The organism is Caballeronia sp. ATUFL_F1_KS4A, from assembly GCF_023630905.1.
Lineage (GTDB): Bacteria > Pseudomonadota > Gammaproteobacteria > Burkholderiales > Burkholderiaceae > Caballeronia > Caballeronia zhejiangensis.
Map to the genome: position 1 here is coordinate 112,559 of NZ_JALQEB010000030.1, position 111,390 is coordinate 223,948.

Annotated in this window: 113 protein-coding genes and 3 riboswitches (1 of these 116 running past the window's edge); of the genes, 56 read left to right on the top strand and 57 right to left on the bottom strand. The window is 63.2% G+C overall.

All coding sequences use genetic code 11. The features are described from left to right. Nucleotides 1–43 precede the first annotated feature (43 nt). Nucleotides 44–232: riboswitch (cobalamin riboswitch) on the top strand. Nucleotides 233–296: 64 nt separating this feature from the next. The 4 genes from cobG to cobJ are packed head-to-tail and all read left to right on the top strand — an operon-like array spanning nt 297 to nt 4,549. Next, nucleotides 297–1,565 carry a precorrin-3B synthase gene (gene cobG / locus NCS03_RS18150; protein ID WP_250529522.1) on the top strand — a complete coding sequence of 423 codons (1,269 nt, stop codon included), beginning with the start codon at nt 297–299 and terminating at the stop codon, nt 1,563–1,565. Further along, entirely contained in the window at nt 1,558–2,184 is a 627-nt protein-coding gene (locus NCS03_RS18155; protein WP_008353117.1) for a precorrin-8X methylmutase, read from the top strand. The genes cobG and NCS03_RS18155 overlap by 8 nt, the downstream gene beginning before the upstream one ends. Beyond that, nucleotides 2,181–2,909, top strand: a complete 729-nt coding sequence (locus NCS03_RS18160) for a precorrin-2 C(20)-methyltransferase (protein ID WP_250435921.1) — start codon at nt 2,181–2,183, stop codon at nt 2,907–2,909. The genes NCS03_RS18155 and NCS03_RS18160 overlap by 4 nt, the downstream gene beginning before the upstream one ends. After that, complete coding sequence (gene cobJ / locus NCS03_RS18165; protein ID WP_250529523.1) at nt 2,897–4,549, top strand: precorrin-3B C(17)-methyltransferase; 1,653 nt, start codon at nt 2,897–2,899, stop codon at nt 4,547–4,549. Before NCS03_RS18160 ends, cobJ begins: the two co-directional genes overlap by 13 nt. A gap of 14 nt (nt 4,550–4,563) precedes the next feature. Here cobJ and NCS03_RS18170 read toward each other — a convergent pair whose 3' ends face one another. The 6 genes from NCS03_RS18170 to cobW all read right to left on the bottom strand — a co-directional run bounded on the left by NCS03_RS18170 (nt 4,564) and on the right by cobW (nt 12,222). Beyond that, nucleotides 4,564–5,019, bottom strand: coding sequence for a type VI secretion system amidase immunity protein Tai4 (locus tag NCS03_RS18170; protein ID WP_250529524.1), 456 nt, complete (start codon nt 5,017–5,019; stop codon nt 4,564–4,566). Beyond that, entirely contained in the window at nt 5,016–5,516 is a 501-nt protein-coding gene (locus tag NCS03_RS18175; protein ID WP_250529525.1) for a type VI secretion system amidase effector protein Tae4, read from the bottom strand. The genes NCS03_RS18170 and NCS03_RS18175 overlap by 4 nt, the downstream gene beginning before the upstream one ends. 145 nt (nt 5,517–5,661) lie before the next feature. Further along, nucleotides 5,662–6,231: a vWA domain-containing protein gene (locus tag NCS03_RS18180; RefSeq protein WP_250435925.1), complete on the bottom strand. Its 570-nt coding sequence runs from the start codon at nt 6,229–6,231 to the stop codon at nt 5,662–5,664. Between the two features lie 119 nt (nt 6,232–6,350). Next, entirely contained in the window at nt 6,351–7,358 is a 1,008-nt protein-coding gene (locus NCS03_RS18185) for a magnesium chelatase ATPase subunit I (RefSeq protein WP_250529526.1), read from the bottom strand. Further along, nucleotides 7,355–11,131, bottom strand: coding sequence for a cobaltochelatase subunit CobN (cobN, locus tag NCS03_RS18190; protein WP_250529527.1), 3,777 nt, complete (start codon nt 11,129–11,131; stop codon nt 7,355–7,357). The genes NCS03_RS18185 and cobN overlap by 4 nt, the downstream gene beginning before the upstream one ends. Nucleotides 11,132–11,136: 5 nt before the next feature. Then, nucleotides 11,137–12,222: a cobalamin biosynthesis protein CobW gene (cobW, locus tag NCS03_RS18195; RefSeq protein ID WP_250456835.1), complete on the bottom strand. Its 1,086-nt coding sequence runs from the start codon at nt 12,220–12,222 to the stop codon at nt 11,137–11,139. 121 nt (nt 12,223–12,343) lie between these two features. Further along, a riboswitch (cobalamin riboswitch) is annotated at nt 12,344–12,601 on the bottom strand. A 46-nt stretch (nt 12,602–12,647) separates the two neighbouring features. Between cobW and NCS03_RS18200 the strand changes: the two genes are divergently transcribed. From NCS03_RS18200 to NCS03_RS18215, 4 genes are all read left to right on the top strand, one after another. Beyond that, nucleotides 12,648–13,073 carry a cobalamin biosynthesis protein gene (locus NCS03_RS18200; protein ID WP_250435932.1) on the top strand — a complete coding sequence of 142 codons (426 nt, stop codon included), beginning with the start codon at nt 12,648–12,650 and terminating at the stop codon, nt 13,071–13,073. 249 nt (nt 13,074–13,322) lie between these two features. Then, nucleotides 13,323–13,925, top strand: coding sequence for a cob(I)yrinic acid a,c-diamide adenosyltransferase (gene cobO, locus NCS03_RS18205; RefSeq protein WP_175979443.1), 603 nt, complete (start codon nt 13,323–13,325; stop codon nt 13,923–13,925). A gap of 3 nt (nt 13,926–13,928) precedes the next feature. Then, a complete protein-coding gene (locus NCS03_RS18210; RefSeq protein WP_250529528.1) occupies nt 13,929–15,227 on the top strand; it encodes a cobyrinic acid a,c-diamide synthase CobB in 1,299 nt (432 codons plus the stop codon). After that, nucleotides 15,224–15,469, top strand: coding sequence for a DUF1289 domain-containing protein (locus NCS03_RS18215; RefSeq protein WP_008353096.1), 246 nt, complete (start codon nt 15,224–15,226; stop codon nt 15,467–15,469). The genes NCS03_RS18210 and NCS03_RS18215 overlap by 4 nt, the downstream gene beginning before the upstream one ends. A 34-nt stretch (nt 15,470–15,503) precedes the next feature. On the opposite strand, the gene NCS03_RS18220 is transcribed toward NCS03_RS18215, so the two are convergent. Further along, nucleotides 15,504–16,274 (bottom strand): CbtA family protein, encoded by a 771-nt coding sequence (locus NCS03_RS18220; RefSeq protein WP_250529529.1) that lies wholly within the window; start codon nt 16,272–16,274, stop codon nt 15,504–15,506. 9 nt (nt 16,275–16,283) lie between these two features. Beyond that, nucleotides 16,284–16,517: a CbtB domain-containing protein gene (locus NCS03_RS18225; RefSeq protein ID WP_034471940.1), complete on the bottom strand. Its 234-nt coding sequence runs from the start codon at nt 16,515–16,517 to the stop codon at nt 16,284–16,286. A gap of 29 nt (nt 16,518–16,546) precedes the next feature. Beyond that, nucleotides 16,547–16,673, bottom strand: a riboswitch (cobalamin riboswitch). 48 nt (nt 16,674–16,721) lie between these two features. Between NCS03_RS18225 and NCS03_RS18230 the strand changes: the two genes are divergently transcribed. The 3 genes from NCS03_RS18230 to hmuQ are packed head-to-tail and all read left to right on the top strand — an operon-like array spanning nt 16,722 to nt 18,084. After that, nucleotides 16,722–17,288, top strand: a complete 567-nt coding sequence (locus NCS03_RS18230) for a histidine phosphatase family protein (protein WP_250529530.1) — start codon at nt 16,722–16,724, stop codon at nt 17,286–17,288. Between the two features lie 59 nt (nt 17,289–17,347). Continuing rightward, nucleotides 17,348–17,719, top strand: a complete 372-nt coding sequence (locus tag NCS03_RS18235) for a DUF1428 domain-containing protein (protein WP_034471935.1) — start codon at nt 17,348–17,350, stop codon at nt 17,717–17,719. A 50-nt stretch (nt 17,720–17,769) separates the two neighbouring features. Then, complete coding sequence (hmuQ, locus tag NCS03_RS18240; protein WP_008353090.1) at nt 17,770–18,084, top strand: heme-degrading protein HmuQ; 315 nt, start codon at nt 17,770–17,772, stop codon at nt 18,082–18,084. Between the two features lie 106 nt (nt 18,085–18,190). Here hmuQ and NCS03_RS18245 read toward each other — a convergent pair whose 3' ends face one another. Both NCS03_RS18245 and lhpI read right to left on the bottom strand, forming a co-directional pair. Continuing rightward, nucleotides 18,191–18,514 carry a hypothetical protein gene (locus tag NCS03_RS18245; protein WP_250529531.1) on the bottom strand — a complete coding sequence of 108 codons (324 nt, stop codon included), beginning with the start codon at nt 18,512–18,514 and terminating at the stop codon, nt 18,191–18,193. Between the two features lie 129 nt (nt 18,515–18,643). Continuing rightward, nucleotides 18,644–19,585: a bifunctional Delta(1)-pyrroline-2-carboxylate/Delta(1)-piperideine-2-carboxylate reductase gene (lhpI, locus tag NCS03_RS18250; RefSeq protein WP_250529532.1), complete on the bottom strand. Its 942-nt coding sequence runs from the start codon at nt 19,583–19,585 to the stop codon at nt 18,644–18,646. Between the two features lie 231 nt (nt 19,586–19,816). Here lhpI and ppk2 point away from each other — a divergent pair, with 231 nt between their 5' ends. After that, nucleotides 19,817–20,713 carry a polyphosphate kinase 2 gene (ppk2, locus tag NCS03_RS18255; RefSeq protein WP_008353084.1) on the top strand — a complete coding sequence of 299 codons (897 nt, stop codon included), beginning with the start codon at nt 19,817–19,819 and terminating at the stop codon, nt 20,711–20,713. 20 nt (nt 20,714–20,733) lie between these two features. Here the strand turns inward: ppk2 and NCS03_RS31275 are convergent, their stop codons facing one another. The 5 genes from NCS03_RS31275 to NCS03_RS18280 form a co-directional block, all read right to left on the bottom strand. Continuing rightward, nucleotides 20,734–21,117 carry a hypothetical protein gene (locus NCS03_RS31275; protein WP_308196618.1) on the bottom strand — a complete coding sequence of 128 codons (384 nt, stop codon included), beginning with the start codon at nt 21,115–21,117 and terminating at the stop codon, nt 20,734–20,736. Nucleotide 21,118: 1 nt separating this feature from the next. After that, the gene (locus tag NCS03_RS18265; protein WP_033537058.1) at nt 21,119–22,618 is read right to left on the bottom strand and encodes an efflux transporter outer membrane subunit; all 1,500 of its coding nucleotides are present in this window, start codon (nt 22,616–22,618) and stop codon (nt 21,119–21,121) included. Nucleotides 22,619–22,623: 5 nt separating this feature from the next. Continuing rightward, complete coding sequence (locus NCS03_RS18270) at nt 22,624–25,824, bottom strand: efflux RND transporter permease subunit (protein ID WP_008353078.1); 3,201 nt, start codon at nt 25,822–25,824, stop codon at nt 22,624–22,626. Nucleotides 25,825–25,855: 31 nt separating this feature from the next. Beyond that, nucleotides 25,856–27,052 (bottom strand): efflux RND transporter periplasmic adaptor subunit, encoded by a 1,197-nt coding sequence (locus NCS03_RS18275; protein ID WP_175979449.1) that lies wholly within the window; start codon nt 27,050–27,052, stop codon nt 25,856–25,858. Between the two features lie 92 nt (nt 27,053–27,144). Further along, nucleotides 27,145–27,963, bottom strand: coding sequence for an alpha/beta hydrolase (locus NCS03_RS18280; protein WP_008353075.1), 819 nt, complete (start codon nt 27,961–27,963; stop codon nt 27,145–27,147). Between the two features lie 217 nt (nt 27,964–28,180). Here NCS03_RS18280 and NCS03_RS18285 point away from each other — a divergent pair, with 217 nt between their 5' ends. From NCS03_RS18285 to NCS03_RS18300, 4 genes are all read left to right on the top strand, one after another. Continuing rightward, a complete protein-coding gene (locus NCS03_RS18285) occupies nt 28,181–29,191 on the top strand; it encodes a LysR family transcriptional regulator (RefSeq protein WP_008353073.1) in 1,011 nt (336 codons plus the stop codon). A 38-nt stretch (nt 29,192–29,229) separates the two neighbouring features. Further along, nucleotides 29,230–29,760: a GNAT family N-acetyltransferase gene (locus NCS03_RS18290; protein WP_250529533.1), complete on the top strand. Its 531-nt coding sequence runs from the start codon at nt 29,230–29,232 to the stop codon at nt 29,758–29,760. A gap of 188 nt (nt 29,761–29,948) precedes the next feature. Then, nucleotides 29,949–30,320, top strand: coding sequence for a DUF4148 domain-containing protein (locus NCS03_RS18295; RefSeq protein ID WP_250529534.1), 372 nt, complete (start codon nt 29,949–29,951; stop codon nt 30,318–30,320). 33 nt (nt 30,321–30,353) lie between these two features. Continuing rightward, complete coding sequence (locus tag NCS03_RS18300) at nt 30,354–30,503, top strand: hypothetical protein (RefSeq protein WP_239294398.1); 150 nt, start codon at nt 30,354–30,356, stop codon at nt 30,501–30,503. Nucleotides 30,504–30,548: 45 nt separating this feature from the next. Here NCS03_RS18300 and NCS03_RS18305 read toward each other — a convergent pair whose 3' ends face one another. Beyond that, complete coding sequence (locus tag NCS03_RS18305; RefSeq protein WP_250529535.1) at nt 30,549–33,071, bottom strand: adenosylcobalamin-dependent ribonucleoside-diphosphate reductase; 2,523 nt, start codon at nt 33,069–33,071, stop codon at nt 30,549–30,551. A gap of 181 nt (nt 33,072–33,252) precedes the next feature. Between NCS03_RS18305 and mobB the strand changes: the two genes are divergently transcribed. Beyond that, nucleotides 33,253–33,777, top strand: coding sequence for a molybdopterin-guanine dinucleotide biosynthesis protein B (mobB, locus tag NCS03_RS18310; protein WP_008353068.1), 525 nt, complete (start codon nt 33,253–33,255; stop codon nt 33,775–33,777). Here the strand turns inward: mobB and NCS03_RS18315 are convergent. From NCS03_RS18315 to NCS03_RS18330, 4 genes are all read right to left on the bottom strand, one after another. After that, complete coding sequence (locus NCS03_RS18315; RefSeq protein WP_033537076.1) at nt 33,774–33,974, bottom strand: DUF2783 domain-containing protein; 201 nt, start codon at nt 33,972–33,974, stop codon at nt 33,774–33,776. The genes mobB and NCS03_RS18315 overlap by 4 nt on opposite strands. A gap of 8 nt (nt 33,975–33,982) precedes the next feature. After that, nucleotides 33,983–35,662, bottom strand: a complete 1,680-nt coding sequence (locus NCS03_RS18320) for an FAD-dependent oxidoreductase (protein ID WP_250529536.1) — start codon at nt 35,660–35,662, stop codon at nt 33,983–33,985. A 288-nt stretch (nt 35,663–35,950) separates the two neighbouring features. Beyond that, nucleotides 35,951–36,733, bottom strand: a complete 783-nt coding sequence (locus NCS03_RS18325; RefSeq protein WP_008353065.1) for an IclR family transcriptional regulator — start codon at nt 36,731–36,733, stop codon at nt 35,951–35,953. 61 nt (nt 36,734–36,794) lie between these two features. After that, nucleotides 36,795–37,304: a cupin domain-containing protein gene (locus NCS03_RS18330; protein ID WP_008353063.1), complete on the bottom strand. Its 510-nt coding sequence runs from the start codon at nt 37,302–37,304 to the stop codon at nt 36,795–36,797. Between the two features lie 88 nt (nt 37,305–37,392). Here NCS03_RS18330 and NCS03_RS18335 point away from each other — a divergent pair, with 88 nt between their 5' ends. Beyond that, nucleotides 37,393–38,124 carry an ABC transporter substrate-binding protein gene (locus NCS03_RS18335; protein WP_250503052.1) on the top strand — a complete coding sequence of 244 codons (732 nt, stop codon included), beginning with the start codon at nt 37,393–37,395 and terminating at the stop codon, nt 38,122–38,124. 14 nt (nt 38,125–38,138) lie between these two features. Beyond that, nucleotides 38,139–38,561: a GNAT family N-acetyltransferase gene (locus tag NCS03_RS18340; RefSeq protein ID WP_008353060.1), complete on the top strand. Its 423-nt coding sequence runs from the start codon at nt 38,139–38,141 to the stop codon at nt 38,559–38,561. Between the two features lie 50 nt (nt 38,562–38,611). Here the strand turns inward: NCS03_RS18340 and NCS03_RS18345 are convergent, their stop codons facing one another. Beyond that, complete coding sequence (locus NCS03_RS18345; RefSeq protein ID WP_250456847.1) at nt 38,612–39,301, bottom strand: DJ-1/PfpI family protein; 690 nt, start codon at nt 39,299–39,301, stop codon at nt 38,612–38,614. A 120-nt stretch (nt 39,302–39,421) separates the two neighbouring features. Between NCS03_RS18345 and NCS03_RS18350 the strand changes: the two genes are divergently transcribed. Then, entirely contained in the window at nt 39,422–40,408 is a 987-nt protein-coding gene (locus tag NCS03_RS18350; protein WP_008353055.1) for a GlxA family transcriptional regulator, read from the top strand. 176 nt (nt 40,409–40,584) lie between these two features. Next, on the top strand, nt 40,585–43,506 hold the full coding sequence (locus tag NCS03_RS18355; protein WP_250529537.1) for a bifunctional diguanylate cyclase/phosphodiesterase: 2,922 nt from the start codon (nt 40,585–40,587) through the stop codon (nt 43,504–43,506). Between the two features lie 9 nt (nt 43,507–43,515). Here NCS03_RS18355 and NCS03_RS18360 read toward each other — a convergent pair whose 3' ends face one another. Next, a complete protein-coding gene (locus NCS03_RS18360; protein ID WP_250529538.1) occupies nt 43,516–43,752 on the bottom strand; it encodes a hypothetical protein in 237 nt (78 codons plus the stop codon). Nucleotides 43,753–43,873: 121 nt separating this feature from the next. Between NCS03_RS18360 and NCS03_RS18365 the strand changes: the two genes are divergently transcribed. Both NCS03_RS18365 and pqqA read left to right on the top strand, forming a co-directional pair. Continuing rightward, the gene (locus tag NCS03_RS18365; RefSeq protein ID WP_008353051.1) at nt 43,874–44,107 is read left to right on the top strand and encodes a DUF2795 domain-containing protein; all 234 of its coding nucleotides are present in this window, start codon (nt 43,874–43,876) and stop codon (nt 44,105–44,107) included. 468 nt (nt 44,108–44,575) lie between these two features. Next, complete coding sequence (gene pqqA, locus NCS03_RS18370) at nt 44,576–44,650, top strand: pyrroloquinoline quinone precursor peptide PqqA (protein WP_008353049.1); 75 nt, start codon at nt 44,576–44,578, stop codon at nt 44,648–44,650. A gap of 64 nt (nt 44,651–44,714) precedes the next feature. On the opposite strand, the gene NCS03_RS18375 is transcribed toward pqqA, so the two are convergent. From NCS03_RS18375 to ehuR, 9 genes are all read right to left on the bottom strand, one after another. Further along, the gene (locus tag NCS03_RS18375; protein ID WP_008353048.1) at nt 44,715–44,948 is read right to left on the bottom strand and encodes a hypothetical protein; all 234 of its coding nucleotides are present in this window, start codon (nt 44,946–44,948) and stop codon (nt 44,715–44,717) included. 129 nt (nt 44,949–45,077) lie between these two features. Beyond that, the gene (locus NCS03_RS18380; protein WP_008353047.1) at nt 45,078–46,496 is read right to left on the bottom strand and encodes an aspartate aminotransferase family protein; all 1,419 of its coding nucleotides are present in this window, start codon (nt 46,494–46,496) and stop codon (nt 45,078–45,080) included. 47 nt (nt 46,497–46,543) lie between these two features. Continuing rightward, nucleotides 46,544–48,022 carry an NAD-dependent succinate-semialdehyde dehydrogenase gene (locus NCS03_RS18385; protein WP_250529539.1) on the bottom strand — a complete coding sequence of 493 codons (1,479 nt, stop codon included), beginning with the start codon at nt 48,020–48,022 and terminating at the stop codon, nt 46,544–46,546. A 195-nt stretch (nt 48,023–48,217) separates the two neighbouring features. Further along, nucleotides 48,218–48,697 (bottom strand): Lrp/AsnC family transcriptional regulator, encoded by a 480-nt coding sequence (locus tag NCS03_RS18390; protein ID WP_175979575.1) that lies wholly within the window; start codon nt 48,695–48,697, stop codon nt 48,218–48,220. Nucleotides 48,698–48,701: 4 nt separating this feature from the next. After that, nucleotides 48,702–49,724 (bottom strand): N(2)-acetyl-L-2,4-diaminobutanoate deacetylase DoeB, encoded by a 1,023-nt coding sequence (gene doeB / locus NCS03_RS18395; RefSeq protein WP_250529540.1) that lies wholly within the window; start codon nt 49,722–49,724, stop codon nt 48,702–48,704. 4 nt (nt 49,725–49,728) lie between these two features. Further along, the gene (gene doeA / locus NCS03_RS18400; RefSeq protein ID WP_250435952.1) at nt 49,729–50,955 is read right to left on the bottom strand and encodes an ectoine hydrolase DoeA; all 1,227 of its coding nucleotides are present in this window, start codon (nt 50,953–50,955) and stop codon (nt 49,729–49,731) included. Nucleotides 50,956–50,966: 11 nt separating this feature from the next. Then, complete coding sequence (locus NCS03_RS18405; protein WP_250529541.1) at nt 50,967–51,971, bottom strand: cyclodeaminase; 1,005 nt, start codon at nt 51,969–51,971, stop codon at nt 50,967–50,969. Between the two features lie 4 nt (nt 51,972–51,975). Continuing rightward, nucleotides 51,976–52,941, bottom strand: a complete 966-nt coding sequence (eutB, locus tag NCS03_RS18410) for a hydroxyectoine utilization dehydratase EutB (protein WP_250529542.1) — start codon at nt 52,939–52,941, stop codon at nt 51,976–51,978. Nucleotides 52,942–53,021: 80 nt separating this feature from the next. Then, on the bottom strand, nt 53,022–54,419 hold the full coding sequence (gene ehuR / locus NCS03_RS18415; protein ID WP_175979465.1) for a MocR-like ectoine utilization transcription factor EhuR: 1,398 nt from the start codon (nt 54,417–54,419) through the stop codon (nt 53,022–53,024). Between the two features lie 226 nt (nt 54,420–54,645). Between ehuR and ehuB the strand changes: the two genes are divergently transcribed. The 4 genes from ehuB to ehuA are packed head-to-tail and all read left to right on the top strand — an operon-like array spanning nt 54,646 to nt 57,758. Next, entirely contained in the window at nt 54,646–55,500 is an 855-nt protein-coding gene (gene ehuB / locus NCS03_RS18420; protein WP_175979466.1) for an ectoine/hydroxyectoine ABC transporter substrate-binding protein EhuB, read from the top strand. Nucleotides 55,501–55,549: 49 nt separating this feature from the next. Then, the gene (gene ehuC, locus NCS03_RS18425) at nt 55,550–56,242 is read left to right on the top strand and encodes an ectoine/hydroxyectoine ABC transporter permease subunit EhuC (RefSeq protein WP_008353030.1); all 693 of its coding nucleotides are present in this window, start codon (nt 55,550–55,552) and stop codon (nt 56,240–56,242) included. Nucleotides 56,243–56,247: 5 nt separating this feature from the next. Continuing rightward, nucleotides 56,248–56,907 (top strand): ectoine/hydroxyectoine ABC transporter permease subunit EhuD, encoded by a 660-nt coding sequence (gene ehuD, locus NCS03_RS18430; protein ID WP_200889187.1) that lies wholly within the window; start codon nt 56,248–56,250, stop codon nt 56,905–56,907. After that, nucleotides 56,904–57,758 (top strand): ectoine/hydroxyectoine ABC transporter ATP-binding protein EhuA, encoded by an 855-nt coding sequence (ehuA, locus tag NCS03_RS18435; protein WP_502801526.1) that lies wholly within the window; start codon nt 56,904–56,906, stop codon nt 57,756–57,758. Before ehuD ends, ehuA begins: the two co-directional genes overlap by 4 nt. Before the next feature lie 29 nt (nt 57,759–57,787). Here ehuA and NCS03_RS18440 read toward each other — a convergent pair whose 3' ends face one another. Next, complete coding sequence (locus tag NCS03_RS18440) at nt 57,788–59,194, bottom strand: cytochrome c peroxidase (RefSeq protein ID WP_250529543.1); 1,407 nt, start codon at nt 59,192–59,194, stop codon at nt 57,788–57,790. Nucleotides 59,195–59,395: 201 nt separating this feature from the next. Between NCS03_RS18440 and NCS03_RS18445 the strand changes: the two genes are divergently transcribed. The 3 genes from NCS03_RS18445 to NCS03_RS18455 are packed head-to-tail and all read left to right on the top strand — an operon-like array spanning nt 59,396 to nt 61,983. Further along, nucleotides 59,396–60,958, top strand: a complete 1,563-nt coding sequence (locus NCS03_RS18445; RefSeq protein ID WP_250435957.1) for an FAD-dependent oxidoreductase — start codon at nt 59,396–59,398, stop codon at nt 60,956–60,958. Between the two features lie 10 nt (nt 60,959–60,968). Then, on the top strand, nt 60,969–61,586 hold the full coding sequence (locus NCS03_RS18450; protein WP_250456855.1) for a UdgX family uracil-DNA binding protein: 618 nt from the start codon (nt 60,969–60,971) through the stop codon (nt 61,584–61,586). A gap of 16 nt (nt 61,587–61,602) precedes the next feature. Further along, the gene (locus NCS03_RS18455; RefSeq protein WP_008353024.1) at nt 61,603–61,983 is read left to right on the top strand and encodes a DUF3175 domain-containing protein; all 381 of its coding nucleotides are present in this window, start codon (nt 61,603–61,605) and stop codon (nt 61,981–61,983) included. A 66-nt stretch (nt 61,984–62,049) separates the two neighbouring features. On the opposite strand, the gene NCS03_RS18460 is transcribed toward NCS03_RS18455, so the two are convergent. Then, nucleotides 62,050–62,211: a hypothetical protein gene (locus NCS03_RS18460; RefSeq protein ID WP_167561849.1), complete on the bottom strand. Its 162-nt coding sequence runs from the start codon at nt 62,209–62,211 to the stop codon at nt 62,050–62,052. A gap of 177 nt (nt 62,212–62,388) precedes the next feature. Between NCS03_RS18460 and NCS03_RS18465 the strand changes: the two genes are divergently transcribed. Genes NCS03_RS18465 through NCS03_RS18475 form a run of 3 tightly spaced genes read left to right on the top strand, consistent with a single transcriptional unit; the run spans nt 62,389 to nt 64,366 of the window. Next, nucleotides 62,389–62,556, top strand: a complete 168-nt coding sequence (locus NCS03_RS18465; protein WP_175979471.1) for a hypothetical protein — start codon at nt 62,389–62,391, stop codon at nt 62,554–62,556. A gap of 22 nt (nt 62,557–62,578) precedes the next feature. Beyond that, nucleotides 62,579–63,898, top strand: coding sequence for a PQQ-dependent sugar dehydrogenase (locus NCS03_RS18470; RefSeq protein WP_008353020.1), 1,320 nt, complete (start codon nt 62,579–62,581; stop codon nt 63,896–63,898). Further along, nucleotides 63,899–64,366, top strand: coding sequence for a hypothetical protein (locus NCS03_RS18475; protein WP_175979473.1), 468 nt, complete (start codon nt 63,899–63,901; stop codon nt 64,364–64,366). Nucleotides 64,367–64,393: 27 nt separating this feature from the next. Here NCS03_RS18475 and NCS03_RS18480 read toward each other — a convergent pair whose 3' ends face one another. Both NCS03_RS18480 and NCS03_RS18485 read right to left on the bottom strand, forming a co-directional pair. Further along, the gene (locus tag NCS03_RS18480) at nt 64,394–66,589 is read right to left on the bottom strand and encodes a hybrid sensor histidine kinase/response regulator family protein (protein WP_250529544.1); all 2,196 of its coding nucleotides are present in this window, start codon (nt 66,587–66,589) and stop codon (nt 64,394–64,396) included. 197 nt (nt 66,590–66,786) lie between these two features. After that, nucleotides 66,787–67,989, bottom strand: coding sequence for an ammonium transporter (locus NCS03_RS18485; RefSeq protein WP_250529545.1), 1,203 nt, complete (start codon nt 67,987–67,989; stop codon nt 66,787–66,789). A 313-nt stretch (nt 67,990–68,302) separates the two neighbouring features. Here NCS03_RS18485 and NCS03_RS18490 point away from each other — a divergent pair, with 313 nt between their 5' ends. Together NCS03_RS18490 and NCS03_RS18495 are read left to right on the top strand one after the other, a co-directional pair. Then, nucleotides 68,303–69,097 (top strand): crotonase/enoyl-CoA hydratase family protein, encoded by a 795-nt coding sequence (locus tag NCS03_RS18490; protein WP_250529546.1) that lies wholly within the window; start codon nt 68,303–68,305, stop codon nt 69,095–69,097. A gap of 13 nt (nt 69,098–69,110) precedes the next feature. After that, entirely contained in the window at nt 69,111–69,761 is a 651-nt protein-coding gene (locus NCS03_RS18495) for a phosphoribosyltransferase (RefSeq protein ID WP_034471932.1), read from the top strand. On the opposite strand, the gene mdeB is transcribed toward NCS03_RS18495, so the two are convergent. Further along, complete coding sequence (gene mdeB / locus NCS03_RS18500; protein ID WP_250529547.1) at nt 69,758–72,466, bottom strand: alpha-ketoglutarate dehydrogenase; 2,709 nt, start codon at nt 72,464–72,466, stop codon at nt 69,758–69,760. The two genes, NCS03_RS18495 and mdeB, sit on opposite strands and share 4 nt — an antisense overlap. A gap of 139 nt (nt 72,467–72,605) precedes the next feature. On the opposite strand from mdeB, the gene NCS03_RS18505 reads away from it, so the two are divergent. From NCS03_RS18505 to NCS03_RS18515, 3 genes are all read left to right on the top strand, one after another. Continuing rightward, entirely contained in the window at nt 72,606–73,136 is a 531-nt protein-coding gene (locus NCS03_RS18505; protein ID WP_250529548.1) for an Lrp/AsnC family transcriptional regulator, read from the top strand. Between the two features lie 158 nt (nt 73,137–73,294). Further along, the gene (locus tag NCS03_RS18510) at nt 73,295–74,107 is read left to right on the top strand and encodes a mechanosensitive ion channel family protein (RefSeq protein ID WP_250529549.1); all 813 of its coding nucleotides are present in this window, start codon (nt 73,295–73,297) and stop codon (nt 74,105–74,107) included. Between the two features lie 82 nt (nt 74,108–74,189). Then, nucleotides 74,190–74,354: an FmdB family zinc ribbon protein gene (locus NCS03_RS18515; RefSeq protein ID WP_008353004.1), complete on the top strand. Its 165-nt coding sequence runs from the start codon at nt 74,190–74,192 to the stop codon at nt 74,352–74,354. A 3-nt stretch (nt 74,355–74,357) separates the two neighbouring features. Here NCS03_RS18515 and NCS03_RS18520 read toward each other — a convergent pair whose 3' ends face one another. From NCS03_RS18520 to NCS03_RS18530, 3 genes are all read right to left on the bottom strand, one after another. Next, nucleotides 74,358–75,260, bottom strand: a complete 903-nt coding sequence (locus NCS03_RS18520) for a LysR family transcriptional regulator (protein ID WP_008353003.1) — start codon at nt 75,258–75,260, stop codon at nt 74,358–74,360. Nucleotides 75,261–75,459: 199 nt separating this feature from the next. Next, nucleotides 75,460–76,224, bottom strand: coding sequence for a ParA family protein (locus tag NCS03_RS18525; RefSeq protein WP_008353002.1), 765 nt, complete (start codon nt 76,222–76,224; stop codon nt 75,460–75,462). A 232-nt stretch (nt 76,225–76,456) separates the two neighbouring features. Continuing rightward, complete coding sequence (locus NCS03_RS18530) at nt 76,457–76,966, bottom strand: DUF1269 domain-containing protein (protein ID WP_250529550.1); 510 nt, start codon at nt 76,964–76,966, stop codon at nt 76,457–76,459. A 173-nt stretch (nt 76,967–77,139) separates the two neighbouring features. Here NCS03_RS18530 and NCS03_RS18535 point away from each other — a divergent pair, with 173 nt between their 5' ends. After that, nucleotides 77,140–78,015 (top strand): ATP adenylyltransferase family protein, encoded by an 876-nt coding sequence (locus NCS03_RS18535; protein ID WP_250529551.1) that lies wholly within the window; start codon nt 77,140–77,142, stop codon nt 78,013–78,015. A 54-nt stretch (nt 78,016–78,069) separates the two neighbouring features. Further along, on the top strand, nt 78,070–79,116 hold the full coding sequence (locus NCS03_RS18540; RefSeq protein WP_250440693.1) for a S1C family serine protease: 1,047 nt from the start codon (nt 78,070–78,072) through the stop codon (nt 79,114–79,116). A gap of 53 nt (nt 79,117–79,169) precedes the next feature. On the opposite strand, the gene NCS03_RS18545 is transcribed toward NCS03_RS18540, so the two are convergent. Beyond that, the gene (locus NCS03_RS18545; protein WP_008352995.1) at nt 79,170–79,460 is read right to left on the bottom strand and encodes a hypothetical protein; all 291 of its coding nucleotides are present in this window, start codon (nt 79,458–79,460) and stop codon (nt 79,170–79,172) included. 282 nt (nt 79,461–79,742) lie between these two features. Here NCS03_RS18545 and NCS03_RS18550 point away from each other — a divergent pair, with 282 nt between their 5' ends. Continuing rightward, nucleotides 79,743–79,916 (top strand): hypothetical protein, encoded by a 174-nt coding sequence (locus tag NCS03_RS18550; RefSeq protein ID WP_160172894.1) that lies wholly within the window; start codon nt 79,743–79,745, stop codon nt 79,914–79,916. Nucleotides 79,917–79,979: 63 nt separating this feature from the next. Here NCS03_RS18550 and NCS03_RS18555 read toward each other — a convergent pair whose 3' ends face one another. After that, nucleotides 79,980–80,354, bottom strand: a complete 375-nt coding sequence (locus NCS03_RS18555; protein ID WP_175979482.1) for a hypothetical protein — start codon at nt 80,352–80,354, stop codon at nt 79,980–79,982. A gap of 255 nt (nt 80,355–80,609) precedes the next feature. On the opposite strand from NCS03_RS18555, the gene NCS03_RS18560 reads away from it, so the two are divergent. Beyond that, complete coding sequence (locus NCS03_RS18560) at nt 80,610–81,044, top strand: hypothetical protein (RefSeq protein WP_008352992.1); 435 nt, start codon at nt 80,610–80,612, stop codon at nt 81,042–81,044. Nucleotides 81,045–81,055: 11 nt separating this feature from the next. On the opposite strand, the gene NCS03_RS18565 is transcribed toward NCS03_RS18560, so the two are convergent. Beyond that, nucleotides 81,056–81,262 carry a hypothetical protein gene (locus NCS03_RS18565; protein WP_250435991.1) on the bottom strand — a complete coding sequence of 69 codons (207 nt, stop codon included), beginning with the start codon at nt 81,260–81,262 and terminating at the stop codon, nt 81,056–81,058. 223 nt (nt 81,263–81,485) lie between these two features. Then, nucleotides 81,486–81,632, bottom strand: coding sequence for a hypothetical protein (locus NCS03_RS18570; protein ID WP_250435992.1), 147 nt, complete (start codon nt 81,630–81,632; stop codon nt 81,486–81,488). A 296-nt stretch (nt 81,633–81,928) separates the two neighbouring features. On the opposite strand from NCS03_RS18570, the gene NCS03_RS18575 reads away from it, so the two are divergent. Continuing rightward, entirely contained in the window at nt 81,929–82,867 is a 939-nt protein-coding gene (locus NCS03_RS18575) for a DMT family transporter (RefSeq protein WP_008352989.1), read from the top strand. Between the two features lie 14 nt (nt 82,868–82,881). Here the strand turns inward: NCS03_RS18575 and NCS03_RS18580 are convergent, their stop codons facing one another. Next, complete coding sequence (locus NCS03_RS18580; protein WP_033537060.1) at nt 82,882–83,166, bottom strand: helix-turn-helix domain-containing protein; 285 nt, start codon at nt 83,164–83,166, stop codon at nt 82,882–82,884. Between the two features lie 519 nt (nt 83,167–83,685). Here NCS03_RS18580 and phaP point away from each other — a divergent pair. Beyond that, entirely contained in the window at nt 83,686–84,252 is a 567-nt protein-coding gene (gene phaP, locus NCS03_RS18585) for a TIGR01841 family phasin (RefSeq protein ID WP_250435994.1), read from the top strand. A gap of 49 nt (nt 84,253–84,301) precedes the next feature. Here phaP and NCS03_RS18590 read toward each other — a convergent pair whose 3' ends face one another. From NCS03_RS18590 to NCS03_RS31165, 4 genes are read right to left on the bottom strand one after another with little or no spacing between them, the layout of a single operon-like run. Continuing rightward, on the bottom strand, nt 84,302–84,670 hold the full coding sequence (locus NCS03_RS18590; protein ID WP_033537083.1) for a DOPA 4,5-dioxygenase family protein: 369 nt from the start codon (nt 84,668–84,670) through the stop codon (nt 84,302–84,304). Between the two features lie 54 nt (nt 84,671–84,724). Continuing rightward, nucleotides 84,725–85,072: a hypothetical protein gene (locus NCS03_RS18595; protein WP_008352985.1), complete on the bottom strand. Its 348-nt coding sequence runs from the start codon at nt 85,070–85,072 to the stop codon at nt 84,725–84,727. Next, nucleotides 85,069–86,580 (bottom strand): FAD-binding oxidoreductase, encoded by a 1,512-nt coding sequence (locus NCS03_RS18600; protein WP_250529552.1) that lies wholly within the window; start codon nt 86,578–86,580, stop codon nt 85,069–85,071. Before NCS03_RS18600 ends, NCS03_RS18595 begins: the two co-directional genes overlap by 4 nt. Continuing rightward, nucleotides 86,580–86,708 (bottom strand): hypothetical protein, encoded by a 129-nt coding sequence (locus NCS03_RS31165; RefSeq protein WP_268811676.1) that lies wholly within the window; start codon nt 86,706–86,708, stop codon nt 86,580–86,582. Before NCS03_RS31165 ends, NCS03_RS18600 begins: the two co-directional genes overlap by 1 nt. 130 nt (nt 86,709–86,838) lie before the next feature. Between NCS03_RS31165 and NCS03_RS18605 the strand changes: the two genes are divergently transcribed. From NCS03_RS18605 to NCS03_RS18620, 4 genes are all read left to right on the top strand, one after another. Next, on the top strand, nt 86,839–88,242 hold the full coding sequence (locus NCS03_RS18605; RefSeq protein WP_175979486.1) for an aminotransferase-like domain-containing protein: 1,404 nt from the start codon (nt 86,839–86,841) through the stop codon (nt 88,240–88,242). A 24-nt stretch (nt 88,243–88,266) separates the two neighbouring features. Continuing rightward, entirely contained in the window at nt 88,267–90,600 is a 2,334-nt protein-coding gene (locus NCS03_RS18610) for an ATP-dependent DNA helicase (protein ID WP_250529553.1), read from the top strand. A gap of 119 nt (nt 90,601–90,719) precedes the next feature. After that, nucleotides 90,720–91,214: a hemerythrin domain-containing protein gene (locus NCS03_RS18615; RefSeq protein WP_250436001.1), complete on the top strand. Its 495-nt coding sequence runs from the start codon at nt 90,720–90,722 to the stop codon at nt 91,212–91,214. A gap of 82 nt (nt 91,215–91,296) precedes the next feature. Beyond that, nucleotides 91,297–92,031 carry a 2OG-Fe(II) oxygenase gene (locus NCS03_RS18620; RefSeq protein ID WP_033537062.1) on the top strand — a complete coding sequence of 245 codons (735 nt, stop codon included), beginning with the start codon at nt 91,297–91,299 and terminating at the stop codon, nt 92,029–92,031. An 18-nt stretch (nt 92,032–92,049) separates the two neighbouring features. Here NCS03_RS18620 and ribA read toward each other — a convergent pair whose 3' ends face one another. Together ribA and NCS03_RS18630 are read right to left on the bottom strand one after the other, a co-directional pair. Next, on the bottom strand, nt 92,050–92,718 hold the full coding sequence (gene ribA / locus NCS03_RS18625) for a GTP cyclohydrolase II (RefSeq protein ID WP_008352974.1): 669 nt from the start codon (nt 92,716–92,718) through the stop codon (nt 92,050–92,052). Nucleotides 92,719–92,862: 144 nt separating this feature from the next. Further along, entirely contained in the window at nt 92,863–93,621 is a 759-nt protein-coding gene (locus NCS03_RS18630) for an NADPH-dependent F420 reductase (protein ID WP_284504349.1), read from the bottom strand. A 152-nt stretch (nt 93,622–93,773) separates the two neighbouring features. Between NCS03_RS18630 and ahpC the strand changes: the two genes are divergently transcribed. Together ahpC and ahpF are read left to right on the top strand one after the other, a co-directional pair. After that, entirely contained in the window at nt 93,774–94,337 is a 564-nt protein-coding gene (ahpC, locus tag NCS03_RS18635) for an alkyl hydroperoxide reductase subunit C (RefSeq protein WP_008352971.1), read from the top strand. A 147-nt stretch (nt 94,338–94,484) separates the two neighbouring features. Then, entirely contained in the window at nt 94,485–96,071 is a 1,587-nt protein-coding gene (gene ahpF, locus NCS03_RS18640; protein WP_008352970.1) for an alkyl hydroperoxide reductase subunit F, read from the top strand. 62 nt (nt 96,072–96,133) lie between these two features. On the opposite strand, the gene NCS03_RS18645 is transcribed toward ahpF, so the two are convergent. Next, nucleotides 96,134–97,363, bottom strand: a complete 1,230-nt coding sequence (locus NCS03_RS18645; protein ID WP_250456868.1) for a sensor histidine kinase — start codon at nt 97,361–97,363, stop codon at nt 96,134–96,136. 282 nt (nt 97,364–97,645) lie between these two features. On the opposite strand from NCS03_RS18645, the gene tam reads away from it, so the two are divergent. Then, a complete protein-coding gene (gene tam / locus NCS03_RS18650) occupies nt 97,646–98,425 on the top strand; it encodes a trans-aconitate 2-methyltransferase (RefSeq protein WP_008352965.1) in 780 nt (259 codons plus the stop codon). Between the two features lie 3 nt (nt 98,426–98,428). Here tam and NCS03_RS18655 read toward each other — a convergent pair whose 3' ends face one another. Then, the gene (locus NCS03_RS18655; RefSeq protein WP_008352964.1) at nt 98,429–99,364 is read right to left on the bottom strand and encodes a LysR family transcriptional regulator; all 936 of its coding nucleotides are present in this window, start codon (nt 99,362–99,364) and stop codon (nt 98,429–98,431) included. Nucleotides 99,365–99,531: 167 nt separating this feature from the next. Between NCS03_RS18655 and NCS03_RS18660 the strand changes: the two genes are divergently transcribed. The 3 genes from NCS03_RS18660 (at nt 99,532) to NCS03_RS18670 (ending at nt 104,968) form a co-directional block, all read left to right on the top strand. Beyond that, nucleotides 99,532–101,115 carry an aldehyde dehydrogenase (NADP(+)) gene (locus tag NCS03_RS18660; protein ID WP_250529554.1) on the top strand — a complete coding sequence of 528 codons (1,584 nt, stop codon included), beginning with the start codon at nt 99,532–99,534 and terminating at the stop codon, nt 101,113–101,115. Between the two features lie 543 nt (nt 101,116–101,658). Next, complete coding sequence (locus tag NCS03_RS18665) at nt 101,659–103,605, top strand: zinc ribbon domain-containing protein (protein ID WP_250529555.1); 1,947 nt, start codon at nt 101,659–101,661, stop codon at nt 103,603–103,605. Nucleotides 103,606–103,828: 223 nt separating this feature from the next. Beyond that, the gene (locus NCS03_RS18670) at nt 103,829–104,968 is read left to right on the top strand and encodes a TAXI family TRAP transporter solute-binding subunit (RefSeq protein WP_008352958.1); all 1,140 of its coding nucleotides are present in this window, start codon (nt 103,829–103,831) and stop codon (nt 104,966–104,968) included. 10 nt (nt 104,969–104,978) lie between these two features. Here NCS03_RS18670 and pdxR read toward each other — a convergent pair whose 3' ends face one another. The 5 genes from pdxR to NCS03_RS18695 are packed head-to-tail and all read right to left on the bottom strand — an operon-like array spanning nt 104,979 to nt 108,767. After that, nucleotides 104,979–106,430, bottom strand: a complete 1,452-nt coding sequence (gene pdxR / locus NCS03_RS18675) for a MocR-like pyridoxine biosynthesis transcription factor PdxR (protein WP_250529556.1) — start codon at nt 106,428–106,430, stop codon at nt 104,979–104,981. Nucleotides 106,431–106,451: 21 nt separating this feature from the next. Next, nucleotides 106,452–106,817, bottom strand: coding sequence for a type II toxin-antitoxin system VapC family toxin (locus NCS03_RS18680; RefSeq protein WP_250436009.1), 366 nt, complete (start codon nt 106,815–106,817; stop codon nt 106,452–106,454). After that, nucleotides 106,811–107,029: a ribbon-helix-helix domain-containing protein gene (locus tag NCS03_RS18685; RefSeq protein ID WP_250436011.1), complete on the bottom strand. Its 219-nt coding sequence runs from the start codon at nt 107,027–107,029 to the stop codon at nt 106,811–106,813. The genes NCS03_RS18680 and NCS03_RS18685 overlap by 7 nt, the downstream gene beginning before the upstream one ends. 47 nt (nt 107,030–107,076) lie before the next feature. Continuing rightward, on the bottom strand, nt 107,077–107,340 hold the full coding sequence (locus NCS03_RS18690) for a helix-turn-helix domain-containing protein (protein WP_008352953.1): 264 nt from the start codon (nt 107,338–107,340) through the stop codon (nt 107,077–107,079). Next, nucleotides 107,337–108,767, bottom strand: coding sequence for an aminotransferase-like domain-containing protein (locus NCS03_RS18695; protein ID WP_175979496.1), 1,431 nt, complete (start codon nt 108,765–108,767; stop codon nt 107,337–107,339). The genes NCS03_RS18690 and NCS03_RS18695 overlap by 4 nt, the downstream gene beginning before the upstream one ends. A gap of 151 nt (nt 108,768–108,918) precedes the next feature. Between NCS03_RS18695 and NCS03_RS18700 the strand changes: the two genes are divergently transcribed. Both NCS03_RS18700 and NCS03_RS18705 read left to right on the top strand, forming a co-directional pair. Then, the gene (locus NCS03_RS18700) at nt 108,919–111,234 is read left to right on the top strand and encodes an FdhF/YdeP family oxidoreductase (protein WP_250529557.1); all 2,316 of its coding nucleotides are present in this window, start codon (nt 108,919–108,921) and stop codon (nt 111,232–111,234) included. Next, a protein-coding gene (locus tag NCS03_RS18705) for a hypothetical protein (RefSeq protein ID WP_250529558.1) crosses the window boundary here: on the top strand, nt 111,224–111,390 show its start. 250 nt of this gene lie beyond the right edge of the window; the window shows 167 of its 417 coding nt (coding positions 1–167); its start codon is at nt 111,224–111,226; the stop codon falls past the right edge of the window. The genes NCS03_RS18700 and NCS03_RS18705 overlap by 11 nt, the downstream gene beginning before the upstream one ends.

A 111,390-nucleotide genomic window follows, 5' to 3' on the forward strand; every position in this document is an offset into this window, starting at 1 on the left:
CCCGGATACATGCCGGAAGCGCTCGGAGGGTCGATAAAAGCGGGCATAATACAGGTCCGTCGGCGCCCGGGGTCGTGAGACCGAGGGCTTAAAAGGGAACACAGCAAAACTGTGGCTGCCCCCGCAATTGTACGCAGCGAGTCCGCGCTCCACTGCCACTGGTTTTTACCGGGAAGGCCGGCGCGAATGTCGACCTGCCAGCCAAGAGACCTGCCGACCCAACGCATTCGCGCGACGCCGACCGGGCGGGGTGTACCGGTTCGCTCATCACGCGCGAAGCCCAACGGGTCACGCTTTTGAATTCTTTCGACCGCTCATCGCTCAACGCAACGCCGCGTGCTTCCGCATGCCCGGGCCTGATGCGCATCGTGCCCGCGCGCGATGGCGGCCTTGCGCGTCTGCGTCTCGCGGGCGGCGTGTTGAGCACGCGGGCGGCGCGGGCCGTCGCGCGTGCGGCTCGCGAGTGCGGCTCGGGCGTGATCGAAGTGACCAATCGCGCGAATCTGCAACTGCGCGGCATTCGCGACGATGCCCACGCCGCGCTCGTCGTCTGCGCCCTCGACGCGGGCCTCGGCCCGTCGACGGCGGGCGCAGACGACATCCGCAACGTAATGCTGAGCCCGCTCGCGGACGACGGCACGCGCGCGCTCGCCGCGCGGATCGTCGATGCGATGCAGGCCGATGCGTCGCTGCATGCGCTGTCGCCGAAATTCGCGCTCCAGCTCGACGCCGGCGAGCGCCTCGCGATGCTCGATCATCCGCACGATGTTTGGCTTTCCGCCATCGAGGATGGCGCGCGCTTCGCATTCGGCCTCGCCGGAACGATGCGCGATCCGGCGCTCGGCGCGATCTCGCGCGACGATCTCGTGATGTTCGTCCTGAACGTGTTGCGCAGCTTTCTCGCGCTGGCGACGCCTGAAGAACATCGCATGCGCGATCTGCTTGCGCGTATCGGCGTTGCGCGCTTTCTCGACGCCTTGCGTTTCGACGCCGATATCGCGACATGGACACGCGCACCCGCCGATGCATCGCTGCGTCTCGGCGCGCACGAGGAGCCGCATCGCGCGACGTGGTACGCGGGTGCGCAAACGCCGCTGGGCCGTCTCGATGCGACGACGCTCGAAGCGCTCGCCAATCTCGCCGACGCACACGGCGCAAGCCGCCTGACGATGACGCCGTGGCAAAGCGTGCTGATTCCCGACCTCGCGGCGCATTCAGCGCATGACGTGCTGCAAGGGCTGCACGCGCTCGGCCTTGCAACCGGCGCGCACGAACCGCTCGCGCGCCTCATCGCGTGCGCGGGTTCGGAAGGCTGCGCAAAGAGCCGTGCCGACACCAAAGCCGATGCTCACCGGCTCGCCGCGCTCCTGCCTTCGGATGACGGGACGCAGGTGCATCTGAGCGGCTGCGAGCGTTCGTGCGCGGCGGCGCATCCGGTTCCGGTCACGCTCTACGCAGTCGCGCCCGGACGATACGACTTACATCGCGACGCACGAGCCGTCGCGCGCAATCTGACCATCGAAGAGGCGGCCGAACGGCTCGCCCGGAGCCATGCCGATGCTTGACTACATCCGCGACGGCGCGGAGATTTATCGTCAGTCCTTTGCGACGATCCGCGCCGAAGCCGACCTCGCCGCCATTCCCGCCGATCTGGAGAAGCTCGCCGTGCGGCTGATCCATGCGTGCGGCATGGTGGATATCGTGAGCGATCTGCGCTTCTCGCCCGGCGCGGGCAGCATCGGAAGAAAGGCGCTTGCAGCAGGCGCGCCGATCCTGTGCGATGCGCGCATGGTCGCCGAGGGCATCACGCGCGCGCGCTTGCCCGCCGACAACCGCGTGATCTGCACCTTGAGCGATCCCTCGATTCCCGAGCGCGCCCGCGCGATGCGCAACACGCGCTCGGCCGCCGCGCTCGAACTATGGCGTGCGCAACTCGAAGGCGCGATCGTCGCGATAGGCAACGCGCCGACCGCGCTCTTCCATCTGCTCGACATGATCGATGCCGGCGCGCCGAAGCCCGCGCTCATTCTCGGCTTTCCGGTCGGTTTCATCGGCGCGGCGGAATCGAAAGCGATGCTCGCCGCCGATAGCCGCGGCGTGCCCTTCGTCGCGCTGCTCGGCCGGCGCGGGGGCAGCGCGATGGCAGCGGCCGCAGTGAACGCACTTGCTTCGGAGGCCGAATGATGCGCGGACGTCTCTTTGGATTAGGCGTCGGCCCGGGCGATCCGGAGCTGATCACCGTGAAGGCGCTGCGGCTTTTGAAGACCGCGCCGGTGGTCGCGTATTTCGTCGCAAAGGGCAAGAAGGGTAATGCGTTCGGCATCATCGAATCGCATCTCGACGATACGCAGATGCGCCTGCCGCTCGTCTATCCGGTGACGACCGAAGCGCTCGAACCGCCGCTCTGCTACGAGACGATCATCAGCGCGTTCTACGACGAAGCCGCGCTCACGATATCCGGTCATCTCGAATCCGGCCGCGATGTCGCCGTGATCTGCGAGGGCGATCCGTTTTTCTACGGCTCGTACATGTATCTGCACGATCGTCTCGCAGCACGCTTCGATGCAGAGGTCGTGCCGGGCGTGTGCTCGATGCTCGGCGGCGTGGCCGTGCTCGGCGTGCCGCTCGTGTATCGCAATCAGAGTCTGTCGGTGCTGTCGGGCGTGCTGCCTGAAGACGATCTGAAGCGCCGTCTCGAAGCAGCCGATGCGGCCGTCATCATGAAGCTCGGCCGCAACTTCGAGAAAGTGCGGCGCGTGCTGGGCGAACTCGGCCTCGACGATCGCGCGTTGTATGTCGAGCGCGCGACGATGGCCAACCAGCGCATCGTGCCGCTCGATGAAGTCGATCCGATGGCATCGCCGTATTTCTCGCTGCTCGTCGTGCCGGGGAAAAAATGGCGTGCATGAAGGCTTCCATGCCGATGGCGATCGTCGTGCTCGGCGCGGGCGCGCTCGATACCGCGCGTCGCATTCAGGCGCGCTTTCCGCAATCGCGCGTGCATGGACTGGCGAGCCGCGTGAGCGCGGACATCGCGTATGACGACTTCGGCGCGCACGTGCGTGGTCTGTATGCGTCGGGCGCGGCGATCGTCGCGCTGTGTTCCGCGGGCATCGTGATTCGCGCGCTTGCATCCTGTCTCGCCGACAAAGGCAACGAACCGCCCGTGCTCGCCATCGCGCAGGATGGCAGCGCCATCGTGCCGCTGCTCGGCGGCATGAGCGGCGTGAATGTGCTTGCGCGCGAGATCGGCGAGGCCTTGCAAGTCGCGCCCGCGATCACGACGAGCGGCGAATTGCGCTTCGGGAAATGTCTGCTGGCGCCGCCCGAAGGTTATGCACTTGCGGATATCGAGCAAGGCAAGCGTTTCGTGTCCGACCTGCTGGCGGGCGCGACGACGCGCATCGAAGGCCACGCGCCCTGGCTCGACGATGCCGCGCTGCCTCGCAACGACGATGCGCGTCTTGCCGTTCGCATCACGCCGCTTGCCACGCGCGATGAAAACAGCCTCGTGATTCATCCGCGTTGCGTGCTTGCGTGGATCGAAGATATTTCACACGACGATGACCTCGCCGAACGCGTGCGAGCTGCCTTGAACGAACGTGGTCTCGCACCGCTTGCGCTCGCGGCGTTGACCGCGCCCGCTCGCTACATGGCTTCGCGTCCGCTCGAAGATGCGGCGCGTGCGCTCGATGTGCCGTTGCGCTTCTGCGATGCCCCGCCATTCGCTCGCAACGATGCGCGAGGCGTTGCGCTGCACGTCAGCGATACGCCGATCGATGCGGGATCGATCGGCCGTGCGCGCGGCACGCTGACGGTGATCGGCCTTGGTCCCGGCAAGGCGGAACTGATGACGCCCGCCGCAAGAAGCGCGCTTCACGACGCACAAGACGTGCTCGGTTACGAGACGTATGTGCGTATGGCGGGACCGTTTCGCGACGACCAGCGCGTGCACGTCACCGACAATCGCGAGGAACTGCAGCGCGCGCGACACGCGTTCGAACTCGCGAGTGAAGGCCGACGCGTGATCGTGGTGTCATCGGGCGATCCCGGCGTGTTCGCGATGGCCGCAGCGGTGCTCGAAGCACTCGACGAAGGACGCGCCACGCATCCCGAATGGAATGCGGTGAAGCTTCGGATCGTGCCGGGCGTGTCGGCCTCGCTCGCGACGGCCGCGCGCGCGGGTGCGCCGCTCGGCCATGACTTCTGCGTGTTGTCGTTGTCGGATAACTTGAAGCCGTGGAGCGTGATCGAGAAGCGCATCGCGCATGCAGGCGAAGCGGATCTCGTGATGGCCTTCTATAACCCGCTGTCGAAGGCGCGGCCGTGGCAGTTCGATCGCGCGATCGACGTCGTGAAGCGATATCGGGACTCGGACACGCCGGTCGTGCTGGGAAGAGATATCGGACGTCCGGCGGAGGCTTTGCGCGTCATTGAGCTCGGTGAACTGAAGAGCGAGCTCGTCGACATGAGGACGATGGTCATCGTCGGATCATCGATGACGCGTGTCGTCGGGGATTGGGTTTATACGCCGCGGTGGTATGACTGAGGATGCGTCGAGAGTCAATGCTTGCCCGCTTTTGAACGCGAACGTACCGTCCAGTCAGGGTGCGCTACCCGTCGTTTGACCAGCCGCTCCAATTCCTTGCTGTGGTACAGGTCGAGGCACTTGAGAAAATCGAAGCGAATGTCCGCTCCCTTCGCTTCGGCCTCGACAAGCGGATTATAGTAATCGCGCCGTAGATACTTGCGCACTAGCGCCTCCACTTCCGCGGGACCTTTATCGAGGTCGTAATAAGTCCAGTCTCTCAGTGCGCTCGCGCTACTTCCGGCATCGACGGCTGCGTCGTTACTGCCTTTGTACGCTGTGGCGACGCATATGGCCAAAACCATGTCCTTGTAATTCTGGGCGTAGGTACGCGATGGCGCTTCCGGCGAGTTTTCGTTGGGGGGAATGGTCTGTCCGCTTGCCGTAGCGCACGCCAGCGCGAGAATCACCAGGCTGGTCCATCGCTTCATGACAGGCTCCAAAAATGCGCCTGGTCGGTCCTGTATCGAACCCCAGGTTCGTTGAAGTAACAACTGTCGTAGCAAACGATACCGTTGTACAAGGTGGCATGGCCTTGTGCGTCTCGCCATCCCGACGTTTCAAAGAGAATCACACCTTTTTTGCCTGCGAGCCTGCCGCCTCCCGAGGGCGGATATTCAATCGTTTCCGGCTTGCCCCAACGCTGTTTGAGAAATTCGATGAGGTCCACCACGCGAAAGAAGTAGCGTCGACGATCAGCGCCTGAAACCGTCTTCCCATCGATGGCTGGAATGGTCACGCCCGAGTGATTCAAGATATAGCTCATGCGAACCGCGCATGTGTTCTTCCACCTCGCTTCCGCACCCACCTCGTTGATGTTGGCGGCTACCTTCCCACCAATCACCGTCGCGACCTTCCCCTCGGAATTCGATGGATCGAAGATTTCCATGGATGCCGACCACGCGGCCGCAAAGCTTGGTCTGTACATTTGTTATCCTAATTATTCATAGCCAAACAACTCCGAAATATGCAGGCGATTATAAAGTCGATATCGCTCGCTGAATCGGCTGCAAGCCTGATCGCGCAAAATTCGGACAATCACCGTGGCAGTCGGCAATATTCGAATCAATTGCTCAACAATCCGAGATTCTTATCAGCGCATCCGCAAGCACATATCTCGCGCTCCACTCGCGCGCGAGCGCCTCGCCGCGCCCGACCCGAATCGCACCTTCCTCGAAATCGACGACGACGATCTCATCCGCTGCGTGAGGTGCTTGCGGTTGCTCGTTCGTTCGCCCGTCGGTGAGCACCCACAAGCAGCGCCGTTGCACTGGTCTGCGCCGAGCCGCTCTTTCGAGCACCGTTCCCGCGCTCGCCAGCCCAAGCGCGAGGGGCGTGCCGCCACCGCCGCCGATCGGCGCGACCCACCGCTCATTGAACCAATGCGCCGCGCCCGGCTGACGACGCACTTCCGCGCGTGCACCGCCGAAACATATCAGCGCAATCTCCGCCCGCTCACGATAAGCGCGATCGAACAGCGCGACGAGCATGCCCTTCGCGCGCGCAAGGCGCTCGCCGGCGAGCATCGAGCCGGAGCAATCGAGCAGAAAACAATGCAGCACCGCACCGTCGCCCTGCGTGCGCCGATATCGCAAATGCTCCGTAGCAAAACGCGCGGAACGCTTTGCGCGCAATGTCGCCATCCAGTCGATCGACGCGCTGACTTCGCCCTCGCGCGTCGCGCTGCGGCCTTTCGCGAACGCTTCGTTCCATCGAAGACGATGCCTTGTGTCGAAGGCATTCGCGTCGCGCCTTCGATGGTTCAGGCTTTTTTTGCGGCGAGCGGCCTCACTTGCTTGACCTTCGCGGTTCCCGTCGGCTCCGGCGGCATGTAGCCCCAATCCGCTTGGTTCGAGCCTGCATCGGGCGACGTCGACTCGCGGCCTGCCGGTTCGCGTGAAGGCGCTTCCCCTTCTCTTCGCCGATGCGTAAGCACCGCATCGGCGACGCGTTCGACGTGCGTGACGTTCACGCCCGCTGCTTCCTCCAACGCAGCCAGCGCTCGCGCCGCGCGCAGCATGACGATGTCCGCACGCAAGCCGTCGACATGCGCCTCGATGCAAAGCTCGCTCACGCGCGCATGAACCGCATCATCGAAATCGAATGACGACAATGCCGCGCGCGCCGCGTGAATGCGCGATTCCAGCGAAGCCTGCTCGTCGCGATGCCGCGCGCGAAACGAATCAGGATCGGCATCGAATGCAAGACGCGCCTTGACGATACGTTGCCGCACGAGCGCATCGAAGCAATTGTTCATCTCCACGGCAAGACCGAAACGATCGAGCAATTGCGGCCGCAACTCGCCCTCTTCCGGATTCATCGTGCCGATCAGCACGAAGCGCGCGTCGTGCCGATGCGAAATGCCATCGCGCTCGACGATGTTCACGCCGCTCGCCGCAACATCGAGCAACTGATCGACGAGCGGATTCGGCAGGAGATTCACTTCATCGACATACAGCACGCCCCGATGCGCCTTCGCAAGCAGGCCCGGAGAAAACTTCACACCGCCGTCGCGCAATGCGCTTTGGATGTCGAGCGTGCCGATCAACTGTTCCTCGCTCGCGCCGAGCGGCAAGGTCACGAGCTTCCCTTCGGGCAGCAACTCCGCGAGTGCGCGCGTCGCGGTGGATTTCGCGGTGCCGCGCGGCCCGCTCACGAGCACGCCGCCGATCGAAGGATCGACGGCCGCGAGCAAAAGCGCCTGCTGCAAGGGCGCCTGTGCGACGAGCGCCGAAAAAGGAAACACGGCAGATGTGATGGATTCGTTCAAGAATGTCGGCCTTCGATGTGCTGTTCGACATCGAGCAGATGCCGTTCGACCTGCTCGCGATAGCCAGCGGGTTGCTGCCACAGACCGCGTTGCATCGCTTCGAGCAGACGCTCGCAGATCGATTGCAACGCGTGCGGATTGTGCTGCGCAATGAACTCGCGCGTGTCGGCATCGTTCAGATAGGCATCGGTGACCAGCGCGTACTGATGATCCGACACGACGCGCGCGGTGGCGTCGTAGCCGAACAGGTAGTCGACGGTCGCCGCGAGTTCGGACGCGCCCTTGTAACCGTGCCGCTTCACGCCATCGATCCACTTCGGATTGACCACGCGTGAACGCACCACGCGCGCAATCTCTTCGTTCAGCGTGCGAACGCGCGGCGCAGCGGGATTGCTGTGATCGGCGTTATACGTCTGCGGCTGCACGCCCGACAGATAGCGCACGGCCGCGACCATGCCGCCCTGGAACTGGTGATAGTCGTTCGAATCGAGCAGATCGTGTTCGCGATTGTCCTGGTTCTGCACGACGACATCGAGCGTCGATAGCCGCGCGCCGAAGCTCGCGCGTGCTTCGACGCCATCGCCCGATTGCGAATACGCGTAGCCGCCCGCGCTTTGATACGCGGCGGAAAGATCCGCATCGGTCTGCCATTGCTTTGCGTCGATCAGTTCCTGCAGACCCGCGCCGTATGCGCCCGGCTTCGTGCTGAACACGCGCCAGCCCGCTCGACGCCGCGCTTCCTTTGCCTCGATGCCGCGCGCGATCAGCTCGTCGCGCTCACGAAGGATGCGCGCGCGGATCGGGTTGACATCGGCGGGCTCGTCGCCCAATTCGGCGACGGCCTGCACCGCCGCATCGAAGAGATGAATGAGATTCGCGAACGCATCGCGGAAGAAGCCCGATACGCGCAATGTCACGTCGATGCGCGGCCGGTTGAAGATCGAGATCGGCAGAATCTCGAAGTCGGTCACGCGATGACTGCCCGCCGCCCACTTGGGCCGCACGCCGATCAACGCGAATGCCTGCGCGATATCGTCGCCGCCGGTCCGCATCGTCGCCGTGCCCCACACCGACAAGCCGATTGCCCGCGGAAAATCGCCGTGATCCTGCACATGGCGTTCGACCAATGCGTTCGCCGACTTTACGCCGAGCGACCATGCGGCCTGCGTCGGCAATGCGCGCGTATCGACGGAATAGAAGTTGCGGCCGGTGGGCAGCACGTCCGGTCTGCCGCGCGAAGGCGAGCCGCTCGGACCCGGCGGCACGAAACGGCCTTCGAGACCTCGCTTCAGTTGCGTCAGCTCTTGCGGGCCGCACGCATCGAGCCGCGCGAGCACATCGCCACGCAGACGTTCGAGCACGAGCGATGCACGCGGTCCGGGCGCGGCTGCGTCAGCATCGGACAATAGTTGCATCGCTAACGATTCGAGGCGCTCGCGCGTATCGCCTTGATGACGCCACGGCGCTTCGCTCACATCGGCAAGTGCTTGCGGACGCGGGCCGGTCCACGGCGCGGCCCAGTCCGCATCGAGCGGATCGAAGATATCGGGCAATTGCAGATCCCGTGCGATCGCGACGATCAGGCTCGCGTTCGCGCCCTGGCCGTCGCCGATCGGAAAGCGGCCGAGCGCGAGCAGCGTGTCGCGTCGTTGCACGCCTTGCGGCGAGACACCGAATACATGCAGGCCGTCGCGAATCTGCGCTTCCTTCAGTTCGCAGAGATAGGCATCGGCGCGCGTGAGCAACGCGTCTTCACCCACGGTATCGCGTGGCGCATCCAGCCCGAGTTCCTCGTGCAGCCGGTTCTCGACGATGTTCGCGAGAATCGTCTTGCGCAGCAGCTTCGCGCGGCGCACATCGACCATCAACGCTTCGTAGTATTCGTCGACCTGACGCTCGAGATCCTGCAATGGCCCATAGTTCTCGGCGCGCGTGAGCGGCGGCATCAGATGATCGATGATCACGGCCTGCGCGCGGCGCTTCGCCTGACTGCCTTCGCCCGGATCGTTGACGATGAACGGATAGAGATGCGGCATCGGTCCGAGAATCGCATCCGGCCAGCACGATGACGACAACGCGACGCTCTTTCCCGGCAGCCATTCGAGATTGCCGTGCTTGCCGACATGCACGAGCGCATCCGCCTGAAAGCGCAGACGCAGCCAGAAGTAGAACGCGAGATAGGAATGCGGCGGCACGAGTTCGGCATCGTGATAGCTCGCGTAATCGTTGCGCTGCCGCGAACGCGAAGGCTGAATGCCGATGAACACTTCCCCGCAGCGATAGCCCGCGATCATGAAACGGCCGCGTCTGATCGTCGGGTCGTCTTCGGGTGCGCCCCAGGTTTTTTCGAGCGCGGCGCGCGCATCGGCGGGCAGTGTGCGATACGCGTCGAGATAGTCATCGAGCGAAAGACTCTGCAACGCAGGGCGCATATCGCGGACGACGGGATCGTTGGTTACGCCTTCCGTCAACGCGGCGATGAGCGCATCGCCGTTCGGCGGCATCGTGCCGACGCGATAGCCTTCTCGCGCGAGCATCGACAGAATGTTGATCGCGGATGCAGGCGTATCGAGTCCCACGCCATTGCCGATGCGCCCTTCGCTCGCCGGGTAGTTCGCCAGCACGAGCGCGATGCGCTTCTGCGCGTTCGGCGTATGACGCAGCTTGGACCAACGCCGGCTCAGTTCGGCGACGAAGCGCACGCGCTCCGCGTCGGCCTGATAGCGCACGACATCCACCTGCGTATGCTTGCAGTGATATGCGAGCCCCTTGAAACTCACGGCGCGCGTGATGATGCGGCCATCGACTTCGGGAAGCGCGACATGCATGGCGACGTCGCGCGAATTCAGGCCGTGATTGTCCTTCTGCCAGTCATCGCGATTGCCGCCGCTCAGGATGACTTGCAGCACGGGCGCATCGCCCGCGACTTCGAACGCTTCGTCCTCGCCGATCACGCTCGCCGCAAAAGCCGTCGTGTTCAATACGAGCGATGCGCGATGCTGCGCGCACAAACGCTCGACCACTTCGCGGCTCACGCTTTCCTTGAGCGACGAAATCGCGATCGGCAACGGATTCATGCCTTCTTTTTCGAGCGCTTCGATGAGCGCATCGAACACGGCCGTATTGCCCGATTGCAAATGCGCGCGGTAAAACAGAATCGCGGCGACGCTCGCGCCTCCGGTCCAGCGCGCCTGCCAGTCGTCGATGACCGCGATTTCGCGCTCGGGATGATAGATCGCGACGGCGGGCAGCGGACTCGGCGGCTGCGGCTCGCGCCCGAAGCCGAACGCGCGATGCGCGATCGCGCGTAGAAACTCCTCGGCATTGCGCGCGCCGCCTTCGCGCAGATAGCGCGACAGCTCGCGGCAAAACGCTGCATCGGCCGTGCTCTTGCCGATAAGATTCGGGTCCTCGGTGAGATCGCCCGAAAACATCGCGAGCATCTGCTTGCGCTCTTTCGCGAGCGCGACGAGCCGCTCGATGCCGTACGGCCAGTACGATTCGCCGCCGAGATGATCGACGATCACGACCTTCGCGTGACGCAATACATCGTCGACATAGAAATCGACCGATGCGGGCTGACGCAGAAACGATTGATTCGCGAGCCGCACGTCGGGAAAGCCGGGCTCGAGACGCGGAAACGCGCTCGCGAGCAACGCGAGCGTCGTATCGGCGGAGCTGAGCACGACGATCGGCGCGCTCGTCTGATCGATACGCATGACGCCCTGCGCGTCGTCGACGAAGCCTCCCGGCGTCGTGCGGAGCAGATGCATCGCGGTTACGCCTGCACGGGCGCGCTCGCGAGCGCGGCGTCGAACGCGCGTTGCAGCGTCGCGCGTTCGAGGTCTTCGCCGATCAGCACGAAGCGGCTTTGGGTCTTCGCTTCGCCCGCTTCCCAGCGGCGGTCGAAGTAACTGTCGAAGCGTCGTCCGACGCCTTGCACGACGAGCCGCATCGCCGCGCCCGGCAACGCAGCGAAACCCTTCACGCGATAGATCGTGTGCTGCTCGACGAGCGCATGCAGCGCGGCCAGCGCCTGCTCGCGCGATTCGACGTTGCCATGCACGACGACCGAATCGAACTCGTCATGATGATGATCGGCGTGGCCTGCTTCATCGGGCGAACCGTGATGATCGTGCCGCAAATGAATCGTCTCTTCCGATGCGGATTCGAGACCGAGCAATGTATGCACATCGAGCCTGCCCATCTGCGCGGGCACGATCTTCACTTCGGGCGGAATCTCGGGCCGCACGAGCGCTTCGACCTTTCGCAGGGCTTCATCATCCATGAGATCGGTCTTGTTGACGATGACGAGATCGGCAGACGAAAGCTGGTCCTCGAACAATTCATGCAGCGGCGATTCGTGATCGAGATTGGGATCGGCCTTGCGTTGCGCATCGACGGCGACGGGATTCGCCGCGAACTGACCGCTCGCGGCAGCGGGTCCATCGACCACGGTCACGACGGCATCGACGGTGAATGCGTTCTTGATCGACGGCCAGTTGAACGCCTGCACGAGCGGCTTCGGCAAAGCGAGACCGGACGTTTCGATCAGCACGTGATCGATGCTCTCGCGCCGCTCGACGAGTTGTTCCATGACCGGATAGAACTCTTCCTGCACGGTGCAGCAGAGACAACCGTTCGCGAGCTCGTACAGATTGCGGTCTTTGGAGCCGGCTTCATCGTCGCAACCGATGCCGCAACCCTTCAAAATCTCCCCGTCGATGCCGAGCTCGCCGAACTCGTTGACGATCACCGCGATGCGCTGGCCTTGCGCATTGGAGAGGATATGCCGCATCAGTGTGGTCTTGCCGCTGCCGAGAAAGCCGGTCACGACCGTGACGGGAATCTTGCGGGTTTGCATCGTCGCTCCGTGGCTTCGGTTGCATGCGCTTCATGTCGCGCGATGCCTGGCAACGCGGCTGGATGAAAGGGAAACGCACGCTTTTATGGATCATGGGCCGCGCCGCATCCCCGCGACAGCAAGCCCCGCTCAAAGTCTGGCCGGTATCCGGGCTGACGACGACGCCGCTTCGCCTTCCCGCGCGTTTCTCACGCGCAGTGGCTTCGAAGCCGGCTTCCCGTACACGCGATGAAAATGCCGTGCGCGGTGAATCGCTTACCGTTGCGGGGGCAGCGCAGGTTGACGTGCGTTCGACGAATCGAAAGGAACGCGCCCTGCTTCCCGTTTAACTGCGCACGAGAGAATCCGCGCGCGAGCACCAAAACTGCGTGAAAGTCTAGGCCCGGCGGGCGCGAGCGTCAAGAAAGGTGGTAAGGTCGGCGCACATGGAATTCGTCATCGCCCACATGAATCAGCCCGCTGTCACGCGTCTTGCCGTGGGGATCGGCTGCACGCGGGGCGCGAGCGCCGACGCAATCGAGCACGCCGTGCGCGGCGCTTTGGGCACGCTTGCGTTCGGCGACATCGCCATCATCGCGAGCATCGACGCGAAACGGCACGAGGCGGGACTGCTCGCGTTCTGCGAGCGTCATCGTCTGACATTGCGCTTCTACGGCGCCGATGAAATCGCGCAAGCGCCGCGCACGGCGATATCGCATCATGCAATGGCGCATATGAACGTCGATGGCGTATGCGAGCCTTGCGCGCTGCTCGCGGGCAACGCGCGAACGCTCATCGTGCCAAAGACGATCGATTGTGGCGTAACCGTCGCGATCGCAGCGATGCATGCGCCCCGCGCGAACGGAACATGAATACCGGTCTTGCGGTCGTGCGCGGACGCGGCGTTTCGGCGAGCGGCTTCGCCACGACCGGTTTGAACTTGTCGCGGCAAAGCCAGACGAGAACGCCAAGCGCGACGAGTTCCAGATAGAGATAGAGCGCGTCCATTTGCTTGCTCCTCGAGTCGGTGATTACGTTGATTGCATGATGCCTGCCGTCTGTTAGCGCAGAATTAAGCCGCCGCCTGTTGTACGATACGGCCGTCTTTCTCTGGAGCTCCCGTGAAAACCGATACCGAATCGCATCTGCGCATGACCCAGCGCCGCAAGGAAGGCCACGAGAAAAAGCAGGCCGCCGCCGATCACGAGAAAGGCCTTTTGATCGTGAATACCGGCAACGGCAAGGGCAAGACAACGGCCGCGTTCGGCATGGCGGTGCGCGTGCTCGGACACGGCATGAAGCTCGGCGTCGTGCAGTTCATCAAGGGCGCGCTGCATACATCGGAGCGCGATTTCCTCGGCGCAATCGCGCATTGCGATTTCGTCACCATGGGAGATGGCTACACCTGGAACACGCAGAATCGCGAAGCCGACATGGCCACCGCGCGCAAGGGCTGGAACGAAGCGCGCCGCATGATCGAGAGCGGCGAATATCAGATGGTCGTGCTCGACGAACTCAACACCGTGCTCAAGTACGAGTATCTGCCGCTCGATGAAGTGCTCGACGTGCTGAAGGCGCGGCCCGCGATGCTGCATGTCGTCGTGACCGGTCGCCACGCGCCCGATGCGTTGATCGAACTTGCCGATCTCGTCACGGAAATGCGGCTCGTGAAGCATCCGTATCGCGAGCAAGGCGTGAAAGCGCAACGCGGCGTCGAGTTCTGAGCGATGCCCGACTGCCCCGCTCTCTTCATCGGCGCGAGTGCGTCGCATCAAGGCAAGACCACGGTGACGGCGGCGCTTGCGCGTCATCACGCGCGCCGAGGCCTGACGGTACGCGTGTTCAAGACCGGCCCGGATTTTCTCGATCCGATGATTCTCGAACGCGCATGCGGCGCGCCCGTTTATTCGCTGCATCTGTCGATGGTCGGGCTCGATGCGTGCCGCGCGTTGCTCGCCAAGGCCGCGCGCGAGGCCGATCTCATTCTCATCGAAGGCGTGATGGGTCTCTTCGACGGCACGCCGAGCAGCGCCGATCTGGCCGCCACGTTCAACGTACCGGTGCTCGCGGTGATCGGCGCGCACGGCATGGCGCAGACGTTCGGCGCCATTGCGTTCGGGCTCGCGCGTTATCGCGAAGATGTGCCCTTTCATGGCGTGCTCGCGAATCGCGTTGCATCGGCGCGCCATGCGCAGATGTTGTCGGAGACTATCCCCGTCGACTTGCGTTATTGCGGCCATCTGTCGAATGCGGACGATATCGCCTTGCCCGAGCGTCATCTCGGTCTCACGCAGCCCGATGAAGTCGCGGGCCTCGACGCACGGCTCGACCGCGCCGCCGATGCAATCGCGCAAACGACGCTCGCCGATCTTCCGCCGCCCGTTCATTTCGACGATGCGACGCTGCCCGCGCCGCCGCGTCTGCTCGACGGCGCGCATATCGCCATCGCTCGCGATGCGGCGTTCTCGTTCGTGTATCCGGCGAACGTCGATGTGCTCATCGCCATGGGCGCGCGCATCAGCACGTTTTCTCCGCTCGCCGACGAACCCGCGCCGCACGATGCCGACGCGCTCTATCTTCCCGGCGGCTATCCCGAGCTGCATGCCGCGGCGCTCGCTTCGAACGAACGCGCGCGTGCATCGATCGTTGCGCACGTCGAGCGAGCGAAGCCCGTGGTCGCGGAATGCGGCGGCATGCTGTATCTGCTCGACACGCTGACCGACATCGAAGGCACGCGGCATGCGATGCTCGGCATCCTTCCCGGCGACGCGGCGATGCAACGCAAGCTGTCGCGCCTCGCGATGCAGCGCATCGACACGACGCATGGCGCGATGACCGGTCACACATTCCACTACTCGACGCTCGACACGCCGATGCAGCCGGCACTCAAGGCCGCTCATGCCACGACCGGCACCGAAGGCGAAGCGCTCTATCGGCATGGTTCGGTGTCGGCCACTTACATGCACGCTTACTGGCCGTCGAATCCGGCCGCGGCCGCTGCGCTCTTTCGCGGCGAATCACTATGACAACGACGCAAGACGATCTCGCTTTCACCATCGAACGCGCGAAAGCGCAGGAACCCATCGGCTCGCCATGCACCGATGTCTGCAAGCTCGATCAGGAAACGGGCCTGTGCCTCGGGTGCTTCCGAAGCCGCGAGGAAATCAAGACCTTCAGATCGATGGACGATGCCGCGAAGCTCGATCTGTTCGATGAATTGCTCAAGCGTCGTGCGGCGAAAGAGCAAACGAAAAGCCCGCGTTCCTGACGAAGCGCGGGCTTCATGAGCGACGCCGAACCGCTTACGCCGCAGCCATTCTTCTCACCGCCGGCCGCTCGAGTTCACGCGCTGCGAGCGCACCGAACACGAGACCGAGCGTCGTCCATAACAGCGCCTGCATGCCGATAGCGGCCACGCGGAAATTCCACAGCAGCGAAGCGGAGAAATCCGCGGGCACTTCATCGACGGACGGCAGCGCGACCTGCGCCGCCACGATCACGACGATATACGCAGCCGCCGCGATGAGCGTCGCGTTCCACCCGCCATGCCGCGCCACCATGCGCCGCTGCAAGCGCACGGCGAAGACGGCAGCCGCGATGGAAATCGCCACCATGCCGAAGAAAAGCGCCGTGCGCGGCCCGATGGTCTCGGCATTGCCGACAGCGGGCGGATTGGGCGGGTACTTGAGGAACGGCACGATGGCGACGCTAACGAAGCCGAACAGCGCGAGCAATGCCGACGTGCCGCGCGCGCGCAACGCGCCGAGCCGTCCATAAGCAAACGCGAACACGAGCGAGAAGAGACCGCCGAGCGCGGTGCCGAACACGGCGACGCCGGTCAGAAGGCCGAGGCCCGCTTGCGTATCGCGAGACACGAGCGCTTCGTCGCCGTGATCGTGCGAATGCGCTGGCGTGGCAGCCGCATCGGCATGACCGTGCTCATGTTCGTGCTGTTCCTCGAACGCGATGGCGCGTGCCACCGACGGTTCACCGAACGCACGCGCGAAGCCGAAGCCGATCAGGCCCGCGACCAGTCCCGCGATCATGCCGCGTATCAGCAAAGTGCGAATCATGATGCTTCCTCAGTGGCACGGAAAGCCGAGCAGATGCCGGCCGTCATGCACGAATTCGTGGACGTACGTGCCCGAGAAAATCGACGTCGCGCCCTGTTCGGCGCCGACGAAATAGATTGCGATCAGCAGAATGAGGCCGATGAAGACGGCCCACGGCAACACTTCACGCACCGGAATGGGCACGGGTGCATCGAGTGACGGGGAAACCGGAGCGGAAAAGACCGGCGCGTTGGAAGCATTCATGGTGGTTCTCCAGGGAAAAGCGCGTCCCGATTGACGAAGAGCATGCAGCGGGGTCTGACTCGCGGCGCCGCGCTTTCGCGTTGACGTACCGCACACAGTGGCGCGACCGTGCCGGGTTTGCACCGGCTTCCTCGCACTGCAAGCTTGCCATTCTATGATGATCCGCTGCAAAGTAAAACGATTCCAATTCGACCGCCACCTGCCTTGGAACTCATTCTTCTCTGTCACGCCGCCACGCGCGCGATGAAAACCGGGCACTTTCCCACCGGCGACGAACCTCCCGAGCGCGATGCGCGCGCGCAGCTCGCGTCATTGCACGCCTTGCCCGACACGCGCGTGATTGCGAGTCCCGCGCGCGTCGCGCGTGAAACGGCGGCGTGGATCGCGGATGCATTCGAGATCGTTCCCGCGTTCGACGACATCGACTATGGCCGCTGGCGCGGGCATTCGATACGCGAAACGGGCGAGCGCGAACCGGAACATGTCGCTGCATGGCTCGCGGATCCCGATGCGCGTTCGCACGGCGGCGAAAGCGTCGCCATGCTCGCCGCGCGCGTCGCCGAGGGCTTCGCTTCGATCGACCGGCTCGACGCGGGGCGCTGCATCGTCGTCACGCATGCGATCGTCGTGAAAGTGGCGCTCGCGCATGCGCTTCGCATGCCGCTCGCATCGATCTATGGGATGAACTTCGCGCCGCTCTCGTCCACGGTGCTAGAACGCGCCTCGCCCGCCGATACGTGGACCGCCCTGAACTTCGCTCCATACGAATAGCTCAAAGCAGACAGCGCATCGCGTGCGCGGTGCGCGTTCGACTCAACCAGGAGACTCAGATGGCGCATTACGTGGATGGATTCGTCGTACCCGTACCGATCGACAAGGTCGACGCTTATCGCCGCATGGCCGAAGCCGCCGGCAAGATCTGGCTGGAACACGGCGCACTGGAGTTCGTGGAAACCATCGCCGACGACGTGAAGCCCGGCAAGCTCACATCGTTTCCACAGAGCGTGCAGATGAAGGAAGGCGAGACCGTCGCGTTCTCGTATATCGTCTACGAATCGCGCGAGCAGCGCGATAGCGTCAACGCCAAAGTGATGGAAGACCCGCGCCTCAAAACGATGATGGAATCCGGCGAGACGCCGTTCGATCCTCAACGCATGTTCTTCGGCGGCTTCACGACCATCGTCGAACTCGGGCGCGACTGATCGTTCTTATCCGCTCAATCGAGTCACTACTTCGAAGGAACCGCATCGACATGTATATCGCCATGAACCGCTTCAAGATCGTGCCCGGCGCCGAAGCCGACTTCGAACGTCTGTGGACGAGCCGCGATACGCATCTGAAGGATGTGCCCGGGTTCGTCGAGTTTCATCTGCTCAAAGGGCCGGTGAAAGACGATCACGTTCTGTATTCGAGCCATACAATATGGGCGAATCAGGCAGCCTTCGAAGACTGGACGCGTTCGGACGCGTTTCGCGCCGCGCATCGCAATGCCGGCGGCGAGACGCGCCAGCTTTATCTCGGTCATCCGGAATTCGAGGGCTTCGAAGTCATTCAGACCGTCAAATAGAGCGGTCAAGGCGCAACCGAACGTTCGCGCACTTTTCGGCGAGCACGCGCGTTTTACACACGTGTGAAAAAACGCGCTTCGCCGAAGCTGTCTTTTCAGACGTGTTCTAGGCCTTTGCGCCGCGCGCCATGCGCTGCAGCGTCGACGAATCGATCGCCGCCGCGCAGATTCGCACCGCTTCCTTCAGCGTGCGCGGACGCCCCGCACCGAATTGCGATTCCAGCATCGCGACGGCGCGCAGACGCTCGTCATTGCCGAGTTTCTCGCCCGTCGCAAGCTCAAGAACCGAGATGAAATAAGCCGCAGGCGGCGCCGCGCTCGCATGCGGAGTCGTCTGGCGTTCCCCGTCCGCCGCGCCACCCGCGCCCTCACGTCCGTCGCCGCGCGCCGGAATCCACGGGTGCCACTTGCTGTCGTATCGACTTTTCATGGGTTAGTTCGCTGGCTCGATTGCTGTGGCGCACCTTGGCGCCGTTTGTCATGTGACGCTTATGGCGTCTCTGTCATTAAAGAGACTTACAGCAAGTACCGTTCCAAGCTGGCGTTCCCCTTGCACGGCCTAGCGCGCCGCGACGCTTTCCTCCGACAAAACCGCACGCGCGACGCGACATGCCGCAAGATCCCAAGCCGCGCAGCCGACCGATTTGAACATCACCGGTTGCAATGCATCAACGGCTTTGGACGGCGCCGCGAGCGCGACCGCCAATGCGTGCACATCGTTCCATTCGACGCTCGCGAGAATGAAATCGCCTGCTTCGTGACGCGCGCCCGCAGGGTCGTCGACGTAAAGCGCGCTTGCATGCACGGTCGCGGCGGCGATCTCGGCGGCATCGGCGGTGAATGCGCCCACGCCGATCACGAGGCGGCCCGCGCGCGCGGGCAACGTATAGACCGGCGTCTTGCTCGTGGTCGCGGCGATGACGACATCGATCGAATCGGGAATCGTGGTCTCGTCGAGCGCGGCAAGCTGCTTCGAAAGCGATGCATGCGCCGCACAGAACTCGCGCGCGCGCCCGGGACGCGAGCCTTGCACGACGATGTGCGCATCGGGATAAATAGCGGCGAGCGCCTCGACGTGATACGCAGCCTGCTTGCCCGTACCGATGACGAGCACCTCGCGCGGCGCGGCATCGTGAAGCGCGCGGATCGCGAGCATCGATACCGCCGCCGTGCGCCGGCCCGTCACCGTCGGGCCATCGAGCATGAATTGCGGCACGCCTGTCATGGCATCGTAGGCGGTCACCTGACCGTGGATCGTCGGCAGGCCAAGCGCGCCGTTGCCCGCGCAAACGTTCACGAGCTTGTGCATCGCGAGATCGGCGGCGCTCGCGGGCATCGACAACATCACGCCGCCTTCGATCGGCACCACCATGCGCTCTGGACTCACGATGCGTCCCGCCGCGTAATCGAGCATCGTCGCGGCGAGGGTGTCGACGAGCCGGTCATACGGCACGAGGCGCGCGGTTTGAGCTTCGTCGAAACTATGGATCGTTGCGGTCATCGCGTTCGCTCGCTTGATATGGGGAAGATGAAATCGAACTTCAAAATGCCATCGAAGTGCCGGAACATTCTAACGGCGCGCGACGCCGCGTCATAAAGCAGCGAATCGCTCGCTAGAATGAACGAATCAGCCGCTGTCATGTGACTGCCATCGAATGTCGTCACAATCGGCCGTCCCGCGCCGCGACCGTCATCGCGACGGCGGCAGCCCAAGAACGCCACGGAGCCCCTCATGAACACGACGGAAAAGCAGCGCCGTTTCCACGCCGACATCATCGACAGCTACGACGAAGAGTTCGAGATGGAGATCGACGATCGCTTCCTGGACGGCGAATCGACTTTCTCCGATGAAGAGCGTCAGTTACGCAAGACCTATTTTCGCGAGCTGTTTCGCTTGCAAGGCGAACTCGTGAAGCTGCAGGACTGGGTCGTGCACGAGGGGCATCGGCTCGTGGTGCTGTTCGAGGGACGCGATGCGGCGGGCAAAGGCGGCGCGATCAAGCGCATCACGCAACGGCTGAATCCGCGCGTGTGCCGCGTGGCCGCCCTGCCCGCGCCGAACAATCGCGAGCGCACGCAATGGTATTTCCAGCGCTACGTGTCGCATTTGCCGGCGGCGGGCGAGATCGTGCTGTTCGATCGAAGCTGGTATAACCGCGCGGGCGTCGAGCGCGTGATGAACTTCTGCACGGACGAAGAGTATGAGGAATTCTTCCGCTCGGTTCCCGAGTTCGAGAAGATGCTCGTGCGAAGCGGCATTCAGATCGTGAAGTACTGGTTCTCGATCACCGACGACGAACAGGAAGTGCGCTTCCAGGCGCGTATCGAAGATCCTTTGAAGCAGTGGAAACTGAGCCCGATGGACCTGGAGAGCCGCCGCCGATGGGAGGCCTACACGGCGGCCAAGGAAGTGATGCTTCAGCGCACGCACATTCCCGAAGCGCCGTGGTGGGTCGTGCATGCCGTCGACAAGAAACGTGCGCGCCTGAACTGCATTCATCACTTGCTGAGTCAGGTGCCGTATCACGATGTCGAGCATCCGCCGATCGAACTGCCCGACCGCGTGTTCAATCCCGATTATTTGCGCCAGCCCGTGCCGGATGAGATGTACGTTCCCGAAGTGTATTGAGGTCGATAGCGCGGCGCGCGTCAGCAGCAGTTGTTGCAGGGCAGATGCTTCACGCTCGCGCCATTGCGCTGACGCGAAACCGCATGACGCAGCGCGAACTGATATGCGTGCTGCGAACCTCTCAATACCATTACGAACATGACTTGCGCGAGATTGAAGTCGAGCGTGACCATCAGGCGCGTCAACAGTAGCAGTGGCAACACCACCGCCGGCTGATACAGTTGTTTTGCGATCAAGTCTTTCATCATCGGCTCCCTATCCCATGATTGGAATTCTATGGATTCGAGCCGTGCGGATAAACGCCCCGCAGGTGAAGACATATGTTCCGGGAGGCGAACAATCGAGCTGTCATCGATGCGCGCCCCGAGAAAAAATGGCCCTGCGCGATGCAGGGCCATCTTCATGCTACTTTTGCGCGAGACTCGGCTCGGGCACCGGCGTGGGCTTCGCATCGCCCCAGCCGCCGCCCAGTGCGCGGATCAAATTCACCGTCGATACCGCCTGCGTGCCCCGCAACTGCACCGAGGCGCGCTGCGTCTGCAATACGGTGCGCTCCGCATCGATCACGTCGAGGTAATTCACCGCGCCTTCGGTGTACTGCGTGCGCGACAACTGCGCGGCACGCACCGACGCCTTCACTGCATCGTCCTGCGTCGCGGTCTGATCTTCGAGGATGCGCAGATCCGACAGATTGTCCTCGACCTCGCGGAACGCAACGAGCACCTGCTGACGATAGTTCGCCGAATCCTCTTCATATATCGCGCGCGCATTCGCGAGATTGCCCTTGCGACGGCCGCCATCGAAGATCGGGATATTCAGCGCCGTACCCGCGAACGGCCCGAGCAGGAATGTGCGGCTCGACCACTTGAAGAGATCGCCGAGCGTCGCGGATTCGAAGCCGCCCGAGCCCGTCAACGTGAGCGACGGGAAGAACGCCGCCTTCGCCACGCCGATACGCGCATTGGCCGCAGCCATCGCGCGTTCCGCCGCCGCGACATCGGGACGACGTTCGAGCAGCGCCGAAGGCAAACCGGGCGGCACGCGCACCGTTACCGGCTTGAGCGGATTCGCGGCCATCGTGAATTCGGCGGGCGACTTGCCGAGCAATACCGCGAGACTATGTTCCGATGCCGCGCGCAGACGTTGCACCGTCATCGCATCCGAACGCGCTGTCGCGAGCTCGGACTTCGCGCGGGCCACGTCGAGTTCGCTGATATCGCCTTCGGTGTAGCGGCGTTGCACGAGCTTCAACGCTTCCTCGCGTAGCTGCACGGTGCGCGTGAAGACATCGCTTTCCGCATCGAGCTCGCGCAGATTGAAGTAGTTCTGCGCGACGTCAGCCTGCAATGCCAACTGCACCGAACGGAACAACGCCTCGCTTTGCTGCGTGTCCGCGTTCGCGGCTTGCACCGAGTTCGACACGCGGCCGAACAGATCGACTTCATACGACACGCTCGCCTGCGCGCGCCACAGCGTTTGCGCAGGCACGTTGCCATCGGCGGGCAGGAACTGCGATGCCGGCGAGAACTTCTCGCGCGTCGGGCCGAAGCCCGCATCGAGCGTCGGGAACAAGCCCGCGCGCGCCGTCTGGTTGATCGCGCGCGCTTCCTTCACGCGCGCGGCCGCCGCCTTCAGGTTCTGGTTCGCGTCCTGCGCCTGCTTTTCCAGATCGTTGAGCGTGGCGTCGTCGAAGATCGTCCACCATTCGCCGCGCATCATCTCTTCGGACGGCTGCGCGGTCTTCCACGTACCCGCTTCCGATGCATCGAGCGTCTTTTGCGGCGTTTCCTTGTAGGCGGACGGCGCATTGACGTCGGGCTTCTCGTAGGTCGGCGCGAGCGAGCAGCCCGCGACCAGCAACAACGACGCCATCAGACTCGATAAAACATGCAGCTTATTCATCATTCACCTCACTGCGCTTCGACCGAAGCACCAATACCGCGCATCTGCGGATGCGTGCCGTGCTTGTCCGTTACGTGCTCGGTGCGCGAGAGCTTGCGCAGGATCACGTAGAACACCGGCGTCAGCATCAGGCCGAAGAGCGTCACGCCCAACATGCCGAAGAACACCGCCACGCCCATTGCATGACGCATTTCCGAACCCGCGCCCGTCGACAGCACGAGCGGCACCACACCCATGATGAACGCGATGGACGTCATCAGAATCGGGCGCAAACGCAGGCGGCTTGCTTCGATCGCGGCCTGCACGATCGTGCGTCCTTGCATCTCCAGTTCGCGTGCGAACTCGACGATCAGAATCGCGTTCTTCGCCGACAAGCCCACGAGCACCATCAAACCGATCTGCGTGAAGATGTTGTTGTCGCCATCGGTGAGCCATACGCCGACCAGCGCGGACAAAATACTCATCGGCACGATCAGAATGACCGCGAGCGGCAGCGTCAGGCTTTCATACAACGCGGCGAGCACGAGGAACACGAGCAGCACGCTGATCGGGAAGACCCACAGCGCAGCGTTGCCCGCGAGGATCTGCTGATACGTGAGATCGGTCCATTCGAACTTGATCCCGCGCGGCAGCACTTCGGCCGCGATGCGTTCCGCCGCCGCCTGCGCCTGGCCCGATGAATAGCCGGGCGCAGGACCGCCGTTGATATCGGCGGCGGTATAGCCGTTGTAGCGCACGACCATCTCCGGACCATACGTCGGCGTCACCTTCACGAGCGACGACAAGGGCACCATGTCGCCATTCGCGTTACGCGTCTTCAGCAAGCCGATGTCTTCCGGATTCGCGCGGAACGGCGCATCCGCCTGCACGCGCACCTGATACACGCGTCCGAAGCGATTGAAGTCGTTCACGTAGAGCGAGCCGAGATACACCTGCATCGTGTCGAAGACGTCCGTCACCGAGACGCCCAGCTGCTTCGCCTTCACGCGATCCAGATCGACGTTCAACTGCGGCACGTTGATCTGATAGCTCGAGAACGTCGGTCCAAGCTCGGGCGTTTGCGATGCGCGCTTGATGAACGCCTGGGTCGCATCGGCGAGTGCCGCATAGCCGAGCGCGCCGCGATCTTCGAGCTGCATCTTGAAGCCGCCGAGCGTGCCGAGACCGAGCACCGGCGGCGGCGGGAACACGGCGATGAACGAGCCCTTGATGCCCGCGTACTTCTGATTCAGCGCGCCGGCAATCGCGCCTGCGGACAGCGCCTTGTCATGCACGCGCTCCTTGAAGGGCTTCAGCGTGACGAACACGATGCCCGCGCTCGACGAGTTCGTGAAGCCATTCACCGACAAGCCCGGAAACTCCACCGCGCTTTCCACGCCCGGCTGCTTCAGCGCGATATCCGACATCTGACGGATCACGCCTTCCGTGCGATCGAGCGATGCGCCGTTCGGCAACTGCGCGAAGCTGATGAGGTACTCCTTGTCCTGCGCGGGCACGAAGCCGCCCGGCACGATCTTGCCCATCAGCACCGCGCCGCCGAGCAGCACGGCATACACGACCATCATCAATGCCTTGCGGTTGATGACGCTCTTCACGCCCTTGCCGTACGCATCCGAACCGCGATGAAAGACCTTGTTGAAGCCGCGGAAGAAGCCGCCGAACACGCGGTCCATGCCTCGCGTGAGCCAGTCCTTCGGCTCGTCGTGGCCTTTCAGCAGCAGCGCGGCGAGCGCCGGCGACAGCGTCAGCGAGTTGAAGGCCGAGATCACCGTCGAGATGGCGATGGTCATCGCGAACTGCTTGTAGAACTGGCCCGTGAGACCCGACATGAACGCGAGCGGCACGAACACGGCAACGAGCGTCAATGCAATCGCGATGATCGGCCCGCTCACTTCGCGCATCGCCTGATACGTCGCTTCTCTCGCCGATAACCCCGCTTCGATGTTGCGCTCGACGTTCTCGACGACCACGATCGCATCGTCGACGACGATACCGATCGCAAGCACCATCCCGAACAATGACAACGCGTTGATCGAGAATCCGAATGCAAGCAGCAGCGAGAATGTGCCGACGATCGACACCGGCACCGCGAGCAGCGGGATGATCGACGCGCGCCACGTTTGCAGGAACACGATCACGACGAGCACCACCAGCGCGATCGCCTCAGCGAGCGTGTGAATCACGGCTTCGATACTGGAGCGCACGAACTGTGTCGGGTCATAGACGATCTCGTATTCGAGACCCGCGGGCATGTCCGCCTTCAGTTCCTTCATCGTCTTGCGGACTTCGTCGGAAATCTGCAGCGAGTTCGCGCCCGGTTGCTGATTGATTGCGATTGCAACTGCCGACTTGTTGTCGAGCAACGAACGCAGACCATATTCCGATGCAGCCAGCTCGACGCGCGCGACATCGGAGAGATGCGTGACCGCGCCATCGGGCGACGTCTTCAGCACGATGTCGCGAAACTCCGACTCGTTCTGCAAGCGGCCGCGCGCATTCACGTTCAGTTGCAGCGGCACGTTCGGCAGCGTCGGCGATCCGCCGATCACGCCCGCCGCGACCTGCACGTTCTGCTCGCGGATCGCGTTGACGACATCGGTCGCGGTCATGCCGCGCTGCGCGACCTTTTGCGGATCGAGCCACACGCGCATCGAGTAATCGCCCGAGCCCCACAGCTGCACTTCGCCCACGCCCGCGATGCGTTCGAGCCGGTCCTTCACGTTGATCAGCGCGTAATTGCGCAGATACGTCATGTCGTAACGACCGTTGGGCGAATTGAGGTGAACGACCATCGTCAGCGTCGGCGACGATTTGATCGTCGTCACGCCGAGACGCTGCACGTCCTGCGGCAGACGCGGCAATGCCTGGTTCACGCGGTTCTGCACGAGCTGCGTGTTCTTGTCCGGATCGGTGCCGAGCTTGAACGTTACGGTCGTCGTGAGATTGCCGTCGCTGTTCGCTTGCGACTGCATGTAGAGCATGTCCTCGACGCCGTTGATCTGCTCTTCGAGCGGCGAGGCCACGGTCTCCGCGATCACCTTCGGGTTTGCGCCGGGATACTGCGCATGCACGACGACCGAAGGCGGCACGACTTCCGGATATTCGGAGATCGGCAGCTTGAACATCGCGATGACGCCCGCCAGCAGCACGACCACCGATAGCACGCCCGCAAAGATCGGGCGATCGATGAAAAATTTGGATATGTTCATGACGAGTTCTGTCTGTTGCGGATGACGCGCATCACTGTGCGGATGCCGTCTTCACGGCGGGCGCTTTGTCGTCGTCATTCATCGCGACGTTGTTGGCCTTGATCACATCGTTGGGACGCACGCGCTGCAGGCCGTTGACGACGATGCGCTCGCCCGGCTGCAAACCCTTCGAGATCACGCGCAGGCCTTCATGCGTCTGACCCAGCGTGACTTCGCGATACTGCACGCGGTTGTCCTTGTCGACGACCATCACGTACTTCTTGTCCTGATCGGTGCCGATCGCTTCGTCTTCCACGAGCACGGCCGGATGCGGCGAGCCGCCGCCGACCTTCACGCGTGCATAGAGCCCGGGCACGAGCGTGCCGTCGGGATTGTTGAAGCGGGCACGCACGCGGATGGTGCCGGACGTCGTATCGAGCCGGTTATCGACGGAATCGACGACGCCTTCGCGCGAATAGCCATCTTCGTTCGCGAGACCGAGCGACACCGGCACCGTGCTGCCCGCATCGCGGCCGAGATAGCGCAGATACGTCTGTTCATCGACATCGAAGGATGCGTAGATCGGCGATACGGAAACAAGCGTCGTGAGCAAAGGCGCATTCGCCCCCGTCGACACGATGTTGCCCACAGTAAGTTCCGCGCGCGACACGCGGCCCGACACCGGCGCGACGATATGCGTGTACGCGAGATTGATCTTCGCGGCTTCGAGCGCAGCCTGCGCGGCCTTCAGGTTGGCGACGGCCTCGCGCGCAGCGTTCTGTTTCTCGTCGTAGTCGCGCTTGGCGATCGCGTTGTCGGCGAGCAGGCGTTCGGCGCGCGCCGCATCCGTCGACGTATAACCATTGCGCGCCTGCGCCGCCGCGAGCTGCGCCTGAGCGCGGTCCACTTCGGCTTCGTAAGGACGCGGATCGATCGTAAAGAGCGCATCGCCCTTCTTCACGAGCTGGCCGTCCTTGAAATGCACCGCGACGATCGTGCCGGGAACGAGCGGACGAATGTCGACGTGATCGACCGCTTCGAGCCTGCCCGAATAGCTTTGCCAGTCGGTGATGGTCTTCGACACGACCGCTGCGACGTCCACTTCCGTTGCAGTCGGGCTGTGCGCGGCGGCTTTGGCTTCGTTGATCGCCGAATCGCCGTGGCCGCGCAAGGCGGTATAACCGCCCGCGCCGGCGACGATCAGCACCGCGCCTAGCGCGGCGTAGATGCGTTTGCGAGTGAATGACATGGTGAAGGCTCCGGTTAGCGTTGAGATTGTTGTTGTGTGATGCGTGGCTGGCGTGCCGAATCTTGCGGTTATCTTTCGCGCTTACTTCGCGCTTACTTCGCGCGTGCGAGGCGCTTCCTGAAGAACGCGACGACATCCGCGAGCGCTTCGGGATGCGCGGCGAGCGCCTGGTGCGAGGTCTTGCAATGACGCGTGACTTCGGTCGGCACACCCGCTGCGATCAATTCGCCCGCGTATTTCTCGGCCTCGATATGCAGCAGATCGTGCTCGGCGCTCGCGATCATCGCGGGCGGCAATCCGCCGAGACGTCGCGATTCGAGCGGCGCGGCGTACGGATGCAGACGTTGCGACGGATTCGGCAGATACGCGCGATACCACTGCGCGCATTCGCATGCTTCGAAATCGGGGCACAGCACTTTGCGTTCGTCGGCGAGGCGCGTCATGCTCGGGTCGAGCAACGGCGCGAGCAGCGCTTGCGCGGACATGCGAATATCGCCGCGATCGCGCGCGATGGCCGCGACGCAGGTCGCGAGATTGCCGCCCGCGTCATGGCCCACGACGCCGATGCGCTGCGGGTCCGCGCGCTGCGAACGCGCATGCGCGACGGCCCATTGCGCGGCGCGATAGCCGTCTTCGGGCGCGGCGGGAAACGGAAACTTCGGCGCGAGCGAATAGCCGACAGACACGACCCACGCGGGCGTATCGCGCGCGATCGTCGCTGCTGCGATATCCGCGTCGTCGAGTCCGCCGCGAATGAATCCGCCGCCGTGGAAGTAAAGAACGATGGGCAGGATCGTGCCGTCCGATGCGGGACGATAGCTGCGCAGCGTGATCGGCTGCGCGTGTCCCGTGATGTGCACATCTTCGATGCACAAGCGCGGACTCGACTCCAGATCCAACAGTGTTGCCATGGTTATTCTCGGTGCGAGGCCCATGCTGCAAGGCCTTCACGCATAAGTTGCGATGCTGCGAATTCTGGAGGCCGCGCCTTTTTTAATAAATGCCTATAATCCGGCAACACAATTCGGTCGCACCGAACAATCGTGGTTATCCCTCGCGATTGTTCTTCCGTCATTCTTTAGCGCGCGCTTAAATAGTTGCATCGCTAAGTAAAGAAGGTGAGAGAACATGGATCGGCTTCAGGCAATGCAGGTCTTCACTCGCGTCGTCGACACCAACAGCTTTTCCCGCGCAGCGGACACGCTCAATCTGCCGCGCGCCTCGGTCACGACGATCATCCAGAATCTGGAAGCGCATCTGAACGTGCGGCTGCTTCAGCGCACGACGCGCAGGCTCAATCTCACGCCGGACGGCGCAGCGTATTACGAGCGCTGCGTACGCATCCTCGCGGACATCGAAGAAGCGGAAGGCTCGTTTTCGAACAACGGGAAAGGCCCGCACGGCAAGTTGCGCGTGGACATGCCCGGCGCGATCGGGCGGCTCATCGTGATGCCGCAGCTATGCGATTTCCACACGCGCTATCCGGAAGTCGAACTGATGATGGGCTTCGGCGACAAGCCGGTCGATCTGATTCAGGAAGGCGTCGATTGCGTGATTCGCGTGGGCACGCTGCAGGATTCGAGTCTCGTCGCGCGCCGCATCGGCGTGTTTCAGGGCGTGACGGTGGCCGCGCCCCAATATCTGGAACGCAACGGCACGCCGAAAACCATCGACGATTTGCAGAATCACACGGCGGTGAATTATTTTTCGAGCCGCACGGGCCGCATAATGGACATGGATTTCGTCGTCGACGATGAAACCATCGAAGTGAAGATGCGCGGCATGATCGCGGTGAACGACGCCGAAGCGTATCTGAGCTGCGGCCTGAAGGGCGTCGGCATCATCCAGGTGCCGCGCTTCATGGCGCTGCCGCATCTGCGCGCGGGCGAGCTCATCGAAGTGCTGCCGCAATGGAATCCGCTGCCGATGCCTATTTCCGCGGTGTATCCGCATAACCGGCATCTGTCGCCGAAGGTGCGCGTGTTCGTCGACTGGGCCGCGGAGTTGTTCGAGCGCTGCCCGTTGCTGCAAGGTCAGAAGGATGCAGAGGAACGCTGCCTGCCGACGAGCACGCCGTCGCCGACCATCGTGCGGCATGGCACGCCGGAAGTCGCGGGCACCGAGGACATAGTTGCATAGCTAAGCATCTGCCGAGAGGCGGCCACGGAAAACAAATCATGAACAATGAGATTACCGTGCGCCGCCTCGGCGCGAATGAAGTCACGCGGTATATCGAAGCGCTGGCGGACGTGCTCGTCGATTGCGTCGAAGGCGGCGCGTCGGTCAGTTTCATGTTGCCTATTTCGCGCGCGACCGCCGTCGAATTCTGGACGCGCGTCGCCAATGGCGTCGTGCGCAACGAACGCATCCTGCTCGTTGCAGAGAGCGCGGACGGGCATGTGCTCGGCACGGTGCAGATCGTCATCGATCAGCCGGAAAATCAGCCGCATCGCGCCGATATCGCGAAGATGCTCGTCGCGCGCCGCGCGCGACGCCGTGGCATTGCACAGCATCTGATGAGCGCCGCCGACGATGCCGCGCGTGCAGCCGGCAAGTCCGTTCTCGTGCTCGATACCGTCACCGGCGGCGATGCAGAACGTCTCTACCAACGCGCCGGATGGCAGCGTGTCGGCGTCGTGCCGAACTACGCCTTGATGCCCGACGGCACGCTCTGCGGGACTACGTTCTTCCATAAGCAGCTTGCCTAGCGCGCCTGCAAACGCCCACGCATCAAGCCTCTGCGCGATTATTCGCCGAAATCGATAAATCTATTCGCTGATAAGGCATTTATCCGCCGGTATCACGCGGCTACATTCAATCCCAACGCAGCACGCTCAACGCCGAATGCAATCCGCATTTGCCCGCACGCTGCATCGGAATGAAAGGAGTCGCAAGCATGAAACAACTCATCACGGGGTTTTCTCTCGCAGCCATCTCCGCCGTCGTCACGACGACCGCTTTCGCGGAGAGCGGCCAGGGCATCGGCCACGCAGGCACGTATCAGGTTCAGACGCAAACTCAGGCCAATGCGAGCGATACGCCCAAGACACGAGCGCAAGTGCGTGCCGAACTCGCGGCCGCGTACTCGAACGGCTCGTTGCCGGCATTGAATCGCAACACGTATCCGGATCGCAGCATGTGGGGCGATGCCATCGCCGCGCAAAGCGAACAACGCGCACGCGATGCGGCGCAAGCGGAAGCGCGCAATCGCGGGATCGTCGAATACGCCAATGGCTCGGCGACGCAAGGCAACGTGATCGCGCGTTGATTGCGCGATCGGCGAAAGAATCAAGAGGTCATCATGTTCGAAAACACGTCGCTCGATCAGTTCTCGCTTCTCGACGAACTGCCAACGCTCACGCCGGTGTGGCATCCGTTCACGCAGCACAGCGCGCATGAACCGGGCGTTGCACAAGATACGAAGCAGGACAGCACTGAACGCTCGCATTGAGCGTGACAGGAAGGCGCGGACGAAAGCCCGCGCCTTTTTTTCAACTCAACCGCACGCGCCGATTTCGCCGCATGCCGTGCAGAAGTCGCAGCCGTCCTTGCGGATCACTGCATTGGCGCCGCAGGTCGCACATTTACGGCCGTGCATCAGGGGCAGGCTATGTGGATCGATTTCGCCTTGCGCGGCACCTTCGGATATGTCATCGCGTTCATCGGCTACAGCTACCGGATGCGGCGCGCGATCGGCGCCCTTGCGCGCAAGCACGCGCGACGGTACCTGGTTGCCTTCTGCATCGAGAAAACCGCGTCGATGAAGAATCTGCTGGATCGCATACGCTAGCGCGGCCACTTCCGAATCGTGCCAGCGCGGACTGCGATGTCCGTCGAGCCTTTCGACATCGCCGAGACGCACTTGTCCGCGATCCCACGACACTTTACGCATGTCCTGAAGCGTGCGCGCCGCGAAGCCGCCGCGCGCGGCCAGCGAGATCGAACGCATCGTCGCCGTGATCCATTGCTGTGATTCGTCGCGCTGCCCGGTGGGAATGAAGAACTCGATGGGCCGTTCGATCGTCACGTCCTCGCCGCCGATGCGCCCCGTCACTTCGATGAACGACACCGCCAGATAGAGCGACTTCTTGCCCGCCTGCGTCAGATACTCGACCTTCTCGATGATCGCAGGCAGCTCTCCTTTGGGCCGATGATCGATCGCGATGCGCAACGGATCGAGATCGAGCTCGGGGTCCGGCGAATCGCTCGGCGTTTCCGCAGGCGCGACGGACAGCACCGCGCCCAGCGTCTCGTTGGGCCGATACGTTGCAAGCCCTTTCAAGCCGCGCCGCCATGCTTCGAAATAGAGATCCTGAAACTTGTCGAACGGATAATCGGCGGGCACATTGACGGTCTTCGAGATCGACGTATCGACGAAAGGCTGCACCGCCGCCATCATTTCCATGTGATCGTGCGCGGACATGTCCAGCGCGCTCACGAAGTAGTCGGGCAACGCATTCACATCGCCGCCCATCTCGCGATACAGCCGGTATGCGTGATCTTCGACAGCGAAGGTCTGACGCGAACCGTCGGCCATGCGCTTCGTGCGCTGATACGTCCACGAGAACGCGGGCTCGATGCCATTCGATGCGTTGTCCGCGAACGCGAGGCTCACGGTGCCTGTCGGCGCGATCGAAAGCAGATGGCTGTTGCGAATGCCGTGCTCGCGAATCGCGCGCTTAATGTCGTCCGGCAAGCGCGAGGCGAATGTGCCCTCTTGCAGATAATGCTTCGCATCGAAAAGCGGAAACTTGCCGCGCTCCTTCGCGAGCTCGACGGATGCGCGATATGCTTCGTCGCGCATCGTGCGTGCGACGCGCGTAGCGAAATCGCGGCCCGCCTGCGCGTCATAGCGCAAACCGAGCATCACGAGCGTATCGCCGAGGCCCGTAAAGCCCACGCCGATGCGCCGCTTCGCCGCCGCTTCGCGCGCCTGTTCTTCGAGCGGCCAGAGCGTGACGTCGAGCACGTCGTCGAGAAAACGCACTTGGGTGCGCGTCGTGCGCGCGAGGCCGTCCCAGTCGAACGACGGCGCGCCGCCACGCATCTGCGCAAACGGATCGTGCACGAAGCGCGTGAGATTGAGCGGGCCGAGATTGCAGCAACCGTATGCGGGCAGCGGCTGCTCGCCGCATGGATTGGTCGCGCGGATCGACTCGATCGCGCGCAGGTTGTTGTCATCGTTCATGCGCGACATGAACACGACGCCCGGCTCCGCGACATCGTAGGTCGAGCGCATGATCGTGTTCCACACTTCGCGCGCCCGCACTTCGCGATAGACCCACAAGCCATCATCGCGCTGATGCATGTCCGCGGCTGCGCGTTGCGCGGGCGATGGCTCGGCCTTGTGCACGAGCTGCCACGACGCGTCGTCGGCGACGGCCTGCATGAACTCGTCCGTCACCGCGATCGATACGTTGAAATTGTTCCAGCGCCCTTTCGTGTGCTTCGCCGCGATGAATTCGAGCAGATCGGGATGCGTGCAGTCGAGAATGCCCATTTGCGCACCGCGCCGCGCGCCGGCGCTTTCGACCGTGCGGCACGATGCATCGAATACATCCATGTAGCTGCATGGGCCTGACGCCGCCGATCCGGTTGAATGCACACGCGCGCCTCGCGGACGTATGGCGGAAAAGTTATAGCCGACGCCGCCGCCGCGACGCATCGTCTCGGCCGCTTGCAACAGCGCGACGTAGATGCCCGGCAAGCCGTTGCTATCGACGCCCTGTATCGCATCGCCGACCGGCTGCACGAAACAGTTGATGAGGGTCGCATCGATGCCCGCGCCCGCCGCGCTCATGATGCGCCCCGCGCCTAGCGCGCCGCGCTTGAAGTTATCGACGAACTCCGCTTCGATCTTCGCGCGCGTTTCTTCAGGCTCGGCCCGCGCGACACCGCGCGCCACGCGGCGATAAATATCGTCGACGCGAGTCTCGTCGCCCTTGGCGTATTTTTCGAGCATCACGTCGATGGAAAACTGCTGCGGTGCGATAGCGGTGCTGGGATTGTCTTCGGCCATGTCGGTTCCTTGAATCACTGAGGCGGCAGGCGTCGGGGTCGGAAACCCGCTATGCGCCGACGCGTTCCGCCGCAAAGGCAATGCCCGACGATAGCGCGATTTCTCCCCGCTCGCCATCGAGCCGTTAAACTCGCTTGATCGAAACCAGAACAATCAGCCGACCATTCGCATGAACTCGCGCATGAACTCGCGTCATCCGCCGCTCTTCGGCATCTCGGGCCGCTCGGGCCAAGGCAAGACCACGTTGATCGAAGCGCTTCTGCCGTGGCTGCGCGCACGCGGCGTCACCGTCAACGTCATCAAGCACAGTCATCATTCGATCGAGCTCGAACCGCCCGGCAAGGACAGCGCGCGCTTTCGTCGCGCGGGCGCGGGAGAAGTGTTGATCGCATCGCCGTACCGCTATGCGATCGTGCGCGAGTTGAATGGCGACGCAGAGCCGCCGCTGAGTGAACTGGCCGCGCGACTCAGTGACGCAGACCTCGTGATCGTCGAAGGATTCGCGCGCGAAACAATGCCGCGCCTCGAAGTCGTGCGGCCCTCGGCGGGCCGCGATCCGCTTTACAAGAGCGATGTAGAGATAGTTGCAATCGCAACCGATGATGCCGCCGCCCTCGATTCAAACTTGCCGAAGCTCGATCTGAACGACATCGCGAGCATCGGCGCGTTCATTTGCGAGCGCATGGGCATCGCGCTGAACGACTAGTTCGCGGCGAGGCCCTGACGCGCCATCGCGAGCGCTTCTTTCAACACTTCGTTATCGCCGATGTGATTCGCGAGCAGCAACACGAGCTTTGCGTTGAGCATGTGGCTGGCTTCGTCGGAGAGGCCGTTGTGCGTGTCGATGAGGCGCTCGTAGAACGCATCGTGATCGGCGATATTCAGTTCGAGATTGAGCTTCATACGATTCATCATCCGTTGCAGGTTGCACGCTTGACCGCAGCCGTCACCGATGCGGCATCGAAGGCACGCCAGCGCGCGCATACGTGCTGATCGGGGCGCAGCAGATAGAACGTGCCGGGACGCGCGTCGAAGCGATGCGCGACCATGCCTTCCACATCTTCCACGACCGTCACGCCGGGCACGGTACACATCATGCCTCGAGGCACGACGACGAGCGCATGAACCGGAAGCCGCCCGTTCGACAAAGCAGCCAGGCTTTGCGCGCAGACTTCCGGGCCGTGTCCGAGCCCGCAGAAATAGATGCCCGTGAATGCGCTGCCGTGCGTCTGCGGCAACAGCCATGCGTCGCGGTCATCGACGCGCACGGGCGCATCGACGCACGGCGCGCCGGGAATCATCGCGCAATTGAAGGCGTCGCCTTCCTTGTCGGGCGTATTGAGTGTCGAGTCGCGCAGCACCGCGGGCACCGAGAGCCGTCCACTGTTCGCCATGCGTCTTGCGAACGCGCAGTCCCTCGCGAGATTGAGCGTCGCATCGCGAAAGAGCCTCGAAACGGCGCTCTTCGGCGTGATGAAGTCGGTGGCGCGCGTCGAGTTGAGGATGTTTTCGTCGGCGGCGTATTCGCGCTCGGATGCGTAGGTGTCGAGCAGCGTATGCGGCGCATCGCCGTTCACGACCAGCTTCAGTTTCCAAGCGAGATTGTCCGCATCCTGCACGCCGCTGTTCGCTCCGCGCGCACCGAACGGCGACACGCCATGCGCGGAATCGCCCGCGAAGATGATGCGTCCGTGCCTGAAGTCGTCCATACGCAAACAGGAGAACGTGTAGACGCTCACCCATTCGAGTTCGAATTCGGCGTCTTCGCCAAGCAACGCCTTCACGCGCGGAATCACACGCTCGGGCTCTTTTTCCGCGACCGGGTCCGCGTCCCAGCCGAGCTGAAAATCGATGCGCCATACATTGTCCGGCTGACGATGCAGCAGCACCGACTGATTGCGATGGAACGGCGGATCGAACCAGAACCAGCGTTCGGTCGGGAACGGCGCCTTCATCTTCACGTCGGCGATCAGGAAGCGGTCCTTGAACGTGCGGCCGTGGCTGTCCAGACCGAGAAGCTTGCGCATCGCGCTGCGAGAACCATCGGCGGCCACCACGTAGCGCGCCTTGACCGGATACGCGCCATCCGGCGTTTCGACTTGCAGTTCGACGTAATCCTCGTGCTGCGTCACGCCGGTCACGTTGCTCTTCCAGCGCAGTTGCAATGGCTCCAGTTGCATCGCGCGTTCGGCGAGAAAGCCTTCGACGTAGTACTGCTGCAGGTTGATGAACGCGGGTCGCGAATGGCCGGTTTCCGGCAGAAGATTGAACGTGTAGACAAGCTCATCCTGCAGAAATACCTTGCCGACATTCCAGCTCACGCCCTTCTCGATCATCCTGTCGCCGCACCCCAGGCGATCGAAGATTTCCAGCGTGCGCTTGGCGAAGCAGATCGCGCGCGAGCCGCTCGACACGGTGTCGTCGTTATCGAGCAGCACGGTACGCACGCCCTGCTGCGCGAGATCGATGGCCGAGGCCAGTCCGACCGGACCTGCGCCGACTATCGCAACGGGATAAGGCGACGACGCGGGCGCATCGTGATCGGGCGCGCGTTCATAGTCGAAGCGCAGAGAGGCGTAGTTCACGGACATTCGGTCGTCTCCATCGTCGAGTCGCTTTCGTCTGACAGGACTGGGTCGGCTCGGGCGCGAATCGCTTCGCTTTCGGTTAGTTGTTCATCATTGTACAAGCCGTTTTACAGTGTTGAATTTAGGTTTACCCGAATGCCACGGACGAGCGCTTGCATCCGCTTACGGTTTCTTCAAGGTACGCCCGTTCACGGGAATGCGGCGTGCAAACGCAGCAAAGCCCATATGGACTTCAGAGGATGAAAAGTGAATGCCGGGGCACTGGCGCCCCGTTTGATCGCGCGACTTCGATCAGACCGCGACGAAGCCGAGCATCTTCGATACGCGCTGCGCGCACGCGTGCAGCGCCGTCGCGATGTCGCCGTTCCACGCGCCGTCGAACGATCCGCTCGGACCGATCGCCGTGATCGCGAGCACGATATTGCGCGTGTGATCGAAGACCGGCGCGCTCATCGCGCTGATGCCCGCGACGGGCTCGTCGATCGCCCGCGCGATGCCGTGCTCGCGCACTTCGGCGAGCATCGCGTCGGTTTGCGCACGCGTGTAGTCGCGCCGTTGCGCGCCGACCTGCAACGCGCCCGCACGCTCGATGGCGACGAGCGCATCGACGGTCATCGGCGGCAGATAAGCCGCGAATGCGCGGCCCGTCGCCGTCTGCAGCAACGACATCACCGTGCCCGTACGCATCGTGACGTGGATGGGCACGCTCGCCTGCTGGATGTGAACGATGGTCGGTCCATAGCTGCCCGCAGTCGCGAGCGCGACGGTATGCTCGATGCGGGGCGTCACGTTCGCTACTTCCGCAATCGCGAGGCGCACCGGATCGACGCGCTGCAGACTGATCAGACCCATTTGCAGCGCGAACGGCCCGAGTTCATAGCGGCCCGTCGCGGGATCCTGCTGAATCAGGCCGAGATTGCCGTAAGACACGAGATAAGGATGCGCCTTCGCCGACGGCATGCCGGCTTTCTTCGCGAGATCGCCGAGCAGCATCGGGCCGCCGTGGTCCACGAGCGCGCGCAAAAGCGCTCCGCCTACTTCGATCGATTGAATCCCGCGGCGCACTGCGCTCATGCCTGACCTTGTGTTGTTGTCCACGATGCGCGCGATGATAACCGCACTCGCGTGCGTACCGTCATACTTCGGGGTTCAGGCGCTGTATCAATTCGCGATGTTGCGGATAGCGCGCCTCCAGCGTGCCCGGCACGGCCAGTTCGAACTCGCTGAACTCGAAACCCGGCGCCACCGTGCAGCCGACGAGCGATACGCCTTCTCTATCGTGACATTCCGCCGCGAACCAGTCGCCCGCTTCGACGACGGTCTGAAACACGGCATCGGCACGATCGAGCGCATTGCCGAGCCGATGCGTGACTAGCGTTCCGTTCGCTTTGAGCACATGCACGTCGATCGGATCGCCTGCGTAGAAGTGCCAGACTTCATCGGAGCGAATGCGATGCCATGCCGAATGCGCGCCATCGCAAAGCAAAAAGTAGATCGCGGTGGACGCCGAACGCGTTTCGCGTTCGTCCTCGCGCACGACGTTGCCGCTCGCGCGATACGTCTCGCGAAAGAAGCCGCCTTCGGGATGCGGCTCGAGCTTCAGACGCCGAATGATTTCGCTGCTGTCGATGCGTTCGCGTTGCATGTCGTTCCTTTGGCAGAGCGGTTGCGGTTCGCGTATTCTGCATCGGATTGCTCGTATCGCCATGCTCTTCAACTCATCGCCCAACACCATGACTCTTTCTTCTTCCTTGCTCAACGCTTTCGCGCCGACCGGCACGCTGCGCGCGTCGATCAATCTCGGCAATCCGATCCTCGCGCATCGCACCGACAGCGGCGAGCCGGGCGGCGTATCGGTGGACATCGCGCGCGAGCTGGCGTCGCGGCTCGGCGTGCCTGTCGCCTTCACGTCGTTCGACCGGGCCGCCGAATCGGTCGAAGCCGTCACGAACGAAAGCGCGGACGTCGGCTTCTTCGCGATCGATCCGCTGCGCGGTGCGGGCATCGCGTTCACCGCGCCGTACGTGCTGATCGAAGGCTGTTATCTCGTGCGCGAGGCATCGCCGCTCACGCGCAATGAAGATGTGGATCGCGAAGGCAATCGCATCATGGTCGGCAAGGGCAGCGCGTATGACCTCTTTCTCACGCGCGAGATCAGGCATGCGCAGATCGTACGCACGGCGTCGTCGCAGGCCGTCGTCGAAGCCTTCCTGCGTGACGGCCTCGAAGTCGCCGCGGGCGTGAAGCAGCAACTCGAAGCCGACGCGTCACGCACGCCCGGACTGCGCCTGCTCGACGGACGCTTCATGGTGATCCAGCAGGCGATGGGCTTGCCGAAGCGCCGCGGCGACGAAGCCGCGCTTTATCTGCGCGACTTCGTGGAGGATGTGAAGCGCTCGGGCTTCGTCGCCGCTGCGCTTGCACGGCACGGTATCAAGGGGGCATCGGTTGCCCCGGCAGCGTAATCGCTCACGCGTCGATGAACGCCGGCGTCACGCTCGCCATCACCGACTGGATCGACGCGACGTTCGAGCGCGACGTCGCGGGCGGGCTTGCCGCGTTCAATCGCGCGCAACTCGGGCCGAGCCATCAACGCGATCTGGCGGTGTCGCTCTATCGCGATGACGACTTTCTGGGCGGGCTCGCAGGCTACACGGCGTGGGACTGGCTCTTCGTGAAATGGCTGTGGATACGCGAGGACGCGCGCGGCGCCGGACTCGGCGCACGCGCGCTCGAAGCCGCCGAAAGCGAAGCGAAAAAACGAGGATGCCGCGCCGCGTGGCTCGATACGGTCAACCCCGCAGCGCGCGCCCTCTACGCGCGCTGTGGTTACGAGCTTTTCGGCGAACTCGCGGATTTTCACGCCGGTCAGCCGCGCTACTTCATGCAAAAGCGCTTCTAGTCATTTGGCGTTTTGCATTTCGGATGCATTAGACCAAAGCGCATTTTGAATTAAACATGCGATTTCAGCCGTTCCGCGACACGCGCCGTGATCGCACTGCGCGCGGCCAGCGACGGCGCGCAACGCTCGCGCACATCGTTCGCGACCGCGGCGGGCGCGCGCGCCGGATCGCCCGAGTCGAACGGCGGCGCCGGCGCGTATTCCATCTGCAATTGAATCGCCTGCGCTTCGTGCTCGCCGACGAGTTCGGCCGCGAGCGTCAGCGCGAAATCGATGCCCGCCGTGATGCCGCCGCCCGTGAACAGGTTGCCGTCGCGCACGACGCGCTCGTGCACCGGAATCGCGCCCAAATCCGGGAGCAGATCGTGATACGCCCAGTGCGTCGTCGCACGCTTGCCGCGCAAAAGCCCCGCCGCGCCGAGCACGAGCGAGCCGGTGCAAACCGAGGTCACGTAGCGCGCGCCCGCCGCCTGTTCGCGGAGGAAGGCGAGCGTTTCCTCGTCTTCCATCAGATCGCCGACGCCTGAACCGCCCGGCACGCACAGCACATCGAGCGCGGGGCAATCCGCGTAGGTCACGTCGGGCGTCAGGATCATGCCGGCGCTCGACCGGACGGGCTCGCGCGTCTTCCAGACGAGATGCACCTTCGTGTCGGCCATGTGCGCGAACACGTCGTAGGGGCCGGTCATGTCGAGTTGCTGCACGCGAGGAAACAGCAACAGGCCGATATGTAGCGTCATCGTTTTCTCCTTGATCGAGCGTGTTTTTCGTGTGGACGAACCGATGCTACGCCGCTACGCTATGGCGAATTCGACACATAACCCACGTTTTACGCCAACTTGTCTTTCGTGGAAAACGCCATGCGAACCATCGACGTGCTCGCCTTCCCCAACGTGCAGTTGCTCGACGTCGCGGGCCCGTTGCAGGTGTTCGCGTCCGCCAACGACCTGGCGGTCGCGGCGGGCTTGCAGCGGCCGTATCAGCCGCGCGTGGTTGCGCGGGGCGGCACGGTGAACGCGTCGGCGGGACTGGGGCTCGTCGGCGAGGCATTGCCCGATGCGAGCGAAGCGTGCGACACGCTGATCGTCGCGGGCGGCTGGGGCGTGCACGAAGCGGTGCACGACCGTGAACTGGTCGATTGGGTGCGCGCGCGTTCGGCGCACGCGCGGCGCACGGCGTCCGTTTGCACGGGCGCGTTTCTGCTTGCCGCCGCCGGCCTTCTCGACGAACGCCGCGCCGTGACGCACTGGACGCGCTGCGGGGAACTCGCCACGCGCTTCCCGGCGATCCACGTCGAGCCCGATCCGATCTTCATCCGCGACGGCGACGTATGGACATCCGCGGGCGTCACGGCGGGCATCGACCTGTCGCTTGCGCTCGTCGAAGACGATCTCGGCCGCGCGCTCGCGCTCGACGTCGCGCGCCATCTCGTCGTGTTCCTCAAGCGCCCCGGCGGGCAGGCGCAGTTCAGCGCGGCGCTGTCGTTGCAGAAGTCGGGCGAACGTTTCGGCGAGCTGCATGCGTGGATCGCTGAAAATCTCGCGGCGGATCTTTCGGTCGGCGTGCTTGCCGCGCGTGTCGGCATGAGCGAGCGCAGCTTCGTGCGCCATTACCGCGCGCAAACCGGCATGACGCCCGCGCGCTCGATCGAACGCATGCGCCTCGAAGCCGCGCGCCGCCTGCTCGGCGATACGGCGCTTCCCGTAAAGCGCATCGCCGCGCGCTGCGGATTCGGCACCGAGGAAACGATGCGGCGCGGTTTTCTGCGTTCGCTGGGCGTGTCGCCGCAGGCGTATCGCGAGAGATTTACCGGGCACGATCGCGTCGAAACCGCGCATCCGGCATGAATGCCCGTATGCATTGCGGCACGAGCGGCTTTTTTTGAACCGCATGCTCAAGGCTGTATGCTCCGTGCCGTTACCCATATAGAGCCTTTGCTTGTTACGCGCGCCCGGAGCAGCGTGCGAGCGCAGTCGCTGAACGAGACCCGCCCGACGTGGCGGCAATATGGCCTGGAGCGCCGATGAGTGTGTTTCCCGCGTACGACGCGCAGGTTGCCCGCGCAACCGCGGTCGAGCCTGCAACCGTGGCGGCGACCGATGAAAAGGTTTTCGCGAGCGTGGCGTCATCGATCGACGCATTGCTGCGCGAGGCCGCCGCGATGGGCTGCCCGCAGCAATGGGCGTGGTATCGCGCGGGCGAGCAGTTGCATCTCGAGCGGCGCGGCGATGCAGCGCTTCCCGATGCGCAGGAATGGCCGCATGGCATCGCCGAGGAACGCCTGACGGAGGTGTGCATCGATAACGGCTGGCACTGCTGGCCGACCGGACGCGGCGAGAGCGTGCTCGGCTGGCTGCTCGCGCCGGTCACGCATCGCGACGACGCGCATCTCGCCGAACTCGCGCGCACGCTCGGCGAGCGCGTGCAGGCCGATGCCCTCGCACGCGCGCAACTCACGCAGCGCGTGCTTTATGAAATCGCCTATCTGGCGAGTTCCGTGCCCGAGCGCGCCGATTTTCTGCGCGGCGTGCATGAACGGCTCGGCACGCTCATCGACGCGGAGAACTTCTATCTCGCACTCTACGATCGCAAGACGGGCAAGATCACGTATCCGTATTATGTCGACGTCATCGATACCGACGTCGTCGCGGCCGAAAACTACGACATCCTGAATCCGGAACGTCTTTCGATGACGGGTCGCGTGCTCACGAGCGCGCAGCCACTTTTCATCACCGCCGCGGATATTTGCGCGGCGGAGCGCGCGGGCCATTTCTATTGCATCGGCGACCGCCCCGAGTTCTGGATGGGCGCGCCGCTCAAGAATGCGAGCGACGAAGTATTCGGCATGCTCGCGATGCAGGTCTATGACGTATCGCGCATTTATACCGTCGAGGACCGCGCGCTCTTTCTGGTCGTCGCACGACATGTGGCGATGGCGCTCGACCGCATCCTGCATCGCGCCGATCTCGAAGAGCAGGTCGCGCACCGCACGTCCGAACTGTCGAAGCTCAACGCGGCGCTGCGTCACGGCATCGCCGAGCGCGAACGATCCGAGCATCTGCAAGCTGCGCTCTACCAGATCGCAGAATTGTCGAGCCGTCCGGGCGACATGATGGAGTTCTTGCGCAGCCTGCATGGGATCGTCGGCGAATTGCTTTACGCGCGCAATTTTTATATCGCACTCATCGAACCGGAAACGGACGAAGTGTCGTTCCCGTATTACGTCGATGAAATCGTGCAGGAGCGCCCCGCGCCGCGACGCGGACAACGCGGCCTCACCGAATATGTGATCCGCGAGCGGCGCGCGCGGCTGATCGATCATGCGGAGGCGCTGCGTCTCATCGAAGAAGGCGCGTTCGAGATCGAGCATAGCGAAGTGCGTCTGCGATCGTGGCTCGGCATTCCGCTCTTCGATGGCGATGTCGTGCGCGGCGTGCTCGCCGTGCAAAGCTATTCGCCGCTCGTGCGCTATTCGCTGCGCGATCAGGAACTGCTCACCTTCGTGTCGCGGCATATCGATACGGCGCTTTCGCGTCGGCGCGATGCCGAAGCGCTGCATGCCGCGAACCTCGAACTCGAAGCGCGGGTCCAGGCGCGCACGCGCGAACTCGACGATGTCAACGCACGCCTGCTTTATGAGAACTCGCACGATTCATTGACGGGCTTGCCGAATCGAAGCCATCTGATGCACAAGCTGCGCTGCGCATGGCAGGACTATCAGACGCGCGGCGACCAACTCTCGGTGATGTTCATCGACCTCGACCGATTCAAGGTCGTGAACGACAGCCTCGGCCATCACTTTGGCGACATGCTGCTGGTTCAGGCCGCGGCGCGCTTGCGCGATTGCCTGCGTTCGACGGATCTGCTCGCGCGCCTCGGTGGGGACGAATTCGCCGTGCTCTCCCCGGATGCACACGTTCGCGATGCGGTATCGATCGCCAAGCGTATTCTGGCCGCGTTCGATCTGCCCTTTCACATCGAAGAGCATGTCGTGTTTTCGTCGTGCAGCATTGGCATCGTGAGCGCGGACAGCCAGTTCCATACCGAGCCCGCCGACCTGTTGCGCGACGCCGATACCGCGATGTATCGCGTGAAAAATGCGGGACGCGACAGCTTCGTCGTGTTCAATCAGGAACTGCGACGTCAGGTGTCGGACCAGGTGGAACGTGAGGGCGCATTGCGCAATGCGATCAAGCGCGATGACGAACTGCTGCCTTATTTCCAGCCTATCGTCGACGTAAAGAGCGGTGAGATCGTCGCGCTCGAAGCGTTGATCCGCTGGCATCAACCCGATGGCCATATCGTCGGGCCGGGTGAATTTCTTCCTTCGGTCGAAGGCTTGAGGCTCATCGGCAGACTCGATCTATACATGCTCGAACGCGTTGCCGCGATTCTCTCGAATGCGCGCTTCGCGCACTGGCCGCCGGTGCATGTGAACTGCTCCAGCTATAGCATGACGCGCCCCGAATTCCCGGATGACGTTCTGGCGCTATTGCGTCGCTATCGCGTCTCGCCGTCGCGCGTGTGCCTCGAGCTTACCGAAGGCGCGCTCGTAGCCGAGCCCGATCTCGCGCGGCGCACCATGCAGCGACTGGCCGACAACGGCATGTCTGTCGTGCTCGACGATTTCGGCGCGGGTTTTTCGTCGCTCAGTTATGTGCATCAATACCAGTTCACCGGCCTCAAGATCGACAAGTCGTTCATTCTCGAACTGACCGAAAGCCCGCGCAGCCGTGCGATCGTGCGCGCGATCGTGCGCATGGCGGAATCGCTCGATCTGACGCTCGTCGCGGAAGGCGTCGAAGATGCGGCGACGCTCGCCGTGTTGCGCGACATGGGCGCGGCGCAGGCGCAGGGCTATTTCTTCGACAAGCCGCTGCCGCTCGACGCGCTCACACGCACCGCGCTCGCTCCGCGCGCGACGACGGCAAGCGCGGCACTGTAGCCGCGTGCATCAAGGCATGCCGCCCAGCGACGGTGAAATGATGCTGCCCGGCTCGCCCTTCGGCGCACCGCTCTCATCGGCCACGGCGCGTGTCGACACCGGCGCGTGGTTCTTCGCGCAGATCTCGACCGAGTCGCTGCCGAGGCATTGCTGAAAGCCATCGGCAGTTACCTTGGTGTCGAAGCTATAGATGATCTCGCCGACCTTGACTTCGGTGTCGGAGATGCGGTCTGCTGCAATAGCCATGTTATGTCTCGCCTCGATTTCGGTTGGAACGTATCGACAATTCAGCATCAAGCGATCCCGGTGACGGGTACGCGCGTTGCTGAATCGTCAGGGTTATCGTCGAATCGAAAAGGAGGCGGAAATGGCACAGCATCCCGCGCATTCGCAGAATCACCGGCATCCGGATGAGCCGCGCCCGGAAGAAATCGCGCGCGTGCTGAAGGGCGCCGACTATCCGATGGGCAAGGAAAAACTTCTGACGCTCGCGAAAAGCAATGGCGCGGACGGCGAGGTCTTGGCCGTGCTCAACAAAATGACCGATCGCAATTTCGACAGCGAAGATGCGGTGCTGCGCGAAGCCACGCGCGTCGAGTAATAGCGACATAACTTTCGCTTATTCCGCAATGCGGCATTCATTCCTGCCGCCCCACGCTTTCGATCTTTCCGCAAGGCACGTATTTGACGAGGAAAATGTAATGGCCGAAAAACCCGCAGCTCCCGATACGCACGACAAGCCGCGTGCGCCCGGAGGCAATAATCTGAGCAATATCGACCCTGCTGAAGCAGACCGGGTCATCCCTCGGCCGGGAGAGGCAATGGAACCCGACCCGGTCCATGATCCTGACAAGATCGGCACGACACCTGACGATTCGGGCAATCGCCCGAGACCGCTATAAAAAATTTAAATGAACGCCGGTGCAATTTCCAATCGTGTCATACCTGTTCTCGCGCTAGCATCTAAAGTGCGTCGATTTGGGATGCGCGGCTTTGCACGGCGCCTGCAGCAGAAGAACCGCGCAATGGCCCGGCATCCGTCTGGCCAATCATTGCACAAGGAGGCTCTATGAAGTGGGAAACCCCGAGTTTCACGGATATGCGCTTCGGCTTTGAAATCACGATGTATATCGCGACGCGCTGATCGGAAATGACAAAACGGCCACCTGAGTGGCCGTTTTGTTTTATGGGCGCGTCGAATCGATGCGTCAATCTTTGCCCGGCGTCCTGGATTGTTCGTTCGCGGGATCGGGAAGATCTGCGTTCTGTGCGTCAAGCCCGCCCTTTCCTGCAATTTCCGGCTCATTGCCCGATCCATAAGGCACTTCCGCCGTCTGATGCGGATGCTGATCGAGCCGACGGTTCTCCGGTTCGATCTCCGCTGCATTCGGGTGAGGCGCGGAATGCGGTTGCTGATGGCGTTTCTCTTCGCTCTCGCTCATCGTGAATCTCCTTTCGATGGGGCACCGAAGATTACTCAGCAACGCACGTTCCTTCAGACTCGCAAAAAGGGCCCGCAATGCTTCGCGAGCCTCTGCCAACACAACTACCCATACCGCTACTCAAGAGAATCAGATCGCTTGCGTAGCGAGTGCCGAGCCGATAACTTCGTTCGCCACCGCATCCACGGCCTGCTTCACGATGCCGACGATTTCGTCCGCTTCTTCACGCGTCGTGACGAGCGGCGGCGCGAAGCCGAGGATATCGCCATGCGGCATGGCGCGCGCGATCACGCCGCGTTCGAGTGCTGCCGCCGATACCTTCGGGCCGACCTTCAGCGCGGCGTCGAACGGCGTGCGCGCGTCCTTGTCGGCCATGAATTCGAGCGCCGCGAGCATGCCCGCGCCGCGCACTTCGCCGACGAGCGGATGCGAATCGAAAGCCGTGTGCAATTGCTGCTGGAAATACGCGCCGACATCGGCGGCATTCTGCGTCAGGTTTTCGCGCTCGAGAATATCGAGGTTCGCGATAGCAGCAGCCGCGCAAATGGGATGCCCCGAATACGTCCAGCCGTGTCCCATCGGACCATGTTCCCGCGAGCCCTTCTCGATCACGTCCCACACCTTCTCGCCGACGATCACGCCCGACAGCGGCGCATAGGCGCTCGTCAGGCCCTTCGCGACCGTGATGAGATCGGGCTTGATGCCGAAGTGCTGCGCGCCCATTTTCGAGCCGAGACGGCCGAAGCCGCACACGACTTCATCGGAGATCAGAAGAATGTCGTGCTTCCGCAGAACATCCTGGATAGCTTCCCAATAACCTTGCGGCGGCGCGATGATACCGCCCGTGCCCATGACCGGTTCGGCGATGAATGCAGCGATCGTATCCGCGCCTTCTTTCGCAATCAGCTTTTCGAGTTCATCGACGCAATACGCGGTGAATTGCGCTTCGCTCATGCCGGCGGGCGCCTTGCGATACCAGTGCGGACAAACCGTGTGCTTCACGCGGTCGATCGGCAGATCGAAGTTCTGATGAAAGCTCGGCAGGCCCGTGAGACTGCCCGTCACGATGCCCGAACCGTGATAACCGCGCTCGCGCGAGATGATCTTCTTCTTGTTCGGACGGCCGAGAACATTGTTGTAATACCAGACGATCTTGATCTGCGTTTCGTTCGCATCCGATCCCGACATGCCGTAATACACCTTCTTCATGCCCTCGGGCGACCAGTCGATGATGCGCGACGACAGCTCGATGATCGTATCGGTCGAGTGACCGACATACGTGTGGTAATACGCGAGCTTCTTCGCCTGCTCATAGATTGCGTCGGCTACTTCGGTGCGGCCATAGCCGATGTTCACGCAATAGAGGCCCGCGAATGCGTCGATATAACTTTTACCTTGATGATCCTGAATGCGGATGCCCTTCGCGCCCGTGACGATCTTGCCGGGCAGCGCGCCGCTCGCGTGATCGTGTGCATGCGTGGACGGATGCATGAAGTGCGCGCGGTCTTCGGCGAACAGTTGCTCGAGCGATTGATTCTGCTGGGTCATGTGCTTCTCCTTGATATGCGGTACTGCGTGTCTCTGAGGATAGGTCTTCAGGCCGCGCTCGTGAGCGGCAGGCCGAGATTGCCGAGGCAAAAGTATTTCGTTTCGACGAAGGGCTCGAAGCCTTCCGCGCCGCCTTCGCGTCCGAGGCCCGATGCCTTCATGCCGCCGAACGGAATCGGCGCGCCGGTGAACTTCACGCCGTTGACCGACACCATCGCGAAATCGAGTCGGCGCACGAGCTGGAAGATCGTGTCGATGCGCGTCGCACAGACGTAGGCGGCGAGGCCGTATTCGGTGTCGTTGGCGCGCGTCACGGCTTCGTCGAGCGTATCGAACGGCGAGATCGCGGAGATCGGCGCGAAGTTCTCTTCGTCGTAGATACGCATGCCCGGTCTGGCATCGGCGACGACGGTCGGTTCATAAAACCAGCCACCGAGCGCATGAGCTTTGCCGCCGACGGTGATGCGCGCGCCTTGCGCCTTTGCATCCTCGACACGAGCGACGGTCGCATCGAATGCGGCCTGATGCATGAGCGGACCGACATCGACATTTGCTTCGAAGGCCGTCCCTACTTTCAGCGCTTTCACCGCTTCCGTGTAGCGTTCGACGAACCGTTCATAAAGCGGACGCGCGACGAGAATGCGGTTCGCAGCGCAGCAATCCTGCCCCGAGGTTTGAAACTTCGCGCCCACTGCAACGCGCACGGCCTGTTCCAGGTCCGCGTCTTCCGTCACGATGAAAGGCGCGTTGCCGCCCAGTTCCAATGCGAGCTTCTTGATGCCCGCCTGCGCTGCCGTCTTCGCAACGAGACCGCCGACGCGCGTCGACCCCGTGAAGCTCACGGCGCGCACGCGCGTATCGCTGACGAGCGTTTCCATCGCCATTTGTGGCTCGCCGATGACGACGTTGAACACGCCCGCCGGAAAGCCTGCTTCTTCGGCGAGTTGTGCGAGTGCGATAGCGGAGAACGGCGTTTCGTGCGCGGGCTTCACGACGACGGTGCAGCCCGCGGCAATCGCGGCGGCGGCCTTGCGCGTGATCATCGCGACGGGGAAATTCCACGGCGTGATCAATGCCGCGACGCCGACCGGTTCCATCACGGTGCCGAGATGCGCGCCATCGATATGCGTCGGAATGGTGCGGCCCGCCAGGCGTTTCGCTTCGTTCGCGAACCATTCGACGAAGCTCGCCGCATAGGCGATTTCGCCTTTGGATTCCGCGAGCGGCTTGCCTTGCTCGAGCGACAAAATGCCGGCAAGGTCCGATTGATGACGCATGATGAGTTCATGCCAGCGCAGGAGCAGCGCACTGCGCTTTTGCTGCGGCATCCAGCGCCATGACTGGAATGCGCGATCGGCGGCATCGATCGTCGCGACGATTTGCGCCTGATCGAGCATCGGGACATGGCCGATGACGTTCTGATCGGCGGGATTGGTTACTGCAATCGATGCGGCGCTGTCGCTGTGAATCCAGCGGCCGTCGACATAACAGAGGGATTTGAATAGAACGGGATGGCCCAGCAGCATGTTCGTCTCCTTGCTCAAAGCGTGCTTGATTTGCATGGTTCGATGGGTCCACTTTAAGGGCGTTGCCGCGATGGAGTTTTTTGTTATTGCCCTCGGGCGGTTGGTGTTTTTTCTGTTTTTTCTGTGCTTCTTTTTGCGTTTTTTTTGGGCTTCCCCGAGCCGACGCAAATACGGGATCCGGCAACCAAAAAATAACTAAACCACATCGTCAACCCAATCCGGCGGCCCTTCCGTACTATTCTTCACGACTTTCGTAACGATATAAGTGAAGTACCGCTCGATACCCAACTCTTCGACGAGCAAAGAATCGATGAACCGCTGATAGTGATCGATATCCCGCGACACGACGTGCAGCACGTAATCCACGCCGCCGCCGGTGGCATAACACTGCACGATCTCGGAAGCCGCCGCGATGCGCTCCTCGAAGCGCCGCATATCTTGCGCGGTATGACGCGAAAGCGTCACCTCAACGACAATACGGCTGCCCTTGAAAGCAGCCGTCCAGTCGATATCCGCGCGATAGCCCTTGATAAGCCCGCTGTCTTCGAGTTTCTTCACACGCTCCCACGCGGGCGAGATCGACAAATTGACCTCTTCCGCAAGGCGCGATTTCGTTATGCGGCCATCCCGCGCAAGAATGCGCAGAATGGCCAGATCGTAGCGGTCGAGCTTGATCAACTTACACGCTCACGGCAATGTTGCGTTCGACGATATCCGCGACCACGGCCACGGTGTCGCCCATCTGCACGAGGCCCGGAAAATGCCGCGCCGCAAGCAGTCCGTCACGCTTCGCGCAATATTCAACCGGCGTCGCGCCCGTGCGCGTAACGTCATACACGCGCGCAAGCACATCGCCCGCTCTCACCATGTCGCCGAGATCGCGGCACATTTCGAGCAGGCCCGTATGCTCGCTCGTCGTGTAGCAGGAACCATCCGGCATGTCGAGCAATGTCGTCGTGCGCGCTTCGCCGCGAACCACCTCCTTCTCGATGATGCCCGCATACGCGAGAAAGCCGTACACGCCGCGCTCCGCCACCGCGACGCTCTTCGCCGTCGACGAACCGCCACCGCCCAGTTCCGTCGAGACGAACACCTTGCCCGCTTCCTCGGCCGCGCTGTCATACAGACCGATGCTGTCGAGTTCGAGCATCCGCATCGAATACGGCGCCCCGAATGCGCGCATCGCGGCTTCGCAACGCGACTGCTGCGTCCCGTCGTTCAATACATGAATGGCCGCAAACGGCAGAAAATCGAGCGTGCGGCCGCCCGCGTGGATATCGAGCACGTAATCGGCGAGCGGCAACAGATGACGCTGAAAGTAATCCGCGATCTTTTCCGTCACCGTGCCGTCGGGCTTGCCCGGAAAGCTGCGATTCAGATTGCCCGCGTCGATCGGCGAAGTGCGCGAACCCGCGCGAAACGCCGGATAGTTCATGAACGGCACGATGATCACGCGGCCGTTCACGTCGCTTGCCTTCAACGTCGATGCGAGCTTCGCCAGCGCGATCGGCCCTTCGTATTCGTCGCCGTGATTGCCGCCCGTGAGCAGCGCGGTCGGTCCGTCGCCGCGCTTGATCACGGTGACGGGAATCATCACGGCGCCCCACGCGGAATCGTTGCGCGAATACGGCAGCTTCAGAAAGCCGTGCTGTTCGCCCTCTGCATCGAAGTCGACGGTCGGGCTGATCGGTGACGCGCGCATCGTGCTACTCCTTCACGAACAATTTGCGAGGCGTGTTGCAGAAAGTCTCGACGCCGGTGTCCGTAATCAGGATGCTCTCCGTGATTTCTAGGCCCCAGTCGTCGAGCCACAGCCCCGGCATGAAGTGGAACGTCATGCCGGGTTCGAGGACGGTCTGGTCCCCAGGACGCAGGCTCATCGTGCGCTCGCCCCAGTCCGGCGGATAGCTCGCGCCGATCGGATAACCGCAACGGCTATCCTTCTCGATGCCGAACTTGCGCAACACCGCGAAGAATGCATTGGCGATGTCCTCGGTCTTGTTGCCCGGCTTCGCCATCGCGAGACCCGCCTCGATGCCTTCGACGACCGCCTTCTCGCCTTCGATGAAATGCTGCGGCGGGCGGCCGAGATACACCGTGCGAGAGAGCGGGCAGTGATAGCGCTTGAAGCATCCGGCGATTTCGAAGAACGTGCCCGCATTCGCCGTGAACGTCGAGTCGTCCCATGTGAGATGCGGCGCGGCGGCGTCGGAACCCGTCGGCAATAGCGGCACGATCGCGGGATAGTCGCCGCCATAACCTTCGACGCCCGTGATGCCCGCTTCGTAAATCTGCGCGACGAGATCGCTCTTCTTCATGCCCGGCTCGACCGTGTCGAGAATGCGCGCATGCATCTTCTCGACGATGCGCGCCGCGACGCGCATGTACTCGATCTCGCGCTTCGACTTCACTGCGCGCTGCCAGTTGACGAGCGCGGTCGCATCGACGAACTTCGCGTTCGGCAGATGCTGCGTCAGCGACGCATACGCCTTCGCGCTGAAGTAATAGTTGTCCATCTCCACGCCGATGCGCAACGTGTCCCAGCCACGCGCGGCAATTACTTCGGATGACAGATAATCCATCGGATGGCGCACCTGCGACTGCACATAGTGATCCGGGTAGCCGACGATATCGTCGTGCGACATGAACACCGTGCGCTTCGCGCCGTTCGCGTCCTGGCCACGGCCGTACCAGACCGGATCGCCGTGCATCGCGAGCAGCACGCATTGATGCACGTAGAACGACCAGCCGTCGTAACCGGTGAGCCACGCCATGTTGGTCGGGTCGGTCACGATCATCAGATCGATGCCCGCTTTCTCCATCGCGCGCCGTGTCTTCGCGATCCGCGCGTCGTACTCGCTGCGTTCGAACGGCAGGCGTACCACGGGCGCCCCTCGTTCATCCAGCTTCTTCTGTTGCGTGATTTCGGACATCGTCCCCTCTATCAAGCGGTCACATCGTTGTGGAAAATGGTTCCTGCCTGTGCCGCGCGCGCTCGCTGAATGGCGAGCGTCGCGATCGCGGTGTCTTGCGCGCCGGTGCCGGTCAGATCGCACACGGTGATCTCGTCATCGCTCATACGGCCTTGAGCCTGTTGCGCGATGACTTCGCCAAGCTCGGCAAAAGATGCATCAGCATCCGTCACGCCCGCTTCGATCGCATGATGCAGCTCGCCGAGCACGCGCACTTGCTGAAGGCGGTCGCACACATAGCGCGCTTTGGCGAACACGTCCGGAGCGATTTCATTCTTGTGCTCCGCATCCGATCCCATCGCGGTGATATGCAAGCCCGGATGCAGATCGCGTGCGTGTATCAGTGGCTCGCGGCTCGGCGTCGTCGTGATGGCGATATCGGCGTGCTTCAACGCCTGGTTCACGCTGTCGGCGACATCGCATGGCAAGTCTTCGCAGTCACGCGCGAACTGCTGCGCGCTCTTCGGATCGCGCGCCCATATGGTCACATGCCCGATGTCGCGCACTAGCCGCAACGCCTTCAATTGCAGACGCGCCTGCTCGCCCGCGCCGATAATCGCGACGCGCTTCGCATCCTTGCGCGCGAGCCAGCGCGATGCAACCGCGCCCGCCGCAGCGGTACGCACGGCGGTGAGATAACCGTTGTCGAGCAACACGGCTTCCGTAAGACCGGTGCGCGCGGACAGCACGAGCATCAGGCCATTGAGGCTCGGAAGTCCGAGCGACGGATTGTTGAAGAAGCCAGGGCTCACCTTGATCGCGAAGCTCGGAAAGCGCGGCAAATAAGCGGTTTTCACGTCGACTTCGCCGGCGTGCTCGGGAATGTCGAGACGCAGGATCGGCGGCATTGCGACGGCTTCGGTCGCGAGCGACTTGAACGCGGCTTCGACTTGCTCGATCGCGTCGAGGTCAAGCGGCACGAGCTTGCGCAATTGCGCCTGCCCGAGCAGCACGGTGGAGGTATCGATGTTGGACATGGGTTCAGGCCGCTCCGATGAGTCGACGATGCGTTGCGATATCGATGTTGCTGCCGCTCACGACGATGACGATCGGTCCGTTCGCGGCTCCAATCGCGCCGTCGAGCAAAGCCGCGATGCCGACCGCCGCCGCCCCTTCTACAACGAGCCGCTCTTCGCGATACGCGTGCACGATGCCGCGCGCGATCGACACTTCATCGAGCAGCACGACATCGTCGATGAGATCGCGCGTCATCGCGAACGTATGTCTGTTATCGAGGCCGATGCCGCCGCCGAGCGAATCGGCGAGTGTTTCGAGTTCATCGACGAACACCGGCTTGCCTGCCGCGAGACTCGCATGCATCGCAGCGCCGCGTTCCATCGACACGCCGATCATCTTCACGTCGGCACGAATGCTTTTCGCCGCGAACGCGACGCCGCTGAATAAGCCGCCGCCCGACAAGGGCACGACGATGCTCGCCGCATCGGGCAGCGCTTCGAGAATTTCAAGGCCGATGGTGGCTTGCCCCGCGATCACGCGTTCGTCGTCGAAGGGCGGCACGAATGCATAGCCTTCTTGGCGCACGAGACGTTGCGCTTCGACCTGTGCATCGTCCTGACTCTTGCCGACGATGACGACACGCGCGCCGAGCGCGGCCACCGCATCGACCTTGTTCTTCGGCACGAGCGACGACATGCACACTGCAGCTTCGATGCCGAGCGCGCGTGCCGCGTGTGCAACCGCGCGGCCATGATTGCCCGTCGATGCGGTGACGACACGCTTGCAGCCTTGCTCCGCGATCTGTGCGAGCGCATTGGTCGCGCCGCGCAGTTTGAAGCTGCCCGTAGGTTGCAGCGTTTCGAGCTTTAGATGAACGGGCACGCCCGCGGTGCGCGAGAGCGACAGCGAATGAACCAGCGGCGTGACGAGCGCGCGGCCTTCGATGCGCTGGCGGGCGCGGTAGACATCGGCGAGCGTGAGTGCGGACATGTGCGGCTGAATTGCGTTTGAGCTAACCATGCAACTCAGTCTAATGTCCTAAAAAATCGTTTTCGATTGTCCTAGTTCATTTAGTTGAAGTCATGCACATGCGGGTACTGACCGAAGACTTCGCGCATCGTTTCGACCGCGCTGCGAAACGTGCTTTCGCCGACTTCCGCGCCCACGCATAGCCGCACCGCATTGGGCCGGTCCGCGCCGCGCACGAGAAACGGATCCGGCGACGTCACGGCGATATTGCGATTGCGCAATTCACGCGTGATGCGCTCCGCTTCCCATTCGTCGGGCACACGCAGCCATACCGAAAGCGCGTTCGGATGACTGCCGAGCACGTATTCGCCGAGCACTTCGCGCACGACGCCCTGGCGTGCCGCGAGCCGCTCGCGCTGAATCTCCACGAGACGTTGCGCGGTGCCATCCGTGATCCAGCGCGCGGTGACCTCCGCGATGGGCGACGTCGCCATCCAGCAACTGACGCGCAGCACGCTTTCCGCACGCAACGCAAGACGCCGCGGCACCGTCATGAAGCCCGTGCGCAAGCCGCTCAATACGGACTTGGTCATGCTCGTGCAGTAGAAAGCGAGTTCCGGAATGAGGCTCGCGATAGGCGTCTGCGTTTTCGCGGGCAACGCGCCATAGACATCGTCCTCGATCACATAGACGCCATAGCGTTCCGCGATGCGCGCAATCGCGCGGCGGCGCGAGTCGGGCATCATCGCGACCGTGGGATTGTTGAGCGTCGGCGTGCAGACGAGCGCGCTCACGCGTTCGCTGTCGCAGACTTCCTCGAAGTGCTCAGGGCGAATGCCGTGCTCGTCGATCTCAAGACCTTTGAGCGTAAACCCCAACACGTTCGCCGATCCGATTACGCCGTGATCGGTGAGGCTTTCGCACAGCACCGTATCGCCCGGCCCGACGATGCTCGCCAGCGCAAGGAAGATGCTATGCGCGACGCCGTTGGTGACGAGCAGCGTCTCGACCTTCGCGGGCATGTTGAGCGAAGCGAGCCATTCCACGCCCGCCTGTCGATGACTGTCGAAGCCCGCAATCGGCCGGAACGCGCGTATCCACGGCTGATCGTCGATGGTCGAAAGCGTCGCGCAGACCTTGCGCCACATCGCGTCATGCTCGGGCGTATGGACGATGCGCGCGATCGAGAAATCGACGACCGAGCGCTCGGCGGTGTCGAGCATGTAATTGGACATCGTTTCGGTCACGCGCGCGCTGACGAAGCTCCCGCGTCCGACCTCGCATCGAATCAGCCCTTGCCGTTCGAGTTCCTTGTAGGCATTGGTGACGGTCTGCACGCTGATCGCGAGATCGGCGGCGACTTCGCGTTGCGGCGGCAACCGTGCGCCCGATGCTAGCGCGCCGCTTTCTATATCGGCGGCCATCGCCTTGACGAGCCGCTTGTACTTCGACTGCACGCCCTGCACGGTACGCACGGCGTCGCGCCATCTTTCATTCACTTGCTGTTCCTCGCATGCCTGGTTCCATGCGCAATAGTGGCCCAAAAGCGCGCGCGAAAATAATTGTCCTAGAGCAATCGGAACAAATATATGGCTTTGTATTCTGCGTCGGTGGCTATGCGGCGAGTGACTCCAAAGCCCCTTGGAGTAAGGGTTTTCCTCGGTCTCTCACATGCAGCGCCGCCCCACTCGACCACGCTTGAAGAACCATTACTACGGGAACGATATGAACACGAAGCGACTGTCTGGAATGCTGGCGGCGGCGTGCGTCGCGGCAGCGAGTCTTGCCGCCTATGCCACGAGCGCGAACGCGGAAACCACGTTGCAGCGCATCCAGCGCACCGGCGAGGTGCGTATCGGCTATGCGAACGAAACGCCCTTCGCCTACACGACGCCCGATGGCACCGTAACCGGCGAATCGCCCGAGATCGCGAAGAAGGTGTTCGCCAAGCTCGGCGTGAAGAAGGTCGATGCGGTGCTGACCGAATGGGGCGCATTGATTCCGGGCCTCAAAGCCGGCCGCTTCGACGTGATTGCAGCGGGCATGTACATCACGCCCGAGCGTTGCAAGCAAGTGGCGTTCGCCGATCCGCAATATCAGATTCCCGACACGCTGCTGACGATGAAGGGCAATCCGAAGAACCTGCACAGCTATGCCGATGTCGCGAAGCAGCCGGACACGAAGCTTGCTGTGATGGCAGGTACCGCGGAACTCGGTTATGCGCGCGCGGCGGGCATCAAGGACGACCAGATTCTTCAGGTTCCGGACACGACCGCGCAATTGCAGGCCGTGCGCGCGCGTCGCGCCGACGCGGCTGTCGGCACCGCATTGACGATGAAGGGCCTCGCCGAAAAAGGCGGCTCGTCGGTCGAGGCGATCAAGCAGTTCAACGACGATCCGAAGCACACAGGCTATGGCGCGCTCGCGTTCCGACCCGAAGACACGGATCTGCGCGACGCCGTCAACAAGGAGCTGCATCAGTGGCTCGGCACCGACGATCATCTGAAGACGGTCGCGCCCTTCGGCTTCGACAAGTCCAACGTGACAGCGAAGAAAGCGCCGGAACTGTGCGCCGGTTGAGCATCGATGCATCGCGACGCGCAGCTTCATCTACTAGCGAGGAACCGTCATGAGTGACCTCCGTGAGCTTCTGCCCTTGATGATGAAGGGCACACTCGTCACGATCCAGATCGCCTTCATCAGCATCCTGCTTGCGATCGTCATGGCGGGCGTCGCGACGGCGTTGCGCGCCGCGCCATACCGTGTCGTGCGATGGATCGGCAACGTGTATGTCGAAGTGTTTCGCGGCACTTCGCTGCTCGTGCAGTTGTTCTGGCTCTTCTTCGTGCTGCCGCTGCCGCCGTTCAACGTGCAACTGACGCCCTTCACGGTCGCCATCGTCGGGCTCGGGTTGCACTACGGCGCGTATGGCTCCGAGATTCTGCGCGGCGCGCTGCGTTCGGTGCCCGGCGGACAGTACGAAGCGGCGCTCGCGCTGAACATGCCGGCCACGGCGCGGCTGCGTCGCATCGTGCTTCCGCAGGCGATGATCAACGCGCTGCCGCCCGCGACGAATCTGATGATCGAACTGTTGAAGGGCACATCGCTCGTCTCGCTGATCACGCTGTCGGATCTCACGTTCCGCGCGCGCCAGCTCGACGAAGCGACCTTCAAGACAGCGGAAATCTTCGGGCTCACGCTGCTCATCTACTTCGTGCTCGCGCAGGTGATCGTCGCCGTGATGCGCGTGTTCGAGCGGCGCGTGAGCAGTCATGTCGCGATCCGTCGCGCGAGCCGCACCTTACCGGGGGCCGCATCATGACGTCGCTGGGTCAACTCTTCGATGTGAAATACGCGCTGCAGATCCTGCCGGAACTCGCGCGCGCGGCGACTTATACGATCGGCATCACGCTCGTCGGGTTCGCCATCGCGCTCGTGCTCGGCCTCGTTCTCGCCATCATGCGGCGCAGCGATTTCGCGCCGCTCGCGAAGACGACTGCGTTCTTCATCGAGTTCATACGCAGCACGCCGCTGTTGATTCAGGTGTACGTGCTCTTCTATGTCGCGCCGCTTTACGGCTTTACGATGTCGGCGTTGACGGCGGGCACGCTCGGCATCGCGGTCCATTACGCATGCTATGTGTCCGAGGTGTATCGCGCGGGACTCAACGGCGTTGCTCGCGGACAATGGGAAGCATCGTGCGCGCTGTCGCTCAGGCCGTGGCGCACCTATACCGGCGTGATTCTGCCGCAAGCGATCCGCCCGGTGATTCCCGCGCTCGGCAACTACCTTGTTGCGATGTTCAAGGACACGCCGGTGCTCTCCGCGATCACCGTCGTCGAACTGATGCAGCAGGCGAAGAACATCGGCTCCGAGACCTTTCGCTATCTCGAACCGATTACGATGACCGGAATCTTCTTTCTCATCATCAGCGTGACGTTCGCTTCGGGCGTGCGTCATATCGAACGGCGCGTGAGGCTGCCATGACCGCGACTCAATACCAGGAGCAGCAGATGAAACGGGATTTCGACCCCGAGCTCGGCCGCGCAGCCGATGCCAGCGCGAACACGCCGATGGTGCGCTTTCGCAACGTCACCAAACGCTACGGCGCGCTGACCGTGCTCGACGGCCTCGATCTCGATGTCGCGCCGAACGAGAAGGTGGCGATCATCGGGCCGAGCGGCTCGGGCAAGTCCACGCTATTGCGCGTACTGATGACGCTCGATCCGCTGACCGATGGCGTCATCGAAGTGGACGGGCAGCCGCTCACGCACGAAATGCGCGGCGGCAAGCTCGTGCCCGCATCGCCGCGGCATGTTCGTCAGGTTCGCAGCAAGATCGGCATGGTGTTTCAGAGCTTCAATCTCTTTCCACACATGACCGCGCTCGCGAATACGATCGAAGCGCCAATGAGCGTGCTCGGATTGTCGAAGAAGGAAGCGACCGAGCGCGCGCGCGAACTGCTGTCGCTCGTCGGCCTCGCGGAGAAGTGCGAGCATTACCCGTCGCAATTGTCGGGGGGACAGCAGCAGCGCGTCGCGATTGCGCGAGCGCTCGCCATGCGGCCGAAGATCATGCTGTTCGACGAAGTGACATCCGCGCTCGATCCCGAACTATGCGGCGAAGTGCTCAACGTGATTCGCCGTCTCGGCGAAGAACACAACCTGACGATGCTGATGGTCACGCACCAGATGGGCTTCGCGAAAGAGTTCGCCGATCGCGTGTGTTTCTTCTCGCAAGGCAAGATCATCGAACAGGCGCCGCCGCAGCAGTTCTTCAGCGCACCGCAGCATGAGCGCACGCGGCAGTTCCTGCGTGCGGTGACCGAGGCGCTTTGATTCGTTGCTGCGCGCGGCGCGGGTGCGGCTTACTGCGTGCTCGCCGCCAGCGGCGTATAGGTTCCCGTGAGTGCCTTAAGGAACGCGACGATCGACTCGACATCCGCTTCCGATAGCTTCGTTCCCACTTCGTACTTCGCCATGTCGCGAACCGCCTGATGCAGGTCGTTCACGTTGCCGTCGTGGAAATACGGCGCGGTCAGCGCGACGTTGCGCAGTCCCGGCACCTTGAAGCGATGCAGATCGCCCGGATCGCGTGTCACGTTCGCTCGGCCTTTGTCCGCATCCGTCAATGCAACGCCGCGCGCCGCGAAGTAATCGCCGGCAAGTCCCATCCGTTCATACGACTGGCCGCCGAGATTCGCGCCGACGTGACAGGTCGCGCAACGGTTCGCCTTGAATAGCTGATAGCCGCGCAATTCCTGCTCGTTGAGTGCGGTCTTGTCGCCGCGAAGATAAGCGTCGAAACGGCTCGGCGTCAGCAAGGTCTTTTCGAATTCGGCGATGGCGTCCGTGATGTCGTCGCCCGACCAGCCGCGTTCATACACACTCGTGAAGGCGCGCGTGAACTCCGCATCCTTGTTCAGCTTCCCGATGATCTGATCCCACGAAACCGAAGCCATCTCGACCGGATTCAGCGGCGGCCCGCCCGCCTGATCCTGCAGCGTCGCGGCACGTCCGTCCCAGAACTGCGCGTGATTCAGCGCCGCGTTGAATACGGTCGGCGCGTTCACGCCGCCGAGTTGACCGCCCACGCCGAGCGATAGCTTGCGGTTGTCGACGCCACCGGTTCCGAGGCCATGACAGCTCGCACACGAGATCGAATTGTCAGACGACAGGCGCGGATCATGGAACAGGCGCATGCCGAGCGCGACCTTGCGCGCATCGACGGTCAGCGATGCCGGCAAGGGCTGCACCGGCTCGTTCGCGAATTCGTCGCTTACGCCGTGCGTCGCATAGTTCGCTTTGCGGACATCGGCGATCCATTCGAGCAGCATATCGCGATCATCCTGCGTCAGGCCCGTGCTCCAGTGCACGGCGCGGAACGCAGCGGGCGGCATCGTGCCGTCTTTCACGACTGTTTCGAGCTTGGCGATATCGGCTTCAGGCGCGGGCGTGCCGTCTTCGAGAGCGTTGTACAGCGCGTCGATACGGAAATGACGCAGCCCTTTCTCGACGTCATGCTTCGATAACTGCGCGATGCCAGGCCATGTCGAATACGACGGCAATTCGGCCTTCGTCGAATGGCAGTAATAGCATGCGTTGCGGTTCAGCACGTTGCGAATGGAACCCGCTTGCGCCGACGACACCGGCCCTTCTGCGGCCTTGCTCGCATACGCCGTGTCGTGCAGATACGCATAACCCGACATGCCCAGATATCCTGCAATGACGACCCCCGCGACCGCTAACAACGACTTCTTCAACATGTTTGACATCGACTGGCTCTAGCTTTCGAATTAGTTGGCTAGCGATGCTAACGAACGCGGCCGGAATCGTGGTTGAGAGCCGTCAACGTTCTTTCCCGGACAACTTGTCGCGCCTGATGCGTGGCGTCGAATGCCGTGCGCCATGGCGTCGCATGAGCGTCGAGGACCGTTTATTGCTTCCCGCTCATTCGATGACCACCGGAGAGTGCGATGCCCCCCACCCTGCATAAAGTCGCGCGTTTCGCGGATCTGTCCGCCGGGCGCGGCACGCGCGTGTGCGTCAAGAGCGAAGACAAGGACGCGAAGGACATTCCGATCCTCCTCGTGCGCGACGGAGAGAATGTGCGCGCGTACACCGCCAAATGCCCGCATGCGGGCGGGCCGCTCGACGAAGGCGCGATTTGCAACGGACGCATCGTGTGTCCGTGGCACAAAGGCACGTTCGATGTCGGCGACGGCAGTCTCGTCGAGCCGCCGCCTTTGAAGGCGTTGACGCGCTATGAAGCGATGCTCAAGGACGGCGATGTGTATGTGTCCGCGCAACCCATGGAGAGCGGCGACGTATCGCAGAAACAGACTAACGATAGCCGGACCATGCTCATCGTGGGCGCGGGCGCGGCGGGCGCGGCCGCTTGTTCGGCGTTGCGCGAAGCCGGTTTCGGCGGACGCATCGTGTTGGTCGGCGGCGACGCGCGCGAGCCGTACGATCGCACCTCGCTCAGCAAGTTCACGCTCGCGGGCGACATGCCACCCGACGACGTTCCGCCCCTGCTCGACGACGATTTCTTCGCGAAGCACGACATCGAACGCAACGAATCGCCTGCCGTTCATCTCGACGCGAAGAACCGGCGCGTCGAACTCGCAAACGGACACAAAATCGATTACGACGCCGCGCTCGTCTGCACCGGCGGCGTGCCGAAGCCGCTCACGACGCCCGGCGCAAACCTCGCGCATGTACATCTGCTGCGCACTCGCGACGATGCGCGTGCGATCCTCGGATCGCTCGAACAGCACAAGCGCGCGGTGATCGTCGGTGCGAGTTTCATCGGGCTCGAGGCGGCTTCATGTCTGAGGAAGCGAAACGTCGACGTGACCATCGTCGCGCCGGGCAAGGTGCCGTTCGCGAAGCAGTTCGGCGAGCGCATCGGCGAGATGTTCAGAAAGCTGCACGAGAAGAACGGCGTGACGTTTCATATGAATGCACGCGTAAGCACATTGAGGGGCGGCAACGCGGTAAGCGAAGTGATCCTCGATTCCGGCGAGAAGATCGCAGCCGATGTCGTGCTCGCGGGCACGGGCGTCGATCCCGCCACGTCGTTTCTTGCGGACGTCGAGCTCGCGGACGATGGCGGCATCGATGTGGACACGTCCATGCTCGCCGCGCCCGCGCTCTATGCCGCCGGCGATATCGCGCGCTTTCCGTTGCCGCGCTCGGACCAGCGCGTGCGCATCGAGCATTGGCGTGTCGCGCAGCAACATGCGCGCGTCGCCGCGTACAACATGGCGGGCAGCGCACGCACGTATGTCGGCGTTCCTTACTTCTGGACCTATCACTACGAGAAGACCTTCGACTATCTTGGACATGTCAGCGAGCCCGACAGCATCGAAATAGACGGCGATCTCGAAGCGCAGCATTTCATCGCGTATCTGATGAAGGATGGACGCGTGGGCGCGGTGGTCGCGTGCGAACACGACGCCGCCGTGTGCCGTCTCGCCGAAGCGATGCGCGAGCCGCTCACGCTCGAAGACGCACGTCGCATCGCCAACGCCTGAGCGCGCGAACATGGCCACGAAACGCGCCGATATCGACCCGCAACAGACGCCCGCATCGCTCGACGAATGCCGGCGTTGCGCGCTCTGGGAACACGCGACGCAAGCGGTGCCGGGCAACGGTCCGCGTCATGCGCCGATCATGATCGTCGGCGAGCAGCCGGGCGATCAGGAAGACTTGCAGGGCAAGCCGTTCGTCGGGCCTGCCGGCGCGATGCTCGATCGCGCGCTCGAAGAAGCGGGCGTCGCGCGCAAGGAGGTGTATGTAACGAACGCGGTCAAGCACTTCAAGTGGGAACCGCGCGGCAAGCGGCGTCTGCACAAGACGCCTGCGCAGCGCGAGATCGATGCCTGCCATTACTGGCTCGATCGCGAGACAGGCGATGTTGCGCCGCAAGTGATCGTCGCGCTCGGCTCGACTGCGCTCAAGTCCGTGTTGCGCGATTCGAAGGCGACTCTGCAGGCCTCGATGGGGCACGCGCTCGAACACGAGGGACATGCGATCGTCGCGACCTATCATCCTTCGTTCGCGTTGCGCGCGCCCGATCCGGAGACACGCGAGCGTGCATACAAGGCAATCGTCGAAGCGTTGCGCGATGCACATCGGCTCGTCGCGCGTCATCGGAAATAGCGTTGAGGGAATGACTATGACAACGAGCGCAAAGACAGCAGCGAAAAAGAAGAATAGCGGCAAGCGGCCCAGCACGCGCCAGCGGCATTCGCTTGCGAGCGTCCGCAAGAAGCCGGAGCGCACGACGCATCGCTGGTCGCATCATGTGATGGAAACGAGCGATGCAATGGATATTCAGCGCGACATCTTCAAGACCGGCAACGCGCAGGAGATCGCCGATTCGCTCAAGCGCTCGTCGACGCGCAGCACCCGCCGCAAGGGCTCGCCGTTTCAGTCGGCAATGTCGATGCTGAACTTCTACATCAATCGCGCGGGGCGCAATCTGCCGAAGTCGCGCAAGAGCACGCTGGAACGCGCGAAAAAACGCTTGCGCGAAGCGTTCGGACGCAAGCCCTGAAACGTCCGCGCGGCCTCGTCGGAACGAGGCCGCGCGCGTTGCGTGGCTACCGCTTCTCCATGAAGATCAGGGTTGCCGCTGACCGCCCTGATGCTGTGGCAACGGCTGATTCTGCTGCTGCTGACCGCTCTGCTGATCCTGTTGCGGTTGCCCCGGCGACCGGTCTTGCTGGCCGTGCTGCTTGGGCGTCGATGGCTGATTGCCCGTTTGCTTTTGATTTCCGCTCATGAAGCCCTCCTGGCTAAGTCATCGCGTAGGTTAAAAGCCGCGGCTTGCGCCGCACGATAGTGCGAGCATCGCGCGTACCAGAACGGACGTCCGCATGATGCGGGCGCTTCGCAACGTCACGAGGAACGTCTCTTGCTTCCGCTAAAAGACGATGCGACCCGCTCAAAGGAGACAGCAATGGCGCAAGAACCTCCTCTCAATCCCGGCGATGAAGCCGAGCCCGGCGCGCCCGGTACCGGCGAAGACATCTGTCCGGACTGCAACGGCTCGGGCAAGCTCGAAGGCGCCGACTGCAAGACGTGCGGCGGAACGGGCAAGGTGACGCAAGGCATCGGCGGCGGTTGAATCGACGTTTCAGGAGTCACGTTTGAAAACGCATCCGAGCCATCTGGCAGGCACGGTCGCGCTCGCGTTGTTGCTCGCGAGCGGCGCGGCCATCGCCGACGATTACGCGAACGACTTTGGCCCGAACCCGACGCTGCCCGCACCGCGCAGAGCGATGATGCCGACGGTGAACATCGCGCCTGCCAAACCTTGGGCGCAGGGACAAAAACCCATCGCGCCCGAGGGTTTCGATGTGACCGCGTTCGGCACTGGGCTCGAACATCCGCGCTGGCTCGCGACGCTGCCCAATGGCGACGTGCTCGTCGCCGAAAGCAATGCGCCCGCGAAGCACGACGAAAACGCCGGCATCAAAGGCTTCGTCATGAAGAAGGTGATGAAGCGCGCGGGCGCGGCCGTTCCAAGCCCGGACCGCATCATGCTGCTGCGCGATGCCGATGGCGACGGAATCGCTGAAACGCGCAGCGTGTTCATCGACAAGCTGCATTCGCCGTTCGGCATGGCGCTCGTCGGCGACGATCTCTACGTCGCGGATACCGACGCGATCCTGCGCTTCAAGTACGAAAACGGCACGACGCAAATCACGACGCCGGGCGAGAAGTTCATCGACTTGCCTGCCGGCGATATCAACCATCACTGGACGAAGAACATCATCGCGAGCCGCGACGGAAGGAAGCTCTACGTGACGGTCGGCTCGAACAGCAATGTGGCGGAGAACGGCATCGACGCGGAGAACGGCCGCGCGGCGATCATGGAAGTCGATATCGAATCGAAGCAGTCGCGCCTCTTCGCGACGGGCTTGCGCAATCCGAACGGCATGGCGTGGCAGCCGCAGAGCGGCGCGCTCTGGACCGTGGTCAACGAGCGCGACGAACTCGGCAACGACCTCGTGCCGGACTATCTGACCTCCGTGAAAGACGGCGCTTTCTATGGCTGGCCATACAGCTATTACGGTCAGCATGTCGATGATCGCGTGAAGCCGCAACGCGCGGATCTCGTGCAATCGGCGATCGCGCCGGACTATGCGATCGGCGCGCACACCGCTTCGCTCGGTCTCGCGTTTTATGACGGCACCGCATTTGCGCAACGCTATCGAAATGGCGCGTTCATCGGTCAACATGGTTCGTGGAATCGCAAGCCGAGAAGTGGCTACAAGGTGATCTTCGTGCCCTTCGACAATGGCAAGCCTTCAGGACCGCCCGAAGATATTCTGACGGGCTTTCTGTCGTCGGATGGTCATGCGCTCGGCCGTCCTGTCGGCGTGGCGATCGATGGCAAAGGCGCATTGCTCGTCGCCGACGATATCGGCAATACGGTGTGGCGGGTCGCGCCCGCCGCGAAATAAATGGCCGCGCGAAAGTCGGCACGCGGCGCGCCGGGTCTCTTCGCGCTCGCGGAAAAGCAGATCGTCGGGCTTTACGATGCGGGCGTGATGTCGCCTGCGGTGCTGCATCACGTCGTCGCGGCTTACGCGAATAGCAGCATCGACTGGAACGAAGATGGCACGCTGCAAACCGTCGATGGCCATACGGTGCACGAAGCCGTCGTGCTCGTGATGATGCCGGGACGTGCGTTGAAGAACGCACGCAAGGACTTCATCTCCGTGGTCGAGCATCTCGCGGGCGGCGCGCGCGAGATGCAACAGGACGAAGCGCAAGCCGAGGACGACGAAGATCTCCTGACTCAACTGGGCGGCGACCCATCGCCGCCGCGCGCGAAGGCGCGCGCCGCGAAGAAGAACACGGAAGAAGAAGCCGAGCCGAAGCGCGCGGCGTTCAATCCGCTCGTCGGCGCGCGTGCCGTGCGCAAGTAGCGGCATCACGGCACGCGCCTGTCGCGATCAATGCGGCACGCCCGGCGCGATGAGATCGAGCAGATCGTCCATGTCGAATGGCTTCGCGAGAATGGGCACGCCGAGATGCTTCGCGCGTTCGAGTTCATCGGCATAACCCGTCATCAGCACGAGCTTCTGCGATGGCAAACGCGACATGATCTGCTCGGCCAGATCGATGCCGTTCATGCGGCCCGGCATCTGCACATCCGACAACACGAGATCGAATCCATAACCTTCGCCCAATAGCGCGAACGCGGCATCGGCGCTTTCTTCGTGATGCACCGCGCAGCCGAGCACTTCGAGCACCGCCGTCACGCCCGCCGCGACATCCGCGTTGTCTTCCACGAGCAGCACCGACGTGCCGCGCAACGGCTCGTCTTCTTCATCGGATACGGGCACGATCGGCGGCGTCTCGACATCGGGCGGCACATAGGCCTTCGATTCCTTCGGTGCCGGACCATGATGGCGCGGCAAATAGAGGCGCACGGTCGTGCCCGATCCCGCCACGCTCGTGATGCGCGCCGTGCCGCCCGCCTGCTCGCACGCGGCGAGCACCTGCGTGAGGCCGAGGCCCGTGCCCGCGCCGCGCTGCTTCGTCGTGAAGAGCGGCTCGAACGCGCGGCGCTGCACTTGCTCGGTCATGCCTTCGCCGTTGTCGGTGATCGAGACGAGCACGTATTCGCCATCGGGAATATCCGTTTCCGCGCCGCGCACGCGCGCGTTCTGGCAACGGATCAGCACGCGCCCGCCGTGCGGCATCGCATCGCTCGCATTCACCGCGACGTTCACGAGCGCGATCTCCAGTTCGACCCGATCGGCCATGACGCGCCACAGATCGGGCGATAACTCCAGCGTCACCGCGACGGACGGATGCACCGATTTCTTCACGAGATCGAGCACGCTTCGCAGCCAGTCGGCGGGATCGACGAGCTCGCGTTTCAGCGGCTGCTTGCGCGCGACGCTCATCAGCCGCCGCGCGAGCGATTCGGCCCCGGCCGTGGCACGTTCCACCGCGAGCACTTCGCTTTCGACGTCGTTGAAGCGCTTGTGTCGGGCAAGCTCCATGTTCGAGCCGACGACCATCAGCAGATTGTTGAAGTCGTGCGCGACGTTCGCGACGAGATTGCCGAGCGCGCCCATGCGCCGCAATTGCCGGCTTGACGCCTCGACGGAAAGGCGTGTCGCGACTTCGGCCTGCCAGCGTTCCCATGCGGCCTGCTCCGCATTGAGCCGGCGGATCGAGAACAGGATCAGCAGCCACACCGCGATGCACGGCACGAGCGCCATCGTCGCGACGAGCGCAAGGTGATTGCGCCAGCGAGCGAGAACAGCGGAGGCCGCATAGCCCGTCGACACATAGAGCGGATAGTCGCCCACGCGTCTGAACGCGAGCAAGCGATCGACGTGATCGACGGTCGAACGAAGACGCATGCTGCCGTAAAGCTCGTTGTTGCGAAACGCGGCGGTAAAGGGTGTATTGGTCGCGGGTTGCCTGCTCTCCATGGCGCCCGGAAAGCGCGCGAGGATATTGCCGTCGCGCCGATAAAGCCCGATGACGACCGCCTTGTCGCCCGCCGCGAGTTCGCGATAAAAATCGGTGAGGTAGTCGCGCTTCAACGCAATCGACACGACGCCCAGAAACTTCCCGTTTCGGCCGATGCGTCCCATCGTCGTCGTGAAGACATCCGAGCGCGCCACCTTGCCGCGCAAGGGCAACGAAAAGTACGTGACGGGCGCCACCGCACGCGCGGACTGGAAATCGTCGCGATCCTCGATCGATATCGCGGGCGCGGGATACCACCGGCTATTGGCGAGCAGCGCGCCTTTCTCGCCGAACACGGAGATCGCCGCGATTTGCGCGAGCGTGCCGCTCATGTCGTCGAGCGTGCGATGCAGCTCCGCTTCGCGGCTCTTGATGAGCGCGTCGTCGCTATCGCCGAGCAGATCGACGATGCGCGTCTCCAGTTGCTGATTGAGGTCGATCACTTTCAGCGCGTGCTCGTCGGCGACGCGCGTGAGGCGTTCCGTGAGTTCCCGCGCATCGGCGAAGCGGCGCTGATGATCGTAGTAGCCGTAGATGCAAAGGCACGCGACCGGAATGACGATGGATGCGCCCAATACGAGCAGCAGCACCTTGCGCATCGATGCGAAATGGCGGGCAGGCAGCGGCAGATCGAATGTCGCGGTCTCTGTGGAGTCCAAGCGTTGCGTCTCCGAGGAAGTCGACCGGCATATCGTAACCGGCGAGGAGTCGGAGCGGTATGAAGAATGAAGAAAACGCCGGCATTCTCTTTAAACGCGGCGAGCGCATCGGTCGCCGGCGGCCTTTCTTCTCATTTAGCCAGGCGCATGCCTGGCCACTCGTCGCAGGGCTTGTGAACCCGGCGCGAGCGTCGGCTTCAGCCGACCATTTCGCGATCGGGCGTCGCGGATATGCGATGAATCGCGAGATCGGCGCCATTGAACTCTTCTTCGCGATCGAGCCGCAGGCCCACTGTCATCTTGATGGCGCCATACACGAGCGCACCGCCCGCGAGCGCGAGCACGACGGCGCCCGCCGTGCCGATGAGCTGCGACCCGATCGATACACCGCCGATGCCGCCGAACGCCTTCTGCCCGAACACGCCCGCCGCGATGCCACCCCACGCGCCGCACATGCCGTGCAGCGGCCACACGCCGAGCACGTCGTCGATGCGCCAGCGGTTCTGCACGCAGGTGAACATCTGTACGAAAAGCACGCCCGCGACCGCGCCGACGATCAACGCGCCGAGCGGATGCATCAGGTCCGAGCCCGCGCATACCGCGACGAGACCCGCGAGCGGCCCGTTATACGTGAAGCCCGGATCGTTGCGGCCCGCGAACCATGCGGCGAGCGTGCCGCCGACCATCGCCATCAGCGAGTTGACGGCGACGAGGCCGCTGATCTTGTCGACGGTCTGCGCGCTCATCACATTGAAGCCGAACCAGCCGACCGCAAGCACCCACGCGCCGAGCGCGAGAAACGGAATGCTCGACGGCGGATGCGCGGCGATGCGCCCGTCCTTGTGATAACGCCCGTGACGCGGCCCGAGCAGCAGCACGGCGGGCAACGCGACCCAGCCGCCGAACGCATGCACGACGACCGAGCCGGCGAAATCATGAAACGGCGCGCCGAACGTGTGCGTGAGCCACGCCTGAATGCCGAAACGCTCGTTCCACGCGACGCCTTCCAGTAAGGGATAAATGAAGCCGACGATCACGCAGGTCGCGAACAGTTGCGGATTGAACTTGGAGCGCTCCGCAATGCCGCCCGACACGATCGCCGGAATCGCCGCGGCGAAGGTCAGCAGAAAGAAGAAGCGCACGAGCGCATAGCCGTTGTGCTGCGCGAGGATATCGGCGCTGTGCATGAACTGCACGCCGTACGCGATGTTGTAGCCGATGAAGAAGTACGCAAGCGTCGACACGGCGAAGTCCACGAGGATCTTCACGAGCGCATTCACTTGATTCTCGCGGCGGACGGTTCCGAGTTCGAGAAAGGCGAAACCTGCGTGCATCGCAAGCACCATCGCGGCGCCTAACAGCAGAAAAAGAGTGTCGGTTCCGGATTGGAGTGCCTGCATGATTCGAGCGATTGGTCTAGAAGAGGCGCACGTTTTGCAAGTTCCGGGCCAACTTGGCGCAGACGGCATCCAAACGGTGCAGACGCTTTGCGCAGCGCGGATTGGCATGGTGCAACGGGCCGTGACGCTAACTTTTTCGGTGCGCCCGATCTTGGTGCAGTGCCCCGTTGCATGGCATTGAATGCACCGCGCAAGAGCCAAATATTTCGATGCGAAGGGACGCCGTAGGCTTATCGCAAGCACGCGATGCGATGCACGTTCGCGTTGCGCGGCGAGTATTCTGAAGACTGGTCGCGTGCAAAACGGAGTGGCCATGACCTCACGCATCGAACGATTTGGCGAGCACGTACGCATGGAATCGCATGAGCGCGATCCGCGTGTCGTCACGGTCGTGCTCGATCGGCCCGCGCGTCGCAATGCCGTCGATCGTTCCATGGCCGACGCATTGCGAGAGGCGTTCGAGCGCTTCGATGCCGACGATGCGTTATCCGTCGCCGTGCTATGGGGCGCGGGCGGCACGTTCTGCGCGGGCGCTGATCTGTCCGCACTCAACGATGACGCGCGCCGCAACGAGATCCATGCCGACGGCAGCGGCCCCGGCCCGATGGGACCGACGCGGCTCACGCTGCACAAACCCGTGATCGCCGCCATCGCCGGTCATGCGGTCGCGGGCGGACTCGAGCTTGCCGCGTGGTGCGATCTGCGCGTCGTCGAGGAACACGCGGTGCTGGGCGTGTTCTGCAGACGCGTCGGCGTGCCGCTCATCGATGGCGGCACGATACGGCTGCCGCGTCTCATCGGCATGTCGCGCGCGCTCGATCTGATCCTCACTGGCCGCGCCGTCGATGCTGACGAAGCGCTCGCTATCGGCCTTGCGAATCGCATTGCGCCGGCGGGCGAAGCGCGCAATGTCGCCGAAGCGCTCGCATGCGAACTGGCCGCGCTGCCGCAGGCCGCGTTGCGCGCCGACTTATGCTCCGCGCACGACAACGCGTTCGATGCCGACTTGGGCCGCGCCTTGCAGCGCGAAGGCGCGAGCGGATATCGCGCGGTGTGCGATGAAGGTCTCGAAGGCGCGACGCGTTTCATCGCAAGACATCGGGACTGAAAGGACGAGCGACATGAACTCAGTGTTCGAGAACCGTAGGGAAGCGGGCCGCGAGCTCGCGCAGCATCTCGGCGCGTATGCGGACCGTGACGACGTCACCGTGCTCGCATTGCCGCGCGGTGGCGTGCCCGTGGCATACGAAGTCGCACGTGCATTGCGCGCACGGCTCGATGTGCTCGTCGTGCGCAAGCTCGGCGTGCCGGTGCAGCCGGAACTCGCGATGGGCGCGATCGCATCCGGCGATGCGTTCTTTCTCGACGAGCGCATCGTGGAATATGCAGGCGTCGGGAAAGACGAACTCGATCGCGTGATCGCGATGGAGCGCGCCGAGCTCGAGCGGCGCGAGGCGCTGTATCGCGGCGACATGCCGCCGCTCGATATGAACGGACGCGTGGCGATCGTCGTCGATGACGGCATGGCGACCGGCGCAACGATGAAGGCCGCGGCGATGTCCTTGCGTCATGCGCGCCCGTCGAAGATCGTCGCGGCGCTGCCCGTTGCGCCGCTCGATTCGGAAGCGCGCGTGGAAGATATCGTCGATGAATTCGTCTGCGTGATGCGGCCGCATCGATACTTCGGCGTCGGGCAGTTCTACATCGACTTCGATCAGACGAGCGACGACGAAGTGCGCGAGTTGCTCGATGCGGCCCGCAAGGATGTTTAGCGCAGCCAGGGCGCGTCGTGCGATTCCTGCGTCTTGCCGTATTTTTCACGCGCGGCCTTCAACGACTGCTTCTCGATGACGCCTTCGTCCACGAGCGATTTCAGCGCGGCGATGACGATCGATACGCGATCCACTTCGAAGAACTCACGCAACGATTGACGCGTATCGCTGCGGCCGAAGCCATCGGTGCCGAGCGTGACGTAACGGCGCGGCACATACGCGCGAATCAGTTCGGGCACCGCGCGCACATAGTCCGTCGCCGCGATCACCGGCCCGCGCGATGATTCGAGCGCGCGCGTGACGAAGGGCACGCTCGCATCGTCGTCGGAGAGGCGCGCCGCGCGCTCGCATGACGCGCCATCGCGATGAAGCTCCGTGAAGCTCGTCACGCTCCACACGGCGGCGTCGATGTTCCAGTCGTCTTTGAGCATCGTGCGCGCGGCGATCGCTTCGTTGAGGATCGCGCCCGAGCCGAGCAATTGCACTTGCGCATTGGCATCGCCGCCGATGCGATAGATGCCGCGCAAAATGCCTTCGCGCGTGGACGCATTCAGCGCACTGCCGGGCGCGGAAGGCTGCGCGTAGTTTTCATTCGTCACCGTGATGTAATAGAACACGTCGTTCTGGCGTTCCATCATCTCCTGCATGCCTTCATCGACGATAGCCGCGACTTCGTACGCGAACGCGGGATCGTAAGCGCGGCAGTTCGGAACCGTCGATGCAGAGAGATGGCTCGTGCCGTCCTGATGCTGCAAGCCTTCGCCGCCGAGCGTCGTGCGTCCCGCCGTCGCGCCGATGAGAAAACCACGCGAACGCTGATCCGCGGCCGCGAAAATCAGATCGCCGATGCGCTGAAAACCGAACATCGAGTAATAGATGTAGAACGGCAGCATCGGCAGATCGTGCACGCTGTATGAAGTCGCCGCCGCGATCCACGACGACACTGCGCCCGCCTCCGAAATGCCTTCTTCGAGAATCTGCCCGCGCGTGTCCTCGCGGTAATAGAGCATCGAGCCCATGTCTTCCGGCTCGTATAACTGGCCGAGCGGCGAATAGATGCCCACTTGCCTGAAGAGATTCGCCATGCCGAACGTGCGCGCCTCGTCCGCGACCACAGGGACGACGCGCGGTCCGAGCGTCTTGTCCTTCAGCAAGCTGCCGAGCATGCGGACGAAAGCCATCGTCGTGGACATTTCCTTCGCTGATGCGTCGAGCGCGAACTGGCCCCACGTAGCGAGCGCGGGCGGCGTGATGCCAAGCGAAGCCTTCGCGCGCCGTCGCGGCAGATAACCGCCCAACGCCGCACGACGCTCGTGCAGATAGCGCATTTCGGGCGCGTCATCCGCGGGCTTGTAGAGCTTGAGCTGCTCGACATCGTTATCGGAGAGCGGCAGGCGGAAACGATCGCGGAACTGCTTGAGATCGTCGAGATCGAGCTTCTTCTGTTGATGCGTCGTCATGCGGCCCTGCCCCACCGCGCCCATGCCGAAGCCCTTCATCGTCTTCGCGAGAATCACCGTCGGCTGGCCCTTGTGCGAAAGCGCCTTCGCATAAGCGGCGTGGAGCTTGCGCACGTCGTGACCGCCACGGCGCAAACGGTCGATATCTTCATCCGACATATGCGCGACGAGCGCCGCGAGTTCCGGATTCTGCCCGAAGAAGCGCTCGCGGTTATAGCGGCCGTCATTCGCCGAGAAAGTCTGGAATTGGCCGTCGACGGTATGCGCAAATGCGCGCAGCAATGCATTGGAGCGATCGCGCGCGAACAGCGCGTCCCAGTCCGAGCCCCACAAGACCTTGATGACGTTCCAGCCCGCGCCGGTGAATTGCGCTTCGAGTTCATCGACGATGCGCCCGTTGCTGCGCACAGGGCCATCGAGCCGCTGCAGATTGCAGTTGATGACGAACACGAGGTTATCGAGCTGCTCGCGCGCTGCGAGCGACAGCGCGCCGATCGATTCCGGCTCGTCCATTTCGCCATCGCCGAAGAAGCCCCAGACCTTGCGGCCTTCCGTGTTCTTGAGATTGCGGTTCTGCAAATAGCGCATGAAGCGCGCTTGATAAATGGAATTGATAGGACCGATGCCCATCGACCCAGTGGGGAACTGCCAGAAATCCGGCATCAGCCAGGGATGCGGATAAGAGCACAAGCCCGGTCCCGCGATCTCGCGCCGATAATGCTTCAGATGTTCTTCGCCGAGAAAGCCTTCGAGAAAGGCGCGCGCATAGACGCCCGGCGACGAATGCGGCTGAAAGTAGACGATATCGCCGCCATGCGTTTCATTCGCGGCTTCAAAGAAGTGATTGAAGCCGACCTCGAAAAGATCCGCCGCCGATGCATAACTTGCGATATGGCCGCCGAGTTCGCCATAAGCCCGATTCGCGCGCACGACCATCGCGAGTGCATTCCAGCGCAACACCGCGGCGAGCTTTTCCTCGATGTCGAGATTGCCGGGATAAGGCTGTTGCTGCGCCACGGGAATCGTATTCGCATAAGGCGTCGCGCGCGCCCGCGCCGATTCGACGCCCACCGACAGCGCGTGCTCCGCGAGCCGGTCGAAAAGATACTGCGCGCGATCCTTGCCTACGTGTTCGACGACCGCATCGAGCGCCTCCAGCCATTCGGCGGTCTCGCCGGGATCGATGTCCTCGCGTCCCTTGGCAATGGAAAGAAGCTGGGTGGTACCGCTCGACAAGTCCGTCATGGCGCGACTCCGCGTTGGCTAGAGAATACGCTCAAGCATATCCATTGATGCGCAGAATGTGCGTCTCATTTGGCTGCCTTTTCGCTTTGCTGTAGTGTGTTTATTCTTCGGAAACGCCAAAAACCGGAATCTTTCGACTATGACAGCACATTCGAAGCAGCGCCTCGACCGCATCGACATCGCCATATTGAATGAGCTACAGCAAAACGCGCGCATCACCAATTCGGAACTCGCCCGCGCCGTCAATCTTTCGCCGACGCCCTGCTTCAACCGCGTGCGCGCGCTGGAGAAGGCGGGCCTTTTCAAGCAGCACGTCACCTTGCTGAATCCGGAAGCGCTCGGGCTTTCCATCAACGTCTTCATTCAGGTCAGTCTGGAAAAGCAGATCAAGGATGCGCTTGCGCGTTTCGAGCAAGCGATCAGCGAGCGGCCCGAAGTGATGGAGTGTTATCTGATGACGGGCGATGCCGATTACCTGTTGCGCGTCGTATTGCCCGACGTCGCCGCGCTGGAGCGCTTCATCCTGGAACGGCTCACGAAGATGCCAGGCGTTTCCAACATTCGTTCGAGCTTTGCGCTCAAACAGGTGCGCTATAAAACCGCGCTGCCGTTGCCCGCGTCGGGATTGACCCTGCCCGATCAGAATGCCGACGAGGCAGAATGGACCTGATGGATAGTGCAACGAGCGGTCGATCCTTCCGACAGCACTAAACATTCCTGTAATTCTTGCGATGACGCGGTGCATCGCCTATAACTCGTGTGGCCTGTGCGGCATGTTTTCCCGGCTTGACGTGTTCTCCGACGAATTACCACGCACGCGAGAAAGACATGAACATCGAAACCGTACGTGTATTCATCATGACGCGCGGCGTCGATTTCGCGATCATGGTGATCGGCGCGATCGCGCTGTGGATCATCGGGCGCTGGCTGATCGGTCTCGTCACGAGCACGATGCGCAAGCTTCTTTCGCGCAACGGCCGCGTCGATCCGACGCTCGCGCATTATCTCGGCTCCATCGTCGGCGTCATTCTCAATCTGCTGCTCGTACTCGCGATTCTGCAGATTTTTGGCGTGCAGACGACGTCTTTCGCGGCGTTGCTCGCGGGTCTCGGTCTCGCTATCGGCACGGCATGGGGCGGGCTGCTCGCGCACTTCGCGGCAGGCGTGTTCATGCAGGTGTTGCGGCCCTTCAAAGTGGGCGATTTCGTGACCGCGGGCGGCGTGACCGGCACCGTCACTGAGCTTGGTCTTTTCGGCACGACCATCACGACGCCCGACAACGTCGCGGCCATCATCGGCAACAACAAGATCTTCTCCGACACGATCTGGAATTTCAGCTTGCTGCCGCATCGGCGCGTCGAACTGAGCGCGAAGATCGCGAATGGCGTCGATCCGCTCGATGCCATCGCGCGTCTGAAGGAAGCCGTCGCGAAGATACCGAACGTGGCGACCACGCCGCCGCCCGATGTCGAAGTGCTGTCGTTCACGCCGGAAGGACCGCTTCTGTGCGTGCGGCCTTACACCAATACCAGCGACTATTGGCAGGTCTATTTCGACACCAATCGCGCGATCATCGAAACGTTCAGGCAAGCCGGCTATCCGACGCCGGAAACGCCGCTCGTGCGCCGCGTCGTCAACTGATTTTCACGCGCGAATGCTGAACTAGAATGAGTGGAACCGGCGTGCCTTGCGCCGGATCACCGGTCGCGCGCGGGAGGATGCCATGCCGACTTATCAATACCGTTGTCAGGATTGCGGCGAGACCTTCGAGCACGCGGAGCACATCGTCGAGCATGCAACGGTGCAACTCAAATGCCCGAAGTGCGGCAGCGAGAAAGTCGCGCACGCACCGGCGCCGTTCGTCGCGAAGACCACGAAGAAAAGCTGAACTTCAAGCCGCGCGAAACCGCACTTCGTGCGACGGCAGGCCGCCCAGACGTTGCGCGACGTGATCGATGAACGCGCGCAAGCGCGGCGCTTCGTGACGGCTCGGCGGCCATAGAATCTGAAACACGCCTTCCGTACGCATGTGTGCGCCGAGCACCGCGCGCAGCATGCCGCCGTCCATCGCGCTCTTCGCGACGAAATCCGGCACGCACGCGAGCCCCAATCCGGAGATGCAGGCTGCGAGCACGGCTTCCATGTCGTTGAACGTGAGCGTCGCGTGCGGATCGATTGCGAACGTGTGATCGTCACGCGCGAAACGCCAGGGCTCGGGACGGCCGCTCGCCGGAGAACGGAAGCGGATGCACGCATGGCCATCGAGATCGCCGGGCGTCGCGGGCTCGCCATGACCCGCGAAGTATGCGGGCGAGCCAATCACGACCGGACCGTATTGCGTGAGCGGGCGCGCGAGCAATTGCGAATCGGCGAGACGCCCTGTGCGGATCACCGCGTCATACCCTTCCTGCGTGACATCGACTACGCGATCGCTGAATTCGATATCCAGTTCGATGTCCGGATAGCGCCGCCTGAAGTCCGGCACGAGCGGCATCAATAGCCGCGTGCCGAGCGACGGCGCGCTGATGCGCAGGCGTCCGCGCGGCGACGACGTCGAATGGAACAGCTCGTTCTCTGCTTCTTCGAGATCGGCGAGCATGCGTTTGCAGCGCGCGAAGAAACGTGCGCCTTCGTGCGTGAGGCCGATCCTGCGCGTCGTGCGATTGAGCAGTTGCACGCCGAGCTTCGCTTCGAGCCGCATCACGCTCTTGCCTACTGCCGAAGCCGACAATCCGAGCGCGCGCCCTGCCGCGACGAAGCTGCCCGACTCGGCGGCGCGCACGAACGCGACCATGCCGGAAAGACTTTCTGTCGATGGAGGCGCCCCGGACGAAGTCGCCGTGAGAGACCCGTGCGAAGCCTGCGATGGAACGGTGGTCATATTCATGTTCTGGCGAAAAAGAAGGCGCGACGGATTGCGCCTGTCTTCTGCAAGAACGTGCGTGATGCCGATTTATTCCCGACTTACCCGCGCTCTCGTGTAGTGCGGCGCGTCAGCCGTTCAGTTCCTCGTGCAGCGCGACGTATTCCTGCGCGAGCTTGTGACGCGGTTCGAGATAGATCATCGGCCGCGCGTGCTGATGGCTCTCGCGGATTTTCACGGAGAGCGACAGATGCGAATTGAGCACAGGCAAATCTTCGCCGCGTAGTTCGTCGACGAGTTGCTGGGGCAGGCTTGCGCGCGGCTGGAACTGATTGATGACGATGCCTTCGACGCTCAGATCCGGATTGTGATCGTGGCGGATCTCCTGCACGTTATCGAGCACCGAATAGAGCGCGCGGCGCGAGAAGTCGTCGCAATCGAATGGAATCAGACAGCGCTCCACGGCGATCAATGCGGAGCGCGTGAAGAAGTTGAGCGCGGGCGGCGTGTCGATATAGACGGCGTCGTAGTGTTGCAGTCCCTTCAATGCGTCGCGCAGCTTATAGATCTTGTAGCGCGATTCGAGCTTGCTTTGCAGCGCTTCGAGATTCGGATGCGACGGCACGATGTCGAGATTCTCGAATGGCGTTGCATGAATGAAGGACTCGAACGCCGGTTCGCGAAAGCTATAGCTCAATGCGGATTCGAAGAAGCTTGCGAGATTCGGCTGTGCATCGCGGGCTTGTTCGCCTAGCAGGTACTGGCTTGCATTGCCCTGCGGATCGAGGTCGATGACGAGTGTGCGCAGGCCCCGGGAAGCGCTGATCGCGGCGAGATTGCAGACGATGGTGGACTTGCCTACGCCACCCTTTTGATTGAAGACCACACGGCGCATCGGGTTTTTCTTCCTGGGTTTGTGAACGCTCGTTTCTTTGTGCGTTCTGGCTGGGGTTGAGCGGTTCCAGGGATGTGATCTTATCGCATCAATATGGTTGCGGTTTTTGGCTTTGGGTTTTTGTTCGTTTGTTCGGGAGGTGTCGCTGGATCCCGTATTCGTGTCGGTCTATTGGCACTGCCCCTGTGCTAATAGACCACTAATAAAACGGGATCCGGCGAAAGCGAAAAAATCAAGGAAAAGCCGGAATCGTAGGATCGGCCCCTTCGACATCGGCCTCCGGATGATGACTCTTCACCAGCGCCTCGATCTCCTCGACACGATCCTTCGGCACATCGACCATCATCAGCAATTCGCCATCGTCGATAGCCTGCTCGAACCGCCGCAAGCGCGTATTGGGAATGCCCACGCCGATCATCGTCGCGGCCCATGCGCCGAAGCCCATGCTCGCGAGCGTCATGCAAACGACCGCGCCGCCGGCAATCGTCAAACCCGCAGGCGGAAATGCCATCGCAACAAGTCCGGCGAGCGCGCCCGTCACGCCTCCTGCAGCCGTTCCGCGAGCAAGCGCAGGCAAGAGATCGGTGCGTTGAACGAGTGTCGCTCGAGGCAAATCCTCCAGCGGTTCATGAGGCCGCGCAAGCACATGGATATGCCGCCATTCGAGTCGCTTCAGCAGCAATTCGTCGATGATCCCCTTCGCGCTCGCCACACTCGGCAGCAGAAAATAGATGCGCCTCATCTCGCACCTCCATATCGGAGCGTCATGAATCCAATATAGACGACGCGCACAGGAACGCTTTTCAACACGCACGAGGCAAGTCACCGTGCTTGGGTATCACCATGCAGGCAGCGCACGCTTATGCGAGTATCTCCGGATTCGTTCGAACGATTCGCATTCGGAAAAGGAGCAGCATGACGCACATGAACACCCCTTCGTGGCAGGACGTAATCATGCAAACCGAACGCGCACTCGCATGCGGCGCACTGCGTTCGTTCGATACCGCGCAAAGCGTGATCGAAGATGGCGGCGTGCGCTTTCTCGTACGACAGGCCGCTAATATCGCGCGCAAGGAGCAGGCATCGAAACTCGCGGCGAAGTCCGCCGCCGATGCCGCGAGCGCATGGCGCGATCCATTCTCGCCATGCGAGGAAGCGCTGCGTGTCGGCGATATCGGCGAGCGGCATTTTCTGTTGCTCAACAAGTTCAACGTGCTCGCGCATCATCTGCTGATCGTGACGACGGACTTCGAGCCGCAAGAGACGCTCATCAGCGAGGACGACTTCGCCGCGCTCTTTGCCTGCCTCGATCGTTTCGATGCACTCGGCTTCTATAACGGCGGCAGCATCGCCGGATCGAGCCAGCCGCACAAGCATCTGCAGATGGTGCCGCTGCCGCTCGATGGTCAGGCATTGCCGATCGAAGCGGCCATCGAAGCGGCGCGCACGAGCGGCATCTTTCGCGTGCCGCAACTCGCGTTCGCGCACGCAGCCGCATGGCTCGACGATGACAGCATCGCCAACGTGCACGCAACCTATCTGCAACTGCTGAACGCGATCGGCGTGCGACCGCTCGATGTCATGGGCGTCGAACATCAAAGCGCGCCTTATAACCTGCTCGTCACGCGTCGATGGATGCTCGCGGTGCCGCGCAGCGTATCGCATGTCGAGGGCGTCGCGGTGAATGCGCTCGGATTCGCCGGCTCGCTCTTCGTTCGCGACGACGCACAGCGCGAGGTCGTCGAAGCGCTGGGTCCGATGAAACTACTTGCAAACGCAACTATCTCTTGAAATCGGCTCCGGCGACCCGCATGTCCGCATCCAGACATCGGGAGTTCAAGGAACATGGGAAGCCGGCCTCAATTCATCGACGATCTTGCGCGCGGGGCGCAGGACGCCGCGCCCTCCACCCCGCTCGACCCCATCGACGCTATCGACGATGGGGCCCTGCTCGACGCCTATTCGCGCACCGTCATCGGCGCGCTGGAGCGCGTGCAGCAAGCAGTCGTGTTCATTTCCGTCGAACGTCAACTGGCCGACGCGCGCGGCGCGCGACGCAGTGTCGGCGGCACGGGCTCGGGATTCATCTTCACGCCCGACGGCTATCTGCTGACCAATAGTCACGTCGTGCACGGCGCGACGCATATCGTCGTCACGCTCGCCGATGGCACGCGCTTCGACGCCGATCTCGTCGGCGACGATCCCGCAAGCGATCTCGCGGTGCTGCGCATCGGCTCGCCGGAGCCGCTGGCGCATGTCGAACTGGGCGACTCGGGCCGCCTTCGCGTAGGACAGATCGCGATCGCGGTAGGCAATCCGCTCGGGCTCGCGCAGACCGTCACGACGGGCGTCGTCTCCGCGCTCGGCCGAACGCTGCGCTCGACTTCGGGCCGCATGATCTATGACGTCATCCAGACCGATGCCGCGCTCAATCCCGGCAACTCGGGCGGGCCGCTCATCAATTCGGCAGGCCAGGTGATCGGCGTGAACACCGCGATCATCGCCGGCGCGCAGGCCATCTCGTTCGCGACCGCGATCGATACGGCGAAGTGGGTCATCATGCAGATCTTCGCGTACGGGCGCGTGCGGCGCGCGTATATCGGCGTGGCGGGTACGACGACGCCGATCTCGCGGCGCGTGCAGCGCTTTTTCGCGCTTCCGTCGGCAAGCGGCGTGCATGTGATGGAGATCGTCAAAGGCAGTCCGGCCGCGCTCGGCGGCCTGCGCACAGGCGATCGGATCGTCGCGGTGGATGACGTCGCCATCGATAGCGTCGACAGTTTGCAGCGCACGCTGGACGCATCGCGCATCGACAGGCCGGTGAAGATCGCGGTGCTGCGCGGCACGCAGAAGCTCGATATCGACGTGACGCCCGTCGAGCAGACGGGCTGACGCGGCGGCGGCGCGTGCCTCGATGCACACGCGCCGCCTCCCAACGCTTCGCTTCACTTCCTGCTGCCGGTCTCCCGCGCCGCTTGTCCCGCGTACCCCGTGTTTCGTGCGCGCGCATCGGCGAAAACATCGGCCAGACGCTCGCGCAGCGCGTCGGCGTCGCGGCGCAACGGCGCGTTCGCCGACGCATCGATCAACGCATCGATACGCCGTTGCCAGTACGCCTGCTGCATGACGGCATGCCGCATCGGCTCCCCGCGTGCTTTCGCCGCCACGCGCTCAAGCTCCGCGATCATCCGGCCGATGTGCGCGAGTTCCTCCTGCGCGAGCTGATCGACGCTCACAGGCTCCTCCTCGTTCCGCGTCTGTCATGGAGCGCGGTTCCATGAATACTAAACGTCGCAACCGAAGGCTTTATTCCAGCGGCGCAAGGAAACGAAGCGATTCCGCACCCTGGCCCGCGCTTTGCGCTGTTTGCAATGTCTCGACGGCTATGTGCGCTAACGACCGGTCGCGCGTGCGCGGCTCCGGCCTAATGTGGAAGCAGCAGACAGTGTTCGCGCGCACGGGCCGCCCCGTTCGAACGAGCCTGCCCTGTCGGGGAAGGTCCTAGAAAAAGGATTGCCATGACCACGCACAAGAAAAACCAGACGGCGATGCGCCGCGAAGCGTTCCGTTGCACTGGCGCACAACTCGACGCCATCCTGCGATTCGGCGAGGAACGCAAGCTGGAGAATCAGCCGTTGCATATCGTCGTCGCTGAATACTGGCGCTATCAGGCGCACGCGAAAGCCGCCTGATCGTTCGTACTTCTCGCCGGTTTCGAAGCATCGCCCTGCGGGCCGCGCGGCGCTATGTACCCGCTATTGTCCCGACAGCACCCGCTGCTTCAGCACCCAGATTGCCGTGGGCACTGCGTAGTAAGCGCTGACATTGCCCGTGACGAGCTTGCCCGTCAGTTGAATGCGTGCGTTCTCCGTGGGCGTCGCATCGATGATCTGCACCGCCGACACATTCGTCTGCTGGCGACCGCCTTGTCCTGTGCTCGCGCTCATCACGCACACCGGACGCGACAGCGATAGCACCCACGCGGGCTTGGGGGACGCATCGCCTTCGCGTGCGGCCTGGCGCGTCGCCGTGCCTTCGAGCGTGACGACATCGCCATCGTTATAGCAAGGCGCCGCCGCTGCGGAGCCTGCCATCAGCACGAGCACCCAAGCACAGGCTTTCGCAATCATTCGAACCTCGCGAAGAGCGCGTCGCGTGACGCGCGGATCCGGGAAAGAAGCTCAGTTACTTTAGGTGATCGGCGTTGGGGTCGCAACCTGCGGACGAATGGTCATCCTCGGCGCTCCTTTCAAAACCTTCATTCGGGAACGCGTGTTGCTGCACTTCATCTGACGAATCGAAAGAGCGCGGATCATGACTGCGAAAGACCGCGCATGAAGACATTGCCGGTCCGCGACTCATTCGGACTGACAGAGGGGGCGACGATGAATCAGGTCATAGTTGGTGTGTTCGGATCCTATCGGGACGGACACGACGCGCTTCGCGCATTGCAGCTCGCGGGTTTGCGACGCGACGACGCGCATCTTTATCGGGCCGGACGTGGCGAGAGCGATATCGATGCTCTGCTGCCGCCCGCGCACGACGAGGACGATGCGGAGTACGTCGCTCATGGCGAGCATCAAGGCGTGATCTGCGCGCGCAATCGGTTCGTGCCGCACGAGCCCGTCTCGCCGCGCCCGCCCGCGTCTCATGCCGCCGACGACGCCACGCCACAGCGCACGCTGCTCGTCATCCGCATCAACGATGACATCAAGCCGGGCGCGATCGGCGAAATGCTGCACGAGCACGGCGCGATCGCGGTCAAGGACGCGAGCGGCCACTGGCGCTTCTCGCCGTTCAGGAATCCGGCGGGCGTCTGAGCGCAGCGTTTTCAGTGCATGCCCGGATGAGGCTTGCGAACGACGGACGGCGCTTCGGACTCGGCGCGCTCATCGTCTTCCGATGGGTCGTCGGACGAAGGCTCGTTGGCGAGATCGCGCGCTTCCTGCGCCGCCGCCGCCGCACGCAACGTGCGACAGCGCGCCGAGTGGCGGAACGTCGCGAGCATGCGAACGACTTCGCGTGTTCTCGTTCTCATTGTTGCCTCCTTCGAAGCAGTTGAGAAACTACTTTAAGTGTAGGCGGCAAATGTTCAGGCGCAAGGCGTTCCATCGAAATAATGTGCGCCGGCGCATGCGCGTGCATGCGTTTCGGACGCGCATGAAAAAGCCGGACGGATGCTTGCGCACACGTCCGGCTCTTTTCTCACTTTCACGTCACGTTTTACTGCTGCTGCGGATACTGCCTTGCTTCTACTGCTTCTACTGCTGAAACACCCGTACCTGCTCCGGGGCCGCACGAGCGATCGGGAACGTATCGGCGGCGCTGTAACTGTTACTCATCGACATGAATGCGATAAGGCTCATCGACATCATGGCGGCCGCAAGGATGATGCGCTTCTTTTGCATGGCTGCTATTCGTTCTCTCGTTTGGCGTGCAACGAATAGTAGAGCGTCGAAGATAGGAAAGCGCTAATCCGCGTCTTAATTCAAGGCACAAAAAACTAGGAGCGAAAAGCACGACCGCCAGCAATCGGCATGAGCGCAGCATGCGATTGTTCGAACCGTCTAGTACATTTCCCGCGTCGTGCCCTGTGCGCAACACGGCGGAAAAGAACTTTACTGTTGCCTTGCCAGCGTCCTGCGATGCCGGGAGAATTGAAGCAACGGCCTAAAAACCGTTCCTTCACTACCACGAGAGTTCGATGGCAACCTTAGAGGGCAAGGCGCAATACCGCATTGATACCGATAACACGGCAGCCGGTATCGCCATCATGATCCTGACGACCGCGACCTTCGCGGCAAGCGATTCCACCGTCAAGCTGATCGGCACCGCCGTCCCTCTGCTGGCTTTGCTCTGGGTTCGCTATCTTTTCCAGATGATCGTCATGGGCGCGTGGCAGATACGCCGCCGCGCGTTCGGCCTCTTTCGCACGGGCAGCGTCAAGTTGCAGATCGTGCGCGCGGTGCTGCTGCTGACCAATTCCGCGTGCACCTTCGCAGGGCTGCGGCATCTTCCGTTGCCCGTCAGCACGTCCCTCGCGATGCTCGCGCCACTCATCTCCACGCTGCTCGCCGCGCTCGTGCTGAAAGACGACGTGCCGCGCAGCAAGTGGGCGCTGGTCGCGATCGGTTTCGTCGGCATGCTGCTGGTCGTGCGGCCGGGCGGCAGCTCGTTTAGCTGGACGGTGATCTATCCGATCGGCGCGGCGACGACGTTCGCGTGTTTCCAGGTGGTGTCGAGCCATCTTTCGCGCGTCGACGACGCGATCACGACCAACTTCCTCACGGCGCTCGTCGCGACGCTCATGCTGTGCGTGCTCGTGTGGATGGATCAAGCCGAAATGCTGCCCGCGCTCGCGCAGGTACGATTCGAAAGCTGGCTGCTCGTCGTCTTCATGGCGACGATGGCGACCACCGGCCACGGACTCATGCTTCAGGCGCTAAAGCGCGCGCCGCTCTCCGTGCTGACGCCGCTCGGCTACGGTCAGCTCGCGTTCGCCGCCCTTTTCAGCTGGTTGCTGTTCGGACAAGTGCCCGACTTCTGGATGGCGATCGGCATGTGCGTGATCGCGGCGAGCGGCATCGGCACAGTGCTCCTGCATGGACGCAAGGCGGCGCCGGCCGTATCGGCGGATGTCTGACGATAACGGAACGCTCAGTTGGCGGCGTGCGCGCGCTCGGCCTGGCCCGTGCAGAGCCAATGCGGATCGATGTCCAGCGCCTTCGCGATGCGATTGAATGCCGCGAACGGCGGAACCGTGATGCCGCGCCGCCAGAATTGCACGTCGTGCTCGCTCACGTCGAGCCAGCCAGCGGCTTTTGCGGAACTGATGTTTGCCTTCTGCAAGGCCCGGTCGAGTCGTGCGGCCATGGCGCGCCGCAAGGCGTTGTCTTCGTGACTGCGTTCAAGGTGGCCAAGGGTTTGGGAATGTCGCCCCATTTTCTTCAAGTCTCTCGATTTATATCTTTATGCCGTTCAGCGCCGGCTCATTAGCGCGAGGTGAATCCTACTGATTCACGATGACGCGGCAGTGACAGAAATACCGGAAAATCGTCCGTCCTACCGAAAGCCCGTCGCGCATGTTGCAGTGCGAGATTCTTCCAATTAACGCATCAATGCGTCAAGTGGGGAAACAACGCATTCGGTAACTTTTGTCTTAGGGGTTTACGACAGGCCGCGCCTGGACGCCTGCAACAAGCGTTTAATGAACGCACGTTCGCAGGCCGACTGGTCGGGATTATTTCTTTTCTACCGGCATTCGTGTGATGGTGACGAGTCCTTAATCGCTCCGATCATTTACTTTGCGCTCACTGTTATTTTTGAATAAACGGCTGAGTGGTTTAAAGTCAAGCCGGGAAAACGTAATTGACACACCACACGCTTGCCTTAAAATAAGTCGTTCGCTGCATTGCACAAATACATCGGCAATCAATTGGCAATTTCCATATGGAGTCGAGCATGAGCAGTCTTGCGCCCGAAAATGTAATCGCGTCACAAAAGGCGGGGGTCGACACCACGTTCGGTGTCGCCGCACAAGCCGTCGAAGGCTTCGAAAAGCTGATCGATCTGAACGTGCGTACGGTCAGGACGGCGCTCGACGAGCATCAGGCGCTCATCGCCAGAACGCTCTCCGTGCGCGATCCGCAGGCGTTCTTCGCGCTTCAGAACCAGCACCTGCAAGACAGCGCCCAGCGCGTTCAGGCCTATTGGCTCGGCGTCTATGAGATCGCGTCGGGCGTGCGCGGCGGCTATCTGGAAGCCGCGCAGGACCAGATCGCGAAGTCTCAGCGCAATGTGCAAGCGTTCGTCGAGAGTCTCGCGAGCAATGCGCCGGTCGGCAGCGAAGCCGTCGTGACGGCGTGGCGCACGGCGATCGATGCCGCAACGGAATCGGCGAATTCCGCTTACGAAGCGGCGAAGAAGGCCGCGCAGCAAGTGGTGGAGGCCGCGCAAAACGACGCCTCGGTGGCTGGCCAGACGGCCGTGCGCGTGGTGTCGTCGAAGACGGCAAGCGCGAAGAAGTAACTCGCCGGCGATCCAGCAAAAGGCGGACGCGGTCCGCCTTTTTTACGTCTCAACCGCCCAGACTCTTCAGCGAGAGTTCGTGCGACCGGCCGATCCACACCGCCGAGTCGCGATGATCGACGAGCGCGTCGCCCGTATTCGGATGCATGAAGACATCGAGCGCGCCGTGATTCAGCGTGAGCCACGCGAGCATCGGCGCGAGCAGCGCATCGCCGAATCCCAACTGGAACGACCACATCGGATGCGGTCCGACCGGGCGCTCGTGAAAGCGGCCCAGACGCAGCGCGCCATCCTGCAATTCGGTCGCAAACCGCTGCTCGATCACGAGCCGAAGCTGCCACGCGGCGTCGCGGCTCGCGGCATCGAAATAGACATGCGCGTGCCAGTCGGCGATCGTGCGTGTGTCCGTGGCGTTCATCGTTTCGTCCGTGCGCGGCAATATTGAGATGCGTGTCATTTTAGCGAACCGCGTTCAGCAACGTTCCAGCGTCCAGAGCACGGCGCCGTCATCGAACGTTCGATGATGCGTCGCGCGCATGCCGACTCCTGCGCCGAGTTGAGACAACACGAACGCATCGGCGTAGCGCGTGATGCCGCCGATCGCATGCGACGACGACAGGCGTTCGATCCACAGCCAGCCCGCATCGCCCGACAGAGATGCGATCTGCGCGCCCGTCAGACGCGCGCGCCGCACGATGATGCCGCCTTGCGGCAAGTCCCCGTCGACGACCCACGTGCGCGCCGATGTCCGCGTCGCGCCGCCGAACGGCATCCACGGGACGACGCCCATCGCGATAAGAAACGCGCGCCGTGTCGTCATCGCCAGATCCCCTGCTTGCCGGGCGACAGAATCCCGTTCGGATCGAGCGACGCCTTGATCGTCTTCGAAAGCCGCATCAGCGCGTGATCGTTGAAATCGTATTGCGCGGCGGCGAGGTCCATGTACGACAGATGCGTGCGATATTGCCCGTAGCCCGCCGCGCCCGCATCGCGGATCAGCGTTTCGACGAGCGCGCCGGCATCGCGCGACTGTTTCGGATCGTCGCGATCGAAAATCGCCGCGAAGATGTGATGCATCGCGCGCTCGCCGGCCGTGAATCCGCCGTAATAATCGAAGCCGAATTGCGCGGCGCGCTCGCGCACCATGCGGACCTGCTTCACGGCATCGCGTCCGATGGGCGGACAGATCGGCGAGAAATCGATGTGCGCGCCCGAGCCGCCGCGCCAGTTGAGCAGATTGAACGCTTCGAGTCCCGGAATGCCGACTTGCGCGCGATCGCCGCCGCCTTCCGGCTCGACCGATGCATCGCGATACGGCATCTCGAAGAGCGTCGCGCCCGCGATCGGCCTGTAGCGCGCATGCACGATATCGCGCCGCGCCTCGACGAGCGCTCTCGGCCCATACAGGCAGAAGCGCAGGTTCCAGCGCCCGATGCCGATCTTGCGCGCCATGGCGTCGATGGCGTCGTCGGGCATCGCGCCGTCGCCGTCGAACCATTGCTTGCGCGTCGACACGCCTGCCGCCCAGCGCACCGCGCTTTCGATGACCGCATTGCTCTGGATGGTGCCGTCCATCTTCAGCGGGCGCAGCGTATCGACGACGCGTTCGAGATCGTCCTCGCGCGCGAATGCGTAGCGGCAGATCATGTAGCCCTCGGGCGCGGGCATGAGCCAGACGCCGAGCTTGGTGACAACGCCGAAGTTCGATTGCATGAACATGCCGTCGTACGAAGGCCCGAAGCCGCTCTTGAATACCTGCCAGTCGCGGCTCGACGACATCGCGCCCATGCCGGTGCGTACGACATCGCCGTTCGCGAGCACGACTTCCATGCCGCACTGATTCGCCGCATGGTCGCCGTATGGCGTCGTGCCGTAACCGCGTTCGAGCGTGTTGCCGATCACGCTGCCCCATCCGGCCGCGGGCGGATCGAGCCAGAAGCGCCGCGGCGTGCCGAGCGCGCGATACAGGTCGTAATACGTCACGCCCGGTTCGACGAGCGCATAACCCAGCGTTTCATCGATCTCGACGATGCGATTCATCCGCCGCAAATCGAGCACGACGCAACCAGGCATACGCGGCGCGGCGCCGCCGTAAGCGAAGTTGCGCCCCGTCGATACGGTCCAGAGCGGCACGCGATATCGATTCGCGACCGCCAATGCCGCACGCACGCCTTCGACGTCCTTCGGCAACACGACAGCAGATGGCGCGTGTGCGGATGCATCGCCGGGCGCGAACGGATCGAGATACGAAGCGATATCGTCCGCGAGCACCGCATCGTTGCCGAGCGCCGACTTGAACGCCGCGAGCGCCGCGGGCAAATACGGCATCAATATCCGCCGCTGCTGCCGCTGTTCGATGTCGTGCCCGACGCGCCCGAGCTGCCATCGGTCTGACATCCTGCGAGCAGGCCGGCGAGCAGCGCGAGCATGACTGTTGCGATTCTGGCGAGCTTCATGGAACCACCTCCGAAAGATTGAAAAGCGGGCACGGCGATTAAGCCGCTTATTCATTAAACGCGCGGCGGGGTGTCGATATTCCGTCGATAAAGCGTGAGACAATTTCGCGCCCTTTCACCGATACCCGCGATGAAGCGCTACCAAGCCCTTGCCGACACGATGGCCGCCGAGATACGCGCGGGCCGCCTGCCTGTCGGTGCACGGCTGCCTTCGGTGCGGCATTTGACGACGCAATACGGCGTCGGCCAGTCGACGGTCTTTCGCGCGTACTACCTGCTCGAAGAATGGGGCTTGATTCGCGCGCGCGAACGTTCCGGCTATTACGTCGCGCCGGGCGCCGCACTCGCGCCGAAAGAGAGCGCGACGCTGAAAGAACCCGCGCCCATCGACGTAAGCAGCCTCGTGTTCTCCGTGCTCGACGCCGTGAAGCGCCCGGACGTCGTGCCGCTCGGCTCCGCGTTTCCATCGCCGGCGCTCTTTCCGTTGCAGCGTCTTGCGAAGTCGCTCGCGCACGCGGCGCGGATGCTCGATCCGTGGAGCACCGTCGTCGACATGCCGCCGGGCAACGAGGCGTTGCGCGGACAGATCGCGCTGCGTTATATCGGCATGGGCATCGCGCAGCCGATGGACGAACTCATCGTCACGAACGGCGCGATGGAAGCGCTCACGCTTTGCCTCATGGCCGTCACGCAGCCGGGCGATGTCGTCGCGATCGAATCGCCGTGCTTCTATGCCGCGTTGCAGGCTATCGAGCATCTCGGCTTGCGCGCGGTGGAGATTCCGGTCGATCCGCAAGACGGTCTCGATCTCGACGTGCTCGCCGAAGCGCTCGACAAGCATCCGGTGCGCGCGTGCTGGTTCATGACGAACTTTCAGAATCCGACCGGCGCGACGCTTTCCGTCGAGAAAAAGCGCGCGCTCGTCGCATTGCTCGCGAAGCACGAGGTTCCGCTGATCGAAGACGATGTCTACGGCGAACTGCATTTCGCGCAGGATCGTCCGCCGCCCGCGAAAGCTTTCGATACGAACGGGCTCGTGATGCATTGCGCATCGCTGTCGAAGACGCTTGCGCCGGGGTATCGGCTCGGCTGGGTCGCGGCGGGCCGTTTCGCCGATGCGATCCGGCGTCTCAAGCTGATGACGAGCATTTCCACCAGCGTCCCGATTCAGGCGGGCATCGCCGATTATTTGCAGCACGGCGGCTTCGACAAGCATTTACGCAAGCTGCGCGGCGCGCTTCTCGCGCAACGCGATGCGATGGAGCACGCCATCGCGCGCTGGCTGCCGTCCGACGTCGCATATCGGCGGCCGGACGGCGGCTATTTCCTGTGGCTGCAACTGGCCGATCACGTCGACGCGATGCAGTTGCATCGGCGGGGACTCGAACACGGCATCAACGTGACGCCGGGGCCGATCTTCTCCGCGCGTCACGATTTCGGGAATCATGTGCGCGTCAATTTCGGTCATCCATGGTCGCCGCAAATCGACAACGCGATGAAAACGCTCGGAGAACTGCTGCGCGCGGCTTCGTGAAAGGCGCGTGCTAGACTCCTGTACATGCATACAGTACCCGAGCCCGCCTACACCGTCGCCGTGCGCGCGCTGTGCGAGTTCACGGCGAAACAGGGCGATCTCGATCTACGCTTTACGCCGACGCCGAGCGCGCAGGAAGGCGTCGCCGGCCATGTCACGGTGACGAACCGTCGGCCGGACGGATATCAAAAGGAAATTTCGCTTTCGGAAACCTACGGCCCGCTACTCGTGCGCGGCCGCGCCGATGGCTACGATCCCGCGCTCAACCGGCTCGAGGAAATCAAGACGCATCGCGGCAAGCTCGAATCGATGCCGGAGAATCATCGGCATCTGCATTGGGCGCAGGCGCGCGTCTACGGACATCTGATGTGCCGAAAGCTCGGGCTGGAAGCCATCGACATCGCGCTCGTTTATTTCGATATCGTCGATGAAACCGAAAGCGTGCTCGTCGAGACGCAAACGGCCGCAGCGCTCGCCGTGCATTTCGAGGCGCAGTGCGAACGCTTCATCGCGTGGGCGCGGCAGGAACTGGCGCACGGGGCGGCACGCGACGAAGCGCTGAAGACGCTCGCGTTCCCTCACGCCGATTTCCGCCCCGGCCAGCGCGCGCTCGCGGAAGCGGTGTATCGCTCGGCGGTGTCGAAGCGCTGTCTCGCCGCGCAAGCGCCGACGGGCATCGGCAAAACGGTCGGCACGCTCTTTCCGCTCCTGAAGGCGTGGCCCGGCCAGCAGTTCGACAAGATCTACTTTCTCACCGCGAAAAGCGCGGGACGGCAACTCGCGCTCGACGCGCTCACGACGCTCGCCGCGAAGCCGTTGCGCGTCGTCGAACTCGTCGCGCGCGACAAGGCTTGCGAATACCCCGATCGCGCGTGTCACGGCGAATCGTGTCCGCTCGCGCGCGGCTTCTACGATCGCCTCGCCGATGCGCGCGCCGCCGCGCTCCAATGCACGCAGCTCGATCGGGCGTCGGTCGCAGAGGTCGCGCGCCGGCATGACATCTGTCCGTACTATCTGAGCCAGGAATTGTCGCGCTGGAGCGATGTGATCGTCGGCGATTACAACTACTACTTCGACACGAGCGCGATGCTCTTCGCGCTCGCGGAGGCGAATCGCTGGCGCGTGGCGGTGCTCGTCGACGAAGCGCACAACCTCGTCGAACGCGCGCGCGGCATGTATTCCGCGACACTCGATCAGTCCGCCTTCAACGCGATGCGCCGCGGCGCGCCGGGCGTGCTCAAGAAGGCGCTTGGGCGCGTCGCGCGAAGCTGGAGCGAGACGGCGAGCGAGCAGCACGCGTCGGGCATCGAGTACGCGGCGCATACGGAGCTGCCCGCGCGCTTTTTGACCGCGCTCGGGCAAGCCGTTTCGCTGATGACAGAAACGCTCGGCGAACAGCCCGACGCCTTCACGCCCGACACGCTGCGCTTCTATTTCGATGCCGTGCATTTCACGCGCATCGCGGAGCGTTTCGGGTCGCATTCGATCTTCGACATCACGCTTTCCGGCGCGAACGCAAACGCGAGCGCAAACGCGAAGAAGCGCAATGCCACGCTCTGCCTGCGCAACGTGATTCCCGCGCCGCATCTCGCGCCGCGATTGGCGCGCGCGCACAGCGTCGCGCTCTTTTCGGCGACGCTCACGCCCGCGCACTTTTACGCCGATACGCTCGGCTTGCCGGCATCGAGCGTGCGGATCGACGTCGAATCGCCCTTCTCCGCCGATCAGCTCGACGTGCGCGCGATCGCCGATCTTTCGACGCGCTATCGGGATCGCGAGCGCTCGGTGGATCGCATCGCCGATCTCATCGCCGCGCAATACTTCCGCGCCGAGGGCAACTATCTGAGCTTCTTCAGCAGCTTCGACTATCTGACGCAAGTGGCGGCGGCGCTGGCGGCGCGTCATCCGTCGATTCCCTGCTGGCAGCAGTCCCGCGCGATGAGCGAGGCGGCGCAACGCGAGTTTCTCGCGCGCTTCGTCGCCGATGGACGCGGTATCGGATTCGCGGTGCTGGGCGGCGCGTTCGGCGAGGCGATCGATCTGCCGGGCACGCGTCTCATCGGTGCGTTCGTCGCGACGCTCGGGCTGCCGCAACTCAATCCCGTCAATCAGCAAATGAAAGCGCGCATGCACGAGGCGTTCGGCGAGGGCTATGCGTACACGTATCTTTTTCCCGGCTTGCAGAAAGTGGTGCAGGCGGCGGGACGCGTGATTCGCGGACCGCTCGATCGCGGCGTGCTTTATCTGATCGACGACCGCTTCGCGCGCGCCGAAGTGCGGCGGCTGCTGCCCGCGTGGTGGCAGGTGAAAGTGCTGCGCCAACGCGACTTGAGCGAATCGAGAAATACCACTATCTAGACGCGCGCACCGCCGCCGTTAACTGATCCATAGCGGGCATTCGTCTTGCTTTTTTACGGCACCTTGGGGACACGCAGATGTCGCTACCGGGCCGACAGAGCCCACTATTGGAGAACCCCATGTCCACCGCTCAAACCCCGCGACCCATCGATGCGCTCGACATGCTCGAAGCCGATCACCGCGCCATCGAACAATTGTTCGATGCCTTCGAACGCGCGGACCACGACGATTTCGAGCGCAAGAACTCGCTCGTGCAGCGCGCGTGCGAACTGTTGACGATCCATACGATCGTCGAGGAGGAATTGTTGTATCCGGGCGCGCAGAACGCGCTCGAAGCGGACCGGCGCATCGACGTGGACGAAGCCTACGTCGAGCATTTTCTGGTGAAGACGCTGATCGAACGATTCGCGAACCTGCGCGCCGGCGAAGACGGTTTCGACGCGACGTTCAAGGTGCTGAAGGAAAACGCGGTGCATCACATCGAGGAAGAGGAAACCGTACTCTTCCCGGCCGTGCGCAAGACGCAGATGGATCTCGTCGCGATCGGCGCGAAGATGGCCGCGCGCAAGGCCGCGCTGCACGAACGCATCGCGGAGACTGCGGCCGCGCATTGAATTGCACAGCAAGAGCCGGAGTGCGTGCGTCGCGTCGCGGGCGCACACTTCATTCGAATTCACGCACATCCGGAGGAACGACATGAAGGTGCTCGAACGCGCGACGGCAGACGATATCGGCGATCGCATCGACGCGCTCGACTGGGCCGATCTCGAAGCGCAACTCGATAGCTTCGGCTGCGCGACGGCGTCGGCGCTTTTTTCGCGCGACGAATGCGAGGCGCTCGCGGCGCTTTACGATCGCGACGGCATTTTTCGCAGCCGCGTCGTGATGGAGCGCCACGGCTTCGGGCGCGGCGAATACAAATACTTCGCGTATCCGTTGCCGGGCGCGCTCGAACGCGTGCGGCGCGCGGTGTATCCGCATCTCGCGCCGGTCGCGAATCGCTGGAACGAGGTGATGGGCATCGAGACGCGCTATCCGCGCGAGCATGCGGCGTTCATCGAGCGCTGTCATCGCGCGGGGCAGACACGGCCGACGCCGCTCTTGCTACGTTACGTGCCCGGCGATTTCAACTGTCTGCATCAGGATCTCTACGGCGAGCACGTCTTTCCGATTCAGATGGCGATCCTGCTTTCCGCGCCCGGCCACGATTTCACCGGCGGCGAATTCGTGATGACGGAGCAGCGTCCGCGCATGCAGTCGCGTGCGGAAGTCGTACCGCTTTTGCAAGGCGATGCGGTGTTCTTCGCGGTGCATCATCGGCCGGTGCAGGGCACGCGCGGGCCGTATCGGGTGAACATGAAGCACGGCGTGAGCCGCCTGCGCTCGGGACGCAGGCATATGCTCGGGGTAATTTTTCACGACGCGCAGTGAGCGCGCGCACTGTCGGGCTTACTCGTTCTCGTCGAAGTAATGCCCGAAGCGCGCCTGCTTCGTCTTGATGTAGCGCTCGTTTTCCTCGCGCATCGGGATGGCGAGCGCGACGCGTTCGCATACGGGAATATCGTGCCTGAGCAGCGTGTCGAACTTCGACGGATTGTTGCTCATCAATCGCACCGACTTCACGTTCATGGAACGCAGGATCGCGGCGGCGGAATCGTATTCGCGGGCGTCGTCGGGCAGGCCGAGATGCAGGTTCGCATCGACGGTATCGAGCCCCTGTTCCTGCAGCGCGTATGCACGGATCTTGTTCGCGAGGCCGATGCCGCGCCCTTCGTGGCCGCGCAGATACAGCAGAATCCCGCGAGCCTCCGCGGCGATATAGCGCAATGCCAGATCGAGCTGCTCGCCGCAGTCACAGCGGTACGAGCCGAAGACATCGCCGGTCACGCATTCGGAGTGCAGGCGCGTCAGCACGGGTTCGCCGCTGCTCACGTCGCCCATCACGAACGCGATGTGCTCCACATCCGTGTGCTTCACGCGATAGACGTACGAAGCGAAAGTGCCGTAGCGGGTCGGAATGGTGGCGGTCGCCACGAGTTCGACGTCCGCGCACTCGTCGCACTCGCCGAAGCGGTGTTGCGGGTTCTGCACGTCCTGCGTAGGAGAAGCGGTTTTCATAGTCAATCTGCGAGTCCACGACGCCGGACGGCGGCTGCATTTTTGCGCCAGCCCGGTTCGTCATGTTAAAGCCCATCGGGAAAGTTTGCAGATTGTCTCACGGCGCGCGCGCGTTCCCGCGCTTTACCGTACGGTCTTTCGCTTCTACGCGGGTTGGTCGAAGGTGCCGGGACTCTTGTCCGTCGCGCGCCATTCGGGCTTGCGCACCGGATCGGCCTTCTGAAGCGCCGCGCGCAGGCCGGCGGCGTCGAGGTCGGCGGTATAGACGGGCGTCGCGGGCTGCTGACGCCAAGAATCGTCGATCTGGCCGGCATCGACCGGATCGAAGCCGATCTCATCGACGAGCTTCATCACGACGGCCTTTGCCTTCGCGTCATCGCCCGCGACCGGCAGCGCGATGCGGCCCGGCGTTCCCGGCGGCTTGCCGCGGTTCTTCAGGTGATCCGCATAGATATTGTTGAACGCTTTCACGACCGGCCGACCGATCTGCTGCTCAACCCAGCGGCTCTCGGGCGTGCCCTTTTCGATGCCTTCGATCCGCCCGTCGCGCTGCTGCGGATAGTAGTTACCGGTGTCGATCACGACGACGCTCGCCGGCACGCCCGCAAACAGATCCTTCGGCAGGTTCGGCACCTTGGCTTCGGGAATCGTGACGACGACGACTTCGGCGTCCTTCACCGCGTCCCGCGCTTCGACGGCCTTCGCGCCGGTCTCGCGCTCGATATCCGCGAGCGACGCCGGGCCGCGCGAATTCGCGATACGCACGTCATGCCCTTTCTCGGTGAAGCGCAGTGCCAGCACCGAACCGATATTCCCCGCTCCGATGATTCCTATTTTCATACTGCCTCCTTGAAATGAAAGTGAAAGCGACCAAGTCTGTTTAAGGAACCTGCGAAGGCGCATGCAATCAGAATGCCTTGTGCGGGAAAACGCCAAAATATCGCGTCGATAGCCCCGCGCTATCCCGACAATAAAATCAATCCACTTCGCAAGTACGATAGCTTTCCTGTATAGTTCACTTACTTCTTCAACACCACTCCAAAAGGAAACTGGTAATGCCCATCATCAACAGTCAAGTCAAGCCGTTCAAAGCAACCGCCTATCACAATGGCGAGTTCGTGACCGTCACCGATGAAAGCCTGAAGGGCAAGTGGTCGGTGTTTGTGTTCTACCCGGCCGATTTCACGTTCGTCTGCCCGACCGAACTGGGCGACCTGGCTGACCGCTACGAAGAATTCAAGAAGCTCGGCGTGGAAATCTACTCGGTTTCGACCGACACGCACTTCACGCACAAGGCATGGCACGACACGTCGGACACGATCCAGAAGATCAACTATCCGATGATCGCCGACCCGACGCTCGCGATCTCGCGCAACTTCGACGTTCTGATCGAAGAAGAAGGCCTGGCGCTGCGCGGCACGTTCGTGATCAACCCGGAAGGCGAGATCAAGCTGTGCGAAGTGCACGACAACGGCATCGGCCGCGACGCTGGCGAACTGCTCCGCAAGGTTCAGGCTGCTCAGTACATCGCGAAGAATCCGGGTCAAGTGTGCCCCGCCAAGTGGACGCCGGGCGCTGAAACGCTGACCCCGTCGCTCGACCTGATCGGCAAGATCTAAGTCTCGTACTTCACGAGCGCTGTATCGAACTTGCCGCGGTTCTGCGGCAGGTTCACCCCAAAAAACGTGTTCGTCCGGCGCTGCGAATTTCGCAGCGCCGCGGCGGAACACGTCTGCAATATCCCAAGTCAAGGAACGGACATCGCCATGCTCGACGCCAATCTCAAGAATCAATTAAAAGCGTATCTGGAAAAAGTCACCCGGCCGATCGAACTCGTCGCCTTCCTCGACGACAGCGACAAGTCGCGTGAGCTGAAAAGCCTGCTCGACGAGATCGCTACGCTGTCTGCGCGGATCAGCGTCGTCGAGAAAGAGGACGCCAGCGTGCGTCGTCCGTCCTTCACCATCGGCGAGGCGGGCAAGGCTGCGGGCATCCACTTCGCCGGCATCCCGATGGGCCACGAATTCACGTCGCTCGTGCTCGCGCTGTTGCAAGCCGGCGGCCATCCGATCAAGCTCGACGACGCCATCATCGAGCAGATCAAGAATCTCGACGGCGACTTCGCGTTCGAGACGTATTTCTCGCTGTCGTGCCAGAACTGCCCGGAAGTCGTGCAGGCGCTGAACGTGATGGCGATCATCAACCCGCGCATCAAGCATGTCGCGATCGACGGCGCGCTGTTCCAGCAGGAAGTCGAGGAACGCCAGGTCATGTCCGTGCCGATGATGTTCGTCAACGGCGAGAGCTTCGGCTCGGGCCGCATGGGCGTGAAGGAAATCCTCGCGAAGCTGGACACGGGCGCATCGGCGCGCGCGGCGAAGGAACTCGAGAACAAGCCGGTGTTCGACACGCTGATCGTCGGCGGCGGTCCTGCCGGCGCGGCGGCGGCGATCTATTCGGCGCGCAAGGGCATCGCGACGGGCGTCGTCGCCGAGCGCTTCGGCGGTCAGGTGCTCGATACGATGGCCATCGAAAACTTCGTCTCGGTCAAGGAAACCGAAGGGCCGAAGTTCGCCACAGCGCTGGAGCAGCACGTCAAGAGCTACGAAGTCGATATCATGGACGTGCAACGCGCCGAGAAGCTGGTGCCGGGCCGCATCAATGAAATCCATCTCGCGAGCGGCGCGGTGCTGAAGGCGAAGACCGTGATTCTGTCGACCGGCGCGCGCTGGCGTGAAATCAACGTGCCGGGCGAGCGCGAGTATCGCGGACGCGGCGTGGCGTACTGCCCGCACTGCGACGGCCCGCTCTTCAAGGGCAAGCGCGTCGCCGTGATCGGCGGCGGCAATTCGGGCGTGGAAGCGGCGATCGACCTCGCGGGCATCGTGTCGGCGGTGACGCTGATCGAATTCGGCAACGAGCTGCGCGCCGACGCGGTCCTGCAGAAGAAGCTGCGCAGCCTGCCGAACGTGACGATCGTCACCGAGGCACAGACGACCGAAGTCACCGGCGACGGCAAGAAGGTCAACGGCATCACGTACACGGACCGCGCGACGGGCGCGAGCCATCACGTCGAGCTGGAAGGCGTGTTCGTGCAGATCGGCCTCGTGCCGAACACCGAATGGCTGAAGGGCGTAGTCGAGTTGTCGAAGCACGGCGAGATCGTCGTCGATGCGAAGGGCGCGACCTCGCTGCCGGGCGTGTTCGCCGCGGGCGACGTGACGACGGTGCCGTACAAGCAGATCGTGATCGCGGTCGGCGAAGGCGCGAAGGCGGCGCTCTCGGCGTTCGACCATCTGATCCGCGCGTCGGTGGAAGACGAAGCAGTGGTCGAAGAAGAAGCGGCGGCCTGAGCATCGTTCAGGCGTCGTGGTGACCGGAAGGCGGACGGGGCGACCCGTCCGCCTTTTTTCGCTTATTGAGCGTCGGAAGCCTTCGGTTCCAGCACCATCGGGAACGTCACTTCGAACACGCTTCCGCGCCCTTTCGATGACTGGAAGCGCAGTTCCCCTTCCAGCGTGCGCGACAACTCCTTGACGATCGCAAGGCCGAGCCCGGCGCCGGGAATGTCGTCATCGGCGGCGCGCTCGAATTCCTCGAACACGCGCTCCTGATCCGCCACGCTGATGCCGACGCCCGTATCGGCGACGCGCAATTTCCAGCGCTGATCGGGCGCGGCGGCGATCGACAGTGCGATCTCGCCCGACGACGTGTACTTGATCGCATTCGACAGCAGATTCAGCGCGACCTGCTTCACCTTCAGCCGGTTCGACGTCACCTCACCGAGCGCCGGATCGAGATGGCCGATCAGCTTCAATCCCTTCGATTCGGTCGCGACGCGGCAGGCCTGCATCAGCTCGTCGAAGAGACCGACGAGATCGAACGGCTCGACCGTCAGCACCGAATCGTCGCCCAGCACTTTCGAATATTCGACCATCTCGTCGACGAGCGACGCCATGTCGGCGACTTGCCGGTTCGCCAGTCCGAGCGCCGTCTCGCGCTTCGCGGCCGAGCGCGCGGCCAGTTGCAGCGCCGTCGAGAACACGTTGAGGAAATTGCGCAGATCGTGCGCGACGCGTCGCGTGACCTGCATGCGCGTCTCGTACAAATCGCTGATGAGCTTTTGCCGCAGCGTCAGCTCGTAGTTGGCGCGCTCCAGCATGCCGGTGTATTCGTCGATCTTGCGATCGCGCTCGCCGATCGCCTCGCGAATCGACGCCAGCGTGACGAAGCTCACGACTTCATCGGTCATGAGGCGCGCGTGCTCTTCGTCGGCGCGCGAAAGATCGTCATGCGCGCCCGCGTATTCGCCGATCGCGAGCAGCAACACCTGACGAAAAAGATCGAGTTCGCGCACGAGTTCATCGATACGGTAGCCTTGCTGCCAGCGCCATTGCCCGTGTTGGCGCGCGTCGCGCTCGATCGCGCCTTCCTGGTCGCGCAGATTGCGCGATTCCAGCACGATGCAGATTTCATCGAAGATGCTCGGCAGATGATCCGCAAGCTGCCGATACGTGAGCTGATCCGAATGTTCGACTTCCTGATCGCCGAACACGAGCTTCATCCAGCGTTCGGTGAGCGCGTCTTGCTGCGCGCGCAGCGCGTCCACGAGACCCTTCAAGCCGCCGACTGACGTGTCGCTCATCTGCGAGTCCCCGAGTGCTTAAGGCGCCGGAGGGCGGCGCGAATGATGTTCGTGATATGCATGCGAAAGCAAGTTCCGATATTGCCTGGAACCGCCCGCGAATGCTTCGCCAGTATAGGCGCGATGCCCGCGCGAAAGGGACATATCCGAGTTTTTTCAATGACTCGCGTGCACATCGGATTCAGCGTTCCATTCAAAGGCCGTCGCGCGGCTTTGGATCGGCGCGGCCCGCGCATCTAGAATCGCGTCTGATATCACGACGAACATCGACTGGAGCCTTCAATGACGACATCATCGCCCGAATGGCAAGCTCGCCAATATTCGCTGTTCGAGGAAGAGCGCACGCGCCCCGTCCGCGATCTGCTGAACGCGACTCATGCGCGAGCCGCGCGCACGGCGGTCGATCTCGGCTGCGGCCCCGGCAATTCAACCGAAACGCTCATCGCGCATGCGCCGAACGCGCGCGTGATCGGCGTCGACAATTCGGGCGACATGATCGACGCGGCGAAAAAGCGCCTGCCCCAAGTCGAATTCGCGCTCGCCGACATTTCCGCGTGGCAGGCAGAAGGACCGTTCGATCTGATTCTCGCGAACGCGGCGCTGCAGTGGGTGCCCGATCACGAGACGCTGTTTCCGTCGCTCGCCGGCAAGCTCGCGAAGGGCGGGCAGCTCGCCGTGCAGATGCCCGACAATCTCGACGAACCCGCGCACCGCCTGATGCGCGAAGCCGCCGCCGATGGCCCTTGGCGCGACAAGCTGAAGGGCGTGGAGCGCACCGCGCGCTTCCGGGCGGACTGGTATTACGCGTTGCTCAAGCCGCTGTGCGCGCGCGTCGACGTGTGGCGCACGACGTACCATCATCCGCTGGACGGCGGCGTCGATGCCATCATCGAATGGTTCAAGGGCTCGGCGCTGCGGCCGTTCCTCGCGAAGCTCGACGAGAAGGAAGCGGCCGCGTTCCTCGACCGCTATCGCGCCGGCCTGAAAACCGCATATACCGTTTTCGACGACGGCAGCGTGCTCCTGCCCTTCCCGCGTCTGTTCATCGTCGCGACGCGCTGAGTGTCAGTTCGGCCGGCGCTGCTCGCGCAACATCTGCACGAACTGCCGCGCCGCCGGCGAAAGCTCGCCGCCCCTGCGCGTGACGATGCCGTAGGTCTGCGATTTCGACTTCATGCGAACGGGCAGAATGCGCAGCATGCCGTGGCGCTCGAACACTTTCGCGACGCTCGCCGGCAGAATCGACACGAGTTCCGCGCTCTCTTGCAGCAGCGTCACGGTCATCAGCGGCGAGGCGGTGGAAATCGGATTGGCGGGCATCGGCAGGCCGGCGAGATCGAGTTCGCGTTCCAGCAATGCGCTCATCGGCATATAGCTCGGATACGTGACCCAGCGATAGCGCGCGAGATCGGCGAAACCGACTTCCGGCTCGCCCGTGCGCTCGTGACCCTGACCGACGACGATGCAAAGCGGCTCGTCCGCCAGCGGCTGATACTGATACTTCGACGGCTGATCCGACACGCTCGAGCGCCCGATGACGAGATCGACGCGGCCGTCGTCGAGCATCGGCAGCATGCGCGCGCTCGTATCCTCGACGATTTCGATCGCCAGATCCGGATGCTTCGCGTGCATCTCGTTGACGATCGGCGCGACCACGCCCGGCACCGCGCCCATGATCGTGCCGACGGTCAGCCGCCCGCCCGTGCCCGCGCGAATCTGCGCGACTTCCTGGCAGAGCGCGTTGAGATCGGCGGCCAGCACGCGTGCGTAGCGCACCACGCAGCGGCCGAACGGATTCGGGATCAGCCCGCTCTTCGCACGCTCGAATAGCGGCGCTTCCAGCATGGATTCGAGTTCGGCGAGCGCCTTGCTCGCGGCGGATTGCGTCATCGCCATGGCGCTCGACGCCTTGTGCAGCGATTTGTGGTCGTCGAGCGCGATCAGCAGTTGAAGCTGCTTCATGCGCAGCCGCGACATCAATACATCGAGTGTGTTCTTCATCTTTCGGCGTGCGGGAAAGCGCGGGGTGATTCCAAAAAGCGATCAAGCGATGGAAAGGTTTCACTATACAGGCGCACGCGCGAAGCCGTATAGTCGGGCAAGGTGCAGTCATCGTACAACCGGTACATGCGGCTGCCGCGAATCACTCCAAGCAAGGACGAGACATCATGCAACTCACTGGCAACCTGCTCATCGGTCAGGAATCGGTCTTCGGCTCGAACGGCTCGATCAAGGCCGTCAACGCGTCGACCGGCGCGGCCATCGAACCGGCTTTCGGCGGCGCGACGCTCGCGGACCTCGACCGCGCGTGCGCCCTCGCGTGGGCCGCGTTCGACGTCTACCGCGAAACCGCGCCCGAAGCGCGCGCGAAGTTCCTGGAAACGATCGCGCAGAACATCCTCGATATCGGCGACGACCTGATCGAGCGCTGCATGATCGAAAGCGGCCTGCCGCGCGCGCGTCTCGAAGGCGAGCGCGGCCGCACGGTCGGCCAGTTGCGCATGTTCGCCGATGTCGTCCGCAATGGCGATTTTCTCGGCGTGCGGATCGATCCGGCGCAACCCGAGCGCAAGCCGCTGCCGCGCGTCGATCTGCGTCTGCGTCATATCGGCGTCGGCCCGGTCGCCGTGTTCGGCGCGAGCAACTTCCCGCTCGCGTTCTCCGTCGCCGGCGGCGACACGGCGTCGGCGCTCGCCGCCGGTTGCCCGGTCATCGTCAAGGCGCACTCGGCGCATCCCGGCACGGCGGAGCTCGTCGGCTGCGCGGTGCAGAAGGCCGTGAAGGACTGCGGCATGCCCGAAGGCACGTTCTCGCTCCTCTTCGACAGCGGCCGCGACATCGGTCAGGGCCTCGTCGCCGACAACCGCATCAAGGCGGCGGGCTTCACCGGCTCGCGCGGCGGTGGCGTCGCGCTGATGAAGATCGCGGCGGCGCGCAAGGAACCCATCCCCGTCTACGCGGAAATGAGCAGCATCAACCCGGTACTGCTGTTCCCGAACGCGCTCAAGAATCGCGGCGAAGCCATCGGCAAGGCGTTCGTCTCGTCGCTCGTGCTCGGCGCGGGCCAGTTCTGCACGAATCCGGGCCTGATTCTGGCCGTCGACGGCCCGGATCTCGACAAGTTCATCGAAGCGGCTTCCGCTGCGCTCAAGGAAACCGCCGCGCAGACGATGCTTACGCCGGGCATCTGCAAGACGTACGCGAACTCGGTCGCGAAGACCGCCGATAACGCCGACGTGACCACCGCCGCGCGCGGCCTCGAAGCGAAGGGCGACAATCAGGGCCAGTCGGCGCTGTTCGTCACCACCGCCGAAGCGTTCCGCAAGAATCACGATCTGCAAGAGGAAATCTTCGGTGCATCGTCGCTGGTCGTGCGTTGCCCGAGCCTCGACGCGATGATCGATCTGATCGAATCGCTGGAAGGCCAGTTGACCTCGGCGCTGCATATCGACGAGGCCGATTACGCCGATGCGAAGCGCGTCCTGCCCGCGCTCGAGCGCCGCACCGGCCGCCTGCTGGTGAACGGCTTCGGCACGGGCGTGGAGGTCGGCCACGCGATGGTGCACGGCGGCCCGTTCCCGTCGACGGCGGATGGCCGCTCGACTTCGGTCGGCAGTCTCGCGATCAACCGTTTCCTGCGCCCGGTCAGCTATCAGGATCTGCCTGACGCGCTTCTGCCCGACGCGCTGAAGACGGCGAATCCGCTCGGCCTGAACCGCCGCATCGACGGCAAGCTGCAACTGGCGGAATAACGCTTCGGGTCGGTCTGATGAAAGCCGCGGCGCGTCATTCGCGCCGCGGCTTTTTCGCTTCTGCGCAACGCCGGAGCACGAAAGGCAAACCTTTCGAACGATGATTCGGAAGCCTTACCAATCTCCCGGCAACGTCCGCCGCTTCGGGCGATCCGCATTGACATACTCGGCGTGGGCTCGCTACAACGTTTCATCACGCGCTCGAATCGCTTTCACATCAGTGGGTTATCCGGCGATCGCGCCCCGTTGTCTTTTTTCGGCTAAGGATTGGCGATTCAAAACCGCCGCCGCGATCCCAAAATGTCAGAAATATCGTGAGCGAGAGCACCGCCCGGAGTAGGGGCGAAAGGCAATTGACGTCCGATAGTGGTTGAACCATAGTCGGATAGTCGTTTCCCGCTGGCGCGCGCGCCGCGCGGACAAAGAATACGAAGGATTGCTGCCGCGGGACGCCGTTCCCGCGTACAGGCGCGACGGCTCGGCGCGCATTGGCGGCCACGCGATTTTGGCAACCTCACGCACACGTCCTTCGAGGGCTTTAGCATGACCACGCGACTGACGTTTCCCGCATCCATGTTCTCCGTCGTCTGCCAGCGGTGCGGCAGCACGGTGCGCAAGAACGCCGACAGTTGCCCCAATTGCGGCGCAGACCGAAGCGCCGCATTCGGCCAGACGCGCGAGGCCGCCTCGGGCAAATCGCGCAAGAACGTTTTCGAAGAGGCATCGGCGCCGCTCGCATCGGCGGGTGCGTCCGCATCCGGTTCTTCCGCTTCCCTCGACTCGGATGGCGCCGGGCGCGTCGAGCCGGGCATGCGCTCGCGCTGGACGGAGCGCGCGAGCGAGCGCATCGCGCAAAAGGCGGCGGAGTATCGCGCGCGCCGCGCCGAGGAATCCGCACGCAACGCCTTCGCCGATTCCAGCAACGATCCCGACGCCCTGCCCGGTTCCGAGCGGTGGAACACGAAGAAGACAGTCATCGCCGGTGCATGCGGTCTCGTGTTGCTGCTCGGCGCGACGTTCTATTACCAGCTTGGCGATTCGGACGGCGGTTCGAGCACGCCATCCGCGGATCACAGCGTTTCGGGCGTGATCGACTCCAAGGTCGGTTCGCTGATGCGCGGCGCAACCGACGCGCCCGGCACGCCTGCCGCACCGGCCGCGGCGGACCGGCGCCCGTTGGCCGCCGCTCCGTCCGGCAATGCGCTGCAGGATGTGCGCGTCGCGCTGGATCAGCACGATCTCGCCACGGCCCGCGCGCGGCTCAAAATGCTTCCGCCGCAGCAACAGGCGCGCGCCGACTACGAATCGCTGAAGGACGAGCTCGTCAAGCGCGAAGCGCAGCGCGACGCCGCGCTGCAACTCGCGCGCGCCTGCGAGCGCACGTCCGCGTGGGCGTGCGTGCAGCAGAACGCGGGCGAGGCGCTCGCCCTCGACGGCAGCAACATCGAATCGCAAGCCATGCTCGAACGCGTGATTTCGCACGCGGGCTGGCTCGCGCCGACGGCAGTGGCCGCGCTCGCCAAACGCGTGCCGGGCACGGCGCCCGCCGCGGATGCCGCGAACACGGCGGCTGCCGCGCCCGCTCAGCTTCCCGCGCAGGCAAACGTTGCAGCGGCGGCCGCGCAGGCCGCGAAGACGAACGGGTTTACTCAGAAGCCCACGCCGGACAGGCGCACGGTGCAACGCAGCACCGCCGCGCGCTGGGCCGACGACGACGCTGCCTACGAATCGCGCGCGGAGAAAATCGCGCGTGGCCAGGCGGCGACCGCCGCGATCACCGCGACGACGATCAATCCGCCGCCCGCGCCGACCGTCGCCACGACGATGACGATGCCCACGCCCGCGCCGCAAGCGGCCACGCAACCGACGCCCCAACCGACGCCCCTGCCGACGCCCCTGGCGACGCCACAACCGGCCACGACACAAGCCGCCGTGCCCGCGCCGTCGCAACCGGCCGCTGCGAAGGCCGCTCCGCCGCCCGTCACGCAAGCGGCGCGCGCGCCCTATTATCTCGGTGAAGAAAGCGCCCAGCCTTCCGCCGCGAATTCGCGTGCCGCGAACCCGCGCGCGCCCTATTACATCGGCGACGAGCCGCCGCAGCAAGCCGCTCGTCCGGCCAATCCGCGCGGCGCGTATTACCTCGGCGAAGATCCGCCGCAGCCGTCCGCGCCCCCGACGCGCACCGCCGTGCCGCATCCACCGCAATCGGGCAATCAGAGCAGCGCGCTTCCGCCACCGACGGCGCCGATGCAGGCAGCCGTGCCCCGTCCGCCCGCGGCCGTCGCACAAGCCGTCGCCCAGCCCGTCGTGCAGACGAACGTCGCGACGCGCAGCACGCAGGCCGCGGCCACGACCGGCGCGTCGCCGCAGTTCGCCACGATGCCGGCCGGCTCGCATGTCGACTCCGACAAGTCCGAGGAACTCGAACGCGCCATCAAGCAATACGGCTGGAGCGGCGGCGATTCGGCCTCGAAGCCGCCGTCGCGCTGAAAACGGCAAAAAAACGCAAAAAAACGCACAAGAACGACGCAAGAACGACGCAACTACAAGAACACGCAGAGACAACACCGACGCACCGCAAGCACGCGCCGCGCATCTTCGCGCCGGGCCGCATGCGAGTGCCCGCGCATGAGCAGATTGCGCGCGACGCGGACGATTCCCGCATCGTGCGAGTTTCAAAAAGCACCCGTCCAACTCCGACTAAGGGTCAATCATGTTCACCACGAAATACATGCGCAACGCCGCACGGGGCGCGCTGACGCTTCTCGCCATCGCCGGGATGATCGGCGCGGGATCGAGCTTCGCCGCCGATCCGATTCCCTACAAGATCACGACGGGCCAGGAACGCGGCACGTATATCCAGATCGGACAGGACTTGTCGAAGTACGTGGCCGAGCCGGCCGGCATCGAACTGGAAGTGCTGCCGTCGAAAGGGTCGGCGGAGAACGTGCAGCGCATGCGCTACGAGCCCGGCGTGAAGTTCGCGCTGGTGCAGTCGGACGTGTATCAGGCGTACATGGACATGGCGACCTCGGGCAATGCGGACGCGGGCAAGATCATCAAGCCGCTGCGGCTCATCATGCCGCTCTACGACGAAGAGATTTACTTCGTCACGCGCGCGGACTCGCCGATGAAGTACATCCACGAGATCAAGGGCAAGAACATCAGCGTCGGGCCGATCGGCAGCGGCACGGCGCAATCGGCGGAGACGCTGTATCGGCTGATGTTCGGCGAACCGATCGCCGAAGCCAACGAGCAGCATCTCAACAACGAGGATTCGCTCGCGCGGCTGATCGTCGGGAAGATCGACGTGGCGGTGATCGTCGCGGGGCAGCCGGCGAAGCTCTTTCAGGACATGAATCCGGAGCTGCTCAAGCAGATCAGGCTGCTGCGCCTCGATCCGAACGCGCAGGAAACCGCGCGCGCGAAGCAGACCTATTTCCCGGCGACGATCCGCACGACGAGTTATCCGAACTGGATTCAGGAAGACACGCCGACGCTCACCGTGAAGGCGTTTCTCGTGACCTACGATTACGGTTTGCGCGGCACGGTCGGCGCGCTGTCGAAATTCGCCGATTCGCTGTGCTCGAACTTCGACACGCTGCAGGCGAACGGCCATCCGAAGTGGAAGCAGGTGCATCTCGAACTGCCGCCGCTCACGAAGGGCTGGAAATACTATCCGCCGATGGAAAAGCACTTGCGCGCGTGCATCGCGCAGCGCACGGCGGCCGCCGAGCAAGCGCAGAATCCGACGCGCAAGGTCGCGACGCGCGACGCCGACGCGGCCGCGCAAAAGCCGAAAAAAGCGGCGTGTTCCGCGCAGGAAAAGCTGCTGTTGTTGTGCGATCAGTGACGCCGCGAAGCTAGCGGACGAGCGTCGGCATGAGCGCGGCGAGGCGCGTCGCGCCGCGCTCGATCGCCGTGACGTTCGTCCCGCCGTAGCCGAGCAGCACGCCTTGCTGCGCCGGCTCGCCCGCGTAGAACGCGCGTATGCCGTACAGCCCGACCGATACGGCGCGCGCCGCCGCGACGACCTCGTCTTCCCGCACCGAACCGGCGAGCCGCGCGACGAGATGGATGCCCGCCGTCGCGGGCAGCGGCTCGAACCAAGGCGCGAGCTCGCCTTGCAGACGTTCGATCAACAGCGCGCGGCGTTCCGCGTAAGCCTTGTGCATGCGGCGCAGATGCTTCGCGTATTCGCCATCGAGCATGAACGCGCCGAGCGCGGTTTGCGTCAGCATGCCGCTGTGCCAGTCGCAAATCTGCTTTGCGTTCCAGAGCGGTTCGGAGAGTGTCGCGGGCGGCACGACGTAGCCGAGCCGCAGATCGGGAAAGAGCGTCTTCGAAAACGTGCCGACATACGCGACGAGTCCCGCGCGATCGAGACTCTTCAGCGATTCCACCGGCCGCCCTTCGAAGCGGAATTCGCCGTCGTAGTCGTCCTCGACGATCACCGCGCCGCGCTTGCCCGCCCATTCGAGCAACTCGACGCGCCGCTCGAGGCTCATCGGCATGCCGAGCGGAAACTGATGCGACGGCGTGACGTAGACGAGCCGCGTGTTGCGCGGCAGCTTTCTCACGACGATGCCCTCGCCATCGACCGGCACATGCGCGATGCGCGCGCCGAGCGCCGCGAAGAGCGCCCGCGCCGGCGGATAACCCGGCTCTTCGACCGCGACGACATCGCCCGGCTGGATCGTCACGCGCGCGAGCAGATCGAGCGCCTGTTGCGCGCCCTGCGTGACGATCACGTCCTGCCAGTTGCAGACGACCGCGCGGCTGAACGCGAGATAACGCGCGATGCCGAGCCGCAACGCCTGCTCGCCGCCCGGATCGCGATAACCCGCGACGCCGCCGCCCGCGCGCGCCTGCGTGCGCAGTGCCTGATTCAGACAGCGTCGCCAGGCGTCGTAGGGAAAGAGCGATTTGTCGGTTACGCCGCCCTTGAAATCGCAGTCGAGCGTTTCGTCGGCGGGCGGCATCGGCATCGTCATGCGCTCGGGCATCTTGCGCCAGATGCCGGTGGCGCGGGCGCGGGCCGATACGGGTTCGGTGCGCGCGGTCGGCAGGCGCGTGAGCCCTTCAGCGACAAACGTGCCGTCGCCGGCGCGCGTGCGCAAGAAGCCTTCCGCGATCAGCCGCTCGAAGACATCGAGCGTGGTCTTGCGCGAGACGCCGAGCTGCGCGGCGAGATCGCGGGTGGACGGCAGGCGCGCGTTCGCGGCGAGCCGCCCTTCGATGATGCCCGCGCGTAGCTGGCCGTAGATCTGGCCGGTCAGGTCGCGGCGGCCGTGCAGGGTGATGTGGATGTCCAAGGGTGCTGGCGACCGACGCGGCTACAGTTGATAGGGCATCCGCACGCCCGGATCGTCGGGCGGGAAGTCCTTCGAGTTGCGCGAAACGAGCAGCGCATTCACCGATTGCGCCGACGCCCACACGATCGCATCCGGCAACTTGATGCGCGATTTCCTGCGAATTCCGATTGCGAGGTTCGCGACGGCCGAATCGAGCGGCACGAGATCGAAGGTGGACAGCCAGGCGCGCAGCGACGCTTCACTGTCGGGTTTGGCGCCCTCTAGAACTTCCATGAGCGTGATGATGCTGATCGACCGCTCTTCGTAACGCTCGATCTCCTTGCGTGCCGCATCGATTCCCGACAGGTAATCGATCAGGATGTTCGTGTCGAAAAGCGCTCTTACCATTCTTCGCGCAGCTCCCGCTGGTACTGCAATCCATCGATCTTTCGCTCTTGCCATAAGCCGAACACATCGACGGCAGCACGGCGCTTGTTGCTCGCGACGTACGCGCTGATCGCGTCCCGAATGACCGCGGCTCGCGGGCGCTGCTGCTCTTCGCCGATCGCGGCGAGTTCGTCTATCTGTTCGTCGGGCAAATCGATCAAGATCCTTCCCATAGATACCTCGCTATACGATATACATATGGTATATCACCATAGCCCATTTATTCACCTGCGCTGAAAATCGACTGACACAAAGTCACGCCTTGCTCGCTCAACCCCGCGCTGCCCGTCCCATCCTCGTTCATCCGCACCTCGACGAATCCCGCTTCCTCGAGCCCGGTCAATTGCCGACGCAACGCGCTCATCGGCAAACCGGACTGCTTCGCCAATTTCGCGAGCGACCACGCGCGTTCCGGCGTTTCCGTCTGTGCGCGCCAAAGCTGTGTCAGCACGGCGACGAGCGCCGGATCGATGTCATCGTTCATGCGCGAATCCCCATAGTTATCTCCCTGCCCGCGAGTTCGCCGAGCCGCCGCAACGCGGCCTCGCTCTGCGCGGTCCACGGATAACTGTAGTTCAGCCGGATGAAATGGCTGAAGGCGTTGCGCGTGGAGAACATGTAGCCCGGTCCGACCGTGATGCCGCTGTCGAGCGCGGCGCGATAGAGCCGCATCGAATCGACGCGCTCCGGCAATTCCACCCATAGCACATAGCCGCCCTGCGGCGCCGATGTGCGCGTGCCCGCCGGAAAGAAGCGCTCGACCATCGCGCTCATGATGCGCGACTGCTGCCGATACAGCTTGCGCACGCGCCGCAGATGCCGGTCGTAGCCGTCCTGCCGCAGATAATCCGCGATCGCGACCTGCGGCACCGATGGCGTCGTCAACGTGTTCAGAAACTTGAGCTTCTCGACCTGCGCCCGATACCGTCCCGGCATCGCCCAGCCGATCCGGTACGACGCCGTCAGACTCTTCGAAAACGACGCGCAATGCAGCACGAGCCCTTTTGTATCGAAGTTCTTGAGCGTCGACGGGCGCGCATCGCCGTAATAAAGCTCGTGATAGACATCGTTTTCGATGACCGGAATATCGTGCGCGGACAGCAATTCGACGAGCCGGCGCTTGCGCTCGTCCGGCATCTGGAAGCCGAGCGGATTCTGGAAGTTCGGCATCACCATGCACGCGGCGATCTTTCTTCGTCCGATGATCCGCGCCAGAGCGTCGATGTCGATGCCTTCCGCCGGATGCGTCGGCACTTCGATCGCGCGCATCCCGAGACGCTCGATCGCGTGCAGCATCGCGTAGTAAGTCGGCGATTCGACGGCCACCGTGTCGCCGGGCTGCGCGACGGCCTGCAGGCTCAGGTTAATCGCCTCAGTCGCACCGACCGTGATGACGATCTCCTCCGGATCGACCGGCACGCCGTTTTCGGCATAACGCCGCGCGATCTGGCGAATCAGCTCGGGATTGCCGGGCGGCAGATCGTCGATGAGATTCCAACTCGCCTGCCGCCGCGCGATCGCGTTCGCGTACTGGTTGATGCGCCGCCACGGAAACGGCTCGGGATCGGGATACGGCGAGCCGAACGGCACGGCGTCGTGAGCGCGGATGCTGCGCAACGTCGAAAGCACGAGCCGGCTCACATCGACTTCCGATGCCGTCGCGATCACGCGCGTCGGCTGACTGTGCGCCGCGCCCGCCTGCGGTTTTGCGCGCACGAAATAGCCGGACTGCGGACGCGTCTCCAGAATCCCGCGGCTTTCCAGGATCGCGTACGCATGCAGCACCGTCTTGATGCTCACGCCGTGCTGCTGGCTCGCCTGCCGCACCGACGCAATCTTCTCGCCGGGCGTGAACACGCCGCGCCGCACGGCTTCCTCGATTTCATCGGCGAGCTTTTCGTAGAGTTTCAACTGGATTTCGTTCTGAAGCGGCAATGCGTCAAGTCTAGGGCAAATCGACGCAACTGTACTCCTTCTATTTCGCATTTTCTGTGCGCCGCGCGCGATTCGGATCACAGTACGCTTCGGACATCGCAAGCCAAAAAGCATCATCCGCCAAGCCATGTTCAAGAAGCCCGAAGAACGCATCGAACCCTATACGCATCCCGCCGCCGGCTGGGGCGCGCTGAAGCAGGTTGCCATCAATCTCGTCAAGGAGAAGGTGGCGGGCGGCAACTACAAGACGCTCTTCAAGCAGAATCAGCCGGACGGCTTCGATTGCCCCGGCTGCGCGTGGCCCGACCGCGAGCACGGCTCGACCTTCGAATTCTGCGAGAACGGCGTCAAGGCCGTCGCCGCCGAAGCGACGAGCAAGCGCGTGACGCCCGCGTTCTTCGAGGAGCACACGGTTTCGTCGCTGATGACGCAGAGCGATTACGAACTGGAGCAGCACGGCAGGCTGACCGATCCGCTCGTCTACGACGCAAAGCGCGACCGCTATGTGCCGATCGATTGGGACGATGCGTTCGAACTCATCGCCTCGCATCTGAAGAAACTCGACGATCCCGATCGCGCCGCGTTCTACACGTCCGGCCGTGCGAGCAACGAAGCCGCTTTTCTGTATCAATTGTTTGTGCGGATGTACGGCACGAACAATTTCCCCGATTGCTCGAACATGTGCCACGAAGCGACGAGCCGCGGCTTGCCGCATACCGTCGGCATCGGCAAGGGCACCGTCACGCTCGACGACTTCGAACACGCCGACACGCTGCTGCTCTTCGGCCAGAATCCGGCGACGAACCATCCGCGCATGCTCGGCGAGTTGCGCGAGTGCGCGAAACGCGGCGCGACCATCGTGTCGATCAATCCGCTGAAGGAGCGCGGCCTCGAACGTTTCGCGAGCCCGCAGCACACGCTCGACATGCTCTCGCCGAAGGGCGTGAAGATCAGTTCGGTGTTCATCCGCCCGAAAGTCGGCGGCGACTTCGCGCTGATCAAAGGCGTGGCGAAGCGCGTGATCGAACTCGACGACGCCGCGCGCGCGAACGGTGGCGAGCGCGTGCTCGACGTCGATTTCATCGCGGAGCACACGGTCGGCTTCGACGCCTTCGCCGACGACCTGCGCGCCGAAAGCTGGGACGCGATCATCGCGGAATCGGGCGTGGAGATGGACGATCTGCTGAATCTCGCCGACATCTACGCGAAAGGCCGCGCCGTCATCTCGACGTGGGGCATGGGCCTCACGCAGCACAAGAACTCCGTGCCGACCATTCAACTGCTTTCGAACCTGATGATGATGCGCGGGAATATCGGACGGCGCGGCGCGGGCTTATGTCCGGTGCGCGGCCATTCGAACGTGCAGGGCGACCGCACGGTCGGCATCGAGGAAAAACCGACGCAGGCGTTTCTCGACCGGCTCGGCGCGGCCTACGATTTCGAGCCGCCGCGCGAGCATGGCTACGACGTCGTCGAAACGATTCACGCGATGCTCGAAGGCAAGGTGAAGGTGTTTATCGGCCTGGGCGGAAATTTTTCGATCGCGACGCCCGACACGCCGCGCACCTGGGAAGCGATGCGCTCGTGCGATCTCACGGTGCACATCACGACAAAGCTCAACCGCAGCCATTTCGTACACGGCCGCGACGCGCTCATTCTGCCGACGCTCGGCCGCACCGAGATCGATGTTCAGAACGGCGTGCCGCAAGGCGTGTCCGTCGAGGATTCGATGAGCATGGTGCACATTTCGTACGGCATGAACAAGCCGGCCTCGGCGAATCTGCTTTCCGAAGTCGCGATCGTCGCACGCATGGCGCACGCGACGCTCGGCTCGGCCAAGGTCGACTGGCGCGCACATGAGGGCGACTACGCGCTGATCCGCGATGGCATCGAAAAAGTGCTCGACGGTTTCGAGCGCTACAACGAACGCCTGAAGCAGCCGGGCGGTTTTCATCTCGGCGTGGCGTCGCGCGATCGCGTCTGGAAGACGCCGAGCGGCAAGGCGCAGTTCATCGTGCACAGGATCGCGATCGATACGCCGATCCACCGCGCCCGTGCGCTGTACGGCGACCGTCTCATGACGCTGATGACGACGCGTTCGCACGATCAGTACAACACGACGATTTACGGTCTCGACGATCGCTACCGCGGCGTGTACGGACAGCGGCGCGTGCTGTTCGCGAACCGCGAGGACATCGACATGCTCGGGTTCGAGCCGGGCGAACTGGTGGATATCACGAGCGTGTGGGACGACGGCATCGAGCGTCGCGTAGACGGTTTCAAGCTCGTCGAATACGACATTCCGCGTGGCTGTCTCGGTGCGTATTATCCGGAGACCAACCCGCTCGTGCCGCTGTCATCGGTTGCGGATGGCGCCGGTACGCCGACGTCGAAGTCCATTCCCGTGCTGCTGACGTCGTCCAGTCAGGCCATTGCTGCCTGAAACCGCTGCGCGACGCGATGCCGCCAAGCACGCGGCATCGCGCTCTCTCGCGCTGACGGATACGGCGTTCGAGCGCGGCGGCGCCGCTGAACCAGCGATCGGCGCATGCGCCCAGCATGGCGAGGATGCCGGCCCACGCGATCAACCCGGCGGCGA

Bases quoted from the DNA above. Each gene is read 5' to 3' on its own strand.
- NCS03_RS18155 (WP_008353117.1), top strand. From the start codon at position 1,558: ATGCTTGACTACATCCGCGACGGCGCGGAGATTTATCGTCAGTCCTTT.
- NCS03_RS18160 (WP_250435921.1), top strand. From the start codon at position 2,181: ATGATGCGCGGACGTCTCTTTGGATTAGGCGTCGGCCCGGGCGATCCG.
- cobJ (WP_250529523.1), top strand. From the start codon at position 2,897: ATGGCGTGCATGAAGGCTTCCATGCCGATGGCGATCGTCGTGCTCGGC.
- NCS03_RS18170 (WP_250529524.1), bottom strand. From the start codon at position 5,019: ATGAAGCGATGGACCAGCCTGGTGATTCTCGCGCTGGCGTGCGCTACG.
- NCS03_RS18175 (WP_250529525.1), bottom strand. From the start codon at position 5,516: ATGTACAGACCAAGCTTTGCGGCCGCGTGGTCGGCATCCATGGAAATC.
- NCS03_RS18180 (WP_250435925.1), bottom strand. From the start codon at position 6,231: ATGGCGACATTGCGCGCAAAGCGTTCCGCGCGTTTTGCTACGGAGCAT.
- cobN (WP_250529527.1), bottom strand. From the start codon at position 11,131: ATGCATCTGCTCCGCACGACGCCGGGAGGCTTCGTCGACGACGCGCAG.
- cobW (WP_250456835.1), bottom strand. From the start codon at position 12,222: ATGCAAACCCGCAAGATTCCCGTCACGGTCGTGACCGGCTTTCTCGGC.
- NCS03_RS18200 (WP_250435932.1), top strand. From the start codon at position 12,648: ATGGAATTCGTCATCGCCCACATGAATCAGCCCGCTGTCACGCGTCTT.
- NCS03_RS18210 (WP_250529528.1), top strand. From the start codon at position 13,929: ATGCCCGACTGCCCCGCTCTCTTCATCGGCGCGAGTGCGTCGCATCAA.
- NCS03_RS18215 (WP_008353096.1), top strand. From the start codon at position 15,224: ATGACAACGACGCAAGACGATCTCGCTTTCACCATCGAACGCGCGAAA.
- NCS03_RS18220 (WP_250529529.1), bottom strand. From the start codon at position 16,274: ATGATTCGCACTTTGCTGATACGCGGCATGATCGCGGGACTGGTCGCG.
- NCS03_RS18225 (WP_034471940.1), bottom strand. From the start codon at position 16,517: ATGAATGCTTCCAACGCGCCGGTCTTTTCCGCTCCGGTTTCCCCGTCA.
- NCS03_RS18235 (WP_034471935.1), top strand. From the start codon at position 17,348: ATGGCGCATTACGTGGATGGATTCGTCGTACCCGTACCGATCGACAAG.
- hmuQ (WP_008353090.1), top strand. From the start codon at position 17,770: ATGTATATCGCCATGAACCGCTTCAAGATCGTGCCCGGCGCCGAAGCC.
- NCS03_RS18245 (WP_250529531.1), bottom strand. From the start codon at position 18,514: ATGAAAAGTCGATACGACAGCAAGTGGCACCCGTGGATTCCGGCGCGC.
- lhpI (WP_250529532.1), bottom strand. From the start codon at position 19,585: ATGACCGCAACGATCCATAGTTTCGACGAAGCTCAAACCGCGCGCCTC.
- ppk2 (WP_008353084.1), top strand. From the start codon at position 19,817: ATGAACACGACGGAAAAGCAGCGCCGTTTCCACGCCGACATCATCGAC.
- NCS03_RS31275 (WP_308196618.1), bottom strand. From the start codon at position 21,117: ATGAAGATGGCCCTGCATCGCGCAGGGCCATTTTTTCTCGGGGCGCGC.
- NCS03_RS18265 (WP_033537058.1), bottom strand. From the start codon at position 22,618: ATGATGAATAAGCTGCATGTTTTATCGAGTCTGATGGCGTCGTTGTTG.
- NCS03_RS18270 (WP_008353078.1), bottom strand. From the start codon at position 25,824: ATGAACATATCCAAATTTTTCATCGATCGCCCGATCTTTGCGGGCGTG.
- NCS03_RS18275 (WP_175979449.1), bottom strand. From the start codon at position 27,052: ATGTCATTCACTCGCAAACGCATCTACGCCGCGCTAGGCGCGGTGCTG.
- NCS03_RS18280 (WP_008353075.1), bottom strand. From the start codon at position 27,963: ATGGCAACACTGTTGGATCTGGAGTCGAGTCCGCGCTTGTGCATCGAA.
- NCS03_RS18285 (WP_008353073.1), top strand. From the start codon at position 28,181: ATGGATCGGCTTCAGGCAATGCAGGTCTTCACTCGCGTCGTCGACACC.
- NCS03_RS18290 (WP_250529533.1), top strand. From the start codon at position 29,230: ATGAACAATGAGATTACCGTGCGCCGCCTCGGCGCGAATGAAGTCACG.
- NCS03_RS18295 (WP_250529534.1), top strand. From the start codon at position 29,949: ATGAAACAACTCATCACGGGGTTTTCTCTCGCAGCCATCTCCGCCGTC.
- NCS03_RS18300 (WP_239294398.1), top strand. From the start codon at position 30,354: ATGTTCGAAAACACGTCGCTCGATCAGTTCTCGCTTCTCGACGAACTG.
- NCS03_RS18305 (WP_250529535.1), bottom strand. From the start codon at position 33,071: ATGGCCGAAGACAATCCCAGCACCGCTATCGCACCGCAGCAGTTTTCC.
- mobB (WP_008353068.1), top strand. From the start codon at position 33,253: ATGAACTCGCGTCATCCGCCGCTCTTCGGCATCTCGGGCCGCTCGGGC.
- NCS03_RS18315 (WP_033537076.1), bottom strand. From the start codon at position 33,974: ATGAAGCTCAATCTCGAACTGAATATCGCCGATCACGATGCGTTCTAC.
- NCS03_RS18320 (WP_250529536.1), bottom strand. From the start codon at position 35,662: ATGTCCGTGAACTACGCCTCTCTGCGCTTCGACTATGAACGCGCGCCC.
- NCS03_RS18325 (WP_008353065.1), bottom strand. From the start codon at position 36,733: ATGAGCGCAGTGCGCCGCGGGATTCAATCGATCGAAGTAGGCGGAGCG.
- NCS03_RS18330 (WP_008353063.1), bottom strand. From the start codon at position 37,304: ATGCAACGCGAACGCATCGACAGCAGCGAAATCATTCGGCGTCTGAAG.
- NCS03_RS18335 (WP_250503052.1), top strand. From the start codon at position 37,393: ATGACTCTTTCTTCTTCCTTGCTCAACGCTTTCGCGCCGACCGGCACG.
- NCS03_RS18340 (WP_008353060.1), top strand. From the start codon at position 38,139: ATGAACGCCGGCGTCACGCTCGCCATCACCGACTGGATCGACGCGACG.
- NCS03_RS18345 (WP_250456847.1), bottom strand. From the start codon at position 39,301: ATGACGCTACATATCGGCCTGTTGCTGTTTCCTCGCGTGCAGCAACTC.
- NCS03_RS18350 (WP_008353055.1), top strand. From the start codon at position 39,422: ATGCGAACCATCGACGTGCTCGCCTTCCCCAACGTGCAGTTGCTCGAC.
- NCS03_RS18355 (WP_250529537.1), top strand. From the start codon at position 40,585: ATGAGTGTGTTTCCCGCGTACGACGCGCAGGTTGCCCGCGCAACCGCG.
- NCS03_RS18360 (WP_250529538.1), bottom strand. From the start codon at position 43,752: ATGGCTATTGCAGCAGACCGCATCTCCGACACCGAAGTCAAGGTCGGC.
- NCS03_RS18365 (WP_008353051.1), top strand. From the start codon at position 43,874: ATGGCACAGCATCCCGCGCATTCGCAGAATCACCGGCATCCGGATGAG.
- NCS03_RS18375 (WP_008353048.1), bottom strand. From the start codon at position 44,948: ATGAGCGAGAGCGAAGAGAAACGCCATCAGCAACCGCATTCCGCGCCT.
- NCS03_RS18380 (WP_008353047.1), bottom strand. From the start codon at position 46,496: ATGACCCAGCAGAATCAATCGCTCGAGCAACTGTTCGCCGAAGACCGC.
- NCS03_RS18385 (WP_250529539.1), bottom strand. From the start codon at position 48,022: ATGCTGCTGGGCCATCCCGTTCTATTCAAATCCCTCTGTTATGTCGAC.
- doeB (WP_250529540.1), bottom strand. From the start codon at position 49,724: ATGCGCGCGTCACCGATCAGCCCGACCGTCGACTTCGATGCAGAGGGC.
- doeA (WP_250435952.1), bottom strand. From the start codon at position 50,955: ATGTCCGAAATCACGCAACAGAAGAAGCTGGATGAACGAGGGGCGCCC.
- NCS03_RS18405 (WP_250529541.1), bottom strand. From the start codon at position 51,971: ATGTCCAACATCGATACCTCCACCGTGCTGCTCGGGCAGGCGCAATTG.
- eutB (WP_250529542.1), bottom strand. From the start codon at position 52,941: ATGTCCGCACTCACGCTCGCCGATGTCTACCGCGCCCGCCAGCGCATC.
- ehuB (WP_175979466.1), top strand. From the start codon at position 54,646: ATGAACACGAAGCGACTGTCTGGAATGCTGGCGGCGGCGTGCGTCGCG.
- ehuC (WP_008353030.1), top strand. From the start codon at position 55,550: ATGAGTGACCTCCGTGAGCTTCTGCCCTTGATGATGAAGGGCACACTC.
- ehuA (WP_502801526.1), top strand. From the start codon at position 56,904: ATGACCGCGACTCAATACCAGGAGCAGCAGATGAAACGGGATTTCGAC.
- NCS03_RS18440 (WP_250529543.1), bottom strand. From the start codon at position 59,194: ATGTCAAACATGTTGAAGAAGTCGTTGTTAGCGGTCGCGGGGGTCGTC.
- NCS03_RS18445 (WP_250435957.1), top strand. From the start codon at position 59,396: ATGCCCCCCACCCTGCATAAAGTCGCGCGTTTCGCGGATCTGTCCGCC.
- NCS03_RS18450 (WP_250456855.1), top strand. From the start codon at position 60,969: ATGGCCACGAAACGCGCCGATATCGACCCGCAACAGACGCCCGCATCG.
- NCS03_RS18455 (WP_008353024.1), top strand. From the start codon at position 61,603: ATGACAACGAGCGCAAAGACAGCAGCGAAAAAGAAGAATAGCGGCAAG.
- NCS03_RS18460 (WP_167561849.1), bottom strand. From the start codon at position 62,211: ATGAGCGGAAATCAAAAGCAAACGGGCAATCAGCCATCGACGCCCAAG.
- NCS03_RS18465 (WP_175979471.1), top strand. From the start codon at position 62,389: ATGGCGCAAGAACCTCCTCTCAATCCCGGCGATGAAGCCGAGCCCGGC.
- NCS03_RS18475 (WP_175979473.1), top strand. From the start codon at position 63,899: ATGGCCGCGCGAAAGTCGGCACGCGGCGCGCCGGGTCTCTTCGCGCTC.
- NCS03_RS18485 (WP_250529545.1), bottom strand. From the start codon at position 67,989: ATGCAGGCACTCCAATCCGGAACCGACACTCTTTTTCTGCTGTTAGGC.
- NCS03_RS18490 (WP_250529546.1), top strand. From the start codon at position 68,303: ATGACCTCACGCATCGAACGATTTGGCGAGCACGTACGCATGGAATCG.
- NCS03_RS18495 (WP_034471932.1), top strand. From the start codon at position 69,111: ATGAACTCAGTGTTCGAGAACCGTAGGGAAGCGGGCCGCGAGCTCGCG.
- mdeB (WP_250529547.1), bottom strand. From the start codon at position 72,466: ATGACGGACTTGTCGAGCGGTACCACCCAGCTTCTTTCCATTGCCAAG.
- NCS03_RS18505 (WP_250529548.1), top strand. From the start codon at position 72,606: ATGACAGCACATTCGAAGCAGCGCCTCGACCGCATCGACATCGCCATA.
- NCS03_RS18510 (WP_250529549.1), top strand. From the start codon at position 73,295: ATGAACATCGAAACCGTACGTGTATTCATCATGACGCGCGGCGTCGAT.
- NCS03_RS18515 (WP_008353004.1), top strand. From the start codon at position 74,190: ATGCCGACTTATCAATACCGTTGTCAGGATTGCGGCGAGACCTTCGAG.
- NCS03_RS18520 (WP_008353003.1), bottom strand. From the start codon at position 75,260: ATGGTCGCGTTCGTGCGCGCCGCCGAGTCGGGCAGCTTCGTCGCGGCA.
- NCS03_RS18525 (WP_008353002.1), bottom strand. From the start codon at position 76,224: ATGCGCCGTGTGGTCTTCAATCAAAAGGGTGGCGTAGGCAAGTCCACC.
- NCS03_RS18530 (WP_250529550.1), bottom strand. From the start codon at position 76,966: ATGAGGCGCATCTATTTTCTGCTGCCGAGTGTGGCGAGCGCGAAGGGG.
- NCS03_RS18535 (WP_250529551.1), top strand. From the start codon at position 77,140: ATGACGCACATGAACACCCCTTCGTGGCAGGACGTAATCATGCAAACC.
- NCS03_RS18540 (WP_250440693.1), top strand. From the start codon at position 78,070: ATGGGAAGCCGGCCTCAATTCATCGACGATCTTGCGCGCGGGGCGCAG.
- NCS03_RS18550 (WP_160172894.1), top strand. From the start codon at position 79,743: ATGACCACGCACAAGAAAAACCAGACGGCGATGCGCCGCGAAGCGTTC.
- NCS03_RS18555 (WP_175979482.1), bottom strand. From the start codon at position 80,354: ATGATTGCGAAAGCCTGTGCTTGGGTGCTCGTGCTGATGGCAGGCTCC.
- NCS03_RS18560 (WP_008352992.1), top strand. From the start codon at position 80,610: ATGAATCAGGTCATAGTTGGTGTGTTCGGATCCTATCGGGACGGACAC.
- NCS03_RS18565 (WP_250435991.1), bottom strand. From the start codon at position 81,262: ATGAGAACGAGAACACGCGAAGTCGTTCGCATGCTCGCGACGTTCCGC.
- NCS03_RS18570 (WP_250435992.1), bottom strand. From the start codon at position 81,632: ATGCAAAAGAAGCGCATCATCCTTGCGGCCGCCATGATGTCGATGAGC.
- NCS03_RS18575 (WP_008352989.1), top strand. From the start codon at position 81,929: ATGGCAACCTTAGAGGGCAAGGCGCAATACCGCATTGATACCGATAAC.
- NCS03_RS18580 (WP_033537060.1), bottom strand. From the start codon at position 83,166: ATGGGGCGACATTCCCAAACCCTTGGCCACCTTGAACGCAGTCACGAA.
- phaP (WP_250435994.1), top strand. From the start codon at position 83,686: ATGAGCAGTCTTGCGCCCGAAAATGTAATCGCGTCACAAAAGGCGGGG.
- NCS03_RS18590 (WP_033537083.1), bottom strand. From the start codon at position 84,670: ATGAACGCCACGGACACACGCACGATCGCCGACTGGCACGCGCATGTC.
- NCS03_RS18595 (WP_008352985.1), bottom strand. From the start codon at position 85,072: ATGACGACACGGCGCGCGTTTCTTATCGCGATGGGCGTCGTCCCGTGG.
- NCS03_RS18600 (WP_250529552.1), bottom strand. From the start codon at position 86,580: ATGCCGTATTTGCCCGCGGCGCTCGCGGCGTTCAAGTCGGCGCTCGGC.
- NCS03_RS31165 (WP_268811676.1), bottom strand. From the start codon at position 86,708: ATGAAGCTCGCCAGAATCGCAACAGTCATGCTCGCGCTGCTCGCCGGC.
- NCS03_RS18605 (WP_175979486.1), top strand. From the start codon at position 86,839: ATGAAGCGCTACCAAGCCCTTGCCGACACGATGGCCGCCGAGATACGC.
- NCS03_RS18610 (WP_250529553.1), top strand. From the start codon at position 88,267: ATGCATACAGTACCCGAGCCCGCCTACACCGTCGCCGTGCGCGCGCTG.
- NCS03_RS18615 (WP_250436001.1), top strand. From the start codon at position 90,720: ATGTCCACCGCTCAAACCCCGCGACCCATCGATGCGCTCGACATGCTC.
- NCS03_RS18620 (WP_033537062.1), top strand. From the start codon at position 91,297: ATGAAGGTGCTCGAACGCGCGACGGCAGACGATATCGGCGATCGCATC.
- ribA (WP_008352974.1), bottom strand. From the start codon at position 92,718: ATGAAAACCGCTTCTCCTACGCAGGACGTGCAGAACCCGCAACACCGC.
- NCS03_RS18630 (WP_284504349.1), bottom strand. From the start codon at position 93,621: ATGCGCCTTCGCAGGTTCCTTAAACAGACTTGGTCGCTTTCACTTTCA.
- ahpC (WP_008352971.1), top strand. From the start codon at position 93,774: ATGCCCATCATCAACAGTCAAGTCAAGCCGTTCAAAGCAACCGCCTAT.
- ahpF (WP_008352970.1), top strand. From the start codon at position 94,485: ATGCTCGACGCCAATCTCAAGAATCAATTAAAAGCGTATCTGGAAAAA.
- NCS03_RS18645 (WP_250456868.1), bottom strand. From the start codon at position 97,363: ATGAGCGACACGTCAGTCGGCGGCTTGAAGGGTCTCGTGGACGCGCTG.
- tam (WP_008352965.1), top strand. From the start codon at position 97,646: ATGACGACATCATCGCCCGAATGGCAAGCTCGCCAATATTCGCTGTTC.
- NCS03_RS18655 (WP_008352964.1), bottom strand. From the start codon at position 99,364: ATGAAGAACACACTCGATGTATTGATGTCGCGGCTGCGCATGAAGCAG.
- NCS03_RS18660 (WP_250529554.1), top strand. From the start codon at position 99,532: ATGCAACTCACTGGCAACCTGCTCATCGGTCAGGAATCGGTCTTCGGC.
- NCS03_RS18665 (WP_250529555.1), top strand. From the start codon at position 101,659: ATGACCACGCGACTGACGTTTCCCGCATCCATGTTCTCCGTCGTCTGC.
- NCS03_RS18670 (WP_008352958.1), top strand. From the start codon at position 103,829: ATGTTCACCACGAAATACATGCGCAACGCCGCACGGGGCGCGCTGACG.
- NCS03_RS18680 (WP_250436009.1), bottom strand. From the start codon at position 106,817: ATGGTAAGAGCGCTTTTCGACACGAACATCCTGATCGATTACCTGTCG.
- NCS03_RS18685 (WP_250436011.1), bottom strand. From the start codon at position 107,029: ATGGGAAGGATCTTGATCGATTTGCCCGACGAACAGATAGACGAACTC.
- NCS03_RS18690 (WP_008352953.1), bottom strand. From the start codon at position 107,340: ATGAACGATGACATCGATCCGGCGCTCGTCGCCGTGCTGACACAGCTT.
- NCS03_RS18700 (WP_250529557.1), top strand. From the start codon at position 108,919: ATGTTCAAGAAGCCCGAAGAACGCATCGAACCCTATACGCATCCCGCC.